Genomic DNA, 109050 nt, shown 5'->3' with positions numbered 1-109050 from the left:
CGGAACGATCCGTTCCAGAGCTTCGGCCAAGATTTCCAGAACAGAACTATCCGTTCCGCAGCGTGCTAGGCTCGTGACCATGACGACAGTCCCGCTCAGCGGCCGCCGGGCTCAGGCCGCCCGCAACGACGAGGTGATCCTCGACGCCGCCCGTGAGGTCTTCGTCGCCGACCCGGCCGCGCCGATCGCCGCCGTGGCGCACAAGGCCGGCGTCGGCATCAGCGCGCTCTACCGGCGCTACCCGAGCAAGGAGGAGCTGCTCGCCAAGCTCTGCCTCGACGGCCTGCTGGTCTACGTCGGGATCGCGGAGGAGGCGAACGCCGCCCTCGACGCCGGAGCCGACCCGGCGGAGACGTTCGCGACTTTCATGCGGCGCATCGTCGACGCCGACACCCACTCGCTGACCCAGAAGCTGGCGGGCACGTTCCAGCCCACCGAAGACCACCGGCTCAGCGCGATCCGGGCCGGAGAGCTCAACGCGCACCTGGTCGAGCGGCTGCACGAGGCCAAGGTGGTCCGGCCCGACCTGGTGGTCGCCGACCTGGGCCAGGTCTTCGAGATGATCGCGGCCGTCCGCTTCGGCGACGACGAACGCCGCGGCCAACTCCGCCACCGCTACCTCGACCTGCTGCTGGCCGGCCTACTCCTGCCCGGCGCGACAGCGTTACCGGGCCCCCCGCCGTACGTCGGCGAGTTCGCCAGCCGCTGGGACAAGGCGACGTAGGTCCTATCCGACGGCTCAGCGCGGCCTGCGACGGGCCCAGCCGCCGCCTGGCGGCGTCCCGGGATTGCGCGGATACCGGTGTTGTATCCGGGCAATCCCGGGCCACCACCAGCCGACGCCTGGACTCCGTCTCGGCTCGCACTGAGCCGTCGGATAGGACCTGAGCCACCGCACTATCATTCGAAGGTGTCGGATTCCTCGCTCGCCGAAGTTCTGCGGTCGCGCGGCCTGCGGCTGACCGCGCAGCGACAGCTCGTTCTCGAGGCTGTCTACGAGCTCGGCCACGCGACGCCCGAGCAGGTGCACAACGCGGTGCGCGAGACCGCCGCCGGTGTGAACATCACCACCATCTACCGCACCTTGGAACTGCTCGAGGACCTCGGGCTGGTTACCCATACGCACCTCTCGCACGGGTCACCGACGTACCACGCCGCTGGCAGCCACCAGCACGTGCATCTGGTGTGCCGGTCGTGTGGCGAGGTCACCGAGGTGGACCCGGCGGTGCTCCAGCCGCTGGTGGACCAGTTGGCCGCGGAGCGCGGGTTCCGGGTCGACGTCGGGCACGTGGCGCTTTTCGGCGACTGCGGCGGATGTGAAGGGCAGGACCAGGCATGATCGACGCACCCGGTGCGGTCGCCGTCGAGGCGATCGACGAGGAGAGTCCGGACCACGGTGTCGCGGCGCACTACGGCGATCCGACCCGCGAGCAGCGGCTGCTGGCCGGCGACGTCGGGCTGGTCGACCGGTCCAACCGCGGCGTGATCGCCGTGCCCGGCGAGGAGCGGGCCTCCTGGCTGCACACCCTGACCACCCAGCACCTCGACCACCTGCGCGCCGGGGAGGGCAGCGAGCTGCTCGTGCTCTCGCCGCACGGGCACGTGGAGCAGCACGCGATGGTCGCCGAGGACGGCGACACCACCTGGCTCGACACCGAGCCGGGCGCGACCGCGGGTCTCCTGAAATACCTGGAGATGATGCGGTTCTTCACCAAGGTCGACCCGCGCGACGCCAGCGCCGAATATGCGCTGTTCTCGCTCGTCGGCCCCCGCGCGGTCGAGGCCGCCGCCACGCTCGACCCGAGCCTGGCCGACCTGCGCGCCCCCGACGCGGTGCCCGTGCCGGGCGCCAAGTTCACCAAGGGCGACGCACCGGACCGCCCGACCACGCTCTACGACGTGCGGACGCTGCCCGGTGGTGGCTGGGCCCGTCGCACCGCGCTCGGCGTCGACGTCCTCGTGCCCCGCGACCAGTTCGCCGCCGTCACGCGCAAGGTCCTGGACGCCGGCGTCGCACCGGCCGGGCTCTGGGCCTACGAGGCGACCCGGGTCGCCGCACACGTCCCGCGCCTCGGCTGGGAGACCGACCACCGCACGATCCCGGCCGAGATCGACCTGGTCGGCCCGGCCGTGCACCTCGACAAGGGTTGCTACCGGGGCCAGGAGACGGTCGCCCGGGTGCACCACCTCGGCAAGCCGCCCCGCCGCCTGGTGCTGCTCCACCTCGACGGGGTGACCACCGACCAGCCACCGGCGCGCGGCACCGAGGTCACCCTCGACGGCCGCACCGTCGGCTTCGTCGGCACCGCCGTCCGCCACCACGAGCTGGGCGCGGTCGCCCTCGCAGTCCTCAAGCGCAACGTCGCGGACGACGCGACCCTCCGCGTCGGCGATTCGACCGCCGCGATCGACCACCCGTAAGGGGACGGGCCTGTCCTGCCGGTCAGCGCGGCCTGCGACGGGCCCAGGCGCCGCCTGGCGGCGTCCCGGAATCGCCCGGATACGACACCGGTATCCGGACAATTCCGGGCCACCACCAGACGACGCCTGGACTCCGTCTCGGCTCGCCCTGACCGGCAGGACAGGCCCGGCCTAGGATCGCGCCATGACAACAACGACGTTGATCACGGTGGCGCCGACCGGGGCCGAGTCGGCCAAGGCGGACGTGCCGGCTCTGCCGGTGACTCTCGACGAGCTGGTGGTCACCGCCAAGGAGTGTGCCGCGCTGGGCGCCTCGGTGATCCACGTGCACATCCGCGACGGGCAGGCCAAGCCGACGCTCGACCTGGGCCGGCTCCGCGACACCGTGGCCGCGCTGCGGGAGTCGACGGATCTGGTCGTGCAGCTCTCCAGCGGGGGCGCGGTCACCGACCCCGAGGCCGACCGGCTGCGCGTGCTCGACGCCGCGCCGGACATGGCCTCCTGCACGATGGGCACGGTCAACTTCGGCGACGACGTCTTCCTCAACCGCTGGGAGTTCATCGTCGACCTGCACACGCGGATGCAGGAGCGGGGCATCGTCCCCGAGTATGAGATCTTCGACCTCGGTCACCTCGCCGCGCTGGAGCGGTTGCTCGACAAGCACGGGCTGCCGGCCGGCGGGCACGTGCACGTCGACTTCGTGATGGGCGTGCCGGGCGGGATGCCGGGCACCACCGCCGCGCTGGTCTCCTGCGTCAACGAGCTGCGCAACCTGCCCGCGGGCACGACGTTCTCGGCCACCGGCATCGGCCGCACCACGATCCCCGTGATGCTCGCGTCGCTGTCGGCCGGCGGTCACCTGCGGGTCGGCATGGAGGACACCGTCACGTACGCCAAGGGCCGCCCGGTCGAGTCCAACATGCAGCTCGTCGCCCGCGCGGTCGGCTTCGCGCAGCTCGCCCAGCGTCCGCCGATGACCCCGGCCGACGCGCGTGACCTGCTCGGTCTCAAGAACAACGCCTGATCACCAGAGGTACGGTCGCAGCCATGGGCAAGTTCTACGAAGGCGGCGTACGCCTCTCCGAGGTGATCCGGTCCGGCTTCCCGGAGGGTTACCACCACGGTTCCGCGGTGGTGCTCGACGCGGCCGGCACCCTCGTCGCCGCCGCCGGTGACGTCGAGTCGCCGATGTTCCCGCGCTCGTCCAACAAGCCCATGCAGGCGGTCGGCATGCTGCGCGCGGGGCTCCGGCTCACCGACCCGGCCGACCTCGCGCTGGTCTGCGCCAGCCACTGGGGTCAGGACATCCACGTCACCCGGGTCGCGGCGATGCTGCGGTCCGCGGGGCTCGACGAGTCCGCCCTGCGCTGCCCGCCCGACATGCCGATCGACCCGGAGGCGGCGGCCGACGTGATCCGGGCCGGCGGCGGGCCGACCCCGATCCAGATGAACTGCTCCGGCAAGCACACCGGCATGCTGCTGACCTGCGTCGCGGCGGGCTGGCCGACCGAGGGCTACCTGCGGCCCGAGCACCCGCTGCAGCAGGCGATCGCCGCCGCGGTGGCCGACGTCGCCGGCGAGGAGATCGTCGCGACCGCCGTCGACGGGTGCGGCGCTCCGCTGCTCGGCCTGTCGCTGACCGGCCTGGCCCGGGCGTTCGGCCGCCTGGTCGACGTTGGGAACGGTCCGTTCCAATCGGAATCCGATTGGAACGGACCGTTCCCAACAGCTATGCGAGCTGTCGGTGACGCGATGCGGGCCCACCCGGAGCTGGTCTCCGGGCGCGGGACGGTCGAGCAGCAGCTGATGGCCGCCGTACCCGGAATGCTGGTGAAAGCCGGCGCCGAAGGCGTCATGGCCGTCGCGGTCCCGGGCGCCGGCGCGGTCGCGATCAAGATGGACGACGGCGCCCACCGCGGCAACCGGCCGGTGCTGGTCAGCGCCCTGCGCCGGATCGGCGTGACCGGCGACGCCCTGGAGCGGGCCGCTGACGTGCCCGTTCTGGGCGGCGGTGACCGGGTCGGGGAGCTGCGCAGCCTCTGGTGAGCGCGGTCACATTGCTAACTGAGGTTAGCGTTTCGCTTGCAGGAGCTAGCAAGCGGGGCTAACGTCGGTGGCATGCCCTCGAAAGACCTGCCCCGCGACGTGGGGGGATTCATCCGCGATCTGCGGCGCAACGCGCAGATCTCGCTCCGCCAGCTCGCCGAGCAGGCGGGCGTCAGCAACCCGTACCTGAGCCAGGTCGAGCGCGGGCTGCGCAAGCCCAGCGCCGAGGTGCTCCAGCAGCTGGCCAGCGCGTTGCGGGTCTCCACCCCGGTGATGTACCTGCGCGCCGGCCTGCTCGAGGAGAAGGAAGGCTACGGCGTGTTGACCGCCATCGCCGCCGACTCCGACCTGACGATCGCCCAGAAGCAGTCGCTCAGCCAGATCTACGAGACGTTCCGCCGCGAGAACGCGCGGCACGCCGAGGCGGAGGCGGAGTCGGCCAAGCAGGCCGAGGCCGCGAGCGAGGCGGCCGCCCAGGCCGCGCGCGCCGCCGACGCCGCCGCGGCTGCGGCCGGTCGAGCCGCCAGCGGGCCCAGCACGCAGGCACCGACCGGCTGGCCCGGCGACGAAGAAGCCACCCCAACACCGGCGGCGAAGACCGCGAAGCCGGTGGTCAAGAAGACGGCCAAGAAGGCCGTGAAGAAGGCGGCACCAAGGGCCGCCGAGGAGGAGAACTGATGTCCCAGCCGAAGACGACCCGCATTCCGGCTCCGCTCTACGCGGCCGCCGGCGCCGGGGAGATGGCCTACCGTCAGCTGCTCAAGCTGCCGGCCATGGCCAACGACCTGGGCGACAAGGCTGCCAACAACGGCGCGGAGTGGCGGGCGCAGGTGGTCACCACGACCACCGACCTGCGCACGCGGGCCACCGCGGCCTACCGGCAGGCCAACCAGCGCGTGATCAAGATGCGCCGCGAGGACCTCGACGTCGACCGCCTGCGTGACCTGGCCATGCGCAACGCCGGCCAGTTCATCGTCACCGCGCAGGACCTGCAGGAGCGGGCGATCAAGTTCTACGGCGACCTCGTCGCGCGCGGCGAGCAGGTCGTGGGCACCGGCGTCGTGCAGGCCGCCGACACCGTGCGGGCCGACATGGTGGAGACCGGCAAGCCGATCCCCCCGAAGGCGGAGAGCAACGGCCACGGCAGCCTCAACCCCGCCGAGCCGAAGCCGACCAACGCCGCGGAGCCCAAGCCGGCCACCGCCGCGAAGAAGACCACCCCGGCTGCGCCGAAGAAGAACATCTCGAAGTAAAGACCGCGGAAAAGGGGACCGACCGGACTGGTCGGTCCCCTTTCGCGTACGCGTGGTCAGTCGGCGATCCGGACCCGTACCCGACGGTTGGCCTTGCCCTTGCTCTCGACCTTGACCACCTGCACCCGGCCGATCGCCCGCGTCGACGCCACGTGGGTGCCACCGTCGGCCTGCACGTCGAGGCCCACGATGTCGACGATTCTGATCTCCTGCTCGTCGGCCGGGATCAGGTTGGACTGCGTGCGGATGATGTCGGGCAGCGCCAGCGCCTCGGCCCGCGGCAGCACCTTCACCGCGACCGCCCGGTCCGCGGTGACCTCGGTGTTGACCAGCTCCTCGAGCTTGGCCTTGAAGTCCGGCGGCACCTCGGGGAGGTTGAAGTCCATCCGGGCCTCGCCGGGCTCCATGTTGCCGCCGGTGACCAGGGCGCCGAAGTCGCGGAACACCACGCCGCAGAGCACGTGCAGGCCCGAGTGGGTGCGCATGAGCATCGTGCGCCGGGTGTCCTCGACGGCGCCGGTGACCGCGGTGCCGACCGGCGGCAGGGGGTCGCCCTCGGCGGGGAGCAGGTAGAGGTCGTCACCCTTGCGGGTGCCGACGATCCGGGTCTGCGTGCCCTGCCAGAGCAGGGTGCCGTGGTCCGGCGGCTGGCCGCCGCCGCCCGGGTAGAAGGCCGAACGGTCCAGGACGATGCCGTCCTCGGGCGAGGAATGCAGGACCGTGCACTCCCACTCGCGCAGCGTCGGGTCGATCAGGTCGAGACGGTGAGTGCGGCCATGCTCGGAAACGCCCATGACCGGGCAGACTACTCCGGGGCGTTGAGGAAGTCGGAGATCCGGGTACGCAGGTCCGCGCGGTCGGTCCAGACCACGCCGGGCCGCTCGTACACGTGCAGCGTCGCGTTCGGCAGCGCCGCCGCGAGGCGCTCGGCGACCTCGACCGGGTGCAGATCGTCACCGGGTACGGCGATGACCAGCGCCCGCGCGGTGACGGTGCCCAGCTTCGCCACGTCCGGCAGCGCGACCTGCTCGCTGAGCGAGCCCAGGTCGGCCGCGAGGCCGTCGCGCATGAGCTGGTCGATCCGCTGCCGCAGGTAGGACCAGACGGCCGGGGTGCCGCGCAGGTTGGGCGGGATCTCGACGGAGATCGCGTCGGCGACCGAGGCGACGTCGCCGGCCGCGACCGCGGTGGCCAGGGCGGTCAGCCGTGCCTTGACGGCGGCCGGCCGCGGCAGGTCGAGCACCGCGGGAAGGAAGAAGACCAGGCGGTCGAACCGGTCGGGACTGTCGGCGACGAGCCGGGCCAGCGCACCGGCGCCGAGGCTGACGCCGAGCGCCCGGGTCGCGCCGGACAGGTCGGCGACGGCGCGCAGGTCACGGGCCAGGTCGGCGTAGGACCAGGGCCCGGGCGGCGCGTCGGAGCGGCCGTGGCCGCGGAACTGGAAGTAGACCTTGCGCCCTTCGACGGCGCTGCCCAACGGCCGGGTGACCGCGATGCCGCTGGCCAGGCCGTGCGCGAAGACGGTGGTGGGACTGCCGGTGCCGGTGATCAGGCGTTCCAGCCGCACGCCGTGTGGCGTGGCGATCAGCTCGGTCTCGGGCTCGGGCAGCGTGGGTCGGCCGCTGCGCGGTGCGCTCGGGCCGGGTCCGTAGGTCCGCGGACCACCGTCAGGCGGCGGTGGCCAGCGGAAGTCCCTCACCAGAAGCCTTTGCCGTCAGTCAGGTCTTTCAGGCCGACCCGCACGTCGAGCAGGTAGACCAGCGCCGCGCCGATGCCGATCAGGCGGAACAGGCTCAACGTGCCGAACGAGGGCAGCAGGGACAACAGGAGGCAGATGCCCAGGATGGCCAGCCAGCCGCCCTTCGGCAGAGAGCCGATCGCGGGGAACGCGTCGGTGCGTTGGGTGAGGCAGTGCACGAACGCGACACCGATCAGCACCAGCGAAAGGACCATGATCAATATGGAGATGCCGTTGATGACACTGAGGTAGAAGATCGGCGCGCTCGTGGACATGCCCCTAAGCGTACTTCCGTGGCGGCCGGTCGGGCGCCGGCCGGCTCAGCGCGGATCGGCGCGGCCGCCCGGACCGCGACCCCCGGGTCAGCGGAGGCTTTGCTCTGCTTCCACATACGCACCGCAGGTCGGGCGGGGTGGTGCGTATCTGTGAGCAAAGCGTGCGGGCGAGCGGCTGGCGGTGGTCCGGTTGGTGCGGGAATGTGAAGAGTCGGGTCAGTGCACGCCTGACCGCGGTTGGGTCGGTGTCAGCGGCCGGGGACGTAGCGCCAGGGTGGGTCGCTGCCGGGGGCGTCGTCGGCCACGTAGGTTTCGGTGACCTTCTCGTCGCCGTCGGGGCCGGTCCAGCGCCATTCGTGGGTCAGGGGGCTCGGCGGCAGGCCGTCGACGATGGGTACCTCGATCTGGGTGCCGTCCTGCGGGCCGCCGATGACCGGAATCCACGCTTTTGCCATGCTCCGATCATCGCGGGCGGTTGTCGGGCGCGCAGCGAATCGGCCCTATCCGGCCGGGTCGGGCAGCAGCGCGGCGAGCTTCTTCGGCGCCTGGATGCGGTAGCTCTCCGTCAGCAGCTCCCGCACCTCGGCCCAGTCGGTGCGCCGGCTGAACCGGAGCCCGACGACGTTGTGGCCCCAGTCGGCGCGGAAATAGGCGCGGCCGCCGTTGGCGAACGCGCCGACCTCGTCGTCGGGGGCGCGGAAGGTCATCACCACGAGCGGGCCGGTGGCGCCGGTGGGCCGGTCGACGGTGCGGACGTGGGCGATCGTCTTCATGCGGATCCGCCAGCGGACGCCGACCCAGGCATCCTCTTCGTAAGCCTCGGGCAGGGCCAGGCAGATGCGGCTCAGCCGGTCGAGGATCTCGGGTGGCACGTCGCCGGGGTCCGACATGGGCCGACCGTAGCGCCCGGGTCCGACAGTTCCGTAGCCTCGGGCCATGCCGAAGGTCACCCTGCGCCCGGCCGCGGAGTCCGACGCTGAAGCGGTCGCCGAGATCTGGCGGCACGGCTGGGCCGACGGCCACCTGGGCAACGTGCCCGACGCGCTGGTCGCGATCCGGACCCCGGAGTCCTTTCGGTCCCGAACGATCGACGGCCTGGCACACACGACGGTCGCTGTGGTCGACGGCGCGGTAGCCGGCTTCGTCATGGTCGTCGACGAAGAGGTCGAGCAGGTGTACGTGTCGTCCGCCCACCGCGGCTCCGGCGTGGCGGGTGTCCTGCTCGCGGAGGCCGAACGCCTGGTCGCGGCCGAGGGCTACCGCGAGGCCTGGCTGGCGGTGGCGCCGGGCAACGCCCGAGCCCGCCGCTTCTACGAACGCAACGGCTGGTCCGACAACGGCGTCTTCGACTACCCGGCCAGCACCGCCGACGGCCCGATCCCAGTCCCCTGCCACCGCTACATAAAGGCAGTCAACTAACGGGAAACGCCCCGCACCTCCGAAGAGATGCGGGGCGCGCTACCCCAGCAGTGCCTACTCGGAGTAGTTGGTCTCCGCGTAGACCTTCCACTTGGTGTTGAACTTCATCGCCTGGCACTCGTTCGTCGCCGTGTTCAACAGCTTGATCGCGCCCGGCAGGATGACATCCGTCTCGGCCGGGCTTGCGCTGGTACCGGCCGGGACGGCGTCCGAGAGACCGCTGGCGCCGGTGAGTTGCAGGAATCCGCGGCAGGTCTCCCGACTGGCGTTCGCGATGTTGGTGATGTCGTCGTCGGTCAGCGCAACCGGCTCGACCTTCGTGATCTTCAGTTGGGTGTCGTTGGAGTTCTTGACGGTGAGGGTGACGTCGGTGGCCTGGTTCGGCCACAGCGTCGTGTCGGTGGGCACTCCGGTAACGACGAGTTCGACGATGGCATTCGACTCGGCCGCGACGGCGCTCGAGGTCTTCTGGGTGCTGTAGACCGCGTACGCGATACCGGAAACCGCGAGGACGCCGGCGGCGGCGAGGGTGGCGGCGAGGATGCGCTTCGAACGCTTCTGCAAGGGAGGTCTCCTAGAGCGTGCCGGCGTTTCCGGGCCGGCGTAAACATGGCGGGGTCAACCAGACAAACCGGGTCTTTCCGGCCGGTTGCGGCGACGTAGGGAACTCTGCCTGAAGTGGCGTCAATGTCGGCATAGAGAACACGGTCCGTGGTTGTTCGCCGACAAGTGGTCCCATGGGTCGGACCGGATGACCCCGAATAGGTGACGGCCGAAAAACGCGATAAATGCTCGCCGCCATTCATTTGGAAACCGACTCTGATCCTTTTCGAATGGTCATGGAATGGCGCGCGGCCACCGGAGCCGCCGAGAGAACCCGCAGGTCAGAGCGGTTCGTGTCGCGACGACGAGCGAACGGCCCGCGATGTGCTAGCGGCATGTTTTCGCAGGTCAAGGCCATGGTGGCGACCCGCAAACACTGACGAAACCCCACGAAACAGACATAAGGGGCCACTCTAACGAGTTAAGCCGTCAGGATTTAGTTGCTCTATTTGTGCACAGAGAAGCTGGGACGGTTGCTTGTTGAGTGGAAAGTCGGACCTCCGGCACAGTTGTTGTTGGCGCCGGACCGCCTCCACCGGGCCGGCGCCATCAATTCGCCCAATTGAAAGGAACGCCCGCCATGCGCAGGGTCACCAAGCGGACCGTCACCGTCGTGCTCGCCGCCGCCGTCACGCTCGGGGCGTCGAGTGCCGCTTGGGCGTGGTGGAAGTTCGAGGGCCGGGCCACCGTCGAGGCCTCCGCAGCCTCGATCAAGCCGATCAAGGTGGAGACCCGCGACGTCGACGGCCTCTACCCGGGCGCGGAGAAGGACCTGCGGGTCGAGATCTACAACCCGAACCCGTTCCCCGTCGTTATCGACAGGGCGAGGGCGTTCGCGCGCACCGACGCGGAGCGCTGCGACGGTGACGCGATCAGCGTCGAGCTCCCGGACCAGCCGGTCCGGGTTGAGCCGGGCCGCAAGTCCTACACGTTGGAAGACGCGGTGCGGATGGACGAGGGCGTACGCGGATGTCAGGGCGCCAACTTCCGGGTGACCGTCCTCTACTCGGGCCAGAACGCGGCCTGATCGCGCGGCCGAAGGCAAAACGTAGGAGCGTTCCATGCGCAACATGTCCCAGCGCACCGCCGTCATCACGCTGGTGGCCGTCATCGTGGCCGGCATCGGCAGCGTGGCGTGGGCGGCCTGGTCAGTGACCGGCACCGGCACCGCGACCGTGACCGCGGCCGAGGTGACGGCGCTCCAGGCGACGGCGCGGCCGACCGGGAGCCTGTTCCCGGGTGGGTCCGCGGACATCGAGGTCAGCGTCACGAACCCCAACGAGTTCGCGATCGAGGTGCAGTCGTTCGCGCCGGACCCGCGGATCGTCGTCGACGAGGCGCACGCCGACGGTTGCGCGGCCGGACACGTGCGACTCAAGGCCAACAAGAAGCCGATCAGTGAACGGGTCGAGGCCGACGGCGGCACGCAGACGTTCGTGGTCAAGGACGCCGTGGAGATGGTCTACAACGCCCCGCAGGCGTGCCAGGGCGCGTCCTTCGAGATCACGCTCGCGCTCGCCGGCGTGGGCCTTCCCGATTGATGAAGCCCCCGGATACGCCCCAGCCATGAAGGTTGAACAAGTGAAACGACTGATCGCCACCTCACCCGCCGTGCTTGGTGGCATCGCGGCCGTAACCCTCGTCGCCGGCGCAGGGGCGGCCCTCGCCGCCTGGCGCGTCCAGAGCGACGAGGTCGTGCTGACCGCGGAGACCGCCACGCTCTCGCCCGGCAACAAACCCGTGGTCACCGCCGACGGCAACGCGGTCACCGTGTCCTGGACCCCCAACACGTTCGGCGAGCGGAAGGTCGACAGCTACCGGATCAAGCGGTACGACCTGGCCGGCGCCGCACAGCAACCGCGGGGAAGCTGCGAGGAGAACGTCGCGAAGGAGAGGTGCACGGACACCGGGGTGCCGGCCGGCTCGTGGCGCTACACGGTGGTGCCGGTCAAGGGCGGCTGGACCGGCCCCGAGAGCGCCAAGAGCGACGCGGTGATCGTGGCCGCGGACGGCAAGGCGGTGGTGATCCCGGAGCCCCCGGCCGACAAGACGGCCGGCCCGGCCGCCGGGCCGGCGATCGTCCAGCTCGGCGACCCGGCCACGCCGGGCGACCCGGCGACACCCGGCGCGGCGGGCGACACCGCGCCGGCCTGGACCCTGCAGCCCGGCGCCGACGGTGTGCTCGGCACGGCGGACACGCTGACCTACGCGGGCGGCACGCCGATCGACCCCGGCACGATCGTCGGCGGCTGGGCCGGCGGCCCGCGCCCGGTCGTCGTCGTGGCCAAGGCCGGCAACCCGGCCGTCCTCACGGTCGACGACGGGAGCACCCGGGTGTTCGGGCCGCTCGCGGTGCCGGACACGACCGTGCCGGCCGACGTCACGTACGACGCGACCCTCGCCGCGGCGCAGGGCCGGATCGTGGTGACCCTGGGCGCGGTCCGCAAGCCACCGGCGCCGCCGGAGGAGGCGACCACGCCGAGCACACCCACACAGTCCGCACCGGAGACACCGGGCACGCCGACGAGCGACCCGGCGGAGCCGAACACCACCCCGAACACGACGCCGGACACCACGCCGAGCACCACCGAGTCGACCGGCACCGTGGACGCGACCACCGAGCCACCGGCCGGCGGCACGGGCGGCACGGGCGGCACGGCCGGCAGCGAGCCCGAGGCCGAGCCCGAGACCCCGACGACCGAGACCAGCGGGCCGGCCGACGCGGACGTGATGCCGTCGGCGGCGACGGGCACCGGCGAACCCGCCGTCGTGCTCGTCGCGGGCCCGTAACCTCGCGCCCGCTCCGAGCGGTGTAACAACCGTGCAGCTCACGCCGAAGAAGGTCCTCGCCCTGATCCTCGGGATCGGCCTGCCGGTCGCGATCGGCGCCGGCTGGGTGCTCGGGCAGCGGGGTGCGGTGGCCGGCGGGCCGTCGGGTGGCTCGGGCGCGATGGGCAACGCGCCGCGCGAGGAGGTGCCGACGCCGGCCGCCCAGTACGACGTCTACGACAAGGCGCCGCTGGTGGTGCCGATGGCGAGCACCGGGCCCGTGACGCGCAGCGGCTCGGCGGCGGCGCCGAAGACCAGCGCCGCACCGCACCCGACCGCGACGCCCACCGTGGTGCCGGAGGACCACCCGCCGAGCCCGGGGCCCAGCCCGACGGAGTCGGAGGCGACGCCCGAGCCGAGTGCCGGCACCCCGGATAAAACCGACTAAACCGCCCACGGGTCACCCGGCCGGCCGTACGGTCAGCTCATGGGCCTGGTCTTGGCGATCGTCTCGGCGATCTGCTACGGCTCGGCCTCGGTGTTCCAGGCGGTCGCCGCCCGCCGGGCGCCGAGCTCGGCGAACGTCGACGCGAAGTCGCTGGTCCGCGTGTTCGCGCAGTGGCCGTACATCCTCGGCCTGGGTCTCGACGGCCTCGGCTTCGTCGCCCAGTTCATCGCGCTGCGCAGCCTGCCCATCTTCCTGGTGCAGGCCGCCCTTGCCGCCAGCCTCGCGGTGACCGCCGTGGTCGCGATCCCGATCCTCAAGCTCCGGCTCGGCGCGGCGCAGTGGCTCGCGGTCGGCGGCGTCTGCGTCGGCCTAGCCCTGCTCGGCATCTCGGCCGGCCACGAGAACGCCAACCAACCGTCGTGGGCGTTCCGGATCGGCCTGACGATCTCCGTACCCGTGCTGGCCCTGATCGGTCTGGCCGTCCTCAAGCTGAAGGACCCGCTGCGGGCGGCGAGCCTCGGCCTGGTCGGGGGTCTGTTCTTCGGCATCGTGGCGCTGGCCGCGCGTTCGATCGCCGACGTCGACTTCGTGCATTGGTTCACCGGACCCGAGGTCTACACGCTCGTGGTGGCGGGTGTCCTGGCCTTCGTCTTCTACACGATCGGCCTGCAGCGGGCGTCGGTGACGACGGTGACCGCCGGCTTGGTGATCGGCGAGACGGTGCTGCCGTCCGTGGTCGGGGTGCTGGCCCTGGGTGACAGCACCCGCCGCGGCTTCATCCCGGTGGCGGCGGTCGGCTTCGCGCTGGCGATCGCGGCCAGCCTGATGCTCGCCAGGTACGGCAGCCTGGAGGAGCCGGACGCCGAGCCCAAAGAGAAGAACCCGGGCACCGCGGAGTTACAGGCCGACTAGAACAGGCTGTCCGCGATCCGCCGCGCGCCCAACGGCCGGTGCACGCCGGGCTCGACCCGGTACGCGTCGGCGCCGGGCGTCGCGGTCACCGCCTCGACCAGCTCGGTGCCCACGTAGTGCAGCCCCGTGCCGTCGTCGGTTGCGTAGCCCGACGGCAGCGTGCCGTCGTCGACCAGCCGCTGGAAGAGCGCCTTGCGCGGCTGGGTGGTGGCGTCGTGGTGCACGCCGTTGCTGTAGGGCAGGAAGCCCAGCGCGTCGGTGACCGGGTCGAGGTCGTCGGAGAACGAGTCGGTGGTGCCGCCGACGTGCCAGCAGATGCTGCCCGCGCTGCCGCCGCCGAGCACGACGCCGGCCTCCCAGCACTCGCGCATGATCTCGTCGAGCCGGTGTGCCCGCCAGACCGCGAGCAGGTTGACCACGCTGCCGCCGCTGACCCAGATCAGGTCCTGGCCGAGCAGGAAGGACCGCACGTCGCGGACGTTGGGCTGGGGGAACAGCGCCAGGTTGCTGGCCTCGGCGTCGTCGGCGCCCGCCAGCACCGCGTGCAGGCTGGCGATCCCGGCCGGGTCGTCGCCGAACGCGGTGGTCACGAAGCAGACCTTGGCGCGGCGCACGCCGGTCAGCGAGATCGCGTGGGACAGGAGGGCGCTGCGCCGGTCGGGCGGTGTGCCGGGCGGCCGGTCGGCGGGTGAGACGGCGAAGATCTGCGGCGGACGCGACACGCTCTCGATCTTAAAGAGCGAACCGGCGGGGCAGACGACGCCCACCCCCGTAAGCGTCGCCCGCTCTCCGCCGGTTTTCAGGTGGCCGGCCGTCCCCCAACGGCGGGCCACCACCCCCAACGCAGTCGCTCGGTTTCCCCCGAAACCCCTCGAGCGTGGCGCCAACAAGAACGCTAGTTCTATGCGGGATCGGTGGACAAGCGAGAATGCCTGTCTCGCCCATCACATCGGTCCTTACCGCTCAGTACGCTCCGACGGCGTGAACAGATGCGTGAATGCCTGAAGGTTCGCGGTGGACTCGCCGCGCTTGACCCGCCACTCCCACTCGCGCCGGATCGCTGTGCCGAAGCCGATTTCGAGCATCGTGTCGAACGAGTCATCGGCATATGTGAGCACCGCGCCGAGCAGCCGGTCGAGCTCGTCCTCGGTGACACCGGCGAGGCCGACGCGGCCGGTGAGGTACACGTCACCGACCTGGTCGATGGAGAACGAGACGCCGTACATCCGGGCGTTGCGCTGCAACAGCCAGGCCCACAGCTCCTCGCGCCGCTCGTCCGGCTGGCGCATCACGAACGCCTCGACCCGTAAGGCGTGCTCGCCCACGATCAGGTTGCAGGTGGTCTTGAGCTTGTGGGTGCCCGGCAGCGTCACGACGTAGGACAGCTCGCCGGTGGGCTCGACCGCGAGCTCCCGCTCGGCGCAGACCCGCTCGATCAGCGCCGCGACCTCCGCCGGCGAGGGCGTCACCACGCGGTGGCGCCCGCGCCCAGAGCCGCCGCTTCGCCCTCGAGCCGGGCGGTCAGCCGCTCCCGATGCTCCGTCACCGCACCACCGTAAACCGCGAGCAGGCCGCTCGCCGTCCGCTGCCAGGAGAACTCGCTGGCGTGCGCGACGGCGCCGAGCGCCAGCGCGGCCCGCCGGCCGGGCGTGGCCAGCAGCCCGCCGAGCGCGCGGGCCCAGTCGTCGGGGTCGTGCCCGTCGACCAGCAGGCCGCTGATGTCGTCGCGGACGGCGGTGACCAGCCCGCCGACCGCCGCGGCGACCACGGGTGTGCCGCAGGCCTGTGCCTCGAGCGCGACCAGACCGAAGGATTCGTTGTACGACGGCACGGCCACCAGGTCGGCGGCCCGGTAGACGTCGGCGAGGGCGCTGCCGGTCTGCGGCGCCAGGAACCGCACGGCGTGGCTGATCCCCAGCGAGGCGGCCAGCTCGATCAGCGCGGTGGGCCGGTCGAGGCCGGTGCCGCTCGGCCCGCCGACGATCACCACGGTCAGGTCGCGGGCGATCTCCGGGTCGCGGGCGTGCAGCGCGGCCGCGGCGGCGATCAGCACGTCGGGCGCCTTGAGCGGCTGGATCCGGCCGACGAACGCGACGATGTGGCCGCGCGCGGGCAGGTCCAGCCGGCGGCGGGCGGCGAGCTGGTCGCCGGGGGTGAAGCGGTCCAGGTCGACGCCGGGCTCGACGACGCTGACCAGGTCGGGCTCGGCGCCGTACCGGTCGATCAGGTCGTGTGCCTCGAACGTCGTGTTGGCGACCAGCCGGTCGGCCTCGGCGACGACCTGCTCCTCGCCGACCACCCGGGCCAGCGGCTCGGGCCGGTCACCGGAGGCGAGCTGGGCGTTCTTGACCTTGGCCAGGGTGTGCGCGGAGTGCACCAGCGGCACGCCCCAGCGCTCCCGGGCCAGCCAGCCGACCTGGCCGGAGATCCAGTAGTGGGAGTGCACGAGGTCGTAGTAGCCGGGCGCGTGCGCGGCCTCGGCGCGCAGCACGCCGGTCGCGAACGCGCACATCTGCGCCGGCAGGTCCTCCTTGGCCAGCCCCTCGAACGGGCCGGAGATGACGTGCCGCACGAGCACGCCGGGCGCCATCTCGACGGTCGACGGGAGGTCGCTGGAGGTGGCCCGGGTGAAGATCTCGGTTTCCACGCCGGCCTCCGCGAGCCGCCGGGCGACTTCGGTGACGTAGACGTTCATCCCGCCGGCGTCACCCGTGCCGGGCTGGTCGAGGGGTGACGTGTGTACGGACAACGTGGCGATGCGTCGGGGGAGGGGCCAGGGCTGGGAGCCTCGCTGCCGGACGACGCCAGACGGCGCCTGCACCACATCTGCTCCTTCCGCGCGGGCCCATATTGTCGGGCGCCCATGTATCAACCGCTCCCCCAGGCGACATCTTCCCTACGCGCGCCGGGCTACGCCTACTGGCGGCGTGCGGACGTGACGGAGTTCATCCGCGAGTGAGGCGCGCCACGGGATGCGAGAGGATTGCGGGCATGCCGATCGCGATCGTCACCGGCGCCTCCAGCGGTATTGGCGCAGCCACGGCCCGCCGCCTGGCCACCGAGGGTTTCACCGTCGTCCTCGCCGCCCGCCGGGCCGACCGGCTCGACGAGCTTGTGACGCAGATCACCGATGCCGGCGGGGCGGCGGTCGCGGTGCCGTGCGACGTCACCTCCGACGAGTCGGTCGCCGCGCTCGCCGAGGCGGTGGCCGGCCTGGGCGACCAGGTCACCCTGCTGGTCAACAACGCCGGCGGTGCGATCGGCCTCGACCCCGTCGAGCACGGCTCGGTCGCCGACTGGCAGTGGATGTACGAGGTCAACGTGCTCGGCACCCTGCGGGTCACCAAGGCGCTGCTGCCCCAGCTCGAGGCGTCGCAGGCCGGCACGATCGTGATGGTCAGCTCGACCGCCGGTTTCATCGTGTACGAGGGCGGAGGCGGCTACAGCGTGGCCAAGCACGGCATGACCGCGATGACCGGCACGCTGCGGCTGGAGCTGGCCGGCCGTCCCGTGCGGGTGATCGAGGTCGACCCCGGCATGGTGCGCACCGACGAGTTCGCGAAGATCCGCTTCCGGGGCGACGAGCAGCGGGCCGCGGCCGTCTACGAGGGCGTCGAGATGCCTTTGACCGCCGACGACGTGGCCGACTGCATCGCCTGGTGCGCGACCCGGCCGCAGCACGTCAACATCGACCGGCTGGTGGTTCGGCCGTTGGCCCAGGCGGCACAGCACAAGGTCGCCAAGGGTCCCATCGGGCGGCAATCCTGACCGCGCGCCCGCGCGGGATGGTGACCCGCGGGACGACCAATCCCAACCGGCTGCGCCGGGTGGACAGCTGGATCGCGGACTGTGCCGGCCCTGTGCTCCGGGACGCCGAGGACCCGCTGGTGGTGGACCTCGGCTACGGCGCCACCCCGGTGACCGCCGTCGAGCTGCGGGCCCGGCTGGCCCGGGTGCGCGCGGACGTCCGCGTGGTCGGCCTGGAGATCGACCAGGAGCGGGTGGCCGCCGCGGCGCCGTCCGCCGACCCGCCGGGCCTGACCTTCGCCCGGGGCGGCTTCGAGCTCGCCGGTCTGCGCCCGGTGGTGGTGCGGGCGCTCAACGTGCTGCGCCAGTACGACGAGGCCGAGGTCGCGCGGGCCTGGGCGACGATGACCGGCGCGCTCGCGCCCGACGGCCTCGTGGTCGAGGGCACCTGCGACGAGCTCGGCCGGCTGGCCGCCTGGGTCTGCCTGGACCGTTCCGGGCCGCGCTCGCTGACGCTGGCCGCCCGGCTGTCCACCCTGGACACTCCGGCGACCCTGGCGGAGCGGCTGCCCAAGGCGCTGATCCACCACAACGTGCCGGGCGAGCCCGTGCACGACCTGTTGCGCGCGCTGGACGACGCCTGGCGAAACGCGGCGCCGTACGCGGCGTTCGGCGCCCGGCAGCGCTGGCTGCGGGCGGTGGCCGAGGTCAAGGCCGCCGGCTGGCCCGTGCTCGACCGGCCGGCCCGCTGGCGACTCGGCGAGGTCACGGTCGCCTGGGCCGCGGTGACAAAATTCTCCTAACCGGACACGACACCTAAATCGCCACCGCCTCGTTGGGACGTTCGACAACAACCCATCACACAGACGGGGAGGACAGGCTGTGCGTAACCGGCTGTCCCTCATTCTCGCCAGTTTCGCGCTGCTGGTCCCGGCGGTCGCGCTGAGCAGCGCGGCGGCGCAGGCCGCGCCCGCCTACGTGGTCGCGGCACCCAACGCCTGCGACCCCGCCACGCAGGGCTACAACTGCACGCCGACCGACACTCCGACGGAGCCGCCCAGGCAGGAGCCGGACCCCACGCCGACTCCGATGCTGCCGCAGACCGGCGCGGACGCGGGCGTGCTGGCCGGGGTCGGCGGCGGCGTGCTGCTGGTCGGCGTCGTCATCGCACTCTGGGCGACGGTCTTCCGCCGGCGCCAGCGTTTCGAGGCCTGAGCACAACACCCCCAGCCCGGTGCGTACCCGGGGGTCCAGTGGGGGTAACCGAAGGGGGTCCGCGCGAGCGGGCCCCCTTCTTCTAGAGGCTGCAGTTGACCAGGACCGGTTCCGGGTGCAGGGTCACGCCGAACCGCTCGTGCACGCCGTCGCGGATCTCCCGGGCCAGGTGGAGCAGGGCGTCCGTGCTGCCCTGGCCCCGGTTGGTCAGCGCCAGCGTGTGCTTGCCGGAGATGGCCACCCCGCCCCGGCCGGCGTACCCCTTGGTGAAGCCGGCCTTGTCGATCAGCCAGGCCGCGCTGACCTTGACCACACCGCCCGGGCCGGGCCACGACGGTGGGTCGCCGATGCCGGCGGCGCGGGTGCGCAGCGACTCGTACGCGGACGCGTGCAGCACCGGGTTGGTGAAGAACGAGCCGACCGACCAGGTGTCGTGGTCGACCGGGTCGAGCACCATGCCCTTGCCGGCGCGCAGGGCCCGCACCGCGGCCCGGGCCTCGGCCAGCGGCACCCGGTCGCCCTGCTCGACGGCCAGCGCGCGGGCGAGCTCGGCGTAGCGGACCGGCGCCGACTCGGTCGAGCGGGCCAGCTTGAAGTCGACGGAGAGCACGACCCACCGGTCGCTGTGCTTGAAGAGGCTGGTGCGGTACGCGAAGCGGCACTCCGCGGGCGCCATCCGGCGGACGGTGTCGTCGACCCGGTCGTAGACCTCGACGCCGACGATCGTCTCCGCGACCTCCTGGCCGTAGGCGCCGACGTTCTGGATCGGGGTCGCGCCCGCCGAGCCGGGCACGCCGGAGAGGCACTCGACGCCGGACCAGCCGGCGTCGACCGTGGCCGCGACGAACTCGTCCCACGGCTCGCCGGCCGCCACCCGGACCACGACGTCGGTCCCGGTCGACTCGACGACCTCGAGGCCACGGGAGCGGACGAGGACCACCGGGCCGGGCACGCCGGCGTCCGCGACGACGACGTTGCTGCCGCCGGCAAGGATCATGGCGGGTGCGCCGGCTTGTGCCGCCGCGCGTACCATTTGCACGATTTGATCGGCGTCTTCGGCCGTGCGCACCTGGTCAGCGGGCCCGCCCAACCGCAGCGTGGTGAAGTCGGCCAACGCTCGCGGAGCGAGCGGGCCGGCGGCGGTCGGTGGTTCGTGGCTAACGTCTGGCACGCTGTTCACCCTAGGCTGAGAGGCTCCGGCACTCGTGGCGACGGTCCGGCCTGCACCGAAGGAGCATCCGATGACCAGACTGCACGGCTCGAAGGACTTCTGGCTCGGAGGGCTGCGCGCGGAGTCGGCCGCGTTCGGGGCGGCGGTGGCCCAGGCCCCGCCGGACGCCCCGGTGCCGTCGTGCCCCGGGTGGACGATCGGCGATCTCGTGCAGCACCTCGGCGGCTGCTACGAGCGGACGGTCTGGCTGATCGAGCGCGGCACCACCGAACGGCCCGACCCCGACCACACCGCCTCCGAGGCGCCCGCCGGCGAGGCCGCGCTGGCCTGGTGGCAGATGCGCTGCGACACGCTGCTCTCCACTCTGGACGCCGTCGACCCCGAGGCGCCGGTGTGGAACTGGGCGCCGCAGTCCAAGCGGGCCGCGTTCTGGCACCGGCGGATGGCGCTCGAGACCGCGGTGCACCGCTGGGACGCGCAGATCTCGCTGGCGGCCAGCGAGCCGATCGAGTCCAAGCTCGCCGCCGACGGCATCTCCGAGGTGCTCGACACCTGGCTGCCGGCGGGCCGGCGGCAGACCGGCGAACGCCCGCACGGCGTGGTGCACCTCTTCGCTGCTGACACCGACCAGGAATGGCTCGTGCGGCTGCGCGGCGAGGGCGTCGCGCTGCTCGACACCGACACCATCCTCGACACCGACGAGCCGCCCGCCCGGGTGCAGGCCGAGGGCACGGCCAGCGATCTGCTGCTGGCGCTCTACGGCCGGGTGGGATTCGATGTGCTGGTGGTCAACGGTGACCCGACGCTGTTGACGGCGTTACGCACGGGGTGATCTCTTGACCAGGGCCAAGAACGGAACGCGCGAGCGGCCGACGCTCGAGGCGGTGGCGCGGCGGGCGGGCGTGTCCCGGGCGACGGTGTCGCGCGTGGTCAACGGCTCGACCACGGTGGCCGAGCCGATCCAGGAGGCCGTCCGGCGCGCGGTGCGCGAGCTGGGCTACGTGCCCAACCTGGCCGCCCGCAGCCTGGTCACCCAGCGCACCGACTCCGCGGCCCTGATCCTGCCGGAGACGCCGACCCGGGTGTTCTCCGACGACCCGTTCTTCCACGGCATCATCCGCGGCGTCTCGATGGAGCTCGACGCCGCAGACAAGCAGCTCGTGCTGCTGATCGCCGGCTCCACCGCCGGGCACGACCGGGTCGAGCGCTACACGATGAGCCGGCACGTCGACGGCGTCATGTTCGCCTCGATGCACGGCGCCGACCCGCTGCCGGCCGCGCTGATCCGGATGGGCATCCCGGTGGTGTGCAGCGGCCGCCCGCTCGGCCGGGCCACGGTCGAGGTGCCCTACGTCGACGTCGACCAGATCGGCGGCGTGGTCTCGGCCGTCCAGCACCTGCTCGACTCCGGCCGCAAGCGGATCGCCACGATCGCCGGCCCGCAGGACATGGTGGCGGGCATCGACCGGCTGACCGGCTACCGGCAGGCGCTGCGCGACTCCGACCGGCGCTCGATCGTGGCGATCGGCGACTTCACCCGGGAGTCCGGCACGGTCGCGATGCGCCAGCTCCTCGACGACGACCCCAAGCTCGACGCGGTGTTCGCGGCCTCCGACCTGATGGCGCACGGCGCGCTGCGGGTGCTGCGCGAGGCCGGTCGGCGGGTGCCCGACGACGTCGCGGTGATCGGCTTCGACGACATCGAGATGGCCCGCTACACCGAGCCGCCGCTGACCACCGTGCGCCAGCCGATCCAGCAGATCGGCCGCGAGATGGCCCGCCAGCTGATGCGCCTGGTCGCCGGCGAGGAGATCGAGGCCGTGACGATGCTGCCCACCGAGCTGATCATCCGCGAGTCCGCCTGAGCCGGGTGCAACAGATTCACGTCCGGCCACGTTCTTAGCGTCGTGGAACGACGGAGGTGGCGTGGACGCTGAGACGCGGCACGACTTCAGCGCCTTCGTCGCGAGCCGGTCCGCCGGGCTGTTCCGCTTCGCCATGGGCCTGACCGGGCACCCGCAGCAGGCCGAGGACCTGCTGCAGTCGGCGCTGGCCAAGGCCTACCGGCACTGGGGCCGGGTGCGGGACGGCAACCCCGAGGCCTACCTGCGCCGCACGATGTGCCGTGAGCAGATCGACTGGTTCCGGCGGCCGAGCTTCGGCCGCGAGCTGCCCAGCGACCGCCTGCCCGAGCGGCGGGTGTCCGACGGCACCGCGACCGTCGACCTGCGGCTCGCGCTGCGCGCGGCGCTCGGCCGGCTCAGCCCGAAGCACCGGGCGGTGCTGGTGCTGCGCTATCTCGAGGACCTGCCCGACGACGAGATCGCCGAGCTGCTCGGCTGCCGGCCGGCGACCGTGCGCAGCCTCGCCGCCCGCGGGCTGGAACGGCTGCGGGTGCTCTGCCCCGAGCTGGCGCCACGGTTGACCGAGGAGTGGCGATGAGCGCCGAACTGCGCCGCGCCCTGCGCGAGCTGACCGACGTGCCGCCACCACCGCACCTCGCGGCCAAGGCGATCCAGCTCGCCGAACGGCGGCGGCGCAGGCGGATCGTGGCGGGTGCCGCCGCGGTGGTGGTGGTGGTGGCGGTCGCGGTGGCCGTGCCGCTGGCGCTGCGACCCGGTGGCGACAGTGAGCCCGTGCCGATCGGGCCGACTCCGTCGGTGACCTCGCCGACGCCGGGTGCGTTGCCCGAGACACCACAGGTCGTGGCGGCCGCGTACGCGCGCGCCACACCGAACTCCGCCGGCAGCGGGCCGGACGACCGCCGCTCCTACGTGCTCGATCCGGCGATCGGCCAGTACCGGGAGCTTCCGTACCGGGTCGTGGTCCCGTCCCCCGACGGGAAGCGCTTCTTCGTGGCCGACACCCGACGTGGCGGGATCATGGACGGCGCGCGGGGCTCGGTGCGCTGGGTGTCCGGCTACGACACCTACGTCAACGGCGTCGAGTGGTCGCCCGACGGACGGCGGGTGCTGATCAGCAGCCTCGGCAAGGACGAGCCGGGCGGGTTCATGGTCGTCGACGCGGCCACGGCCAAGGCGGGCCGCCTCGTGCCGATGGCCGACATGCAGACGCTCAACTCCCGTGGGCTCGGCTTCTTCTGGATGCCCGACGGCCGGACCATCGGCCACACCCTCACCAGCGGTGCGGGGGAGAGCATCCCCGACAGGACGGTGGGAGTCCGCTTCTACGACCTCGACGGCAGGACGCTGCGCACGCTGGGGCTCACGGGCAACGCGGCCGTCCGGACGAGCGCCGACGTGTCGCCCGACGGTCGGCGGGCGGTGGCGGTCCTCGACTGGGGAGACGAGCACCAGGCCCGGATCGTCGACCTGACCACGGGCGAGGTGACCGCCGAGTTCGACGCGAAAGGGGTGGCCGGCTGGTACGACGACGACCACCTCGTGCTCCGCGGCAACGAGGCGCTGGAGGTGGTCGACCTGACCGGGCGGGTCGTGCGCAGCATGCCCGGGTCGGCGGACCTGCTCGACGGCGCGACCGTCCACCTTGTCCGGGCGGACGGGTTGCCGGCGAAGTCAGCCCGCTACGCGTTCTAGCTCGCGGACCCGCACCGCCCGGCGAGCCGCCTCCCGGTCGCGGGCCGGGCCGGTGAGCAGGTGACCCGCCGCGGCGAGCAGGCCGATCCCGCCGATCACGACCCAGTGCCAGTCGCCCAGGTGGTCGAGGCTGAGGCCGCCCAGCGCCGGCGTGAGGAACGCGGCCGCCGGGAAGGTCAGGCTGAACACCGACTGGTAGCGCCCGCGCAGTTCCTCGGGCGACAGCTCCGCGTTGACCTCGGCGTTGGGCGGTGCGGCGAGCATCTGGCCGACCGTCCAGACGACCGCGGCGAGCAGGTAGACGGCCAGGTGACCGGCGAAGGCGAGGGCGCCGAAGCCGAGACTGATCAACACCAGCGCGGCCGCGAGGACGGTGTGCTTGCGGCGACCGTCGATCAGCGGGGGCACGAACAGCTGGCCGACCACGATCAGCGCGGCGCTGACCGCGACGACCGTCCCGTACGCGGCCGGGCTGAGCCCGTCGGCCCGCATCGCCAGCGGCATGATCGTCGAGGTCTGCAAGGTCAACGCGGCGAGCAGGAACGTCAGCCCGACGAACACCAGGTAGGTGCGGTCGGTCAGCGCGGTCGCCAGCCCGCCCTTCTTCGCTTGTGCGGTGGTGTGGCGACGGAACGTCTCCGGCACCTTCCAGGCGATCACGACCGCGGTGACGGCGGTCGCGCCCGCGTCGGCGAGGAACAACGCCACGTAGCTGACCTCGGCGAGCACGCCGGCCAGCAACCCGGCACCGGCCATGCCCAGGTTGAACGACCAGAACTGCAGGTTGAACGCCCGCGACCGGCGCTCCGCCGGGACCACGTCGACGATCGCCGCGACGAACGCCGGCATCGGCATCGAGTGGGCCACGCCGAGCAGCAGGGTCAGCACCGCGATCACGGCCAGGCTGTGCACGAAGGCCAGGCCCGCCATCAGCGCCGCCGCCAAGGCGTGCGCCCAGAACAGGGTGGTCCGGCGGCCCCAGTGGTCGGCGAGCACGCCGCCGAGCAGTGTGCCGGCGACGCCGCCGAGGCCGTAGGCCCCGACGACGAGTCCGGCCAGGCTCGCCGAGGCGCCGCGCTCGTCGGTCAGGTAGACCGACATGATCAGCATGGCGACCGCGCCGACGCGGTTGACCAGTTGGCCGGTCCACAGGTACCAGAAGCTGCCGGGCAGGCCGCCCGCGGTGTCGCGCCACCAGGCCCGCAAGGCGCGGCCCCTCTCAGTTAAGAAGCTTTACGGTGGGACGCTACGAAGACGCGGCGGCGGGCGCCAGGGTGTCGCTGGTCACGCCCTGCGGAGCGGACGCCCGCGCCCGGGCGGCCGCGAGGGCGGCCGTGCGCCGCTCGCGGGCCGGGCCGGCGGCCAGGTTGATCGCGGCGGCCAGCAACGCGATCAGCGCGCAGCCGATCCACAGCGCGCTGTTGCCGAGCAGGTCGCGCACGAAGCCGCCGGCCACCGGCGCGGTGAAGCCCGCGATCGACCAGGAGAGCGCGAAAACACCCTGGTAGCGGCCGCGGACCGAGGCCGGCGCGAGGTCGGCGATGGTGGCCGCGGAGGTCGGCGAGTAGACCATCTCGCCGAGCGTCCAGACCAGCACCGTCATCGCGTAGAGCCAGGCGCTGCCGGCCACGGCGGTCAGGCCGAAGCCGATGCCCTGCACGATCGTGCCGACCGCGAGCACGCGGGCCCGGCTGTGCCCGGCGATCAGCTTGGGGATGAACAGTTGGCCGAGCACGATCAGCACGCCGTTGAGTGCGATCACCCACCCGTACGTCGAGGAGGAGAGGCCGTCGTCGGTCATCGCGATCGGCAGCATCGAGATGTGCTGGAGGAACACCATCGCGGCGAGCAGGTTGACCGCGGTGAACACCAGGAACACCCGGTCGCGCAGCACCGTGCCGAGGCCGCCGCGGTCGGCGTGCGCCGCCACGGGCCCGCGGGTGGGCCGGGTCTCCTTGATCTTGACGAACACGATGGTCGCGGTGAGCAGCGTCGCGCCCGCGTCGATGAGGAACAGCAGCAGGTAGTCGAGGTGGGCGGCGAAGCCGCCGAGGATCGCCGCCGACGCGAAGCCGAGGTTGATGGCCCAGTAGTTGAGCGAGAACGCGCGGACCCGGTCGCGGTCCGGCACGACGTCGACCATCATCGCCGCGAACGCCGGGCGGGCCGCCTCGGCGAACATGCCGAGGGCGAACGCGACGCCGGCGATCATGAGGAACGGCCGGGAGAAGCCGAGCAGCACCATCATCGCGGCGCCGCCGGTGTGCGCGAGCAGCAGCGTCGGCCGCCGGCCCCAGCGGTCGGCCAGGACGCCGCCGACCATCGTGCCGACCCCGCCGCCGGCGCTCCACAGGCCGACCACGAGGCCGGCCTGGATGTCGCTGAAGCCGCGTTCCTTGGTCAGGTAGACGGTCAGGAAGATCAGGACGAAGCCGCCGAGGCGGTTGACCAGGGTGCCGCACCAGAGGTACCAGAAGGTCCGCGGTAACCCACCCGTTGTCTCGCGCAGCCAGCTTCGTACCACTCAAGGCCCCCCATGGTAATGACCGTCACTCCGCGACGGCCTTACGCAACCTAAATTGCGAGCACCCTGGAAGTCACCTGGATTACCGCATGGCGGTCGTCACGCCGGGCGGTTGCGGGCCGCCCAGCCGGCTGCGCGAGGATGGCGACATGACTGTGGGGACGTTGGTGCTGCTCCGGCACGGCGAGAGCGAGTGGAACGCGAAGAACCTGTTCACCGGTTGGGTCGACGTCGACCTGACCGCGAAGGGCGAGACCGAGGCCCGGCGCGGCGGTGCCCTGCTGCGCGAGCACGACCTGCTGCCCGACGTGGTGCACACGAGCGTGCTGCGCCGCGCGATCCGCACCAGCGAGCTCGCGCTGGGCGAGGCCGGCCGGTCGTGGATCCCGGTGCGCCGGTCGTGGCGCCTCAACGAGCGCCACTACGGCGCGCTGCAGGGCAAGAACAAGAAGCAGACGCTCGACGAGTACGGCGAGGAGCAGTTCATGCTCTGGCGCCGGTCGTACGACGTGCCGCCGCCGCCGATCGAACCGGGCGACGAGTGGGCGCAGACCGGTGACCCGCGCTACGCGACCCTGCCGCCCGAGCTGATGCCGGACACCGAGTGCCTCAAGGACGTGCTGGGCCGCACGCTGCCGTACTGGTACGACGCGATCGTGCCGGACCTGCTGGCCGGCAGGACGGTGCTGGTCGCCGCGCACGGCAACTCGCTGCGGGCGGTGGTCAAGCACCTCGACGGCATCTCGGACGAGGCGATCGCCAAGCTGAACATCCCGACCGGGATCCCGCTGCGCTACGACCTGGACGCCAACCTGCGCCCGGTCACCGCCGGCGGCGCCTACCTCGACCCGGAGGCCGCCGCCGAGTCAGCGGCGGCCGTCGCGAACCAGGGACGCTGAACCGGCGCTACAACCTTGAGCCGGACGGCGCCTGGCCACGTGAGGGAGTGGAGCAGCGCGCTCGTGTGGTGCGGTGCCGTGGCCGAGCGAAGCAATGGTCGGACGGTGCCGCACCACACGAGCTTCCCGGCGCTGCGGAGCGACCGAACCATTCAGCTCTGTTCGCCGGTCACCAGATACACGACATGGTGGCCGGCGTTCACCGCGTGATCCGCGAAGCGCTCGTAGAAGCGGCCGAGCAGCGCGCCGTCGATCGCCGTCTCGGCGCCGTACGGCCAGTCGTCGCTCAGCATCACCTTGAACAGGTCGACGTGCAGGTCGTCCATCGCGTCGTCGTCGGTCTCCAACTCCGCGGCCGCGACCGGGTCGAGCTTCGACAGCACCTTGGCGATCTTGGCGGCCATCTTGTCGGCGACCTCCGCCTTGGCGGTGAAGACCGCCCGCAGCTCGGCCGGGACCGCGGGTGACGGGTGCCGGCGCAGGGCCGTCTTGGCCACGTGGTCGGCCAGGTCGCCCATCCGCTCCAGGTCGGCGGCCACTTGCAGGGCCGTGATCAGCACCCGCAGGTCGCTGGCCACCGGCGCCTGGCGCGCCATCAGGTCGGTGACCCGCTCCTCCACCTGCTGGTAGAGGGCGTCGACCTCGGCGTCGCGGGCGACCACGTCCTCCGCCGCGGCGCGGTCCGCGTGCAGCAATCCCTTGGTCGCCTCGCTCATCGCGGTGCGGACCGCCTCCGCCATGTCGACCAGCAACTGGCTGACGATGTGCAGGTCGGCGCGGAACTCTTCGCGCAAGGCCATCTCGGTGCTCCTGAACAAACGGTGTGTCGGTGGTGGAAGGGATGTGACCGAAGAGTATTGTCCGGTCACGCTTCGACTTATGTCCGGTTCACGGTAGGTGTACGTCACAGAACGCCAGTGAACGGAGCTGAGCCGGCCGGTGAACATTGTGCGATACGCGCCCGGTTTGCCCGGCCCGACCAGCCTGTTCGTTAACAATGACCCTACGATCGCCTCGTGGAATGGGCGATCGTGGCTGGCGTGTGCGTCAGTCTGTTGGCGGGCTTCGCCGCCGGATCGCTGATCCCGCGTGTCAGGCGGCGGGGATCAGCGCCCGTCGCCGCTACCCGCGCTGCTGGCGAGGGAAGGCAGGCGATGCACGATCCGCAACCGGGACTGGGTCGGAAGAGCCTCGACTCGCTCCGGGTCGGCGTCGTGGTGCTCGACGGGGACGACACGGTGGTGCTGGTCAACCCCGCGGCACGGGCGATGGGCCTGCTGCGTTCGGCCGGCACTCCGGGCAGCATCGCCGCGCACCCGATCATCCGTACCCTGGCCGGCCAGGTCCGCCGCTCCGGCGTCCGCCGAGAGGTCGAGCTGGACCTGCCCCGCGGTGACAACGACCCCCTCGGCGTCGCCCTGCGCGCGGTCGGCCTCGGCGGCAACTTCGTCGCGGTCGAGGCGGCCGACGTCACCGAGGCGCACCGCGTCGGCCGGGTGCGCCGGGACTTCGTCGCCAACGTCAGCCACGAGCTGAAGACCCCGATCGGCGCGCTCCAACTGCTGGCCGAGGCGCTGCTCGACGCCACCGACCCGACCAACGTGGGCCCGCAGCCCGGCGCCGGTCCCGAAGAGGACGTGGCCGCCGCCCGCCGGTTCGCCGAGCGGATCCAGCACGAGTCGACCCGGCTCGGCCGGCTGGTCAACGAGCTGCTCGACCTGGCCCGGCTGCAGGGTGCCGACCCGCTGCCCGACCCGGAGCCGGTCTCGCTGGACTGGGTCGTCGCCGAGGTGATCGACCGCACCCGCACGACCGCCTCCGCCCGGGACATCGAGGTCGTGGTCGACGGCAAGCGCGGGCTCACCGTCTACGGCAGCGACAGCCAGATGGCCACCGCGCTGGCCAACCTGGTCGAGAACGCGATCGCGTACTCGAAGGAACAGACCCGGATCACCATCTCGACCGCCCTCGACGACGACACCGTCGAGCTGTCGGTGGCCGACCAGGGCATCGGGATCGCGCCCGACGAGGTCGACCGAATCTTCGAGCGGTTCTACCGCGCCGACCGCGCGCGCTCCCGGGCCACCGGCGGCACCGGACTGGGCCTCGCGATCGTGAAGCACATCGCCACCAACCATGGTGGCCGCATAGACGTCGTCAGCACACTTGGGGAGGGTTCGACGTTCACCCTCCGGCTTCCGGCGAGCCCGCCGGACGCCGCCCTCCCGCTACCCCCCTCTATTGAGATCGTGACCGGATCGGTCGAGTCGAGCCGATCCGAGCGGTAAGGAAGGAAAGTCCGTGGCCCGCGTGCTCGTGGTCGAGGACGAAGAGTCGTTCTCCGATGCCCTCTCGTACATGCTGCGCAAGGAGGGTTTCGAGGTTTCGGTCGCACCGACCGGCACCTCGGCGCTGACCGAGTTCGACCGGACCGGCGCCGACATCGTGCTGCTGGACCTGATGCTGCCGGAGATGTCCGGCACGGAGGTCTGCCGGCAGCTCCGGCAGCGGTCGCGGGTGCCGATCATCATGGTGACCGCCCGGGACAGCGAGATCGACAAGGTGGTCGGCCTGGAGATCGGCGCCGACGACTACGTCACCAAGCCCTATTCGCCGCGCGAGCTGGTCGCCCGGATCCGGGCGGTGCTGCGCCGCCAGGGCACGGAGACCACGGAGCCGGACGTGCCGACCCTGTCGGCGGGCCCGGTCCGGATGGACGTCGAGCGCCACGTGGTCACGGTCGACGGCTCGGCGGTCCAGCTGCCGCTCAAGGAGTTCGAGCTGCTCGAACTGCTGCTGCGCAACGCGGGCCGGGTGCTCACCCGGGGCCAGCTGATCGACCGCGTCTGGGGCGCCGACTACGTCGGCGACACGAAGACCCTCGACGTGCACGTCAAGCGCCTGCGCTCGAAGGTCGAACCGGAGCCCTCGACCCCGCGCTTCATCGTCACGGTCCGCGGCCTGGGCTACAAGTTCGAGCCGTAGACCGTACATCGGTTGTACAATTTCGGGTATGAGTGCTGAGCCGCTACCGCCCGCAGAGCTAGAGATCTCCGTCAGCGAGGCCCGCGCCCGCCTCGCGGACCTTGTCGACGAGGCCGAGTCCGGAAAGGTGATCTACCTCAGCCGGCACGGTCGGCGCGCGGCTGCTCTCGTGCCTGCGGACCTGCCGGACCAGGTGGCCAGCGACCAGGCTCGGGCGTTCGCCCGCCGGTTCGCCGACCGACATGCGCCGCTCCTCGATCGGCTCGCCGAATGACCCTCTATCTGACGGTCGCCGACGTTATGGCCATTGCCGACGAGATCGGAGCCGGCGGCGAGCTGCGCGACCCGGGGTTGCTGAGCTCGGCAGTGGTTCGACCGCAGACCGTTGTCTTCGGTGTCGAGACATACACCGACGTCTGGGACAAGGCCGCGGCGCTGATGCATTCGCTCATCGCAAACCACCCGTTCGTCGACGGCAACAAGCGGACCGGCCTGGTGTCCACCTTGGCGTTTCTCGACAGGAACGGAATCGCGACGGAGCCGCTCGACGAGGATCTCGCCTACGAGCTGACGATCGGCGTGGCAGCGGGGAAAATCCGAGAGGTCCCGGAGATCGCGGCCGGTCTCCGGGGGTGCATCGGCTAGCGCTTCTTGCGCGGGGTGGCGGGCTCGGCGCTGCCGGTCAGGTTGCCCGCGCGGGCGATCGGGAGGCGGCGCTTCGGGTCCGCGGGGTGCGGGGCGACCAGGCCGCGGCGTGAGCGGGCCGCGCACAGCTCGGCCAGCTTCGCGTAGGCCGACTTGCCGACCAGCGCCGTCAGCTCCGGCTCGTAGGACTGCCACATCGCCTCGCGGCCGACGTGGGCCTCCGGTGACGACGTGCACCACCAGTGCAGGTCGTGGCCGCCGGAGCCCCAACCGCGGCGGTCGAACTCGGTCAGCGTGGTGATCAGGATCTTCGTGCCGTCGGGGCGCTTGTGCCAGTCCTGGTCGCGGCGCACCGGGAGCTGCCAGCACACGTCGGGCTTGTATTCCAGCGGGTGCACGCCGTCGCGCAGGGCCTGGGCGTGCAGTGCGCAGCCGCCGCCGGCCGGGAAGTCGGGGTCGTTGAGGAACACGCACGGGCCGTCGGGGCCCTGTGTCGCGGTGCGCCGCGCCGGCGTCTTGCCGTCGACCGTGTCCATCTCGGTGTAGTTCTTGAACCCGCGCACGTGGTGCTGCCAGGTCTCCGGCGTCAGCCGCTTGACCGCGCCGCGGACCCGGGCCTCGTCGTCGGAGTCGGTGAAGAACGCGCCGTGCGAGCAGCAGCCGTCGGCGGCCCGGCCCTCGATGATGCCGTGGCAGCCCTTGCCGAAGATGCACGTCCAGCGGGAGAGCAGCCAGGTCAGGTCGGCACGGATGAGGTGCTTGGGGTCCTCGGGATCGAAGAACTCCACCCACTCCCGCGGGAAGTCGAGGTCGACCTCGCGGCTGCGGGGGTCATCGGTGGCGTCCACGAGAACGCGGAGCTGGTTGCGTGCTGGCACCGAACAAGCCTACGCCCCGATCACGTTCGCACCCGCGTGCCGCACGGTATGCCGACAGGCGTCATAGGGTGCGGTCATGAGGCTGGGCGTGCTCGACGTCGGTTCCAACACCGTGCACCTGCTGCTGGTCGACGCCCACCACGGCGCGCACCCGTGGCCGGCGCACTCGGAGAAGGCCGTGCTGCGGCTGGCCGAGCAGATCGGCCCCGACGGCGCGCTCACCAAGGCGGGCGCCGACGCCCTGGTCAAGGCCGTGCACGACGCGCAGGCCAGCGCACGCCGGCTGCGCGCCGACGACCTGCTGGCGTTCGCCACGTCGGCGGTCCGGGACGCGACCAACTCGCAGGACGTGCTGCAGCGGGTCCGCAAGGAGACGGGTGTGCGCCTGCAGGTGCTCTCCGGCGCCGACGAGGCGCGGGCCACCTTCCTCGCCGTGCGCCGCTGGTTCGGCTGGTCCGCCGGGCGGCTGCTGGTGCTCGACATCGGCGGCGGCTCGCTGGAGATCGCGGCCGGCATCGACGAGACGCCGGACCTGGCGATGTCGCTGCCGCTGGGTGCCGGGCGGCTCAGCCGCGAGCGCCTGGGCGTCGACCACGACACCTCGAACCCGCCGGCGCCGAAGACCGTCGACGACCTCCAGGCGTACGTGGAGAAGCAGCTCGCGTCCGCCGGCGCGAAGCTGTCCGACGTCAAGTGGGACCGCGCGGTCGCGACCTCGAAGACGTTCCGCACCCTGGCCCGGCTGGCCGGCGCGGCGCCGTCCCGGCAGGGGCTCTGGGAGCCGCGGGCCCTGCAGACCCACGGCCTGCGGCAGGTGCTCGGGTTCATCCGGCTGATCCCGCCGCGCCAGGTCTACGAGCTGGAGGGGGTCAGCGCCAGCCGCTCGCACCAACTGCTGGCCGGCGCGGTGGTGGCGGAGGCGGTGCTGCGCCGCATGCACATCGACGCCGTCGACATCTGCCCGTGGGCGCTCCGCGAAGGCGTGATCCTCAGGCGCCTCGATCAGCTTGAATCTGCCTAAACGGCTTATTTTGGGGCGGCTCGTCCGAGTGGTCCATGCCACCTAGGGCTACCCTGACAGTCGTGACCTCGCGCACCCCCGTACTGCTGTCAAGCTCATCGGTCTTCCCCGAGCCGACCGCCGCGGCCTTCGAGATGGCCGCCGCCCTGGGCTACGACGGCGTCGAAGTCATGGTCTGGACCGACGCGGTGAGCCAGGATGCCGGCGCCCTGCGCGGGCTGGCTCACCACTACGGCGTCCCGGTGCTCTCCGTCCACGCGCCCTGCCTGCTGGTCACCCAGCGGGTGTGGAGCTCCGACCCCTGGGAGCGGCTGCGCCGGGCGGCCGAGCTGGCCGAGGCGGTGGAGGCGCCGACCGTGGTCGTGCACCCGCCGTTCACCTGGCAGCGCGACTACGCCCGCTCGTTCCAGCCGGGGCTCGACCGGATCGCCAACAAGCACAGCGACCTGACCTTCGCGATCGAGAACATGTTCCCGGTACGCATGGCGGGGCGCGAGTTCGTCCCCTACCAGCCGGGCTGGAACCCGACCGACACGGGCTTCGACGCGTACACCTTGGACCTGTCGCACTGCGCGGCGTCGCGGGTCGACGCGCTCGCCATGGCCGACGCGATGGGCGACGGGCTCAAGCACGTCCACCTCGGCGACGGCAGCGGCGAAGGCCGTGACGAGCACCTGGTGCCGGGGCGCGGCAACCAGCCCTGCGGCGAGCTGCTCGAGTCGCTGGCCGGGCGGGGCTTCCGCGGCGCGATCGCCGTGGAGGTCAACACCCGGGGCGCCAAGAGCCGCGCGATCCGCGAGGCCGACCTGCGGGCGGCGCTGGAGTACGCGCGCGCCCACCTGCCGGCCCCGGCCAAGGTCTAGACAGCAGCGAGGGTCGCCCGCTTGCGCGCCCGGTGGGCCGCGACGTGCGAGCGGGTGGCGCAGCGTTCCGAGCAGAACCGCCGGCAGTTGTTGGACGACGTGTCGAGGTAGACGTTGCCGCACCGGTCGTCGGCGCAGACGCCGAACCGGGCGCTGCCGTGGGTGGTCAGCCAGACCGCCAGGCCCCACACCGCGCCGGCGAGGAACTCGGCGCTGGCCGTCGCGCCGCGGCTGGTGACGTGCATGTGCCAGTCGCTGGCGTCGTGGCCGGAGATCCGCGGCTGGACCGGATGGTCCTTCAGCAGCGAGTTGATTTCGTTGACCGCCTCGGAGTCGCGTTCCGTGCTGCCGAGCTGGAAGACCTCGCGCAGTCGCCGCTGGGCACGGCGGAAGGTCGCAACATCACGCTCGGTGACGGCGTCGCACATCCAGGCGTTGTCGCCGCTGAAAACGGCCCGCAGGTCGTCGATGCCCTCCATCGGGGCGTTGACCAGGTCAACGGCGGTGCGCGCGTACGCATCGAAGTTCACCCGACAACCGTAGACGACGCGACAGTCCGGTGCCTCGTCCGTCGGGTCACTCCGCGACCGTGCCCCTCCGCTAAGTGATCATGGCCGGCTGCCAAGCTCGCCGAGAGACTCACGTGGACGGGCGTTACGCTGCGGGCATGCTCCGTTCGGTCATCCTTGCCGCCTCCCGGTCATCCCGGGTCGAGCGGCTCGTCGAGACGGCCCCGTTGACCCGGGACGTCGTACACCGCTTCATCGCCGGCGTCACCGCCGACGACGCGCTGCACACCACCCGCGACCTCGTCGGCAGCGGGCTCGCGGTCACCCTCGACCACCTCGGCGAGGACACGGTTACGCCCGATCAGGCGACGGCCATCAAGGATGAATACCTCGCGATGCTCGCGGCCCTGGGCGGCGCCGGCCTGACCCCCGCCGCCGAGGTCAGCGTCAAGCTCTCCGCGCTCGGCCAGAAGTTCGACGAGCAGCTCGCGTACGACCTGGCCCGGCAGATCTGCGTGGCCGCGTCGAACGCCGGCACCACGGTGACCCTCGACATGGAGGACCACACCACCACCGACTCCACTCTCGAGATCCTGGCCAAGCTCCGGCTCGACTACCCGACCACGGGCGCCGTGCTGCAGGCCTACCTGCGCCGCACCGAGGCCGACTGCCGCGAGCTGGCCACGCTCGGCTCCCGGGTGCGGCTGTGCAAGGGCGCATACAAGGAGCCCGAGTCGGTGGCGTTCCAGTCGGCGCTCGATGTCGACAAGTCCTACGTGCGGTGCATGAACATCCTGATGTCCGGCGAGGGCTACCCGATGCTGGCCACCCACGACCCGCGGCTGATCGCGATCGGCGAGGACCGCGCCCGCTGGTTCGACCGCTCGCCCGACGCGTTCGAGTTCCAGCTGCTGCACGGTGTGCGCCCCGACGAGCAGCTGCGGCTGAGCGGCGAGGGCTACACGGTGCGGGTCTACGTGCCCTACGGCACCGACTGGTACGGCTACATGATGCGCCGCCTGGCCGAGCGCCCCGCCAACCTGCTGTTCTTCGCCCGCGCCGTCAAATCGCGAAAATAGCTCGGCCGAAGGGCTGATCCCCTGATCGGGTGGTTGGCTTTAATCTCGCCCGGATGGCTGAGGAGACAGGTGCGCCGGCACCACGCCGGCGGACGTCGTTGTGGCTTTCCCTCGGCCTGGTGGCCGCGCTCGTGCTGTGCGCCGCCCCGGTCGGGGTGGGCGTCGTCGTGTTCCGGGGGCTCGACTCGCCGGCCTGGCCGGCGACCCCCGCACCCAAGGCGCAGCCGGCCCGCAGTCCCGTCGCGGGCGACGCGGAACGGGTCACCGCGACCTGGCTGCGCGACCAGATCGGTGCGGCGCTGACCGCGCAGGGCACCGCGCTCCTGGCCGGAGACCAGGCCGGCTTCCTCGCGACCGCCGACCCGGCGAGCCCGGCGGCGGCGACCCTGCGGGCGCAGTTCGCGTCCCTGCGGGCCATGAAGGTCACCAAGTGGGCGCCCTCGGCCGACTCCCTGCCGTCGTCGGTGGGCTCGCGCAAGTGGCGCACGCTGATCGAGGTGCGGCACTGCTTCGTCGAGCCCGACTGCCAACCGATGACCATCACCTACGGCACGGTCTGGACCGACACCCCGGCCGGGCTCACGCTGGTCGGCATCGAGCCGTCCATGTCCACGTACGACGGCCCCCGCCCGTGGGAGGTCTCCACGCTGGTGGTCGCGACCGGCAAGCGGGTCCTGGTGGCCACGACGCCGGCCCTGCGGGCGCAGCTGCCCACGGTGCTGGCCGAGGCGGAGAAGGCCGCCGTGGTGGCCGACCGGTACGCGGTGGGCGGGCCGCCCCCGGCGCACTACGAGGTCTTCTACGCGGGCACCGCGGAGTGGAAGCGCTGGTTCGGCGGCAACCGCCCGGCGTGGACCGCGGGCTACGCGCTGCCGGTCGGCGGCAAGCAGGTCGACGTGGTGGTCAACGCGGCCGCACCGCAGCGCAACAAGCTCGACGACCTGCTCCGGCACGAGATGACGCACGCCTCGACGATGCCCTCCGACGGGTTCCCGACGTCGGCCTGGTGGCTGGTCGAGGGCATCGCGGAGCTGGCGGCCTCGGGCGGTGCGGCGCCGCAGTCCTACGAGGGCATCGAGGAGGTCCGCAAGGTGGTCAAGGAGCGCGGCTGGAACGGCCCCCTGGACGACCTCAAGATCGCGGACGGCGCGGCCGACTGGGAGGTCGCCGGTGCGTACGGCATCGGCTATCTCGCCGTCCGCCAGCTCGCGGAGCGCTTCGGTGAGCCCGACGTGCTGGCATTCATGAAGGCGGTCACCCACGACCGGATGCCGATCGACGACGCGAGCCGCGAGGTCTTCGGCGAGCCCTGGTCGGTGCTCAACGATCAATGCGTGGCGGCGGTGCGGGCGGCCGCCGGCTGATCGACGTCGGTGCTGGTGGGGCGCGTGTGGCGGGCCGCACCGGCGCCGCGAGCCATCCGACACCCCGTGAAATGTCCCCTTTAGGGGGTAATTTCGGGAAAACTCGGTGAGTTGACTTGACGGATCATGATCAAACCCGCGAAGGCATCGCGCCGGTAACAGCGGCACCGTTACCGTACTAGTTACACGCGCGACTGAGGGCGCGCGCCGGGGATGGATTGGTTGGTGAGCCATGGCAGGATCACCACAAGCCGACAGGCTGTCGGAGGTCAAGTTCCTCACGGTCGCCGAAGTGGCGACATTGATGCGGGTGTCGAAGATGACGGTCTACCGCTTGGTGCATTCGGGTGATCTCACCGCGGTGCGCGTCGGTCGATCGTTCCGGGTTCCGGAGCACGCTGTGAACGAATACCTACGCGGCGCGTTCCAAGAGTCCGCATAAGAGCGACCAGGAGCCGGTCGCGGGGCTGCTTCGGTCCCGCGACCGGGGTCGCTTTGGTCGCCGTGACGGTCGACGCGTACCCTGGATCGCGATTCTGACCCCGCTGTGGTGCAATGCGCCCGCAGGCCGGGTCGGGTCCGATGTCAGATCGCCGTCGGCCTTCACCTCCCCGTGTCGTCCGGCGCATGTCGCACGTTCACTGGGAGAGGGCTGTCGTATGGGCTCGGTGGTCAAGAAGCGCCGCAAGCGTATGGCCAAGAAGAAGCACCGCAAGCTGCTGCGCAAGACCCGCGTCCAGCGCCGTCGTCTCGGCAAGTGACGAGGTAGGAGCCCGGGCCGTCGGCCCGGGTCTGACCTCGTCAGCGGCTCGGTGCGTCCGCGCGGCACCCTCCTGAGCATTGACCGGAGGCCAACGTGAGGTCGCGACCAACAGGTTCGGTTGTCGTCACCGGCGTCAGCCGGTTCCTGGGCGCCCACGTGGCCGCCCGGCTCGCGGGCGACGACCGGATCGACCGCGTGGTCGGGCTCGACCCCAACGCGCCGCCGCCGGAGTTCGCCCACCTGCTCGACGGGGTCGAGCAGGTGCGTGGCGACGCGGGGTCGGCCAGCAGCGTGATCGCCGACCTCGAGGCCGAGGCGGTGGTCCACCTGGCGCTGATCACCGCGCCCGACCAGCGGCACGGCGGGCGGGCCGCGATGAAAGAGCAGAACGTCATCGGCACGATGCAGCTGCTCGCCGCCTGCCAGCAGGCACCGCGGCTGCGCAAGCTGGTGATGCGGTCGTCCACGGCCGCCTACGGCGCGTCGTTCCGCGACCCGGCGGTGTTCACCGAGGACACCGAACCCCGCGAGGTGCCGCGCGGCGGGTTCGCCCGGGACATCCTCGACATCGAGGGCTACGTCCGCGGCTTCCGCCGGCGCCGCTCCGACGTCACCGCGACCGTGCTGCGGTTCGCGCCGTTCATCGGCTTCAACGCCGACACCACACTGACCCGCTACTTCGCCCGGCCGGTGGTGCCCACCGTGCTGGGCCGCGACCCGCGCCTGCAGTTCCTGCACATCGAGGACGCGCTGGAGATCGTGCACCGGTCGGTCGTCGACGACCACGGCGGCACGTTCAACGTCGCCGGCGCCGGCGTGCTGTCGCTGTCGCAGGCGATCCGCCGGGCCGGCCGGATTCCGGTGCCGGTCCTCGAGCCCGGCCTGTCCGCGGCCTCCAACCTCGTCCGCAACCTCGGCCGCAGCGGCTACGGGCTGGACCAGGTCGACCTGTTCGTGCACGGCCGGGTGGTCGACACCACCAAGCTGGTCCGGGAGTTCGACTACACCCCGCGCAGCACGGCCGACTCGTTCGACGACTTCGTCGACGGCCACCGCGGCGGTGCGGTGCTCCGCCGGGACCAGCTCGCCGTCGCGGAACGGGCGATCCTCGACGGGATCCGGCAGGCACGCGCCACCGTGCAGGAGAACTCATGACCGAGCTTTGGCGAGGGCATCATCGGCTCAGTCCGCCCGGGCAGGGCGGGTCACCACGGAGTGGGGAGCCGTCATGACCGAGCGAAACGATCGGCCCAGCGACGATCAGGGCCGGCCCGACCGGGCACCACGCAAGAGCGCCCGCAAGCCCGCCCGCCGGACGCCGGCGCAGAAGACCAACGGCACCGCACGGATCATCCCGGCGGCCGAGTTCAAGGTCGACCCGCCCGCGGCCAACGGCGCCGTCCCCGCGGCCAGGAGCAACGGGCACCACCCGGCGCCGCTGCCGCCCGCGGTGCCCGACGGGCCGGGCGACATCTGGGACGAGCGGGTGGCCAAGGGCCTGGCGTTCCTGCGCCGCCGGCTGGCCGGCGACTACGAGGTCGACGAGTTCGGCTTCGACCCCGAGCTGACCGACAAGGTGTTCCTGCCGATCCTGCGGCTGCTCTACCGCGACTGGTTCCGCACCGAGGTGTTCGGCGTGGAGAACCTGCCGGCGGACGGCCCGGCCCTGGTGGTGGGAAACCACTCCGGCACCGTCGCGCTCGACGCGCTCATGCTGGCCACGGCCCTCAACGACCGCACCCCCAACCAGCGCCACCTGCGGCTGCTCGGCGCCGACCTGGTGTTCCGGATGCCGATCGTCTCGGAACTGGCGCGCAAGTCGGGCGGCACGGTCGCCTGCAACCCCGACGCCGAGCGGCTGCTGCGCGCCGGCGAGCTCGTCGGCGTGTTCCCCGAGGGCTTCAAGGGCGTCGGCAAGCAGTACGCGCAGCGCTACAAGCTCCAGCGCTTCGGCCGGGGTGGTTTCGTCTCGGCGGCCCTGCGCACCGGCACCCCGATCGTCCCGGCCGCGATCGTCGGCGCCGAGGAGATCTACCCGATGCTGGCCGACATCAAGCCGCTGGCCCGGCTGCTCGGCCTGCCCTACTTCCCGGTGACGCCGACGTTCCCGTGGCTGGGCCCGCTGGGCATGGTGCCGCTGCCGAGCAAGTGGCTGATCGAGTTCTCGACGCCGATCCCCACCGCGCACCTGCAGGACCAGGCCGACGACCCGCTGGTCGTGTTCAACCTGGCCGACCAGGTCCGCGAGACCATCCAGCAGACCCTGCACACCCTGCTCGAACGCCGCCCGGACCCGTTCGGCCGCTGACCTTTACAGCCCGCGTCGGCGGCGGCGCACGGCCAGCGCGGTGGTGATCGCGCCGGCCACCAGGCCCGCGGCCAGCGTCGACGGCACCGCCACCTTGGCCGCCTTGCGGCCGGTGCGGAAGTCGCGCATCTCCCAGCCCTGCTCCCGGGCGGCCCGGCGCAGTGCGTTGTCGGGGTTGACGGCCACCGCGGTGCCGACCGCGGACAGCATCGGCAGGTCGTTGATCGAGTCGCTGTACGCCGTGCACCGGCGCAGGTCGAGCCCCTCGACGTTGGCGAGCTGGTTGATCGCGTCGGCCTTGGCCGGGCCGTGCATGAGGTCGCCGACCAGCCGGCCCGTGTAGGCACCGTCGACCACCTCGGCCACCGTGCCGATCGCACCGGTCAGCCCGAGCCGCTGCGCGATGACCCGCCCGATCTCCACCGGAGCGGCGCTGACCAGCCAGACCCGCTCGCCGGAGTCGAGGTGGAGCTGGGCCAGCGACCGGGTGCCGGAGAAGATCCGCGGCGCCATCAGCTCGTCGAAGATCTCCTCGGTGAGCCGTTCGATGTCGTCGACCCGCCAGCCCTCGATGAACGCCAGCGCCACCTTCTTGGCCTGCGACATGTCGCCCGCGTGCTCGGCCGCGAGCAGCCGGAAGCGTGCCTGCTGCCAGGCGAACCGGGCCAGGTCGCTGGTGGTGAAGTAACGCCGGGCGGCCAGCCCGCGGGCGATCCAGTAGATCGAGGCGCCCTGGAGCATCGTGTTGTCGATGTCGAAGAACGCGGCCGCGCTCTTGTCGACGTCGACCGCGAGTGCCGCGTCGAGCTCGGCCTCGGCCCAGCCCGCGGTGTGCCCCTGTGCGTCCGTGCTGATGGTCAGCCGGTGCTCCGATGCCACGCAGCTACCTCCCGATCGCCCTGGGGCCCTCGAACGAGGGTAGCCGCCCGAACGCACCACTTCAGCGATCGAGGCGTTCCCCGAGGTGGGGAACGCCCCGATCGAGTTAAGCCGGGGGGCGGCCCTAAGGGACGATGCCGCCGAGCAGGTCGCCGAGGTCTTCGACGATGTTCCCGCTCTTGCTGGGTGTCGGGGTGGGCGTGCCGGGCGCCGGGCTGGGCGCGACCCGGTCGGCCGAGCCGGTGCCGGCCGGTGCGCCGGACGTGCCGGGCTGCGGGTCGGTCTTCTCGGGCCGCACTTCCTCGTTGCTCCGGCCGTTGCCGGGCTGCGACTTGCCGGCCGGGCCGTCGGCCGGTGCGCTGCCGGCGGGGCACGACCCCGGCAGCGGGCCGAGCGCGTCGGAGCCCTTGCTGTCGGCGCCGCACTCGAGACCGCGCCGCAGCTCGTCGCTGCGCTTCTCCACCGAGAGCAGCAGGCCGACCGAGTCCATCGCGCGCTTCTGGCGGGCGCCCGTCGTGGTGCCCATCAGGTCGCCGACCTCGGTGCGCTGGTGCTTGAGGAACGCGTCGATCGCGTCGAGGGCGGCCGTCTCGTGCCGCTGGGTCGCGGTCGTGGTGAGCAGCCGCACGCCTTCGGTGGTGTTGGCGTCCATGTCGTCGAGCGCGTTGGCGAACCCGTCGCTCTCGCGGACCGCGTTGGCCTCGTCGAGGCGGTTGCGGGCGAAGTCGAGGAACAGCTGGCCCTTGGACAGGTCCGAGCTGGCCAGGGCGAGCTGGGCCCGCTCGGTGGACCGCTTGACGCCGTAGAGCGCGTCGCCGGGCACAGCATTCTCGCTGGCGGCCGACATGCCCGAGATCGCGATCGCGCCGACGGCGACGCCGGCCAGGATCGCGCCGCGGGTGCGCAGCCGGCGGGCCCGCTGCTTCGGCGCGGTCGCCGCGGCCCGGAAGGCCTGCAGGTCGACCGTCGCGCCGGTGTCGGCGATGTTGCCGATCCCTTCGCGCTCGGCCGCGGCGACGAGCATCGCCCGCAGGCCCATCCGGAACTCGGGGTCGACGTCGACGTCGACCGAGTGTTTGAGCGCCGACACCCGATGCCCGACAGCCACGACATCTGCGAGATCGTTGTCGACCGGAGACCGTACGTGGTGACGACGGCCGCCGTGGGCCTCGTCGAGAAGCTGGGCGAAGCGCTCGGCGCGCCGCCGGTGGAAAAGCACGGAGTTCACCGCGGGCACCCCCCTTCGCTGGTTACGACAGTGATGCCGGGATGGAGACCCATCTCCGGACGCATCGAGTCCAACGGTCGTAAGGCACGAAAAGTTACGGGGCGCCCGCCACCCGTCACGGTTGGAACCCGTCGGGCAGCAGGCGTGCGAGGGCTCTGACCGCGCGGTATTGCAGTGCCTTGATCGCGCCCTCGTTCTTGCCCATGGCCTGCGCGGTCTCGGCCACCGAGAAGCCCTGCAGGAAGCGCAGCACGATGCACTCCTGCTGCTCGGGGTTGAGCTGCTTGACCGCGGTGAGCAACGCCACGTTGGTGATGTGGTCGACGACGGCGGCCTCGGGGCTGCCCTCGGGGCCGCGGTCCTCGCGGTCGGCGTCGAGCACGTCGCCGGTGGTCACCTCGAGCCGGTAGCGGCCCGACTTGAAGTGGTCGGCGACCAGGTTGCGGGCGATCGTGACCAGCCAGGCGCCCAGGTCGCGGCCCTGCCAGGTGAAGCTGCCGATGCGCTTGAGGGCGCGCAGGAACGTGTCGGAGGTCAGGTCCTCGGCGAGCTGCCGGTTGCCGACCCGGAAGTAGACGAACCGGAAGACGGTGTCGACGTAGCGGTCGTAGATCAGCCCGAACGCTTCGGCCTCGCCGGCCTGTGCCCGCTCGACCAGGGTCCAGACCTCGGTGGCGGGGTCGGACGGGTCGGGGCGCGACGGGTACTGCGTCGGTGCGCCGCCGGAGCCGCCCGAGCCGCCCGAGCCGCCCGTGCGCTGCTCGGCGATCGGCGGGACCGCGGGCAGGACGGTGGTGGCGTCGGCGGCATCCGCGGGGCTGTGCCCGGGGCCGGGCTGGGCCGGCATGGTCGGCCGGTTGGGTGCGCCGACCCGGTTGCCGTTGACCTGCTTGGCGTTGCTGCCCGGGCCGATCGGACGGCCGGGCAGGTCGGTGTGCGGGCGGTTGCGGGTCCGCCGGGCGCCCCCGTCGGCGACGGATCCGTCGCCGCGCCAGGTGGATCCGTCACCTCGGACGTCGAGGCTCCGCATCTCGTGCAGTGACCGGCGCAGGGCGGACAGCCCCGCGCCCAGGGCGAGCCGAGCGTCGAGCAGCTCGCGGCTGAGCAGGCCGCCGTCGGGGTAGCTGTAGGCCGTCACTTGCCGCCCTCCTGGCCGCGTGCACGCGGACATAGGTGCTTATGCAACGCATGTATGGGCACAGCGGCCTCCTCGGGGATGAGGGGTGTGACTCACATACAAAAGGGGTGAGCCGACCCAAAGATAGTAGGGCCAACATCACCCACGTGTGGGGAGTCCGTTACACAGAGCCGAAGTATTTCCCGATACCACCTGAACGTGTCGCACACCGTGTGCGCTGCGGGACCTGTGCCACCTTTCCTGGGGACGGCCTTCACCTGCGGAAAGCGTGCGACACGCCGAATAGCGACACGCCGATGTCTGGCGGTGCCTCTAGCCGATCGGCGACACGCGGGTGTCTCGTCGGTTTGCGCGTATGGTCCCGTCGGCGGGATCGTGACGCACACTCGCACAACCGCCGCGCACCACAGACGTCGCCATGGTCGGCGACACTGTGTCAGACTCGGCGACCGTGGTGGACCGCCGTTCCGACACACTTGCCGACCGGGTGGCGGCAGCCGCTGCCGCGACGCCCGACAAGCCCGCGCTGATCTGGCATGACGCGATCTTGAGCTGGCGTGAGCTCGACCGCCGCGTCGACGCCGCCGCGGCCGCCCTCGCCGGGCTCAACTTGTCAACCGGCGCTCGGGTTGCGCTCGCGTTGCCGAACTCACTCCGATACGCGGTGAGCTTCTTCGCGGTGCTGCGCGCGGGGCTGGTCGCGGTGCCCGTCAATCCGGACTACACCGCCCGGGAACTGCGCCACGTGCTCGCCGACTCGGGCGCGTCCGTGCTGGTCGCGAGCCCCGACGTCGCGCGCGTCGTGGAGGGCATCCGAGGAGACCTGCCCGAGTTGGGCCGCGTACTCGAGAGACTGCCCGAGGAAGGTGCGGCCGGGCCGCACGCCGCGGCCGCGACCGACGACCTGGCCGTGCTGCTCTACACCTCGGGCACCGAAGGCCAGCCGAAGGGCGCGATGCTCAGCCACCGCGCGCTGCTGGCCAACCACGCGCAGATCGGCGCGGTCACGCCGACGGTGATCGGCCCCGACGACGTGCTGCTGCTGGCGCTGCCGCTGTTCCACGCGTACGGGCTCAACTCCGGGCTCGGCGCGGTCGCCTACCACGGTGCGACCGGGGTGCTGGTCGAGCGCTTCGACCCGGCGGACGCGGTCGCGGTGATCGCCCGGCACGGTGTGACCGGCCTGATCGGCGTGCCCTCGATGTACCAGGCCTGGTCGCTGCTGCCGGACCTCGGCGAGGCCCTGTCGTCGGTGCGGGTCGCGGTCAGCGGTGCCGCGCCGCTGGACCCCGAGACGGCGACGCGGTTCACCCGTGCGACGTCACATCCCGTCTTCGTCGGGTACGGCCTGACCGAGACGGCGCCCGTGGTCACCTCGACGCTGGCCAGCCCGTCACCGAAGCCCGGCTCGATCGGCCGGCCCCTGCCCGGTGTCGAGGTGCGGCTGGTCGCGCCCGACGGCAGCGAGGTCTCGGATTTGTCCGATCTGGACGGTGACGAGTTCGACCTCGAGCTGGGCGCGCCCGAGACCGACCCCGGCGAGATCGTGGTGCGCGGCGCCAACCTGTTCGACGGCTACTGGCCCGACGGGCACGACGGGCCTGACGCCGACGGTTGGTGGGCCACGGGCGACATCGCGTACGCCGACGCCGACGGCGACCTGTTCCTCGTCGACCGCCGGGGCGAACTGATCATCGTGAATGGCTTCAACGTCTATCCGCGCGAGGTGGAGCAGGTGCTCGAAGGGCATCCCGGTGTGGCCGAGGCGGCGGTGATCGGGGTGCCGCATCCCTACACCGGGCAGACCGTCAAGGCGTTCGTGGTGCGCACGCCGGGCACCGACGTCGACCCGGAAGAGCTGCTCAGGCACGCCGAGCAGAACCTCGCCCGGTTCAAGACGCCGACCGCGCTGGAGTTCGTGGCCGAGCTGCCGCACTCGGCGATCGGCAAGGTGCGCAAGGCCGAGCTGCGGGGTGACGATGCCTAGGGTCACCCTGCTCACCCGGGTCGACTGCCACCTGTGCGATGCCGCGCGGGAGGCCCTGGACCGGGTCGCCGCCCGTACCGGTGAGGCTTGGACCGAAGTTGACGTGGCCACCGACATCGAGCTCGAGCGCGACTACGGCGACCGGCTGCCGGTGGTGCTGCTGGACGGCAAGGAGCACGGTTACTGGCGGGTCGAGGAGGACCGGCTCGTTCGTGATCTGCATGGGTAGAGTCGGCGCGTGACGCGCACGCACCTGGTCTGGGACTGGAACGGCACCCTGCTCAACGACTTCGACCTGGTGCTGTCGGCCACCAACCACGCGCTCGGGACGATCGGTGGCCCGGCGGTGACGGCCGACCACCATCGGCGGCACTTCGTCCGGCCGGTCGCCGACTACTACGCGATGGTGCTCGGGCGGGCCGTCGACGCCGACGAGTTCGACCAGCTCGACGCGATCTTCCACGACGCCTACCGGGCCGGGTTGACCACGTGCGCGCTCGCCGACGACGCCGTCAACGCGATGCGCTCCTGGGACGGCAGTCAGTCGCTGCTGTCCATGTGGTTCCACGAGGACCTGGTGCCGGCGGTGACCGCGTTCGGTCTCGACGGCCGGTTCAACCGGGTCGACGGCGTGCAAGTTGCACTCGGCGGTGACCGGGCCTTCAAGGCAGGCCACCTCGCGCGGCATCTTTCGGCGCTCGAGGTCGACAGCGGGTCGGTCGTGCTGATCGGCGACTCGCTAGACGACGCCGACGCGGCCCGGTCCGTCGGTGCGGCCGCGGTGCTCTACACCGGTGGCTTCACCGACGAAGAACGGCTGCGCGCCTCGGGTCACCCGGTCGCGTCGTCGCTCTCCGAAGCCGTGCGGTTGGCCTCAGCCGCGTAGGTAGGCCAGCACCGCGAGCACCCGGCGGTGCTGTTCCTCGTCGGGCGGCAGTTGGAGCTTGGTGAAGATGTTGCGCACGTGCTTCTCGACGGCGCCGTCGCTGACCACCAGCTTGCGGGCGATCGCGGTGTTGGACATGCCCTCGGCCATCAGCCCGAGCACCTCGCGCTCCCGGGCGGTCAGCTCGCGCAGCGGGTCGTCCCGCCGGCGCCGCACCAAGAGCTGCGCGACCACCTCGGGGTCGAGCACCGTGCCGCCGCCGGCCACCCGGCCGAGCGCGTCGAGGAACTCCGTGATCGCGGCCACCCGGTCCTTGAGCAGGTAGCCGACCGCGCCGGCCCGGTCGGCCAGCAGGTCGTCGGCGTACGAGACCTCGACGTACTGCGAGAGCACCAGCACCGGGGTGCCCGGCACCTGCCGGCGGGCCTCGACGGCGGCCCGCAGGCCCTCGTCGGTGTGCGAGGGGGGCATCCGCACGTCGACGATGGAGACGTCGGGTTTTTCCTTGACGATGGCCTCGACCAGGCTCGGGCCGTCACCGACCGCGGCGACGACCTCATGGCCGTGCTCGGTCACGAGCCGGACCAGGCCTTCGCGGAGGAGCACGGCGTCGTCGGCGATCACAATGCGCACCGGTCCGAGCGTAGTAGAAGGGCCCCCGTCGATAGGGGGCCCGTTCTGCTGGTGCTCAGACCGGCAGCGTGGCCTGGATCAGCGTCGGGCCGCCGGGCGGGCTGGTCACGGTCAGCTTGCCGCCGGCCGCGTGCACCCGGTCCGCCAGGCCGGCCAGGCCGTGGCCCTTGGAGACGTGCGCCCCGCCCTCGCCGTCGTCGGAGATCTCGACCCGCAGGTCCTTGCCCTCCCGGGTGACCGCGATCCGGCAGACCTCGGCCCGGCTGTGCTTGGCCACGTTGGTGAGGGACTCGGCGACCACGAAGTAGGCGGCGCTCTCCACGGCCGGGTCCAGCCGGCCGCCGGCCGTGCCGAGCGCGGGGTCGACGGCGAGGTCGATCGGGATCACACCGCGACCGGCCAGAGCGGCCAGCGCACTGGGCAGGCCCCGGTCGACCAGGATCGGCGGCGCGATGCCACGGGAGAGCGAGCGCAGCTCGTCGAGGGTCTCCCGGGTCTGGGTGAGCGCCTCCTCGATCGTCCGGCGTGCGGCGTCGGGGTCGCTGTCGAACTGCTGCTGTGCCCGGCCGAGATCCATGGCGAGCCGGACCAGCCGCTGCTGCGGGCCGTCGTGGATGTCGCGTTCGAGCTTGCGCAGGGCGGTCGCCTCGGCCGAGACGGCAGCCCGGCGTTGTCCCTCGAGCGTGGTGATCTGGTTGCGCATCTCGGCGACCCCGGTCAGCATCCCCTTGCTGAAGCTGGCCTGGAGCAGGGCCACGCCGCGCACCACGATCGGCAGGCTGAGCAGGAAGAACACCCCGATGGCGGTGTTCAGCAGCAGGCGCGGGCCGGTGCCGCTGCCCAGACCGAGCAGGGTGTTGAGGTCGACCTCGTCCGGGCTGCGGGGGATCGCCCAGTCGTAGGTCCAGTAGGTGAGGCCGCCGATCGCGCCCGCCCACCACGTGACGGTGACCACGAACGAGAACATCGACAGCACGAACTTCACCAGCGCGTGTACGGCGTCGAGCCAGGACTGGCTGTCGCCGATGATCGCGAGCACCCGCCGGAACAGGCCGGCGCCGGGCTCGGCCGTGCGGTACTGCGGGCGCACCCGGGGCACCCGGAGCACCGGGCCGATGGCGAGCCGTTCGAGGTCCGCGAAGAACCGGGCGAGCAGCAGGGCGCCGGCCATCACGGGGAGGCCGATGCCGGTGACGATGAGGCCGGCGCTGAGCACCAGGCCGACCAGAGACGCGACGAAGCCCGCGATCGCCAGCGGGAAGCCCACGATCACGTACGCCGAATCGGTGAGCAGTTGGCGGAATATGCCACGGTGGGTGGCGACCGCGGGGCTGGGAACGACGGCGGTTGTCATGCCATCGACGCTAGGCATCGGCCCTGCTTACCCCCATCCCGTCGGCTTGCCTCTTCAGGGTAGGGCTGTCCGTACCTCTTCCCGGAACCCATGATCCGGAATTGGTGGCACAGGTACCAATTACGCAATAATCGCGGCAGGGAATCGGTGGGCATCGAGTGACCAAGATCGCGATTTGTGCACGGGTTCACAAGCGCCTAGGCTGTAATCCCGTCGAATCCCGTTAACACAGCCGGTCACCGTGGTTCCCCGCGGGGCCCCCTGCGGGCAGCCGGACGATCGCCACACGGAGTCGCATGAGCCAGCACCGCCCTGGAGGCCCAAACGGACGGTCCGGCGGCGTACCCGCCCTACCGGACCTCCCTGAGGCGACGGTGGCCCGCCTGCCCGAATACCTTCGCGCACTGCACAACCTCGCCGAGGCGGGCGACGACACCGTCTCCAGCGAGGGCCTCGCCGCGGCGGCCGGGGTCAACTCGGCGAAACTTCGCAAAGACCTCTCCCACCTCGGGTCGTACGGGACGCGTGGGGTCGGTTACGACGTGGCCCTGCTGATCGACCAGATCGAGTTCACCCTGGGGTTGACCCAGCGCCGGGCGGTCGCCCTGGTCGGCGTCGGCAACCTCGGCCACGCGCTGGCCGGCTACGCGGGCTTCGCCAGCCGCGGGTTTCGCATCGCGGCCCTGTTCGACGCCGACCAGGCCCGCGTGGGTGAGCCGATCAACGGTCTCAACGTGCGACACATCTCAGACCTGGCGGTGGTGGCGGCAGCCGAGTCCATCGCGATCGGCGTGATCGCCACTCCCGCAGCGGCCGCGCAGGACGTCGCCGACGCCCTGGTCGCGGCCGGCGTCACCAGCATCCTCAACTTCGCGCCATGCGTGCTTTCGGTGCCCGAGGGAGTCGACGTCCGCAAGGTCGACCTGGCGGTCGAGCTGCAGATCCTCTCCTTCCACGAGCACCGCAAGTCGTCGCTGACCGCGTTGCCAGGCGGTCTTTCCAGCCCCAACGGGCTGGCCGCGACCGGGACGGAAGAGGCGGTGGGCTCGTGAACCTGATCGTCGTCGGTGCCTCCTACCGGACCACGCCGGTCGCCATGCTCGAGCGGCTGGCGGTGCCGGCGCCGGACCTGACCGAGACCCTCGACCAGCTCGTCGCCCAGCCGTACGTCCGTGAAGCGGTCGTCCTCTCGACCTGCAACCGGGTCGAGATCTACGCGGCGGTCAGCGGCTTCCACGGCGGCCTCGGCGACATCTGCACCGTGCTCGGCGCGCGCGCCGGGCGGGCGCCGGCCGAGCTCGCCAACCACCTCTACGTGCACCACGACGCGGCCGCGGTCGAGCACGCGTTCCGGGTCGCCACCGGGCTCGACTCGATGGTGATCGGCGAGGCGCAGATCCTCGGCCAGCTCCGCGACGCCTACCACGCGGCCACCGAGGCCGACACCGCCGGCCGCACCCTGCACGAGCTGATGCAGCAGGCGCTGCGGGTCGGCAAGCGGGCACACGCCGAGACCGGCATCGACAAGGCCGGCCAGAGCGTGGTGACCGCGGCGCTCGACATCGCCGCCACGCACTTCCCTGGCGGCCTCGCTGACCGGCCCGCGCTGGTGGTCGGCGCCGGCGCGATGGGCGCCTTGTCCGTAGCCACGCTGTCCCGCACCGGCGTCGGTCCGGTCTCGGTGACCAACCGGGGCGCGGACCGAGCGGTGCGCCTGGCCGCGGCCTACGGCGCCACCGCGATGCCGATGACCGACCTCACTCCGGCGCTCGCCGAGGTCGACCTGGTGATCGCCGCCACCGCCTCCACCGAGCCGGTGCTCACGCGCGACATCGTTTCGGTCGCCCTCCAGGGCCGGACCAGCCCGCTGGTGCTGCTCGACCTGGCCGTGCCGCGCGATGTCGAGCCCGAGGTCGCCGGCCTGCCCGGGGTCGTCGTGGTCGACATCGACACGCTCGCCGCCGAGCTGCGCGCCGGCCAGCACGCCGCCGACGAGGTGGCGGTGGAGGGCATCGTCGAGGCCGAGGTCGAGACGTTCGTGGGCTGGCTGCGCGGTGCCGACGTGGCGCCGACCGTGGCCGCGCTGCGCACCCGCGCCGACGAGGTGGTCGCCGCCGAGCTGAGCCGGCTGCGTCAGCGCCGCCCGGAGCTGAGCGAGGAGCAGCGGGCCGAGATGGCGCACACGGTGCACCGCGTCGTCCGCCGCCTGCTCCACTCACCGACCGTCCGGGTGCGGCAGCTCGCCGCGGAACCGGGCGGCGACCAGTACGCCACGCTGCTGCGGCAGCTCTTCGACCTCGAGGTCCCACAGACCGCCCAGGTCGATGACGTCCCACCGTTGGGAGAGCACTCATGACCGCGCTCCGCCTGGGCACGCGGGGCAGCAAGCTCGCGCTGGCACAGTCCCGCCAGGTCGCCGCCGCCGTGACCGCGGCCACCGGCCGGCCGGTCGAGCTGGTCGAGATCAGCACCGCCGGTGACCGGTCAACGGCACCCGTCGCGCAGCTCGGCGTCGGCGTGTTCGTGTCGGCGCTGCGCGACGCGCTGATGGAGCGCCGCATCGACTTCGCGGTGCACTCCTACAAGGACCTGCCGTCGGCCCAGCCGGGCGCGCTGCACATCGCCGCGATCCCCCAGCGCGAGGACCCGCGCGACGCGCTGGTCGCGCGGGACGGCCTGACCCTCACCGAACTGCCCGACGGCGCGACCGTCGGCACCGGCGCGCTGCGGCGGATCGCCCAGCTCAACGCCTTGCGGCTGCCCTTGCGGGTGACGCCGATCCGGGGGAACGTGGACACCCGGATCAGGCGGGTCACCGGCCCGGAAGCCGATCTGGACGCCGTCGTCCTCGCTCGCGCCGGGCTGGCCCGGCTCGGGCGGGCCGACGAGATCACCGAAACGCTCGACCCCATGCTGATGCTGCCCGCACCGGCACAGGGTGCGCTGGCGGTGGAGTGCCGCCACGCCGACCACGACCTGGTCGAAGAGCTCGGGGCGCTCGACGACGGTCCGACCCGCGCCGCGGTGGTCGCGGAGCGGGCGTTGCTGGCCACGCTGGAGGCCGGGTGCAGTGCCCCGGTCGCCGCCTACGCGGAGATCGCGGAGGGCGAGGACGGTGACGAGATTTACCTGCGCGGTGCGGTGATCAGTGCGGATGGCGAGCGCGCCATCCGGCTGTCGCGCACCGGAACGCCCAGCGCCGCCGCGGAGATCGGCAAGGCACTCGCCGCCGAACTCCTCGACCGTGGCGCCGATACCTTGTTTGGGAGCACAGAATGACCCGCACCCGTAAGCCCGCAGGCCACATCTCGTTCGTCGGGGCGGGACCCGGCGACCCGGGCCTGCTGACCCGCCGGGCGCACGACGCGCTGGTCGAGGCCGACCAGGTGGTCTACGACCGCGGCGTGCCGGAGTCGCTGCTCGCGGCGATCCGCGCCGAGGCCAAGGACGACGCGCAGTTCACGCCGGCCGAGGGCGCCTCCGGCGACGTGGCCAAGGTGCTGCTGTCCGCCGCGCGCTCCGGGCTCTCCGCCGTGCACCTCGTCGCCGGCGACCCCTTCGGACACGAGTCGGTGGTCAAGGAGGTGCAGGCCGTCGCCCGCACCGCCGTCCACTTCGAGGTCGTGCCCGGTGTCGGCCAGGCCGAGGGAGTTGCCACCTACGCGGGCGTCCCGCTCCCGGGCCTGCGTACCGCCGCCGATGTCGACGACATCTCGTCACTGGACTTCGAAGCCCTGGCCACCGCCGTGGCCCGCGACTCGCTGGCCCTCGCGGTCGACGCCGGTGACCTGGCCGCACTCCGCGACGGCCTGATCGCCGCGGGCCTCGACGGCACCACCCCGGTCGGCGTGACCGGCGACGGCACCGGCGAGACCCAGTTCACCACCACGTCGACGGTCGACAGCTTCGTCGCCGCCGCCCTCGGCTTCACCGGCCGCGTGGTGCTCACCCTGGGCGCGGGCGTCGCGCACCGCGACAAGCTGAGCTGGTGGGAGAACCGCCCGCTGTACGGCTGGAAGGTGCTCGTACCCCGCACGAAGGAGCAGGCCGGCGCGATGAGCGCCCGACTGCGCGCCTACGGCGCGATCCCGTGCGAGGTCCCCACCATCGCCGTCGAGCCGCCGCGCACCCCGGCCCAGATGGAGCGGGCGGTCAAGGGCCTGGTCGACGGCCGCTACGCCTGGGTCCTGTTCACCTCGGTCAACGCGGTCCGCGCGGTCTGGGAGAAGTTCGGCGAACACGGCCTCGACGCCCGCCACTTCGGCGGCGTGAAGATCGCCTGCATCGGCGAAGCCACCGCGGACGCCGTCCGCGCGTTCGGCATCCAGCCGGAGCTGGTCCCCGCGGGCGAGCAGTCGTCCGAGGGCCTGCTCGCCGAGTTCTCCCCGCACGACGAGGTCCTGGACCCGGTGGGCCGGGTGCTGCTGCCGCGCGCCGACATCGCCACGGAGACGCTGGCCGCGGGCCTCACGGAACTCGGCTGGGAGGTCGACGACGTCACCGCGTACCGCACGGTCCGCGCGGCGCCGCCGCCGGCGGAGATCCGCGACGCCATCAAGTCGGGCGGCTTCGACGCGGTCCTCTTCACCAGCTCCTCCACGGTCCGCAACCTGGTCGGCATCGCCGGCAAGCCCCACACCCGCACGGTGGTAGCGGTCATCGGCCCGAAGACGGCGGAAACGGCCACGGAGTTCGGCCTGCGCGTCGATGTCCAGCCGGCCCACGCCTCGGTCCCAGACCTGGTGGAAGCACTGGCCTCGTACGCGGTGGAACTCCGCGAAAAGCTCGCCGCGATGCCGGCGAAGCAGCGCCGTGGTTCAAAGGTCCAGGGCCCGACAGCACTGAGGTTCCGCTGATGGCTTTCCCGACGGACCGCCCACGCCGCCTAAGGACAACCCCGGCGATGCGCCGCCTGGTAGAGGAAACAAAGCTGGCGCCGTCAGAGCTGGTCCTCCCCATGTTCGTGAAGGAAGGCTTGACGGAGCCACGCCCCATCACCTCGATGCCAGGCGTGTTCCAACACTCCCGCGAGTCGCTCCGCAAGGCGGCAGCGGAAGCGGTCCGCGCGGGCGTCGGCGGCATCATGCTGTTCGGCGTCCCCACGCACAAGGACCCCGAGGGCTCAGGCGGCCTGGACCCAGAGGGCATCCTCAACGTAGCGATCAGAGACGTGGTCGCAGAGGTAGGCGACGCCACAGTGGTAATGGGCGACCTCTGCCTGGACGAGTTCACGTCCCACGGCCACTGCGGAGTCCTGGACGAGTCAGGCAGGGTAGACAACGACGCCACACTGGAGTCGTACGCAACGATGGCGGTAGCCCAGGCGGAAGCAGGCGTACACCTGGTAGGCCCGTCGGGCATGATGGACGGCCAGGTAGGAGTAGCCCGCCAGGCACTGGACGCAGCGGGCTACCAGGACGTAGGAATCCTGGCCTACGCGGTGAAGTACGCATCAGCCTTCTACGGCCCGTTCCGCGAAGCGGTGGAATCCTCGCTGGTGGGAGACCGCCGCACCTACCAACAGGACCCGGCAAACTTCCGCGACGCCCTACGCGAGGTAAAACTCGACGTAGAAGAGGGCGCGGACATGGTCATGGTCAAACCCGCGCTAACAAACCTGGACGTCATCCACGCGGTCCGCAACGCAACGGACATCCCAGTAGCGGCATACCAAATCTCAGGCGAGTACGCGATGGTAGAGGCCGCGGCAGCCAACGGCTGGCTGGACCGCGACCGAGCAATCCTGGAAACCCTGACCTCGATCCGCCGCGCAGGCGCCCAAATAATCCTGACGTACTGTGCAACCGAGGCAGCCACCCTCCTCCGCTCCCGCTACTAACGACAAAACGAGAAGGGCATGCCCACCAGGGCATGCCCTTCGCCGTACGTACCCACCAGCGCGCCACTGACCAGCAAACCGCAAGGCCAGCGCCCAAACAAACCCGGCTCGCCATCCCCGAGGCACGGCGCGGACCCACCGCCCCGCGCGCCGCCGTCCACGAACGAAGCGGACGCCGAGGGCCCAACTGGCCGCCCCGAGCCGCACGAAACACCCGTGCCGTTTGCCCCCTTACCCCGCCCTGCCCGCCAGACTTTGCTCTGCATCCATATACGCACCACCCCGTTCTGGAGGTGGCGCGTATATGGATGCAGAGCAAAGCTGGGGTCTGTAAAACGAACGGTGTAACTCCTGATCGAGGGAGTAGCACCTGATGACGGACGCGACGGTCGCGGCGGATACTGCCGCGGTGCCGAAGAAGAACGGGCCCGCTGACGAGGGCGTGGATGTTGAGCTGGTGGGCCGTCTGGTCGAGCAGGCCCGCGCAGCGGGTCTGCAACTGACCGGAGACGGCGGCCTGCTGCAGCAGCTGACCAAGCGTGTGCTCGAGGCCGCGCTTGACGGTGAGATCACCGACCATCTCGGCTATGACAAGGGCGACCCGGCCGGCAACAACGGCCAGAACTCTCGAAACGGTGCCCGGGGCAAGACCGTCCTGACCGAGGTCGGCCCGGTCGAGATCAGCGTGCCGCGTGACCGGGACGGCTCGTTTGAGCCGCAGATCGTGCGCAAGCGTCAGCGTCGGCTGACCGGCGTCGAGGACATGGTCATCTCGCTGTCCGCGAAGGGTTTGACCACTGGGGAGATCCAGGCGCACCTGGCCGAGGTCTACGGCGCGGACGTGTCCCGCCAGACCATCTCGACGATCACCGACAAGGTGCTCGACGCGATGGGTGAGTGGCAGAACCGGCCACTCGACCCCGTCTATCCGGTGATCTTCCTGGATGCCGTCCACGTGAAGATCCGCGATGGGAAGGTCGCCAACCGACCCGTCTACGTCGCCTTGGCGGTCACGGTCGAGGGCACCCGCGACATCCTGGGCCTGTGGGCCGGTGACGGCGGCGAGGGCGCCAAGTTCTGGCTTCAAGTTCTCACCGAGGTCAAGAACCGGGGGGTCGAGGACGCGTGCATGGTCGTCTGCGACGGCCTCAAGGGGCTGCCCGACGCGATCGCGGCGACCTGGCCCCAAGCGGTGGTCCAGACCTGTGTGATCCACCTGTTGCGCAACTCGTTCCGCTATGCCGGCCGGCAGCACTACGACGCGATCGCCAAAGCGCTGCGGCCGGTCTACACGGCGGCGACCGAAGCCGCGGCGAAGGCCCGATTCGCTGAGTTCGTCGACGCGTGGGGACAGAAGTATCCGGCGATCGTCAGGCTGTGGGACAACGCCTGGCCGGAGTTCGTGCCGTTCCTGGCCTTCGATGTCGAGATCCGCAAGGTCGTCTGCTCGACCAACGCGATCGAGTCGGTCAACGCCCGCATCCGCCGGGCCGTCCGCGCCCGCGGGCACTTCCCGAACGAGCAGGCCGCGCTCAAGTGCGTCTATCTGGCGGTCATGAGCCTCGACCCCACCGGCACCGGACGGCGCCGATGGGCGATCCGCTGGAAACCCGCCCTGAACGCCTTCGAGATGACCTTCGAAGGCCGCCTCACCCCCACCCGCAAGTAGTCAACCAATAGCCGGCGTTACACCGTTTGTTTGACAGTCCCTTACACCGTTTGTTTGACAGTCCCCAAAGCTGCTGCGCGTGGGTGTGGGGTGGGGGAGTTATCCACAGGCTTGGTGGTGGGGTGGTTTCGGGAGGTGGGGGTGGGCATGCTTGCCTGATGAGTGGGCAGCGTGGGGGGCTGGTGCTTCCCGTTTCTGGGCTTTTGCGGGCCGCTCGGCGGCGGGCTGATCTCAGTCAGCGGCAGTTGGCCAAGAAGAGTGGGGCCAGTCATGGGACCGTGGGGCGGATTGAGGCCGGGGACCTGGCGCCCAGTTTGGCCATGGTGGAGCGGCTGTTGGACGCCTGTGGGTTTCGGATTGTGGTTGTTGATCGGGTTAGTCGTCGGAAGCTTCAGCCTATTGTGGACAGTGATAATACCGTTGACGGAGGTTATCGGCGGTTTCCCGCTCATCTTAACGTGATTCTTGATCCGTTGCCGGGGGAGTGGTGGGGCGATATTTACGGGCTTGCTCGGCCGCCTGAGACGTTTTATCGGGATCGGCGCCGGCGGGATCGGCAGCGGCGGCGGAGTCAGTGGGAAGTGCGGGTCGAGAAGTTTCGGGCCGTGGCGCCTCCGCCCTCTGAGGCCGGGTTTTATGCCTGGGTGAATGGCGAAGCGGCCCGGCTTGGGGCCGGGCCGCTTCGTTAGCTTGGTTCTAGTCGTCGTTGAGGATCGTGCCGATTCCGATCGGGTCCGCTAGGACCAGGCCGGGGATGCCGGCTACCACCAGGGTCAGGGTTTCGTTCTGTTCTTTTTGGCGGTCGCCGTTGACCGTTACGTCCACCGTGGTGGACGTAACGCCTGCCGGTAGGGTGCGGCAGCCGATTACCGGGTCGTAGTCGCTGCCCGCTCGTGCCGTCAGGCCCAGGGTGGTGCCGCAAAGGAGGGCCGGCTGTGAGAGCGGGCGGGAGAGCGAGACCGTGAAGGTCAGCTTTGTCGTGCCGCGGTCGCCCTCGAGGACGCTGGCGTCCGAGACTCGGAGTTCCGCTCTCGAGTTGAAGCGGGCCACCTGCGGGTCGTGGTCGCTCGAGCCCCTCGAGCCGTCGCCCGCGTAGTTGGCCGCCCAGTCCGCGTTGATGTGGGCCGCGCGCATCTGGACCAGGTCCGTGTGCAGGTTGTCGTTGACGAACAGGTGGTCCAGGGTTTGGGCCTGGCCCTCGAACGAGTACGAGTACGCGCTCGACGGGACCTCGGCGACCAAGGTCTCCCACAGGTTGTGCAGGCCCTCGTCGTAGAGCGGGGCCAGTTGGTCACCGGGGTTCGACTGCACCGGGTCGTCCGGGCGGGGGAAGACGTTGAGGTCGCCGCCGTAGGCCACGCGGGCGTGCGGGTCGGCCGTTTCGATCGCCTTGACGATTTCCGCGCCGTAGGCCGCCTGTTCGCGGCGCTGGCCGATGCGGCCGTCCGGGCCCGACGAGTAGTGGTTGCTGATCGCCCACAGGACCGATCGCTCCGTGCTGCCCGGGGACGCTGCCACCAGGAACTTCGCCACCTGCGGTGCGCGGGTGTAGACGTTGGAGCCGTCCACGCCCGTGGAGGTGTCCACGTCGGACGGGAGCTTGGCGTTCAGTGACTTCGGGTTCTGGACGTCCGTGTTGTACGGCAGCGCCTCGCCCCGGTAGGTGACCGCCGGGGTCGTGCCCAGGACCGGGTCGGTCGGGTCCGCCGGTGCCAGGGTCACCCGGTCCGTGCGGTACAGGAACGCCGCCGTGATGCCGCGGGCGTCCGCGCCGTTGCGGTCGTAGGCCGCCGCGTACGCCGGGCCGCCGTTGGCCTTGATGGTCAGCGCCAGTTCCTGGATGGTGTCGGGTGCGCCGTCGGCGTTGTTGGTCGTGCCGCAGGCCAGCGTCGTGCCCGAGACCGTGCAGATGTCCTGGTCCTCGGCTTCCTGCACCAGGATCACGTCCGGGCTGTGCAGGTCGTTGGTGATCTGGTCGGCCAGCGCCGCCAGCTGGTTGTCGTAGTCGGCCTGGTCGAGCGGGACGTAGTCGAACGGCGGGGAGACGCCCGGGCAACCCGTGTTGCCGAGGAAGTCGCAGCCGTCGAACGGGTCGTCGCGGAAGTCGTACAGGTTCTCCACGTTGTACGTCGCCACGGCGTACTCCGTGTTGCGGTTGGCGGCCTTCGGCGGGTTGTTCTTCGACGGGTCCGCCCCGCCGGAGAACGTCACCTGCTCAGGCTGGATGCCGTACTTGTCGAACGAGAAGTAGAGGCCACCCACGGCGTCGCTGGTCAGCGTGTCGAACGTGTGCGCCGGCGGCAGCAGGGTCGTGCTGTCGCCGGAGGTGTCCTTCACGCCCATCGAGCCGAACATGATCCGGTTGCCGTTCTCGTCGTCGAACCGCGCCGGGTTGTTGTCCAGCGGGTGCGAGTCACGGAAGACCCGGCGCGCGTACGGGTCGGCGCGGTCGAGCAGCGGGTCGTCCTTGTCGACCACCCACACCTCGGCGTCGGCGGTGCTGGCGAACACGTCTCGGCCGCTGACGGCCTGGGCGCCGGCGCGTACCCGCATGCGCATGCCCTCGTGCCGCTCCCAGTACCGGTCGGCCGTCGCGAGGTCGACCGGCGGTACCGCGTCGGTGACCGTGACGTCGACGCCGCTGGCCAGCTTGGTCACCAGGGAGGCGCTGGCGATCTCGGTCAGGTTGAAGAACTCGGTGACCCGGCCGCGGAGCACGATCTCGTCGCCCACGACGGGCAGGTAGCCGCCGATCAGCGTCTCGAACGTGCTCGTGTAGACGAAGACGCCGTCGGAGGTCAGCGGGTCGCCGTCCGCGAAGCCCGGGCGGCTCTGCAGGAAGAAGCCGTACTGCAGGGCGCCGGCCGAGGTGCGGGACAGCGTGCGCTGGGTGACCACGCCGCGGATGTCGTACAGGAGGGCGCTGTTGCCGCTGGCCGGTGCGAGCGGCGAACGGTCCAGCTTGCCTTCCTCGGCGTCCGTCGTCTGGCCCTGCACCTCGCCGATCGTCAGCACGGTGTTGACCTGGACGGTCAGCGTGCAGGACGCGGTCGTGCCGCTGTCGTCGGTCGAGGTGACCCGCACGGCGTAGCTGCCCGGGGGCAGGTCGGCGCTGGCGGTCACGGTCGCAGTGGCGGTCGCGCCCGGGCCGGTGGCCGGGGTGAACGCCGTGCGGGAGATGCTGCCCGCGGCCGGCGTCGGTGTCACGCTGGTGACCGCGAGGTCGGTGATCGTGTCGTCCGGGTCGGTCGCCGTGACGTCGCGGGTCGCGGCCGTGCCGGCCGAGGCGACCAGCGCGTTGCCGCAGGTGAGCACCGCGGGCGCGTCGACGGGGCCGCCGCCGGTCGAGTGGCTGCCGAGGCCGTCGAACGTGTCGATGGCGAAGCCGTCCCACTCGGTCGCCGGGTCGAACGCGTCGCTAGGGTTCGTGTCGCCCGCCTCGACCGTCGACTTGCGACGCAGCGTGTTGTCGGCCGTGCTGGTCAGGCCCGTGCCCCACTCGGTGCCCGGGTCGACGCCGACCTGGCCGAGCGAGTCGACGACCGCGCCGGCCTTGGAGAGCACGATGGCGTCGTCACCGTTCCAGAGACCGGAACCGGTGGTGGCGTCGGCCTGGGCCAGGATCGCGGCCACCGACGCGGAGTGGGCGAACACGAACACGTCGCCGGCGGCGACCGTGCCCGTCAGGCTGGCGTTGAAGCTCGCCGTGGTAGCACCGTTGAAGTAGACCGAGAGCTGGTAGCCGGCCAGGTCGACCGGGGCTCCCGTGCCGTTGTAGAGCTCGACCGCCTTGTTGTTGGACGAGCCCTCGACGTACTCGGAGATGATCAGATCGGTGGGAGCGGCGAAGGCCCCACTGGGAACGCCGACGAGCGCGGCGGTCGTGGTGAGGGTCGCGGCCGCCAACAAAGCGGGCGCGCGTAAAGAGCGCAACGAAGCCTCCGGGGGTGGTGGGGGCAGAGCAGGACGTATCCAGGGCTGTCTAGCAGCCCTGGATGGCGATCAAGTATCAGGTTGCTGACTAAAGACCGTGTTCGAGGCGGCGCAAGATGTCAGCCACGTCGGCGCCGTACTCGTACCACTCGCGGTCGGGTTGGAAGCCGAGCTCGGCGTTGACCTTCAGCATCGACTCGTTGGCCTGCGCGTTCCAGGTCTGCACCTCGGCCAGCTTGGGCTCGGCGGAGCGCAGCTCGAACAGCATGCGGGCCTTGATGGCACGGTCGATGCCGTAGCCGCGGTGGTCCTGCACGACGATCGTGTCGTACTGGTCGGCGCGGGTCGGGTGCTGTGCCGGGACCACGACCTCGGTCAACCCCGCGACGTCGCCGGTCTTCTCGTGGATGGCCAGCACGATGTAGGGCTTCATGCCCCGCCGGTGCAGGCAGTCGAGACTCGCGCGGAGCCGCTGCGGGTCGTAGGAGCTGGGGCGCAGGTCGAGGTCGCCGTCGTCGATCTCGCGTAGCTCGGCCTTGGCCTTGGCGTAGGGCTCGAGCAGCTCGTCGGGCGGGCCGCCCGGGCAGAACTCGAGGTGGTAGCCGGCGCCGATGCCGCGGGCCATCTCGCCGAGGGCCAGCCAGTCGACGGAGTTGAGCCGGAGCACGCTGCGGGTCTCGGTGTATTCGCGGACGAAGCCGACCGACTCGAAGAAGGACACGGCGGGGGTGCCGCCGACGACCTCGGCGCCGATGACGGAGAAGCCCTCGTGATAGGTCTTGCGGGCGGCCTGGGCGAGCATTTCCCGGGCGAGGCCGGCGCGCCGCGCCTTGGGGTGGATCAGCAGCTCGACCACGCCGATGTCGCCGAGGAGCAGCACGTTGGCGTGCCCGAGGACCCGGGAGCCTTCTTCGGCGAGCCAGGAGATGCGTCGCTCGCCAGGCATCGTTTCCGCAAGATATTCGCGGAGGTAGCTTTCTTGCCACAGTGGGTCATCCGGCAGGTCCGCCATGAGCACCGCATTGAGGCTGTCCAGCATCGCGCGTAGCTCTTCGGCGGAGGCGGTTTTCGGATCCCACTCGCGCACCATCACCTGTCTAGCTTGCCGCTAACGGTCCCGGCGCGAAAGGCCTTAGTTCTCCAAAGTGCCGATGTGACTACGCTACGTGCGGCTCTTGGCTCCGTAGTCGTTGGCCGCGTTGTAGACGTCCCGGGCGTATCGCTGCACGTCGTTGTAGCTGAGGATGGCTCCCCACCAGTCCTGCACGTTGTTGAGGTTCCGACCGTTACGACACAGATAGTTAGCTGCTGCCAGGGCTGCGTCGTCGATGTCGTGCGGGTCCTTGATGCCGTCGTTGTCCGCATCGACCCCGCTGGTGTTCCAGGTGCTGGGGATGAACTGCATCGGACCGACCGCCCGGTCGTACGTCGAGTCGTTGTCGAGTTGGCCGTTGTCGGTGTCCCTGATCAACATGCGATCGCCTTGGCCGTCCAGCGGCAGGCCGATGATGTGCGGGAACGACTGGCCGCTGGCGGCCAGCGTGGCGCCGTTGGCCGTGCCGTGCGCCGACTCGACCTTGCCGATCGCCGCCAGCGTGGTCCAGGAGAGCCCGCAGCCCGGAGTGGTCTGTGCGACGACCAGTTCGGCATAGCCGTACGCCCGCACGGCGGTGGCGCTGATGCCGACCTTCGCCGAGACCTGCTCCGCCCAGCTATTGAGCACATCGGCCGGCTGTGCGGCGACGCCCGGGTTGACCGGGTACTGAGTCGGGCTGGTCGTCGGGAACGTCGGGAAGCCGGGGTTGCTCGGGACCTGGTCGGTCGGCAAAGGGAGGCCCGGGTCGGTCGACGCCGACTCGGCCGCCGACGGGGGTGGGGGTTCCGGGCTGGAGTAGGCGGCGGGTGGCGCGTTGGCTGGCAGCACCACGGCGCCCGCGACGGCGGTCAGCCCGACCAGGGCGAACAGCAGCGTGCCAGGCAGCACCAGCCGGCCGCCGGGGGTGCGGGACCACCGGCCGAAGGCGGCGCCGCGCGCGCGAACGGCGGCACCGAGTGGGAAACCACGGCGACCGGGCCGCTCGATGCCGGGCGGGGGACGCGCGGCGGGATCCCACGTCTCGTCGAGGTCGATGTCTACTTTGGTCGGTGGCGGCTCGCCGCTGGGCGTCCGCTGTTCCGGCACGGAAGCGCGAAGCTTCCCCGCAGCCGTCGGTGTCTCCTCCCCAGCACCCACGCACCCGAGACTACCGAGCCAGGTGCGGCCTCCGGTACGCCGGAGGTCGTACCCTGTCTGGCATGCCCCGGTATGAGTTCCGCTGCCGCGCTTGCGGCAGCACCTTCGAAGTCAACCGTCCGATGGCCGAGGCCTCCGCGCCCGCGCAGTGCCCGGACGGCCACGCCGACACCGTCAAGTTGCTCTCCACGGTCGCCGTCGGCGGCCGGGCCGGGGCCTCGCCCGCGCCGGCAGCCGGTGGTGGTGGCGGCTGTTGCGGCGGCGCCTGCGGCTGTTGACCCCCGCTCACCGACCCCCGGTCGATCATCCGTTGGTCTGATCAACCCTGGCCGACGGTGCCACAACCAGCCACCCGACACCTCGTTACTCAGCCGTGACGCCGCGGCCGGACACCCGCGGTTAACCCCGGCGTAGCACGTTGCTCCAGGTGGGAGCGGCTATTCGACCTTGGGCCCCGCCGGGCCAGCCGAACCTACGATGCGCCGGCGGACCGGAGTGCGGCAGCATGGACCCCGACTTCCAGGGGGGCGGAGGTTTCTGGCGTGCCGGGACGAGTTCACCTTCCCAGTGGGTTGGTGACTTTCTTGTTCACCGACATCGAGGGCTCGACGCGATTGGCCCAGATGCTCGGTGCGGGTTACCGGCCGGTGCTCACGGAGCACCGGCGACTTCTGCGCGCCACCCTCGCGGCCAACCACGGCGTCGAGCTGTTCACCGAGGGCGACTCGTTCTTCATCGCGTTCGACGACGCCGCGGCCGCGCTCGACGCGTGTGTCACCGCTCAGCGCGCGCTGGCCAACCACGACTGGCCGGCGCCCGAGGCTACGCCCAAGGTCCGGATGGGCCTGCACACGGGCCACGCGGTGCCGCTCGCCGGTGAGTACGCGAGCCCCGAGGTGCACCGGGCGGCCCGGATCGCCGCCGCCGCACACGGTGGCCAGGTGCTGCTCTCCGCCGCGACCGCGCACCACGCCGCCCCGCTGCCCGCCGACGCGTCGCTGATCGACCTGGGCCTGCACCGGCTGCGCGGCTTCGACGACCGCGAGCGTCTCTTCCAGCTCGTCGCACCCGGCCTGGCCCGCGAGTTCCCGCGCCCGCGCACGGTCGACGAGGCCGTGCACAACCTGCCGACCCAGGTGACCTCGTTCGTGGGCCGGCAGACGGAGCGCGCCGAGCTGACCAGCCTGCTGCGCGACAACCGGCTCGTCACGGTCGTCGGCGCGGGCGGCGCCGGCAAGACGCGGGTCGCCGTCGAGGTGGCCGGCCCGCTCGTCGACTCCTATCCGGACGGCGTGTGGTTCGTCGACATCGCCACCGTCACCGACCCGGGCCTAGTCGCGTTCGCGATCGCTGCCGTCTTCGGCCTGCGCCCCGAGCCCGGCCGCCCGATGATCGACACTCTGGTCGACCACGCGGCGGGCAAGCGCATGCTGCTCATGCTCGACACCTGCGACGCCCAGCCCGGCGCGTCCGCCGAGGTCATCTCCCGGCTGCTCACCGGCGGCAGCGCGCTGCGGGTGCTGGCCACCAGCCGCGAACCGTTCGGGTTGCCCGGCGAGGTGGTGTGGCGGATCCCGCCGCTGTCCACGGAGCCGGCGCCGGGCGGTGGCCCGAGCGACGCGATGGCGCTGCTGCTCGACCGCACGGCGGCGGCCCGCGGCGGCCGGCGGGGCGGGCTGGCCGAGTCCAGCGAGCTGCACCGGGTGGTGGCGCGGCTCGACGGCCTGCCGCTGGCGATCGAGCTGGCCGCGGCCCGTCTCCGGGTGCTCTCCGCGAGCCAGCTCGCGGAGCGGCTCGACGACGTGCTCGGCACCCTCGACGCCGGCCGCGAGGACGCCGACGAGGGCCTGTCCGCCTACGCCTCGGGAGACTTCCCCGGCGTCGCGGGCAATCAGGAAGACACGATCGACCTCAACGCGGCGTCCCTGGGCGAGGCGCGCAGCCCGCAGACCCGGGCCGTCCTGCGCTCGGCGACGCAGCGGCACGCCACCATGCAGGCGACCGTCACGTGGTCCTACCGGACGCTCGGCCCGCGCGCCGCGCGGTTGCTGCGCTGGGTGTCGGTCTTCGCGAGCCCCGTCGACCTGGCCACCGTCGAGTGGCTGCTCGACGACGACCCGCTCGACCCGCTGGCCGTGCTCGTCGACAAGTCGATGATCCAGGTCGAGCCGCACGGCACGGCGAGCACCTACCGCATGCTCGACCCAATCCGGGCGTACGCGGCCCGCCGCCTGGTCGACGCCGGTGAGGAGCAGGGCGCCCGCGACCGGCACGTCGCCTGGTGCGCACACGCGCTGCAGCGGGTGTTCCACGGCGCCGACGGCCGGTCGGTGACGCTCTCGCTCGCGGAGCTCGACCCACTCGCCGACGAGCTGCGCGCCGCGCTGCGCTGGACCGCGACCGGCGGCTCCGCTCGGCTGGGGTTGCGCCTGGCCGGCGGGCTCGACCAGTGGTGGCGCGAGCGCGGGCTCGCTCGCGAAGGCCGGCTGTGGCTGTTCCGCCTCTACGGCCGGATCGCCGAGACCGGTGAGCCAATCCCGGACGCGGAGCTGGCGGCGGCGTACCACATGCACTCGCAGCACGCCGCCGCCGACGGTGAGTTCGCCGAGGAGCTGCGGTTCGCGCAGCGGGCCGAGGCGGCCGCGCAGCAGGCGGGCGACGCCGGTCTGCTGGCGCGGGTGATCGCCGGCCGGGCCGGCCCGCTGATCGACATGGGTCGGCTGACCGAGGCCGAGCGGGCCAGCCGCGACGTGATGGAGTGGGCGACCAGCAACGGTGTGGGCAGCGAGGCGCTGGTCGCGGTGCTGAGCCTGGCCGAGCTGCTCTGGCAGCGCGGCGCCCTCGACGAGGCGGCCGAACTGCTCGGCGCCGCCCGCCCGCTGGAGGCGGCCCGCCCCGCCGAACGCGGCCGGCGCACCGTCGACATGCTGCTCGGCATGGTCGCGCTCGCGCGCGGCGACCTGGTCGCGGCGCACGACCACCTCGTCGTCGCGCTGCGCTCCCGGATGGCGTACGGGTTCCGGAGCCGGGCCTGCGACAGCCTCAACGCGATGGCGGTCCGCTGCGCGCACGGCGGCGACCCGAAGACCGCGGCCCGGTTGTTCGGCGCGGCGCAGGCGACCCGCACTCCGCAACGCGGCGCGGGCGGGCTGTTCGCCGCCTACTGGTCCCACGAGCAGGCCGCGACCCGGTCGGTGCTGGGCGACCACGCCTTCGACGCCGCGTACGCGGCCGGCGCCGAGCTGACGCTGGAGCAGGCGGCCAGCATGGCGCTCGCGGTCGAGCACCCCGACCTGGCCGCGGGCTCGAGCCGGTTCGTCGTCGAGCCGGAGACCGCCCGGCACCGCGCCGACCCGGACCGCGACGGCGACGAGACGACTGTCTCTTTCCGCGACCCGCGCACCGAGGGGCAACCGCCGCACCCGCGCCGCTCGCGCACCTACCGCGGCGCGCTGATCGGCGACGGCGAAGCCGACACCCCTTAGGGTCAGACCGCCGAGCACGACTTGGGTACGGTGTGGGCGTGCTGGAGCCGGTGTGATCCATTTCCCCCGCGTGCGCCAGAGTCCGCTGCGGGCGATCGGCGTGCGACTGCTGGCCGCGGTCGCCCTGGTGATGCTCGTCGTCCTGATCGTCTACGTCGACCGAGACGGCTACCGGGACGTCACCGAGACCCCGCTGTCGCTGCTCGACTCCGCCTACTACGCCGTGGTGACGCTCTCCACCACCGGCTACGGCGACATCACGCCGATCAGCGAGTCGGCCCGGCTCGTCAACGTCTTCGTGATCACGCCGGCCCGCGTGCTCTTCCTCATCATCCTGGTCGGCACCACGCTCGAGGTGCTGACCGACCAGTACCGGACCAACCTGCGGCTGTCACGGTGGAGGCGCAAAGTGAAGGACCACGTGATCGTCTGCGGGTACGGGACGAAGGGCCGCAGCGCGGTCAACGTGCTGCTGGAGGACGGGCTCGACAAGAGCAAGATCGTGGTCGTCGAGCGCGACCAGACCGCCCTGCGGTCGGCGGTCGCCAACGGCCTGGTCGGTGTCGAGGGCTCCGCCACCCGCTCCACGACGTTGCTGAGCGCGCACGTGAAGGACGCCAAGGCGGTCATCATCGCGACGCACAGCGACGACGCGGCCGTCCTGGTGACGCTGACCGTCCGGCAGCTCACCGCCGGCAAGGTGCGGATCATCGCCGCCGCCCGCGAAGCCGAGAACGCGCCGCTGCTGCGGCAGAGCGGCGCACACCACGTGATCGTGTCGGCGTCGACCGCCGGCCGGCTGCTCGGGCTCTCCACCTCGGCGCCACCGTTGATCGAGGTGGTCGAGGACCTGCTGACGCCGGGCCAGGGCATGGCGCTCGCGATGCGCTCGGCCGAGCGCAAGGAGGTCGGCTTCGCGCCGCGCGACCTCGACCCACTGGTGATCGCCCTGGTCCGCCGGGGCAAGGTGGTCTCGCTGGCGGACCCGGCCGGCCTCACGATCGAGACCGGCGATCTGCTGGTCTACGTCCGTGACGACCGGCCGTCCGTGACAACCGGCGTCTAGAGGATCGTCCAGGTGTCGCCGGAGGTGAGCAGCCCGGCGAGCTGCTCCTCGGGCGTGCCCGTGGCCTTCGCCTTGGCGCTGTCGGTCTGCTCCCGCACCCGCTCGTCGTAGGACGACCGCTCGACCTGGCGGAGCACACCGATCGGCGTGTTGCGCAGGTCGAGGCCGGGCAGCCGGGAGAGCGCGAACGCGTACGCCGGCTCGGCGACCGTCGCGTCGTGCACGACGATGTCGGCCGGGTCGACCGAGGCCGTCTCCCGCACCTCGAGCCCGAAGCCGCCCGGCGGGTGCACCACGCAGCGCTGCCCGTCGGCGCCGAACGTGATCGGCTGGCGGTGCTCGAGCCGGATCAGGTATTCGTCGCGGGTCGATGGGTCCTTCAGCGTCTCGAACGCGCCGTCGTTGAAGATGTTGCAGTTCTGGTAGATCTCGACGAACGCGGAGCCCTGGTGCTCGGCCGCCGCGCGCAGCACCGACTGCAGGTGCTTGCGGTCGGAGTCGATGGTCCGGGCGACGAACGTGGCCTCGGCACCCAGCGCCAGCGACAGCGGGTTGAACGGCGAGTCCGCCGAGCCGACCGGCGTCGACTTGGTGATCTTGCCGAGCTCGGAGGTCGGCGAGTACTGCCCCTTGGTCAGGCCGTAGATCCGGTTGTTGAACAGCAGGATCTTGAGGTTGACGTTGCGGCGCAGCGCGTGGATCAGGTGGTTGCCGCCGATCGAGAGCGCGTCGCCGTCGCCGGTGACCACCCAGACCGACAGGTCCGGCCGGCTCACCGACAGGCCCGTCGCGATCGCCGGCGCGCGGCCGTGGATCGAGTGCATCCCGTAGGTGTTCATGTAGTACGGGAAGCGCGACGAGCACCCGATGCCCGAGACGAACACCGTGCGCTCGCGGGGGATCCGCAGCTCCGGCATGAACGACTGGACGGCGGCGAGGATCGCGTAGTCACCGCAGCCGGGGCACCAGCGAACCTCCTGGTCGGACTTGAAGTCCTTCTGCGTCAGCTTCAGTGCGACTGGCTCAGCCATTCTTCACGACTTCCTCGAGCATGGACTCCAGCTTGGCGGCCGTGAACGGCAGGCCGCTGACCTGGTTGTAAGGGATGGCGTCGACGAGGTAGCGGCCCCGGATCACGTGGGCGAGCTGGCCCAGGTTCATCTCCGGGACGACCACGCGGTCGTACGCCTTCAGCACGTCACCGAGGTTGGCGGGCATCGGTGACAGGTGCCGCAGGTGCGCCTGTGCGACCGGCAGCCCGCGCTGGCGCAGCGCCCGGCAGGCGGCACCGATCGGGCCGTAGGTGGAGCCCCAGCCCAGCACCAGCGTGCGCGCGTCGCCGTCGGGGTCCTCGACCTCGACGTCCGGCACCGGGATCGCCTCGATCCGGGCGGCCCGGGTGCGCACCATGAAGTCGTGGTTCGCCGGGTCGTACGAGATGTCGCCGGTCTTGTCGGCCTTTTCGAGACCGCCGATCCGGTGCTCGAGGCCCGGCGTGCCGGGGATCGCCCACGGGCGCGCCATCGTGACCGGGTCGCGCAGGTAGGGCAGGAACGTCTTGCCGTCGTCGCCGTTGGGCTCCGTCGCGAACTCGACCCGCAGGTCGGGCAGCGAGTCGACCTCGGGCAGCAGCCACGGCTCGGATCCGTTGGCTACGTAGTTGTCGGAGAGCAGGATCACCGGGGTGCGGTAGGTCAGCGCGATCCGGGCGGCTTCGATCGCGGCGAAGAAGCAGTCGGACGGCGACCTAGGCGCGACGACCGCGACCGGCGCCTCGCCGTGCCGGCCGAACAGGGCCATGTTGAGGTCGGCCTGCTCGGTCTTGGTCGGCATGCCGGTCGACGGCCCGGCCCGCTGCACGTCGATCACCACGAGCGGCAGCTCGAGCGCGACGGCGAGGGAGATCGTCTCGCCCTTGAGCGCCACGCCGGGGCCCGACGTGGTGGTGATGCCGAGGCTGCCGCCGTACGAGGCGCCGAGCGCCGCACCGATCGCGGCGATCTCGTCCTCGGCCTGCATCGTGGTCACGCCGAACCGCTTGTGCTTGCTCAGCTCGTGCAGGATGTCGGAGGCCGGGGTGATCGGGTAGGCACCGAGGAACACGGGCAGGCCCGAGCGCACGCCGGCGGCGACGAGGCCGAGCGACAGCGCCTGGTTGCCGGTGATGTTCCGGTAGGTGCCGGGGCTCATCTTGGCGGGCTTGACCTCGTAGCGGACGCCGAAGTCCTCGGTCGTCTCGCCGAAGTTCCAGCCGGCCTTGAACGCCGCGATGTTGGCCGCGACCAGCTCCGGGCGGGCGGCGAACTTGCGCTCCAGGAACCGGATCGTCGACTCGTAGGGCCGCGAGTACATCCAGGAGAGCAGGCCGAGGGCGAACATGTTCTTCGCGCGCTCGGCGTCCTTCTTCGACACGTCGTGGTCGGCGAGGGCACCGATCGTCATCGCGGTCAGCGCGACGGGGTGCAGCGCGTAGCCGTCGAGCGAGCCGTCCTCGAGCGGGTTCGCCGCGTAACCGACCTTGGTCAGGTTGCGCTTGGTGAACTCGTCGGTGTTGACGATGATGTCGGCGCCGCGCGGCAGGTCACCGATGTTGGCCTTGAGCGCGGCCGGGTTCATCGCGACCAGCACGTTGGGCGCGTCACCGGGGGTGAGGATGTCGTAGTCCGCGAAGTGGACCTGGAAGCTGGAGACGCCGGGCAGGGTGCCGGCGGGGGCCCGGATCTCGGCGGGGAAGTTCGGTAACGTCGAGATGTCGTTGCCGAGCTGGGCGGTCTCCGACGTGAACCGGTCGCCGGTGAGCTGCATGCCGTCGCCGGAGTCGCCAGCGAAACGGATGACCACGCGATCCAGTTGACGGACCTGTTTGGTCACGGGAAGCTGACCTCCTTGCCGGACGGCGGCGGCGGGGTCGCGCGTCGTTGGGCCGTCCCGCTCCATGTTGTGTCTTTGGAAAGCGTACGTCCCGAGAACAGCCTTTCCACGTACCGGGTCCCGCCCGGTGAGACGACCTTCTCATGTATGAGTCAGGGTTACCTTACTTGTGAGCGAAAGCACTGCTCGCCCGGCTAGTCACGCCCCGGCGCGTCGAGGACCGCGGTGCTGTCGTCTTCTATACGCCGGCGTAGCGACGTGGTGGCCAGCGCGATCGCCAGTACCACCAGCAGGACCGAGACGACGACCAGGGCGAGCGCCGTCTTCTGCACGGTCGTCAGGCCGCCGGTCGTCGCGGAAACCGGTGCGAATCCGCCGATCACGCCCTGTGAGGCGGTCGGCACGGCGGCACCCGGCGGGTCCGCGGACGGCGTGGCGGTGGCCGCGGCGGCGGTGATCCGGAAGCTCATCTGCATCTGCTTGGTGCGGCCGCCCGAGGTCAGCGTGCCGGAGACCGCGCCGGACAACGGTGCCAGCCGCTGCGCCTCGAGGGTCGCGAGCAGCGGCAGGGTGGCGGTCAGCGTCTCGCCGGCGGCCACCACGCCCAGGTCGCAGCGCGTGCGGTCGCCGGTGGTCGCGCAGCCGGCCGGGTGAGTGCCGACCGTCACGCCGTCGGGCAGCACGACCTCGACCGCGCCGACCGACGCGGTGTCGCCGGTGTTGGTCAGCCGGACCGCCAGGTCAGCCGGCTCGGTGGCCGTGGCGAAGGCCACCTCGCCGGCGGCCAGCCTGATCCCGGCGACCGGCGGGCCGGGCGGGAAGAGCACCGCGAAGCCCTGGTTGTCGCCGACGGTGCCGAGGTCGGACCGGCCCGGCGCGCTGGCGGTGACGTCGACGGAGCCGCTCAGCGGCATCCGCCGCCAGGCGTCGCCGGCCACCCGGACCCGGATCGAGGTGGAGAAGCGCTTGCCGGGGCTCGCGGTCCAGGAGCCGCAGACGTACGTGCGACCGGAGGCCAACTCGCAGCCGGGCGTGCCGGCGTCGGTGACCCCGGCCGGCAGCGTGTAGCGCATGGTCAGCCGCGAGACGATCGTGCCGGTGTTGGACACCACGACGCGCAGGTCGGTCTGTGTCGCGCGGCGCGACCAGTAGGACGTCCCGAGGGTGATGTCGTCGGTCCAGACCAGCGCGGCGAGCCGCGGCTGCTCGCCGGGCAACACCGGGCCTGGCTGCCCGGGGCCGGTGAACGTCGGCTGGGGCTGGCCGGTCGGGTTCGGCCGTTCGCTCGGCCCGGCGGTCTCGGTCGGCTCCTGGGTCGGCGGGTCGGTCGGCTGCTCGGTCGGCGTCTCCGTCGGCGTCGGGCTCGGCGTGTCGGTCGGCGCCGGGTTGGTCGGCGGCGACTCGGGCTCGGTCGCGCCCGGGTCGGGGTCGCCCGCCGCCTCGCTGCCGGGGTCGAACGCGGCTGTCACGTCGCGGGGGGCGGCTCCCATGGACGGGACGGCGACGACGAGGGTCGTCAGGCCGCCGGCGATCAGGCCGGCGACGAGCGCGCGAACGATCGCGGGCACACGTCGTCGAATCGGCATGGCTCCACCCCCCGTCCGTCGGGGCTCCATTATTCGGGGGTAGTTGTCGCGGGACACCAGTTCGGTCGGAAACAAAACCGTAACTCCCGCCCAACGCCGGCCCTGGTGGACTTATCGGCCGGTGCGAATCGGCCGAACGGCGGTAGAGTGCCGTGCCATGACGGGTTACCTCGGGTCGTACGCGACGCTGGGGCTCCTGCTGGTGGCGAGCGTGTTCATCTTCGTCGGTGCGTTCACCGCGAACCGCCTGCTCAGCCCGGCCGACCCGGCCGAGCCCGCGGGCAAGCGCGCGACCTACGAGAGCGGCGTCGACCCCGTCGGCGGCGACTGGGCGCAGGTGCAGATCCGCTACTACGTCTACGCGTACCTTTATGTGCTGTTCGCGGTCGAGGCCGTTTTCCTCTTCCCGTGGGCCGTCGTCTTCGACAAGCCGGGTTTCGGTGCGACGACGGTGGTGGAAATGGCCATCTTCGTCGCGGTTCTCGCTTTGGGGATCCTCTACGCCTGGCGCAAAAAGATCCTCAACTGGACCTAGGCCAGTCCCCGGCGCGAAACGGTCGGTTGGCGGTCGCCGCGGATGGTGGCGATCATGTCGAGGGCGCGTCTGGTCTCCTTGACCTGGTGGGCGCGGAACAGCCGGGCGCCGAGCCACGCCGAGACCGCGGTCGCGGCGAGCGTGCCCTCCAGGCGTTGGTCGACCGGCAGGTCGAGGGTCTCGCCGACGAAGTCCTTGTTGGAGAGCGCGACCAACACCGGCCAGCCGGTGGCCACCAGGTCGCCGAGGCGGCGGGTCAGTTCCAGCGAGTGCCGGGTGTTCTTGCCGAAGTCGTGCGCGGGGTCGACGACGATGCCGTCCGGGCGCACGCCCAGCGACTCGGCCCGCCGGGCCAACGCGGTGACCGTGTCGACCGCGTCGGCGACCACGTCCTGGAACGCCGCCCGGTGCGGCCGGGTCCGCGGGCGCAGGCCGCCGGCATGGGTGCAGACCAGCCCGGCCCCGGTCGCGGCGGCCACCTCGGCGAGGTGCGGGTCGGCGCCGGCCCACGTGTCGTTGATCAGGTCCGCGCCGGCCGCGACCGCCTCGGCGGCGACCTCGGCGCGCCAGGTGTCGATCGAGATCACGGTGTCGGGGAACGCGGCACGGACGGCGGCCACCGTGGCGACCGTGCGGGTGATCTCCTCGGCCGGGTCGACGTGGTCGCCCGGGCCGGCCTTCACGCCGCCGATGTCGATGATGTCGGCACCGTCCCGGATCGCCGCCTCGACGGCCCGCAGCGCCGCGTCCGCGGCGAACGTGGCGCCCCGGTCGAAGAACGAGTCGGGTGTCCGGTTGACGATCGCCATCACCAGCAGGTCCGTCGGGCCGAACGTGCGCGGACCAAGCCGCAAGTCGCCCGACATGTGTGCTCCTCCTCGTCGCCGTGGGTCCTCCGGCCGCCGTAGGACGTCCGGCTTGATCCTTGCCCGCGAAGGTGGACGACGGGGTGGCGGGGTCGACCCTCCCGGCGCGACATGCCACGATCGGGCGTATGGGTCAGCTACTCCTTATTGTGGTCGTCGCGGTCACCGTCGCGGCGGTCGTGTTCGGCGTGACCGTTCTGGTCAGCGGCCGCGACCCGGGCCTGTCGCCCGCCGAGCCCGACGGGCGGGCGTTACCGCTGCCCACGACCCGGCCACTGCGGGAGTCCGACCTCGGCGACGTGCGCTTCGACCTGACCATGCGGGGCTACCGGATGGCCCAGGTCGACCAGGCGCTGCGCCGGGCCGCGTACGACATCGGCTACAAGGACGAACTGATCGGGGTGTTGGAGGCCGAGGTCAACGCGCTGCGCGAGGGCCGGCTGCTGGACGCCGACGCGCTGCGGCGGGCGCGCGAGGCCGCCCAGGCGCCGGCACCGGCGGCCGCGCCGGCCGAGGCGCCGACCAAGCCGGGGTGGACCGAGTTCACCCAGCCGGCTGAATCCGAGCCGGTCGACGACCAAGCCCAGCCGGCCGACGACGGCACGGCCGAGCCCGTGGCGTCCGCACCGGCCGACGAGCAGGCGACTGCCGAGGCGGCCGTCGCCGCCGAGCCGTCCCCGGCGGCCGACGACCTGGCGGAGCCGGCCGACGAGACGGCTGAGCCGGACGAGGCGCGGGTCGAGGCCGAGGCGACCGTGACCAGCACGCCGGCGGCGGAGCAGCCCGTGGAGGAGCCCGCCGCTCCGGCCGAGCCGACGACGGCCGCCGCGGTGCCGGCCAAGCCGCGCACTCCGGCCCGGCGGACCGCGACCCGGACGTCGCGCCCGGCCAAGCGCACCGCCGCCGAGGCCGACGACAGCGGTGCCGCTTTGCCGGAAGACGCGCCAATCACGAAATCGGCCATCGGGTCGGAAACCTCGGCAACCGCGAAACCGGCGGAAGACGCCGAATCGGCGCGGCGATGAGGGAGCGCGACCTGCGCGAGGCCGCGCAGCCCGGTGCCGGCGAGGTCACCGCGACGGTCATCGTCAGGGCGCCGGCCAAGCAGGTGTACGAGGCGTTCACCGCGTGGCGCCGGCAGGGCGAGTGGATCCCGTTCACCACGGTCCGGGTGGTCTCCGGCGACGGCGGCGAGGGCAGCGTGATCGAGGCGGTCACGGCGCTCGGCCCGGCGCTGATCCGCGACGAGATGCGGGTGGCCCGGCTGGACCCGCCGTACGAGGTGCGGGTGATCCACCAGGGCCGGCTCCTGCGCGGCCCGGGCGTGCTGCGCTGCACCCCGATGGGCCAGGACCGCACCCAGGTGGTCTGGCACGAGTGGTTCCACCTCCCCGGCGGCGCCGCGGGCCGGGTCGCCTGGCCGGTGCTCTGGCCGGGTTCGAAGCTGAGCCTGACCCAGGCCCTCAAGCGCTTCGCCCGCCTCGTGGAAGCCGGCCGGTTGCCCTGAGGATTGTCGTACCCCGCTCATAGGCTCGTGGCTGTGAGTGATCTCGTGATCGGCGCCGACGGCAAGGCGCGCTGCCGGTGGGGCAGCAGCGACGACTACCTCGTCTACCACGACACCGAGTGGGGCAAGCCGCTGCACGGCGACGACCACCTCTACGAGCGGATGACGCTGGAGGCGTTCCAGTCGGGGCTGTCCTGGCTGACCATCCTGCGCAAGAGGGAAAACTTCCGGGCCGCGTTCGACCAGTTCACGATGAAGAAGGTCGCCGGATACGACGACGGCGACGTCGCGCGCCTCATGGCCGACACCGGCATCGTGCGCAACCGGCAGAAGGTCGACGCCGCGATCGCCAACGCCCGGGCGGGGCTCGAGGTGCCGGGTGGGCTGAGCAAGCTCCTGTGGTCCTACGCGCCGCCACCGCGGCCGCACCGGCCACGCTCGTTCGCCCAGGTGCCGGCGATCACCCCCGAGTCGACCGCGATGGCCAAGGACCTCAAGAAGCGGGGGTTCCGGTTCGTGGGCCCGACGACGGCCTACGCGTTGATGCAGGCCACCGGCATGGTCGACGACCACCTGGCCGGTTGCCACGTGCCACCGCACTGACCTCCCGGTGACCTGTGATGGGATGGTTGGCATGGCACAGTGGGCGGTCGTCATCCCGGAGGCGCGGCTGGCAGCGGAGCGTCTCTTCCACCACGAGACGCTCGAGCTGGCCGACGGCGGCGACGCGCCCGGCCCGGTCGAGGGCGACCAGGTCCTGGTCGTGGCCGAGGAGCCGGCACCGCGGATCGTGGCGCTGGGCCGGGTCACCGCGGCGGCCGGCCGGGCCGACGACGACCCGGACAACGCCGACGTGGCCACCCGGGCCCCGGTCGTGGTCACCTACACGCGCCGCTTCTTCGACGAGCCGGCGGCCGCCGGGGAGCTGACCCTGGCGGGCCCGGTGACGGCGGTCGACGAGCCGACGTACGCGACTCTCTCGGCCCGGGTCACCCCTGCCGTCGACAACCGCACGTGGCTGGTCAGCCTCGACCTCCCGATCGAGGCGCCGACCTCCGCCGAGGCGGTCCGCCTGTTCTGGAGCTACGTGATGGAGCTCGGCCCGCGCGAGCTGCCCACCTACGTGGCCCCGTCCGACGACGAGCTCGCCATGCAGGCGTTCGTCCTCGGCGAGGAAGCCAACCAGGACCCCGAGGAAGACGAGGATTAGCGGCCCTCGAAGGTCGGCTTCCGCTTGTCGACGAACGCCGCGGTGGCGTTGCGGTGGTCGGCGGTGGCGCCGCTGATCGCCTGGGCCTGTGCCTCCGCCGACAGGGCGTCGTTGAGCGTGCCGGCGTCCCCGATGGAGAGTTGGCGCTTGATCGCGCCGTAGGCCACCGTCGGGCCCGCCGCCAGCCGGGCGGCCAGCTCCTGCGCCGCCGGCAGCACGTCTTCGTCGGCCGCCACCAACCGGGTCAGCAGGCCCAGCGACCGCGCCTCGTCGGCCTTGACCCGCTCGGCCAGCATCAGCAGCTCGACCGCCTTGGCGTGGCCGACCAGGCGGGGCAGCGACCAGGACAGTCCGGTGTCCGCGGCCAGGCCGACGTTGGCGAACGCCATCAGGAACGACGTGCTCGGGCCGCCGACGCGGAAGTCGGCCAGCAGCGCGAGGCCCGCGCCGGCGCCGGCGGCCATCCCGCCGACCGCGGCCACGACGGGCTTCGGCATGCTGCCCAGCCGCGACGCGATCGGGTTGTAGTGCCGGCGGACCGTGTCCAGCGGGTCCGTGCTGCCGGACTCCAGCACCGCGACGTGCTCCCGCAGGTCCTGACCCGTGCAGAACGCCCGGCCCGCGCCGGCCAGCACGACGGCACGGCAGGAGCGGTCGGTCTCCAGAGCGGCGAGCGCTTCTCGCAGCGCCTCCTTGAGCGGCACGTCGAGCGCGTTCATCGCCTCCGGCCGGTTGAGCGTCAGCGTCACCACGGCATCGGTCCGGTCGACGAGCAGCACGTCACTCACTGTCAGGAACCTTTCGATCGGGCGGCCCGCAGGCCCGCGTCGAGACAGCTTTCCACGTAACGGTCCGCGGCCGGGCGCAGCCGCAGGGCGTGGCGGTCGAAGAACGCCGCCGCGCTCGTGCCCGCCCAGCGGTCCGGCAGGAGGGCCGGCGGCAACTGCGGGTCGCGGAACAGGAACGTGCGCCAGGCGTGCACGAGCCGGAACCGCGCGGCGTACGCGTGCTCGTCCTCGCTACGTGGAGTGATCTGGGTCAGCAGTGGGCGTTGTTCGGCGACGAACGCCTCGTAGGCGCTGCCGATCTCCTCCAGGTCCCAGGCGCGGCGGACGACCGCCATCGCGCCGGACGTGCCCGCGGCGTGGGTCGCGGTGAACCGCTCGTACCCGATGCCGGTCTCGACCAGCAGCGCGTCGACGTCGGGCCCGGGGCGGGTGGCGACCCAGGTGCGCTCGTCGAGCATGCCGTAGCCGAGGTAGCTCAGGTTGGCGCCGAGTCGCTGGCGTTCCCGGCGCGCCGCCGGAGCCTCCAGGACGATCAGGTCGAAGCGACCGTCCCAGCCGGGGCGGTTGGTCCGGTAGATCCGCGCCGCGGCCTCGTCGAGCCGGCGGGCGGCCTTGGTGGTGATCAGGTAGCCGGGCCCGGCGGCCAACCGCAGGGGGTGCAGCCAGCCCTGTCGCACCATGCGGGACACTGCTGTCCGCACCGCGGGCGGTGCGATGCCGAGGGGCGCGAGCAGGCGGACGAGGGCGGCGACGGGGGCCCTGCCGCCGCGCGGGCGCAGGTAGTCGCCATAGAGGTCGAAGAGTGCCGACCGTGCCTGCATGACCGCACATTGTGACAGCCACTTTCAAGATAAGCTAGATGCTGTCACATCAATACCGGCTCGGTTTGGGCCCAGCGGTGGTTATCAGGGAAAATCATTGGTCGGCGCCCCACGAGGCGCCCTCGGGTAACACGGTGCCACGGGCCGTAGCGTGACACCGCCGAAACGAAGTGGCTGTGGGATAACCCACCACCCTGGCGAGTCTGAGGGGAGACAACATGGCGGCGATGAAGCCGCGGACGGGCGATGGTCCGCTGGAGGTCACCAAGGAGGGCCGGGGCATCGTGATGCGGGTTCCGCTGGAAGGCGGAGGGCGGCTCGTCGTTGAGATGACCCCTGATGAGGCCAACGCGCTCGGTGACGCACTGAAGACCGCCGCCGGCTGACGTCCGACAGCGCCCGCCGGCACGCCCGCCCCGGGCTGCCGGCGGGCCTCTATGTCTCCACGGCCGTCAACCCGACGGCCCAGCACAACCCCGGGAGGCCGGCGTGCCCACGTTTCGTTTCATCGACCCCACCGACGTCGACGCGGACACGCTCGTCGTGCCCACCCGGGCCGGCGCGCCGCTGACCGGCGGGCTGCCCGCCGACGTGGTGGCGATGGCCGCCGAGCACAGCGGCAAGGCCGGCACCGTCGAGGTGCTGCCGCGACCCACCCAGCGACCGGCCAAGGTGCTGCTCGTCGGCGTCGGCGACGCCGGCCCGAGCGGCTGGCGGGCCGCCGGCGCGGGCCTGGCCCGGTCCACCGCCCGCACCGCGTCCGTCACCGTGAGCCTGCCGGCGGACGCCGACATCCGGGCGTTCGCCGAGGGCGTCCTGCTCGGCTCCTACCGGTTCCGCCTCGCCGGGCCGAAGGCCGGGGGTGCGCCCGAGCTGACCGAGGTGCTGCTGGCCGGCGCGCCCGACGAGGCCGCGCTGACCGCCGCCCGGGTCACCGCCGAGACCACCACGCTGGCCCGGGACCTGACCAACATGCCGTCCGACCAGAAGACACCGGAGTGGTTCGCCGAACGGGTCACCGCGGCCGCGGCGGCCCACGACGGCCTGACCGTCTCCGTGCGTGATCCCGAGCGGCTCGCGGCCGAGGGCTTCGGCGGCATCCTCGCGGTCGGCGGCGGGTCCGCACGCGGCCCGCGCCTCGTCGAGCTCGCCTGGACGCCGGAGCACGCCACACAGCACGTGGTGCTGGTCGGCAAGGGCATCACGTTCGACACGGGCGGCATCTCGATCAAGCCCCGCGACGCCATGAAGCTCATGCGCAAGGACATGGGCGGCGCGGCGGCCATCGTCGCAGCGACGGTCGGCGCCGCCGCGCTGCGCCTGCCCGTCCGGGTGACCGCGCTCGCCCCGCTCGCCGAGAACCTGGTCAACGGCTCGGCGTTCCGGCCGGGCGACGTGATCCGGCACTACGGCGGGCGCACCAGCGAGAGCAACAACAGCGACGCTGAGGGCCGGCTGGTGCTGGCCGACGCGCTCGCCTACGCGGTCGACCAGCTCGCGCCGGACGTGATCGTCGACCTGGCGACCCTGACCGGGGCCAACGCGGTCGCGCTGGGCAAGCGCACGGCCGCGCTCTACAGCGACAACGACAGGCTGGCCAAGGCCCTCGCCGACGCCGCGACCGACGCCGGCGAGCAGGTCTGGCGGATGCCGCTGACCGCCGACTACCGCGACTTCCTCAGCAGCGAGCTGGCCGACCTGAGCAGCATCGCCTCCGAGGGCGGCGCGGGCTCGGTGATGGCCGCGCTCTACCTGGCCGAGTTCGCCGGACCGCTGCGCGACCGGTGGGTGCACATCGACATGTCGGCGCCGTCGTGGGCCGACTCCGACAGCGCCGAGCTGACCAAGGGCGCCACCGGCTGGGGCGTACGCACGCTGCTGCGCTGGCTGGCGACGTTGGCCTAACGGCGGACCGCCGTGAGCAGGCCGGCCCCCGTGGGCAGCAGCGCCGGAACCCAGTCGTCCGAGTCGCGCAGGTCCTTGACGACCTCGCGGATCAGGACGGTCTCGGGGTCGCGGGCGGCCGGGTCGCCGATCCGGCCGCCGGCCAGGGCGTTGTTGACCGCGAGCACGCCGCCGGTGCGCAGGAGCCGGCCGGCGGCGGCGACGCAGGCCGCGTACTCGGTCGGGTCCGCGTCGACGAACACCAGGTCGTACCCGTGGTCGGTGAGCCGCGGCAGCACGTCGAGCGCACGCCCGGTGATGATCCGGGTACGCGACGGCGCGAACCCGGCCTCCATGAAGATCCGCCGTGCGATCCGCTGGTGCTCGTTCTCGACGTCGATCGTGGTGAGCACGCCGTCCGGGCGCATGCCGCGCAGCAGCCACACGCCGCTGACCCCGGTGCCGGTGCCGATCTCGACCAGCGAGCGGGCGTTGCCCGCGGCGGCCAGCAGGCGCAACGCCGCCCCGGCGCCGGGTGTCACGCACGGCAGGCCGACCTCGTCGGCGAGCCGGCGGGCCGTCTGGAGCACCAGGTCCTCCGGCGGGTACGCGTCGGCGAACTGCAGCGCCTGCGCTGTGGCCGGGCCGGCGGTGCCCATGGGTGAACCTCCGTGCGAGGGGGGAGCGGGGGGACTCGGTATGAGCGTAGAACCCACCGTCGGTGTTGGATGGACGGGCGGTGCGGTGAAGGCGTTCGGCAACCGCCGAATGGTCTTCAGGTATCCATGCAATCCTTGAGTCGGGGTAGTGGTCGGCGACCGGGAGGCGACGTGACCGACGGCTGGAACTGGCAGCACCCCGGCGACGGCCGGCCCTCGGGCCAGCAGGTCCCCGGTGCGATGCCTGCCAACCCCAGACCGCAGGGACCCATGCCGCCCTATTACGCGGTGCCCACGAGCCCGCTGCCGACGAGCCCCATGCCAGCCGGCCCGGCCGGCCCGGGCAGTCCGTGGTGGTCCGACGCCCTCGGCGACCCGTGGCGCGACCCGCACGCACCGGCCGCCGTCGTGCTCCAGCCCGGCCCGACCGGTGCCGCCGAGCCCGAGCCCGTGGTCGACCCCGACGCGCCGCGCCCGCCGGGCAACCGCTCGGTGCTCCTCGTCGCCGTCGTCTCGGCCCTGCTCGCGGGCCTGCTCGGCGGCTCCCTCGGCTACGCGTTCGCGGCCCGCAACGGCGTCGGCGGCAGCGGCACCGTGCTCGGCGGCAACGGCGCCACCCCGCCGGCCGCCGCCAACCGCCCGCCCGACTCGCTGGCCGGTGTCGCCGCGCGGCTGCTGCCCAGCGTGGTCACCGTGCGAGTGGCGTCGAGCAGCGGCACCAGCCTCGGCTCCGGTTTCGTGGTGTCGGCCGACGGCTACGTGGTCACCAACGACCACGTGGTCGAGGGCGGCGGCACGCAGACGTTCACCGCGGTGTTCAGCGACGGCAGCACCGCGTCGGCCAAGCTGGTCGGCCAGGATCCGGAGTCCGACATCGCGGTGATCAAGCTGGCCCGCACCGGCCTCACGCCGGTCGAGTTCGGCGACTCCGACGCGATCGCGGTCGGTGACCCGGTGCTGGCGATCGGTTCGCCGCTCGCGCTGGCCAACACGGTCACGTCCGGCATCGTGAGCGCGCTCGACCGCACGATCCAGGCCGGCGAGCCGGGCGGCCCGACCCGCTACTACGCGGCGATCCAGACCGACGCGGCGGTCAACCAGGGCAACTCGGGCGGCCCGCTGGTCGACGCGGGCGGCCGGGTGGTCGGCGTCAACGCGGTGATCAAGTCGGTCTCGGCCGACGAGCAGAGCGCGGGCAACATCGGCCTGGCCTTCGCGATCCCGATCAACCAGGCCAAGCGGGTGGCACAGGACATCATCGACACCGGCAAGGCCCGCCGCACGGTGATCGGCGCCAAGGTGACCAGCGGCCGGACCACGGGCAGCGGCGTGCGGCTCGACACGGTCGAGGCGGGCGGCCCGGCCGCGTCGGCCGGCCTGCGCGCCGGCGACGTGGTGACCAGGATCGACCGGCACCCGCTGGAGGAGGCGACGGATCTGATCGCGATGGTGCGCAAGTACGCGCCGGGCTCCGTGGTCACCGTCGAGTTCCGCCGGGGCACGGAGACGCAGACCGCCTCGGTGACGCTGGCCGCCGACGCTCAGTAGCCCTGGCCGCACGTTCACCAGCAGGACAGACCCGGGCCGTTCCCTTCACCTGCGAGCCGCGCGTAAGGTTGCGCCGGGGACTGCGCGAGGGAGGCCCGGTGTTCGAGAACCTGAACTGGTGGGAGATCGGTCTCCTTCTGTTGGTGGCGCTGCTGATCTTCGGCGACAAGCTGCCAAACGTGATCACTGACGGCCTGCGCATGGTCCGCAACCTGCGCCGCATGGCCAGCAACGCGACCGGCGACCTGAGCCGCGAGCTCGGCACCGACATCCAGCTCGAGGACCTGCACCCCAAGGCGTTCATCCGCAAGCACCTGATCAGCGAGGAAGAGCAGGAGTCCCTGCGCAAGCCGCTGCAGAAGATGTTCGAGGACGCCAAGACCGACCTCAACGGCGTGCACAACGACCTCAAGGACGTGGCACAGGCGGTCGACCTCAAGGGCGCCGCGAAGCCGGCCACCGAGACGGCGACCACCTCGGCGCCGGCACCCCGGCGTTCGTTCGACGACTACACGTAAAGGCGCTAGCGGCCGGCGGGGCGCAGGCCCAGCGACTTGCCGATCAGCGAGTCGCGGCGCAACGCCAGCCGGTCGGCGACCGCGGAGATCGCCTGCGCGGCCGGCGCCTCGGGCTCGGAGAGCACGATCGGCAGCCCGGCGTCGCCCGCCTCGCGGACCCGGGTGTCCAGGGGGATCTGGCCGAGCAGGGGCACCTGGGCGCCGAGCGTGCGGCTGAGCTTCTCCGCCACGACGGCGCCGCCGCCGGACCCGAAGATCTCCATCCGCTCGCCGGTGGGCAGCTCCAGCCAGGACATGTTCTCGATGACGCCGACCAGGCGCTGGTGGGTCTGCAGCGAGATCGCGCCGGCCCGCTCGGCCACCTCGGCCGCGGCCATCTGCGGGGTGGTGACGACCAGGATCTCCGCGCTCGGCAGGAGCTGGGCCAGGGAGATCGCCACGTCGCCGGTGCCCGGCGGCAGGTCGAGCAGGAGCACGTCGAGGTCGCCCCAGTAGACGTCGGCGAGGAACTGCTGCAGCGCCCGGTGCAGCATCGGGCCGCGCCAGACCACCGCCGCGTTCTGCGCGGTGAACATGCCGATCGAGATCACCTTCACGCCGTGCGCGGCCGGCGGCATGATCATGTCTTCCACCCGGGTCGGTCGCCCGGCGGCGCCCAGCATCCGGGGCACCGAGTGGCCGTAGATGTCGGCGTCGACCACGCCGACCGACAGGCCGCGGGCGGCGAGCGCGGCGGCCAGGTTGACGGTGACGCTGGACTTGCCGACGCCGCCCTTGCCACTGGCGATCGCGTACACGCGGGTGCGGGATCCGGGCTGGGCGAACGGGATCACCGGCTCGGCGCCGCCGCCGCCGCGCAGGCGGGTCTGCAGGTCCTGGCGCTGCTCGGTGCTCATCACGCCGAAGTTGACGCGCACACCGCTGATGCCGGGCACCGCGGTCACGGCGCTGGTGATGTCGGTGTTGAGCTTGTCACGCAAGGGGCAGCCGGCGACGGTGAGCAGCAGCTCGACCAGCACCAGCCCGTCTTCGTCGATCGTGAATGACTTGACCATGCCCAGATCCGTGATCGGGCGGCGGATCTCCGGGTCGTCGACGGTGGCGAGGGCGGCCTGGACGGCGTCCTCGCGGGACGTGGCAGGTGCGGACATGATGCAACTGTATGTCGAAGGTCAGGCGTCGCTGTCCGCGTGGTCGTCCGGCTCGCCATCGGGTTGCTTGGCCTTGCGCTTCCTACGCGGCCGTTCCTCGATCTCCTCGGCGATACGGCTCAGCTCCGAGCGCAGGAAGTCGCGGGTGGCGACCTCGCCGATCGCCAGCCGCAGCGACGCGATCTCCCGGGTCAGGTACTCGGTGTCGGCCTTCTGCATCGTCGCCCGCCGGCGGTCCTCCTCGAGCGCGAGCCGGTCACGGTCGGCCTGCCGGTTCTGCGCGAGCAGGATCAGCGGCGCCGCGTAGGAGGCCTGGAGGGACAGGATCAAGGTCAGGAACGTGAAGGTGTACGGGTCGAACCGCCAGCCGCGCGGCGCCAGGGTGTTCCAGCCGAACCAGAGCAGGATCACCACGGTCATGTAGACCAGGAACTTGGCCGTGCCCATGCCCCTGGCGATGCCCTCGGACAAGCGGCCGAACGACTCCGGGTTGAACCTGGGCAGCTTCAGCCGGTGCGGCTCCCGCGGCTGGTCGAGCCGTGGCGCGCGGCGCGGCTCAGCCATCGGCGCCACCGTCGCGGCCGTTGGGGCCGGTGCGGTGCGGCACGGCCATCGGTGAGCCGGCCACGACGTCGGGCACGTCGCGGTCGCGCCAGTCCGGCGGCAGCGAGTGGTCGAGCACGTCGTCGACCGTGACCGCGCCGACCAGGCGGTTGCTCTCGTCGACGACCGGCATCGCGACCAGGTCGTACGTGGCCATCCGCCGGGTGATCTCGATCAGCGGCGTGTCGGGCCGCAATGGGTTGATGCCGGCGTCGACCACGCCGCCGAGGATCTCCGACGGCGGCTCCCGGAGCAACTTCTGGAAGTGCACCATGCCCAGGTATTTGCCGGTCGGCGTGGCCATCGGCGCGCGGGCGACGAACACCTGCGCGGCCACCGCCGGCGGCAGCTGGGGCTCGCGGATGCGGGCGAGCGCGTCGGCGACCGTCGCGTCGGGCGTGAGGATCACCGGTTCGGAGGTCATCACGCTGCCGGCCGTGCCGGCCGCGTACTTGAGCAACTGCCGCACGGGCTCGGCCTCGTCGGGCTCCATCAGGTCGAGCAGCGCCTGCCGCTCGGGGCCGGACAGCTCGCCGAGCAGGTCGGCCGCGTCGTCGGCGTCCATCTCCTCGAGGATGTCCGCGGCCCGCTCCTGGTCGAGCACGGCGAGGATCTCCACCTGGTCGTGCTCGGGCAGCTCGCTGAGCACGTCGGCGAGCCGCTCGTCGTCGAGCGCCGCGGCGACCTCGTTGCGGCGGACGTCGGACATCTCCTGCAGCGCGTACGCGAGGTCGGCCGGGCGCATCTGCTCCAGCACCGCGAGCAGCCCCGCGGTGCCCTGGGTGTCGGTGAGACCGATCAGCCCGCGCACCCGGTCCCAGTCCAGCTCGACGAGCTGACCCCGCCGCGTGAGCCGCCGGCTGGGCTGGCGGACCGCGACCTTGGCCAGCGACCACTCGCCCGTGCGGTTGGTCTCCATCGCGAGGTCGACCACCACGCCCGGTGTCTCCTCGGGCAGGATCGTCACGCGCCGGTCCAGCAGGTCCTCGAGGACGAGCAGCTCGTTGGGGCGCTTCTCGAACCGGCGCAGGTTGAGCGTGCCGGTGCTGAGCACGACCGCGTCCGGGTCGATCGAGGTGAACCGGCCCATCGGCAGGAAGATCCGGCGGCGAGAGGCCATCTCGGCGACCAGGCCGACCACCTGCGGCGGCCGGTTGGTGGTGCGCAGCCGTGCGACGGCGTCGCGGACCCGGCCGACCTGGTCCCCGTTGGGGTCGTAGACCGCCAGACCGGCGAGCCTCGCGATGTAGACCCGAGCCGTCGTCACCAGACCAGCCTAATTCCCTAGGCTGAAGCGCATGTCTACCGTCGCGTACGAGATCGTCGACGTCTTCACCGACCGGCCGTTCACCGGCAACCCGCTCGCCGTGGTCTTCGGCGGCGAGGAGCTGGCGGCGACCCAGATGCAGGCGCTGGCCCGCGAGTTCAACCTGTCGGAGACGGTCTTCGTGCTGCCGCCGTCACCGGGTGCCCAGGCCACCTACCGGGCGCGGATCTTCACGCCCAACAGCGAGCTGCCGTTCGCGGGACACCCCAGCGTCGGCGCGGCGGTGACCGCGGCCGGTCGTGGGCTGTTCGCGGCGGGCGAGGTCGTGCAGGAGTGCGGCGCGGGTCTGCTTCCGGTGGTGGTGTCCGGTTCGACCGCGACGCTGACCGGCGGCGCCGCGACGGTCGGCGAGCCGCTGGACCCGGGCCCGCTGCTGGCCGCCGTGAGCCTGACCGCCGAGGACCTCGACCCCGCCGCGCCACCCCGCGTGGCCGGCTGTGGCCTGGAGTTTCCCTATCTGCCGGTACGCGCGGACGCGGTGGCCCGGGCGCGGGTCGACAGCGCGGCCGCCCGCGGCGTGGTGGCCGACAGCATCGACGTGTTCGCCTGGGACCCGGCGTCCCGCACCGCCCACGCCCGCGTCTTCGCGCCCGGGCTGTCGGTGCCGGAGGACCCGGCGACCGGCTCGGCCGCGCTCGGCCTCGGCGTCTGGCTGGTCACCGGCGGCCTGCTCGCCGCCGACGGGGAGAGCGGCTACGTCGTGCACCAGGGCACCGAGCTGCACCGCCCGTCGGTGCTGGACTGCGTGGTGACCGCCGCCGGCGGCGCGGTGACCAGGGCCCGGGTCACCGGCAACGTGGTGCCGATCGCCCGCGGCGAGATGGCGGTGCCACCCTTCGTCGGATAGTACGACTGGCGGTATATGCAGATGGTCGGTAGCATCGGCGCATGGCGATGCAGGAGCCGACCTTCTTCATCCTCACCGCGCTGGCCGAGCAGCCGCTGCACGGCTACGGCGTGATCCGTGCCGTCGCCGACCTGTCCGGCGGCCGGGTCACGCTGCGGGCGGGCACCCTCTACGCCGCGCTCGACCGGCTCACCGAGGAGGGCCTGCTCGTCGTCGACCGTGAGGAGGCCGTCGACGGGCGGCTTCGCCGCTACTACCGGCTCACCGACGACGGCGCCGGCGCGCTGTCCGCCGAGGTCGACCGGCTGCGGGCCAACGCCGCCATGGCCGCCGCCCGGCTGCGGCGGACCACCCGGCTCGCGTTCGGGGCGGGGCGGTGACCCCGCTCGAGCGCCGCTACCGCCGCCTGCTGCTGGCCTACCCGCGCGCCTACCGGCGGGCCCGCGGCGACGAGTTGCTGACCACGCTGCTGGAAGGCGCTCCGCCCGACCGGACGCACCCACCGGCCGGTGAGGCGTGGGACCTGGTGCGGGGCGGGCTGCGGCAGCGCTTCGGGCCGCCGCACGGTCGCCGCTACACCGTCCTGGCCCTGCTCGGCGCGGCGGCGGCCGCCTATGTCGCGCTGGGCGTGGCGGTCCAGTTCGCGGCCGACCGCGACCCCGGCGACGTCGCACTGCCGGCCGCGGTCTCGCTGATGCCGCCCGACGTCATGTCCGCGGGCCGCGCCAGCCGCACGTGGACGTCGATCGGCGGCCCGACCCAGGTGGACGTCACCTACGCACCCGGCTCTCGGCCGGTGCCCGACTTGGTCGCCGACCTGCGCTCCCACGCGTTGGCCGAGGGCTGGGCGGCGGTGGCGGCGACCGGCTCGGGGATCACCCTCGAACGCGGCGGCCAGACCATGGTCGTCACCGTGGGCTCCGGTCCGACGGAGTTCGGCGTGAGCGCGTTCCTCGACGTCCGCTACCCGGTCCCGGCGGCCCTCCTGCCGGCCGGCGCCGCCGCGCTCCTCCTGGGCGGGCTGACCGGCTGGCTGGTCACCACGTGGACGCTGCGCCGCTTCCGTGCGCTGGAGCCGACGGGCCGGCTGGCCATCGCGCTGACCGGCGTCCCGGCCCTCCTGCTCATCGCGGCGGCGGCCGTCGGCTGGGTCGCCAACTCCCGGGGCAGCACGCAGACGACGATCTTCTCCGCCGGTCTCCCCGAGCGGCTCGGCCTCCTGTGCACGGCGGCGACGCTGGGTCTCGCGGCGGTCCTGCCCACCCGGCGGTTCGCGCCCGGCCGCACCCCGGTCGACCCGGTCCGGGTGGGCGCGCGCGTCGTCGCCGTCGCCCACCTCGCGTTCGGCGTCGCCATGGCGACCGTCCTGGTCACCTTCACGACGCGCATGCTGACCGCCGGCGCCGACCGGGCGGCGATGCTCAGCGGCGCGCACGATCCGAAGGAGGTCCTGTCGCTGCCGGTGTTCGTGCCCGTCGCGCTGCTCTACTACACCGGGTTGCTGCTCTCACCACTGCTGCTGACGGCGTCTGTGCCGCTGCTGGTGACCGGCCGCCGGCGCGTCGGCCGGGTCGCCTGGCACCTGCTCCTGGTCGCCGCCGTCTCGGCCGTGGTCCTGCCGGCCCTGATGCTCACGCCCTACGGCGGCGACGCGGCGAGGTGGTGGCTCGACTAGCGTTTGCCGCGCACCTTGTGCAGGCGGAACGGCTTGCGGGTCGGCCGGGCCGCGGGCGTCTCGCGGGGCGGCTCGGCGAGGCTGGCGTCGGGCAGGTCGGGCCGGGTGACCACCGCGCCGTCCGCGGCCGGGCTCAGGCAGCTCAGCGTGCAGTCCATCGCCCAGCGCTCGACCAACTGCTCGGTGGGGCCCGGTGCGTTGAGCCGCTTGCCGCCGACCTGCGGCGCGACCGTGTTCCACTCGTCGTCGCCGGGCTGCACCCGGCGCACGTCGGCCGTCCAGGTGACGATCCGGCCGCCGTGGTCGCCGCGCAGGGTCACCTCGGCGGTGGTCGCGCCGGCCAGCCCGGGCAGCCGCTGCTCGCCGATGCCGCTGATCACGTAGAGCGCGCCTTCGATCGGCACGCACCAGAGCCCGCGCGGCTGGCCGCCGTCGACGGACACCCAGGCCACGGCCGCCTTCTTGATCGCCTCTTCCACCACCGGGTCGGTCACCCCCTCATCCTGCCCGGCACCGGGGCGTGCTGGCCATGGTCGACCTCGTCGAGCACGCCGACGAGCCCGTCCACCGCGCAGCCGGACCAGCCCTCGTCGGCCGCGAAGACCAGGTGGTCGGCGAGGTCGGGGGAAGCCAGCCGGACGGCGGTCATGCCGACCTCGGCCGCGCCGGTCAGCTCGTGGCTGCCGCCGTCGCCGACATAGAGGCACTCCTCGGGCGCCACCCGCAGCCGCTGGCAGGCGGCCAGGTAGATGCTCGGGTCCGGCTTGCAGACCCCCTCCTCGACGGAGAACACGGCCGTGTCGAGCAGCGGCGCGATCGGCAGGCCCGGCAGCAGCGCGGGCAGCTCGTGGGTGCAGTCACTGACCACGGCGGTACGCAGCCCGCGCAGCCGCAGCGCCCACAGCACCGGGACGGCCTCGTCCCGCAGTTCCGTGTCGTGCCGGACGGCGCGGACCCGGCAAGCCAGCGCTGCCCGCACCGCCTCGTCGGATGGGTCGGCGCCGGCCCGGGCGGCGATCCAGCGCAGGTTGTCCTCGGCGGAGCCGAGGTCGCCGCTGGCGCGGCGGTAGTAGGAGGCGTCCAGCAGAGCGATCATCACCTGGGGATCGCATCCCAGGATGCGGGCGGTCTCGAGGTGCTCGGGACCTCGTTTGACAGGCCGGGTCAGAGTGCCGAAGAAGTCGAACACAACCGCGCGTAATGCGGGCACCGGGGCAGCCTATCGACGCGCACCGCCCCGCCCTATCGGCTGATCGACTGACAGTAGTCGGATAAACGCAGGTTGTGATTTGTGAGGATGGTTCATCGTGCACCGCCCTGCCCTCGACCCGGCCGCCACCACGGCGCTGGTCGTCGCCGTCCTCGCCGTCTCCACCTCCGGTCCGCTGATCGCCTTCGCCACCGCGGCGCCGGCGCTGGCCATCGCGTTCTGGCGCAACGCGCTGGCCGTCGGCGTGCTCGGCCCGATCTCGCTGATCGCCCGCCGCGGCGAGTACGCCGCCCTGGCCCGCCGCGAGGGCCTGTTCTGCGTGGCGGCCGGCGTGGCCCTCGCCGCGCACTTCGCGGCCTGGATGCCGAGCATCCGGTTCACCACCGTGGCCGCGTCCACCGCGCTGGTGGCCACCCAGCCGGTCTGGCAGGGGCTGATCTCGGTCGCACAGGGCCGCAAGCTGCGCACGGTGACCTGGGCCGGCATCGGCGTCGCGGTGTTGGGTGCGGTGCTGGCCACCGGCGCGGACTTCGGCGTCTCGTCCCGCGCCGTGCTGGGCGACCTGCTGGCGGTGCTCGGCGCGGTGATGGCGGCCGCGTACACGGCGCTCGGTGAGCGGGCCCGGGTCACCCTGAGCACCACCACGTACACGACGATCTGTTATTCGGTCTGCGCGGTGCTGCTGCTGGTCATCTGCCTGGCCTCGGGGCAGTCGCTGTCCGGCTACCCGGGCACGACCTGGTTGGCCATCCTCGGCCTGGTGGCCGGCGCCCAACTGCTCGGGCACACGATGTTCAACTACGCGCTGCGCCGGGTCTCGGCCACCACGATCAGCGTGCTGATCCTGCTCGAGGTGCCGGGCGCGGCGCTGATCGCCTGGCTCTGGCTCGACCAGGTGCCGCGGACCGCCTCGCTGCCCGGCCTCGCCCTGCTGCTCGTCGGCGTCGCGATCGTGGTGCTCGGCGGAGCACAGGCGAGCCGCCGCGAACGCGAGCGCGCCCTGGCCGCCGAGGTCGCCGTCGCGCCCTAGGAGATCGCCTGCTCGCTAGCCTTCCAGAGGGCCGCGGCCAGGGCCGGGTCGGTGGCCTTGGCGCCGAGTCGGCGCGGCTTCAAGTCGTAGTAGTAGGCGCCGTTGACCAGCAGCGCCGGGTCAGCGGTGGCCAGCCAGACCAGCGTCTCGGCGCCCTTCTCCGGGCCGCGCAGCAGCGGCGTGTGCTTCATGCCCCAGGCGATCAGCCGGTTTTCGTTGTAGAACCGGGTGCGCACCGCGCCCGGGTGATAGGAGAACGACAGCATCCCCGGCCACTGCCGGGCCGCCTCGGCGGCGAACAGGATGTTGGCCTGCTTGCTCGTGCCGTACGCCCGCAGCGGGATGTAGCCGTCCAGCGGCCGGTTGAGGTCGCGCGGGTCCAGGTTGCCCCAGCGGTGCGCGCCCGACGCGGTCACCACCATCCGCCCGAGCCGGTCGTGCAACAGCACGGTGAGCAGGAAGCTGGCCAGGTGGTTGGCCTGGATGGTCAGCTCGTAGCCGTCCACGGTGGTCGCCGGGTGCAGCACGATCGCGCCCGCGTTGTTGGCCAGCACGTCGATCCGGTCGTACGCCGCGCGAAGCTGCTCGGCGAGCCCCCGCACGTCGTCGAGCGCGCCGAAGTCGGCGCGGAAGGAGGCCGGCAGCGTGCCGGCGGCGTCGCGCACCTCGGCCGCGGCCGCGGCCAGCCGGGCGGGGTCGCGTCCGACGAGGACGACCTGGTCACCGCGGCGGGCCAGGGCCACGGCGGCGGACAACCCGATCCCGGAACTGGCCCCGGTGATCACTGCGACTCGCCCGGTGACTTCTTCCACTGCTTGGTTCTCCTCGGTCGTCGCGCGAGGTTACCGTTTGGTCAGGGCCTAACTGTAACGATCGTGAGGAGCCGTCGATGGCCGCTGCGGGACGCCCACGCCGGTCCTGTTTGGCCGTACCCGGTTCCAGCCTGAAGATGCTCGACAAGGCCCGGGGACTCCCGGCCGACCAGGTCTTCCTCGATCTCGAGGACGCGGTCGCGCCGCTGGCCAAGCCGGAGGCCCGCAAGAACGTGGTCGCGGCGCTCAACGAGGGCGACTGGGGCGACCGCATCCGGGTCGTACGCGTCAACGACCTGACGACGGAGTGGACCTACCGCGACGTGGTCGAGGTGGTCGAGGGCGCCGGATCCAACCTGGACTGCGTGATGCTGCCCAAGGTGCAGTCCGCGGCCCACGTGGAGTGGCTCGACCTCACCCTCACCCAGATCGAGAAGGCGATCGGGCTGCCGGTCGGCGGCATCGGCATCGAGGCGCAGATCGAGAACGCGGCCGGCCTGGTCAACGTGGACGCGATCGCGACCGCGTCGCCCCGCGTCGAGACGATCATCTTCGGCCCGGCCGACTTCATGGCCTCGATCAACATGCGGTCGCTGGTGGTCGGCGGGCTGATCCCCGACTACCCGGGCGACCCCTACCACTACATCCTGATGCGCCTGCTGATGGCCGCGCGGATGCACGACAAGCAGGCCATCGACGGGCCGTTCCTGCAGATCCGCGACGTCGAGGGGTTCCGCGCGGTGGCGAAGCGGTCGGCCGCGCTCGGCTTCGACGGCAAGTGGGTGCTGCATCCCGGGCAGATCGACGCGGCCAACGAGATCTACGCGCCGACCCAGGAAGACTACGACCGCGCCGAGCAGATCCTCGACGCGTACGCGCACGCCACCTCGGAGGCCGGCGGCAAGCTGGGCGCGGTGATGCTCGGCGACGAGATGATCGACGAGGCGTCACGGAAGATGGCGCTGGTCATCGCGGCGAAGGGCCGCGCGGCCGGGCTGACCCGCACGCCGCCCGGCTAGGCCGGTCCCCCGAGGCGGGGGTCTCGTTGCTCGGGTTGCGGGGACCGGGCAGGATCTCCCGCATGGGAATCGACACGGAGCATGACGACGGGTTGACCACCGTTCGCCTCGACGGGAAGGTCGCTCTGGTCACCGGGGCCGGCAGCCCCGACGGCATCGGGTACGCGACCGCGCGCCGCCTGCTGCAGCTCGGCGCCAAGGTGGCCATCGTGTCGACCACCCGGCGCATCCACGACCGGGCCACCGAGCTGGGCGCCACGGGCTTCGTCGCCGACCTGACCGACGAGGCCGAGGTCGGCGCGCTGGCCGACGCCGTGGCCGAGCAGCTCGGCGACGTCGAGGTGCTGGTCAACAACGCCGGCCTGACCAGCCGGGCGAACCCGGAGGTGCTGCGGCCGGTCGCCCAGCTCACCTTCGACGAGTGGCGCTCCGAGATCGACCGCAACCTGAGCACCGCGTTCCTGTGCAGCCGGGCGTTCATCGGCGGCATGGCCGAGCGCGGCTGGGGCCGGATCGTCAACCTGTCGGCGACCGCCGGCCCCGTCAACGCGCTGCCGACCGAGGCCGCGTACGCCGCGGGCAAGGCCGGGGTGATCGGCCTGACCCGGGCGCTGGCCATGGAGATGGTGGCCGACGGGGTGACCGTCAACGCGGTCGCGCCGGGCACCATCTACACCGCCGCGTCCACGGTCACCGAGCTCAAGCAGGGCCTCGGCACGCCGATCGGGCGGCCGGGCACCCCTGACGAGGTGGCCGCCGCGATCGCGTTCCTGTGCTCACCGGCCGCGTCGTACATCACCGGGCAGATGCTGGTGGTCGACGGCGGCAACAGCGTGCGCGAAGCGCACTACAGCTAGTAACCCGTTGAGCCCGAGCTCGTGCTGTCGATCGTGGCGCCGAGCCAGCCCAGGCCGATCGCGCCGCAGCAGAACAGCACGTACATGGCCGTGAGCACGTAGCCGACCACCAGGCCGGCAGTGGCCAGGCCGCCGCCCTCCTCGCCGGAGGTCTGCAGCTGCTTCTTGGCCATGTGGCCGAGCACGATGCCCGCGGGCGGCACCAGGATGCCGAGCACCAGCGCCAGGATCGCCATGGTGTTGGTGCCCCGGGCCGGCGCGTAGCCGTAGGGCTGGGGCTGGTAGCCACCGCCGTAGGCCTGCTGCCCGTACTGGGCGTACGGATCCGGCTGGCCGTAGGGGCTCGGCTGGCCGTACGGGTTGGGCTGGCCATATGGGTTGGGCTGGCCATATGGGTTGGGCTGGACCGAGGTCGGATCCGGCTGCCCCGAGGTGGGCGGCTGGTAGGCCGGCGGCCCGGACTGCTGCGGGTCGTAGGGCTGCCCCGGCTGGTACGGATCGGGCTGGTTTCCAGGGGGTGGGTAGCTCATCGTCGCCTTTCCCGAGTTGTCCCCGGCACGATACTGAACGCGAGGAGACCATTCACGCCCCGATCCCCGTCATGACGAGGGAAGATGTCAACCATGGCGCGCCTGGCCCAGACACCTGGCCTCACCGACGTGCAGACGTCGATCCTGGAGACCGTCCGGGAGTTCGTCGACAAAGAGATCATTCCGCACGCACCGCGGCTGGAGCGGGCCGACGAGTACCCGGCCGACATCGTCGACGGCATGCGGGAGATGGGGCTTTTCGGGCTGACGATCGACGAGGAGCACGGCGGCCTCGGTGAGTCGCTCCTGACGTACGCCCTCGTGGTCGAAGAGCTGTCGCGCGGCTGGATGTCGATCTCCGGGATCGTGAACACCCACTTCATCGTCGCCTACCTGGTCGCGCACCACGGCTCGCCGGAGCAGCGGGCGGCGCTGCTGCCGCGGCTGGCGACCGGCGAGATCCGCGGCGCGTTCTCGATGTCGGAGCCCGGCTGCGGGTCCGACGTGGCGGCGATCAGGTCGACCGCCCGCCGCGACCGCACCGGCTACGTCCTCGACGGGCAGAAGATGTGGCTGACCAACGGCGCCTACTCGTCGGTGGTGGCCACGCTGGTCAAGACCGACAACGGCGCCGAGAGTGTCTACGGCAACATGACCTGCTTCCTGCTGGAGAAGGAGCCCGGCTTCGGCGAGACCGCACCCGGCCTGACCATCCCCGGCAAGATCGCCAAGATGGGCTACAAGGGCGTCGAGACCACGGAGATGGTGCTCGACGGCGTCGCGGTGCCCGACTCGGCCGTCCTCGGTGGCCCTGAGCAGGTCGGTCGCGGCTTCTACCAGATGATGGACGGCATCGAGGTCGGTCGTGTCAACGTCGCCGCGCGCGCCTGCGGCATCTCGATCAGAGCTTTCGAGCTCGCCATCGCGTACGCACAGCAGCGGCACACGTTCGGCGAGCCGCTGGCCGGGCACCAGGCGATCGCGTTCAAGCTCGCCGAGATGGCCACGAAGATCGAGGCCGCGCACCAGATGATGGTCAACGCGGCCCGGCTCAAGGACTCCGGCGCCCGCAACGACGTCGAGGCCGGCATGGCCAAGCTGCTGGCCTCGGAATATTGCGCCGAGATCGTGCAGGAGGCGTTCCGGATCCACGGCGGCTACGGCTACTCGACCGAGTACGAGATCGAGCGGCTGATGCGCGAGGCACCGTTCCTGCTGATCGGCGAGGGCACCTCGGAGATCCAAAAAACGATCATCTCGCGGGGTCTGCTCAAGGAGTACCGCCTCTAGGGTGAAGGCGTGCCCCTGCGCAAGGACCGGAACTTCGTCCTCTTCTGGGTGCTGCAGACGGTCTCGGTCGCGGGTGACTCGCTGACCACCCTCGCGGTGCCCGTGCTGGTGCTCCAGCACACCGGCTCGGTCTTCCAGATGGGCCTGGTCACGGGCACGGTCGGCGTCGCCTGGCTGGTCTCCGGCGTGCTGTCCGGGTCGATCGTGGACCGCCTCGACCGCCGCACCGTGATGATCGCCTGTGATGTGGCCCGGGCCGTCCTCTACGCGCTGGTCCCGCTGGTCTGGCTGGCCGCGCCGCACGTCTGGGTGCTCTACCTGGCGATGCCGCTGGGCGCCGCGGCCGGCATGCTCTACCAGGTCGGCTACATCACCGCGGTGCCGGCGCTGGTCGACCGCGACCAGATCACGCACGCCAACGGCCTGCTCTCGGCGTCGTTCGCGGCGGCGAGCGTGACCGGGCCGGTGATCGCCGCCGGGCTGTTCGCGGTGCTCGACCCGGCCTGGGTGATCGGCGTCGACGCGGTCACGTTCGGCTTGTCGGCCGTCGCCATGTCGTTCGTCAAGCTCCGGCCCCGGGAGGGCAGTTCGGAGCGCGAGTCGCCGATCCGCGGGTTCCTCACCGGCGCCCGGTTCCTCTGGCGGCAGCCGGCGCTGCGCACGCTCACGGTGCTGCTGTGCGGGGTCGTCTTCGTGACGTACTCCCTGGACGATTTGCTGATCTTCCGCCTGCGGGAGGACCTCGGCCAAGGCGCCGGCGCGGTCGGCGTGGTGTTCGCGATCGGCGCCGCGGGCACGATCGTGGCGGGTTCGGTGGTCGCGATGCTGCGCCGCCGGCTGGGCTTCGGCGCCTGCTGGATCGGCGCGTACGCGCTGAGCGGGGTGGCCCTGGCAAGCGCCGGCAGCGCGCCCGTGGTGCCGGTGCTCGCCGGGCTCCTCGCGGTGATCATGTTCTGCCAGGGCGTGGCCGGCACGTGCTCGATGTCGCTGCGCCAGGAGATCACCCCGGACCACCTGCTCGGCCGGGTCACCTCGGCGTTCTGGACCATCCACTACCTGCCGGGCCCGATCGGCGCACCGCTGGTCACGTTCGCCGCGGCGCGCGCCGGCGTCCCGGCGGTGACCCTTGTGCTGGGCCTGTGTCTCGCCGCGATCGCCGTGATCGCGGCGTTCTCACCCCTGCGGGCCCGGACCTTCGCCCTGCACCGCCCGGCGCATGGTGAAGCTCTGTAGGCGGGTCGCGTAGCCCAGGTGCGTGTTGAGCCGGCGCATGTCGGCGTTGCCCTGCTGGGTCCAGGTGTAGACCTCGGTGAGCCCGGTGGCGGCGGCATGGGCGAGCGCGATCCGCTTGAGGTAGGCGGCGACGCCCCGGCCGCGCCAGTCACGGCGGACCACGGTCAGCGCGTTCTCGGCGCGGTGCGGGTTGTCGTGGTCGAGGATCAGCCCGGCGAGCCCGACCAACTCGCCACCGGCCAGGGCCAGGAACATCGCCGCGGGGTCGTCGATCCAGCTCGTCCGCCACTCGTCGACAGTCGCGTGCATCGGGGCGATCAGCGCCATGTCCTCGAACGCCTGCGCGGCGAGCACGTCGTAGGCGACGTCCCACAGCTCGGGCCGCTGCGCGACGGTCACGACCTCGACGTCGGCCCGCGGCGGTGGCGGGTGCTCGGCGCCGATCGCGCGCACCTGCTCGACCTGGCGGTCGACCTCGGCGAAGCCGTGCCGCTCGGCGAAGGCCTTCGAACCCTCCTCGTCGGCGTGCCCGAGCACGTGCCCGACCCCGAGCGTGGCGGCGTGCGCCCACAGGTGCGCCAGCACCCGGCTGCCGATGCCCTGCCGGCGGAACTCGGGCAACACCCGCGGCGTGACGGTGGCCGCGCCCTGGATGCTGGACCGGTCGGCGGCGCCACTGCCGATCAGCTTGCCGTCGCGTTCGACCACCAGCACCAGCGAGTCACGGGTCAGCGACGCCCGCATCTCGGCGATGGTGGGCGCCCGCTCGTAGGGGATGACCGCCATCCGCACCTGCCGGACGAGGTTGAAGTCGCCGTCGTCGCTGGCCCGCCGCACCGTCAACATGCGCGGACGTTAACCCGCCGCCCGTAGCTTCGCGACCGCATTTGCTCTGCATCCATATACGCACCGCAGCTCAGCGCGGGTGGTGCGTATATGGATGCAGAGCAAAGCCTGCGAACACGCCGCTGGGAAGGGGCGGTTCTCCAGGCGGGAAAGCGTCAGGCGCGGGAGAGGTTGCCGACGGCGCGTTCGACCGCGATGCAGCGGTTCTCGACGTAGTCGAGGCCGGCATCGGTGGCCAGCTTGCGGGCCTCGTCGGAGACGATGCCGAGTTGCAGCCAGACGGCCGGCGCGCCGGCGGCGATCGCGTCGCGGACCACGTCGGGGGCGTCGTGCGCCGGGCGGAAGACGTTGACCAGGTCGACCGGGAACGGGATCTCGGCGACCGAGCGGTAGACCGGCTCGCCGAACAGCTCGTCGGCGTGGGGGTTGACCGGGATGATCCGCCAGCCGTGGCGCTGGATCTGGAGGGGGACGGAGTGTGCGGCCTTTCGGGGGTCGCGCGACGCGCCGACCACCGCGATCACTCGGGCGTCGGCGAGAAGTTGCTGGGCATCACGCATGCGATCGACTTTATCTCCGGTGCGCGGCGCCCGACCGTTCGGCGGCCGGGGCCGTGGCCTGCCGCACCACCGGTGCCGCGGGTCCGGCCGGCAGCGCGGGTGGTGCGCCGCCGTCGCGGAGGCGCCGGGACAGCCGCTCCAGCTCGGCCGGGCGGCCGATCGAGGCGCGGTGCTCCGGGTGGGCCACGTAGTAGCGGATCGCGTCCGCCAGGAACCAGGGGTGGATGTCGAGCACGTCGATCGGCACGTCCAGGCGCGTCCGGCGCTCGCTCGGCGGGCGTACCAGATAGGAAGGGCCGAGAAACAGCTCGAGCCGCTGGGTACGCAGCCGCGGCGCCCACGGCGTGCCCGGCCTGATCGCCGACCAGGGCACGTCGACGCGGTGCAGCCGGCCCGGCACCCGCAGCCCTTCGGCGCTCAGCTCCACCGTCGTCGGCACCAGCAGCGCGCGGGCCAGCAGTGCGGCGGCGAGCAGGCCGAACAGCACCGAGAGGAGGCCGTCGAGCAGGCCACCGCCGGCGTTGAGCCGGTCGACGGCCAGCGCCGCCTGCGAGGTCAACACCAGCACGAACGCGGCGGTCTCGATCGTGCGCCGGCGGTTGGTCGGCGCGACGAACGTGTCGCCGCGGACCTGGAAGCTGGCGGGCCCCGCCGGGCGCCACCCGATCAGTGCGACCAGCGCGCCGACACCGGCCACCGTCGGGCCGAGGTGCAGCAGGAGGTCGAGCACCAGCACCGGGATGTCGAAAGCGATCGCGGCCGCTCCCCAGACCACGCCGAGGGCGGCGGCGCCGAGCAGCCATCGCTGGTGCATCGGTCGAGCCTACCGGGCATCGGTAACCGTCAGTCGTCGTGCCCGACCCGTACCGGCTGATCGCCCTCGCACCGGATCTTGATTTCGGAATGGTCGCCGCCGGTTCTCTCGAACTTCACCTCGACCTCGTCGTCGGGGCCGTCGTCGCGGTCACGCACCCGGTAGCCGTCCGCCGCCCGCCACGTCACGATCGAGGCCAGCCCGCCGTCGCAGCGGGCCGTGACGAGGCCGCCCGCGATGTTGAACGTCCGCAGCTGTCCGCCGGCGGTGGGGCGCGGGCTCGTCGTCGGGCCTGGCGTCGCGGTGGCGGGCGCCGGCGTGCCGCTGGCCGCGGCGGCCAGGTCGCGGGCCACGTCGGCCTGGCTGCGCACGCCACCCGGCGTGCCGGTGAGGCTGTCGCCGACCAGGCGCACGGCGCCGATGCCGGCCAGCGTCGCGACGACCACGACGGCCAGCCAGCCGAGCACGGCGAGACTCCGGCGGGACAGCATCACCCGACTATGCACCGCCGCCCGCTAAGAGCGGCACTGCCCGACGCTAAGAGCGGGTTAAGGGCGGCGGCCGGCCGGGCTCGGGGGAGATACGGTGCGAGCTGTGCCGCGCCTGCTGCTCATCGAGGACGATCCGGCGATCCGCACGCCGCTGCTGCGGGCGCTGCGCGATCGCGGGCACGCCGTGGCGGCGGCGACCACCGCGATGGACGGCCTGCGCGCGGCCCTCGACGAGCGGCCGGACCTGGTCGTGCTCGATCTCGGGCTGCCCGACGTCGACGGCGGTGAGCTGCTGCGGATGCTGCGGGCGGTGAGCCGCGTGCCGGTGATCGTGGCGACCGCCCGGGACGACGAGACCGAGATCGTCCGGGTGCTCGACGCGGGCGCCGACGACTACGTGGTCAAGCCGTTCACCGCGGCCCAGCTCGACGCCCGGGTGCGGGCGGTGCTGCGCCGCGCCGGGTCACCCGCCGCGGCCGACGAGACCGTCGTCGTCGGCGGCCTGGAGATCGACCCCAAGTCACACGGGGTACGTCTCGACGGTGCGCCGGTCGAGCTGACACCGCGCGAGTTCGACCTGCTGCACCACCTGGCGACCCGGCGGGGCGAGGTGGTGACCAAGCGGGAGCTGTTGACCGAGGTCTGGCAGATCCCGTACGGCGGCGCCGACAAGACCGTCGACGTGCACCTGTCGTGGCTGCGCCGCAAGCTCGGTGAGACGGCAGCGGAGCCGCGCTACCTGCACACCGTCCGTGGCGTGGGTGTCCGCCTGGCCGCGCCCGGTGACCCGCCGTGAGGTGGCGGCTGACGCTGCTGGTCGCGGCGACCACGACGCTGACGCTGATCGCGTTCCTGGTGCCGTTGGCGCTGCTGCTGCGGGGCGTGGCCGAGGACCGGGCGACCGGGCGGGCGACGGCCGACGTGCAGGGCATCGTCGCGGTGGTCGGCGTCGGCGACCGGGCCGAGATCGCGCTGACCGTCGACCAGTTGGTGGCGTCGGGGCGGCCCGTCACGGTCTTCCTGCCGGACGGCGGCGCACCGCTGGGGGAGCCGGTCGCGCGCACGCCGGCGGTCGAGCTGGCCGCCACCGGCACGAGCCTCACCGCGTCGCTGGACGGCGGGCGGGAGATCGTGATCGGCGTGGGCCGGGTGTCCGGCGGCACCGCGGTCATCCGCACGGTCGTACCCGAGGCCGATCTGCGTGCCGGTGTGACCCGGGCCTGGCTGGTGCTCGCGGCGCTCGGCCTGCTGCTGGTGCTGCTCGGGCTGGTCGTCGCGGACCGGCTGGCGCGCAGCCTGGTGCGGCCGATCGACGACCTGTCGGCGGTCTCGCACCGGCTCGCCCGCGCGGAGCTCGGTGCCCGGGCGGCCGTCCCGGCCGGGCCGCCGGAGCTGCGTGAGGTGGCCGGGGCGCTCAACCACCTGGCCGAGCGGATCCAGGTGCTGCTGCGCGAGGAGCGGGAGCAGGTGGCCGACCTGTCGCACCGGTTGCGTACGCCGTTGACCGCGCTGCGCCTCGAGGCCGAGTCGGTGCGCGACCCGGACGACCGTTCGCGGGTGGCCGCCGGCGTCGACGCGCTGGAACGCGCGGTGACCGGGTTGATCCGGCAGGCGCGGTGGCGCAGCGAACCGAGGGACGCGGCGTCGTGCGACGCGGCCGCGGTGGTGCGGGACCGCGTGGAGTTCTGGTCGGTGCTGGCCGAGGACACCGGTCGGGAGTTGCGGCTCTCGTTGGCCGACGGGCCGCTGCCGGTCGCGGTGGCCGCCGACGAGCTGGCCGCGGCGGTGGACGCCCTGCTCGGCAACGTGTTCGCGCACACGCCGGACGGGACGCCGTTCGCGGTGTCGCTGTCGGCCGACGGGGTGCTGGTGGTCTCGGACGCCGGTCCCGGGCTGGCCGACGCGGCGGTGTCGCGCGGGGTGAGCCAGGGCGCCGGCACCGGTCTGGGGCTGGACATCGCGCGCCGGGCGGCCGGCGGCGCTTTGGAGATCTCGGACAATCCGGGTGGTGGCGCGGTCGTGACGCTGGTCTTAACGCGTCCTTAGTGGTCGCACAGCGCGCCGCTATCTCCGGTCGGACGAACCTCGTTCGTATCACCCCGATACGGAGGTCAGGATCGATGAAGCGCACAGCAGTGATCATCACGGTGGCCGGGATGGCGGCGCTGGCCGTCACGGGTACGGCGCTGGCCGCGGCACAGAGCGACGGACCGAGCCCGCGGACGGGCATCGGCAGCACGGTGGACGAGCCCACTGTGGCGCCGACCGATGACCGGACCGTCGACCCGACCGCCGAGCCCACGCCGGATGACTCGCCGACCAGCACGCGGCCGCCGCTGGCCGGCGGGATCGGCTCGGACGAGGCCCGCCGGATCGCACTGGACCGGGTCGGCGGCGGCACGGTGACGGAGATCGAGTCGGAGCTGGAGCACGGCTTCGCCACCTGGAAGGTGGAGATCGTTGGGGGCGGTGTCGAGCACGACATCTACGTCGACCGCGCGACCGGCACGATCATCAAGGCCGACCGCGACGAGCGCGGCGGCCACGGCTCCGACGACCGCGGCGGCGACGACCACGGCGGCCGGCGCTGAGACCTGCCCACGACTGATCGCCACCCCGCCGCGGGTGGCGATCAGACTGTTCCGGTGACCCTGCTCCTCGGGCGGCGCGACATCGCCGCCGCCGTCGACGTCGACACCGTGCTGGGCCTGCTGGCCGCCGGCTTCCGCGCACCCGTCACCGACCCGGCGCCACAGCGGATCAGGACCGACCTGCCCGGTCCCGGCACGGCGACCTGCCTAATCCCGGGCCTGCTGCCGGACGTGCCGGCGTACACGGTGAAGGTCAACGCGAAGTTCCCGGCCGCGTCGCCGGCCCTGCGCGGGGTGGTCTGCCTGCACGCCCTCGCCGACGGTGAGCTGCTCGCGCTGCTGGACTCGGCGTCCGTGACGGCGTGGCGCACCGGTCTGGCGGCCGCGCTGGCGACGCACACGCTGGCCCCGCCCGGTGCCCCCACGCTCGGCTTCGTCGGCGCGGGTGCGCAGGCCGCGACCACGCTGGCCGGCCTGCGCCACCTGCGCCAGTGGTCCCGAACCGTGGCGACCGACCTGGAACCGGCTCGCGCGGCGGCCCTGCCGGCCGCGGTCGTGCCGGATGCCCGCGCGGTCGCCGCGGCGGCGGACGTGGTCGTGCTGTCCACCTGGTCCCGCACGCCGCTGCTCGACCTCGCCGACGTCCGCCCGGGCCAACACCTGACCTCGCTAGGCGCGGACGAGCCCGGCAAGCGGGAGCTCGCGACGGACCTGCTGGCCGCCAGCCGCCTGATCGTCGACGACCTAGGCTTGGCGCTCGCGGGCGGCGCGCTGGGCACCTCGGGTCTGTCCGCCGCCGGCACCCTGGGCGAGGTCCTGCGCGGCGAGCTGCCGGCCACGGCCCCGACGCGACCGAGCGTCTACACCCCCGTCGGCCTGCCGTGGCAGGACCTGGCGCTGAGCTGGGCGGTCTATCAGCAGGCGATCCACACCGGCGCGGGCACCCGGGTGGACCTGCTCTCCTGAGAAGCTGTGTGAATGTCCTACGTGATCGAGGCGGCGCTCGGCCGGGCCGAGGTGTTGCGCGCCGCCGTGCGTGATCAGCCGATCGCGGTGGTCGTACTCCTGCCACACGAGCTGGCGATGGTGCCGATGACCGACGCGCTCCTCGACGCGCTGGCGGGCGAGCCGGTGCTGGGTTTCGAGAAGCTGCCCGCCGGTTTCGCAGACGTCCTGGCCAGCTGCTCGGCGACGGGCCCGGTCGGCTACGTCGAAGCAGACTTCTTCGGCGGCACCGGAACCCAACGGGCGGCCCTGTGGGCGGGCGGCGCGCTCGCCGCCGGGCCGTTGTCGCTGGACGAGGACGAGCCGTTCGGCCCGGACGGCAGCCCGATCTCGCAGATCCTGCGGCGGCTGGGCGTCCCACCCCAACGTGGCCGGGACGAGTTCGACGCGGTCGGCCTGGGCCGCCACCGCTGGACCGCCGACTGGGCCGGCTGAGCATGGACACGGCCGACCTCGCCGGGCTCGTGCGCGCCTGCCCGTGGTTGATGGCAGCGCTGGCCGCGGTGCGGGCGTCCCGGTTGCCGGAGGCGTGGATCGGCGCCGGCGTGCTCCGGGACCTGGTCTGGGACGAGCGCTACGGCGCCGGCTTCGACCCGGCTCGGGTGCGTGACGTCGACGTGGCCTTCTTCGACGCGGCCGACCTCAGCCGCGACCGGGACCAGTCGGCGACCGCGCTGCTGACCGGCCTCCTGCCGGCGGTGCCGTGGGAGGCCACCAACCAGGCTGCGGTGCACACCTGGTACGCGGACCATTTCGGCGGCGCCGCCGTGCCCCCGCTGACCAGCGTCGCGGACGCGGTCGCCACCTGGCCCGAGACCGCGACCAGCGTCGCCGTCCGCCTGACCGACCGCGTCGAGGTGTGCGCCCCGCTCGGCGTGGCGGACCTGCTCGGCGGCGTCTGGCGGCCCAACCCCCGGCGGATCACGGTCGAGCGCTCGCGCGAACGCCTGGCCCGCCAGCGCCCCGCGACCCGTTGGCCGGGCGTGCGTGTGGCCGACGCGGTCTAGGGCCGGTCCTGCCGATCAACGCGGCCTGCGACGGGCCCAGCCGCCGTCTGGCGGCGTCCCGGGATCACCGAGACACGACAAGGCCCTAGAAGCGCTCGATGGCGGCCCACTGGTCCTTGGTGGGGACCTCGGCGCCCGCCGGGCAGGAGCGTTTGAAGTCGCACCAGCCGCACATCGGGCCCGGTGTCGTCGGGAACGCCTCGTCGGGGTCGGCGCCCGCGGCGACCGCCTTTTCCGCGTCGACGATGTCGCGGGCCGTGTCTTCCGCGCGGGCGACCTGCCGGGCCAGCGACGCCTCGGTGTGGTCGTGCGCCGCGATCGTGCCGGACGGCAGGTGGTGCAGCTCGACCCGCTTGCACGGCCGCCGGAACACCCGCTCGGCCGCGTAGGCGTAGAGGGCAAGCGCCTGGGAGCCGCGGGCGTCGTCGCTGTCGAGGCCTGTGCGGCCGGTCTTGTAGTCGACGATCGCCAGCTCGTCGCCGCGGGCGTCGATGCGGTCGGCGCGGCCGTTGAAGGCCAGCACCGCCGTCTTGACCGCGACCACCCGCTCGACGCCGACCGGCTCGGCGGCCGGGTCGAGGCCGCCGACATAACCCTCGAGCCAGTCGAGGGCGCGCCGGTAGGCGGCGCGCTCCTGCTCGTCGTCGCGGTAGCCCTCGCGGACCCAGGTGCCCTTCAGCAACGCCGGCAGCGCGTCGCGGGTGCGGCGCTCCGGGGGCAGCGCGAACCAGCCGCGAAGCGCCGTGTGCACGCTCGCGCCCAGCGAGTTGTGCGCCCACGGCGGGCCCTTGGGCGGCGTCGGGCGGTCGACGTAGGAGTAGCGGTAGCGCCGCGGGCAGTCGGTGTAGGTGCCGAGCTTGCTGGGCGTGCAGACGAACAGCCGCTCGGGCATGCCGGCGAAACCGAGCTGCTCGACGCGGGGCGCCGGCGCCCGGCCGCCGGTGGATGAGGAGGTCGACCTGCGCACGGGAGAATCCTCCCAGACGGGTACGACAACCCCGTACCCTCACCCCGCCCGGTAGGAGTCCACGAACGCGAACACCGCGTCGGCGATCAGCTGCACGGCGATCGCGGCCAGCAGCAGACCGGCGATCCGGGTCAGCACCTCGATGCCGCCGGGGCGCAGGACCTTGACGACCAGGCCGGAGTAGCGCAGCACCAGCCAGACCGCCAGCATCGCGACGACGATGCCCACGTAGACGGCGACGTAGTCGGCCGGGCCGGACGAGCGCTGCACGAACAGCATCGTCGCCACGATCGCGCCCGGGCCGGCGAGCAGCGGGGTGCCCAGCGGCACCAGCGCGATGTTCGTCGTCGAGTGCGCCGTCGGGTCGTCGGCCTTCCCGGTCAGCAGCTCCAGCGCGATCATGATCAGCAGCAGGCCGCCGGCGCCCTGCAGCGCCGGTAGGTCGACGTGCAGGTACTCCAGCAGGCTCTGGCCGGCCACGCCGAACAGCACGATCACGCCGAGCGCCAGGCACACTGCCTGCCAGGCCGCGCGGTGGCGGGCGCGGTCCGTCATCGTGCCGGTCATCGCGACGAAGATCGGCACCATGCCCGGCGGGTCCATGATCACCAGCAGGGTGACAAGCACCTCGCCGAACACCTTGAGATCCACGCGAGCACGGTATGCGAAGGACCCTCGGATCAGCCAAGCGCGGGCGTCACACCTGAGCTGGCCGCGACCAGGCGTTCGTACACGGAAGGCGCCGTCAGCTCCGCGCCCAGCGCGACGGACTTGTGCGTACCGTGAAAATCGGACGATCCGGTCGCCGCGAGCCCGAGCGATTCCGCGAGGGCCCGCACGTGTGCCCGTTCGGTGGGCGTGTGGTCCGCGTGGTCGACCTCCAGGCCGAACAGCCCGGCCGCGGCGAGCGACACGATCAGGTCGTCGGAGACGATCCGGCCGCGCCGCGTCGCCCGGGGGTGCGCGAACACGGTGACGCCGCCCGCGGCGCGGATCAGCTCGACCGCCTCGAAGACGTCGATCTCGGCCTTGGGTACGCGGTAGCGCCGCCCCAGCCACTCCGGCGCGAACGCCGCGTCCGTCGAGGGGACCAGCCCGGCCGCGATCAACGCCTGCGCGATGTGCGGCCGCCCGACCGTGCCGCCGGCCGCGTAGCCCAGCACGTCGCCCCAGCTCACGTCGTAGCCGTCGGCCCGGAGCTGGTCGACGATCCGCTCCGCCCGGACTTCCCGCGCCGCACGCACGCGTGACAACGTCTCGACCAGCGCCGGCACGGTCGGGTCGAAGAGGTATGCCAGCAGGTGCAGGGAGATCGGCGGGTCGGCGCCGTGCCAGCGGCAGGACAGCTCCGCACCGCGCACGAGGGTCAGGCCCGGCGGTCGGGCCTGCGCGGCGGCGGCCCAGCCGGCCGTCGTGTCGTGGTCGGTGATCGCGACGACGTCGAGCCCGGCGTCAACGGCCGCGGACATCAGCTCGGCGGGGCTCAGCGTGCCGTCGCTCGCGGTCGAGTGGGCGTGGAGGTCGATGCGCGTGTCCATCGCCGCGACGCTATCGCGCTTCTCCCGCGTCCTCAGACGGATGGATGCCCACCGGCATCCATCCGTCTTCCGGTTGATCAGCCGTCGAGAGACCCCAACCGGGGCACCAGTGCCCAGTCGGTGCCGGCCGAAGCGGGCGCCCGGAGGAGCTTGCGTACCCCGTCGGTCTGGCAGCGGACCACACCGCCGTCGTACGGCGCGACGACCGTGCGGGCGTCGAGCCAGATCGGCGAGCGCACGCCGGCCGCCTCGCAGGCCTTCGTCGAGCGGAAGTCCGCCAGCGCGTTGTCGACGCTCAGCAGCGACAGCCGGTCGCCGTCGGGCTGGGCCAGCCAGCCGCCGTCGGGGGAGAGCGTGTGCGTGAGGTCCTCGCCGGGATGGTCGAACCCGCAGATCGTGGTCATGTCGACCGCCATCGCCGTGCCGGCGGGGCGCAGCGCCGCGAGGCAGAGTTGCTGCCCGCCGGCCTTGGCCAGCCCGACGGCGGCGTCGCTGCGGGTGCCGAAGACACCGGATACGGCCTCGTTCCAGGCCGGGTTGGCCGCGCCGGACGCGCCGGCGACCTGCACGAACTCGTAGCCGCGCGTGCCGGCCGCGGTGCCGGCGACCAGCACCCGGTCGCCCAGCACGGCGGTCGGCGCGGAGTCGGCCGGCACGTTGATCACGCCGCGCGCCTGCGCGCCCTCGCGGCTGAGCTCGGCCATCGTGAGCTGGCCGTCGGTCATCACCGCGACCCGCCGGCCGTCCTCGCTGACCGACCAGCGGCTGCCCTCCGGTGCGACCTGCACCGGCGCGCCGTCGACGGGCTGGAGGAAGACGCCGGTCGCGCTGCTGTAGATCCAGCCCGCCGGCACCCGGTAGGCCCGTTCGACGTCGCCGTTGGCGCCCAGGTCGAGCCGGCGGCCGTCGGTGGTCCACAGCAGATCGCCGATCCGCAGGTCGAGGCCGAGGCTGGCCACGTCGTCGGGGTCGATCGAGGCGGTCACCAGCGGCTTCGGCCGGGCCGTCGGGTCGGCCGAGAAGACCGAGTTGTCGTAGCCCGTGCGCGGGGAGCGGAGCAGCTGCCAGCCGAGCACCCCGCCGACCAGCAGCGAGAACGCCAGCAGCGAGGCGATCGAGACGCCCGCCTTCCGCACCCGCTTGGTGCGGCGGGTGCGGTGGATGATCTGGTCGGCGCGGTCGGTCCCGGCCGGGGTCAGCTCGACCTGGTCGTGGAACGCGCGGCGCAGTCTTTCTTCCAGCATCAGCGCCCCTCCACTCCTCCCGCCGGGGCGGGAACGCGGGGGGCGGCGGCGCGCACCGGGCGCGGCGGCGGGGCGGGTGCGGGCGCCTGGCGCGGGATGCGGGAGCGCTCCGCCTGTGCGGCCAGCTCGTCGACCCGGGCCTGCTCGGCGGCGCGCTCGGCACCGAGCCGGCCGCGCAGGGTGCTCAGCGCTCGGGAGGTCTGGCTCTTCACCGTGCCCGTCGAGATGTCGAGGATCGCGGCGGTCTGCGCCTCGGAGAGGTCCTCGTAGAAGCGCAGGACCAGCACCGCGCGCTGCCGCGCGGGCAGCGACTGCACGTGCCGCCACAGCGCGTCGCGTTCGAGCTGCTCGTCGACCCGGTCGGCGACCGCCGGCTCGGGCAGCACCTCGGTCGGGCGTTCACCGTGCCAGCGGCGGCGCCACCAGCTGATCGAGGTGTTGACCAGGACCCGGCGGGCGTACGGCTCGACGGCCTCGATCTCGCCCAACCGCCGCCACGCCAGATAGATCTTGGTGAGCGCCGTCTGCAGCAGGTCTTCGGCGGTGGCCCAGTCACCGGTGAGCAGGTAGGCGGTGCGGAGCAGGGCGGGCGAGCGGGCGGCGACGAACTCGCGGAAGTCGTCTTCGACCGACTGCCTGTCCGTCACCGGACGCCCTCCCTTGGGTTGCGCGTGGGTGAAGGGTGTCACACCCCGCGCGGGGAGGTCTACGGGCGAACGGTTGTGGCCCAGCAGGCGAATCGGTGGTTGTCGTTATGCGCCGTCGTCGGCGCGGGCCTCGTCGGCGTCCTTGCCGAGTCGGGCCTCGACCGCCTGCGGCTCGTACATCTCCTCGACGACCCGGAGGTAGAGCTCGTTGGGGTTCGGCAGGTGCTTGATCTCGCGGAGGGCCTGCTCCTGGCCGGCGGACTCCAGCACGAACGTGCCGTAGTTGAGCGCACGGCCCAATGGGGACTGCTCGTATTTCATGTCGGTGACCCGCAGCAGCGGCATCATCGCGACCCGGCGGGTGATGATGCCACTGACCACCATGACCCGCTTGTTGGTCAGGATGAAGCGGTCGAAGTACCAGTCGCCGACCTTCCACGCGACCCAGCCGAAGATGCCCACCCAGACCAGGATCGCGGCCGTGGTCATGCCGGTGGCCTCCTGCCGGAACAGGAAGCCGGACAGGTAGCCGAGCACGAACGTGGCCAGCACGATCGCGAGCAACGGCGTGCTCAGGTGGATCCAGTGCCGCTTCCACTCGCCCCGGTAGCGCTCGGTCGGGAAGAGGTAGCGGGAGACCAGCGGGGTCGGCTCGTCCTCGAGGGGCAGGACGCGGCGCGGGCCGAGCGGCAGACCCGAGGCGTCGACCTGGAGGCCGGCAAGCTCCTCTTCGGAGATGTCGGTCGCCGTGTAGCCGCCGCGGGGTGGCCGGGTCTCGTGCGCGTAGTCGGCGGACTCGCCGAAACCGGCACTTGGCGCATAGCCGGCGCTCGGCGAGTAGCCCGGGCCGGTGCTGTAGTCCGGGCCCTCGTCGGTGGGCGCGTTGTCACGCGCCCAACGCTCGCGGTCGGACTCGTCGGGGTCAGGAGGTGGCGCGGACGGTCGGTCCATAGGTGACGAAGGCGCCTAGGCGACCAGGCTCGTGAAGAAGTCGCCGAAGCCCTCGGCGACGTCCATGATGCCGCCGCCGATGTTCTTGAAGACATCGGCGGACTCATTAGGACGGAAGGCAATGAAGAAAATGAGGAAGGCGATTCCGCCCCAGGTGAGGATCTTCTTGAGCATTGCGGCCCATCCCCCTCTGCGCGGCGCCGGCAACTTGCCGCGGCAGGACTCAGCGTATCAGTCGTTGCTCTCAGGTTGAACAAACTGCGCACATTCCGCACAAGCGGGAACGCCCCACTCAGGCGAGCCCATGCAGGTACGGAGAAGGAGCACCGTACACGAGTTCCGGCGGCAACCATTCACATAGGTCGCGCAACACGACGTCCTCTGCGAGGACGTAACCGGCGTGTGCTGGCCAAGCTATGGCATAAAGCCACATTCCGCGCGCCTCGCCGACGTACGCGCTGCGGTCGTCGGCGGCCGGGATGGACCACAGTGGAGTTGGGTGCCCATCCACTTTGATCTTGGCATGCGCGTTGCCGGCCTCGCCGGGTGCCGGCTCGGCCCGGGTCAGCTCGCGCACCAGGTCAGGGCCCGGATCCGTGCCGGGCAGGCCGGCCAAGCGGTTGCCGAGGCCCACACCGAGCTCCTCGGCCACGATCACCAGGTCGGCCGGGCCCCCGCCGAGCGGTGCCGGGCCGCTGCAGGCCAGCGCGGCCGCGCGTACGCCCGAATGGTCGTCGCCCGCCCAGGCGACCCCGGTCACCGTCCAGTCGCGCAGCAGGGGCCAGGTGCACCAGAGCGGCACGGCCCCGCGGCCCGGCGGCGTGCCGGCGGCGATCGTGTTGATCACGCTCTTCACGATCTCGGCGTTGTTGTGCTCGGCGACGTGCAGCGGGGGGACGTCACCGCAGGTGTCGCAGCGCCAGTCGGCGCGCATCAGGTCCGGTGGCCGCACCGAGCCACCGCACCGGGGGCAACTCACCGACATGCCCACCCCGCTACCGTCCCCGTGGTACGGGTCGCGAGTCAAGCATTCAGGGAGTTTCGGTCAATCCGGTGGGGGTGGTTCGCCGTACGTCCGGATCCAGGCGTGCATGGCGATGCCGCTGGCGACGCCCGCGTTGATCGACCGGGTCGAGCCGTACTGCGCGATCGAGAAGAGCTGGTCACACGCTTGCCGGGCGGTATCGGAGAGGCCGGGGCCCTCCTGGCCGAACAGCAGCACGCAGCGGCGCGGCAGGACGACGGTCTCCAGCGGGCGTGAGCCGGGCAGGTTGTCGATCCCGATCACCGGCAGCTCCGCGCCGTGCGCCCAGGCCACGAACTCCTCGATCGATGGGTGGTGGCGGACGTGCTGATACCTATCGGTCACCATGGCGCCGCGCCGGTTCCACCGCCGGTTGCCGACGACGTGCACCTCGGCGGCCAGGAACGCGTTGGCGTTGCGCACCACGGTGCCGATGTTGAAGTCGTGCTGCCAGTTCTCGATCGCGACGTGGAAACCGTGCCGGCGCCGGTCGAGGTCGGCCACCACCGCCTCGTGCCGCCAGTAGCGGTAGCGGTCGACGACGTTGCGCCGGTCACCCGCGGCGAGCAGCTCCGGGTCGTACTTCGGGTCGGCCGGCCACGGACCCTCCCACGGGCCGACGCCGACCTCGACCTCTGCTTCCACGCTGGGCAGACTAAGTCAGACCATCCCGAGGGCGTGCCCGAGGTCGGCCAGGAAGCGCCGGTCGCCGGGGCCGAGCTGGCCCACGGCGGGGCCGCGGCCTCCGGTGCAGACCCGCGCGGCGATCGACTGCAGCCACTGCCGGTAGGCGGCGGAGTCGGCCGGGTCGGCGCGGTCGCCCAGGACGCGCAGGGCGTCCCGGCAGTCGTCGAGGAGGTCCCGGCGCGGGCGGTCGGTGCCGCTGGGCAGCCGCTCGGTGTAGACGGCGGCGACCACCGCGCGGACGAGGTCGCTGTCGAAGGCCCGCCCGGCCGCCATCGCCTCCAGCCCCGCGAGCCCGTCGCGGACCGTCCGCCCCGGACTGCCGGCCTGGGTGGCCGCGACGATGACCCGCCCGGGAAGCCGCACCAGCAGCTCCCACTCGCGGGCGGTGAAGACGTCGATCGCGACGTTGGGGAAAGCGTGCGCGGGATATGAGAGCGGATCGCCGGGCGCGGGCTGGCTTGGCATAACGACCTCCCAAGGTCAGCATATGCCGCATTTGGCCCGCTGCGACCAGCCCGTTCCCGGGTCTGTATCGAAGTGGGGACCGGGCTGCGGCGGA

Annotated in this window: 117 protein-coding genes and 3 pseudogenes; 69 read left to right on the top strand and 51 right to left on the bottom strand. The window is 72.1% G+C overall.

Going from position 1 to position 109050, the window contains the following annotated elements; all coding sequences use genetic code 11:
* Window positions 1-79 precede the first annotated feature (79 nt).
* The 7 genes from Air01nite_RS17055 to Air01nite_RS17025 all read left to right on the top strand — a co-directional run bounded on the left by Air01nite_RS17055 (window position 80) and on the right by Air01nite_RS17025 (window position 5720).
* On the top strand, window positions 80-724 hold the full coding sequence (locus Air01nite_RS17055; protein WP_203703415.1) for a TetR/AcrR family transcriptional regulator: 645 nt from the start codon (window positions 80-82) through the stop codon (window positions 722-724).
* 186 nt (window positions 725-910) lie between these two features.
* Complete coding sequence (locus tag Air01nite_RS17050) at window positions 911-1339, top strand: Fur family transcriptional regulator (protein ID WP_203703414.1); 429 nt, start codon at window positions 911-913, stop codon at window positions 1337-1339.
* Window positions 1336-2421 carry a CAF17-like 4Fe-4S cluster assembly/insertion protein YgfZ gene (ygfZ, locus tag Air01nite_RS17045; protein ID WP_203703412.1) on the top strand — a complete coding sequence of 362 codons (1086 nt, stop codon included), beginning with the start codon at window positions 1336-1338 and terminating at the stop codon, window positions 2419-2421. The genes Air01nite_RS17050 and ygfZ overlap by 4 nt, the downstream gene beginning before the upstream one ends.
* A 184-nt stretch (window positions 2422-2605) precedes the next feature.
* A complete protein-coding gene (locus Air01nite_RS17040) occupies window positions 2606-3445 on the top strand; it encodes a beta-keto acid cleavage family enzyme (RefSeq protein ID WP_203703410.1) in 840 nt (279 codons plus the stop codon).
* Between the two features lie 23 nt (window positions 3446-3468).
* Entirely contained in the window at window positions 3469-4467 is a 999-nt protein-coding gene (locus Air01nite_RS17035) for an asparaginase (RefSeq protein ID WP_203703408.1), read from the top strand.
* Window positions 4468-4539: 72 nt separating this feature from the next.
* Window positions 4540-5145 (top strand): helix-turn-helix domain-containing protein, encoded by a 606-nt coding sequence (locus Air01nite_RS17030; protein ID WP_203703406.1) that lies wholly within the window; start codon window positions 4540-4542, stop codon window positions 5143-5145.
* Complete coding sequence (locus Air01nite_RS17025; RefSeq protein WP_203703405.1) at window positions 5145-5720, top strand: hypothetical protein; 576 nt, start codon at window positions 5145-5147, stop codon at window positions 5718-5720. The genes Air01nite_RS17030 and Air01nite_RS17025 overlap by 1 nt, the downstream gene beginning before the upstream one ends.
* Before the next feature lie 56 nt (window positions 5721-5776).
* Here the strand turns inward: Air01nite_RS17025 and Air01nite_RS17020 are convergent, their stop codons facing one another.
* The 5 genes from Air01nite_RS17020 to Air01nite_RS17000 all read right to left on the bottom strand — a co-directional run bounded on the left by Air01nite_RS17020 (window position 5777) and on the right by Air01nite_RS17000 (window position 8623).
* The gene (locus tag Air01nite_RS17020; RefSeq protein WP_203703403.1) at window positions 5777-6514 is read right to left on the bottom strand and encodes an alanyl-tRNA editing protein; all 738 of its coding nucleotides are present in this window, start codon (window positions 6512-6514) and stop codon (window positions 5777-5779) included.
* 11 nt (window positions 6515-6525) lie between these two features.
* A complete protein-coding gene (locus Air01nite_RS17015; protein WP_203703402.1) occupies window positions 6526-7419 on the bottom strand; it encodes an alpha/beta fold hydrolase in 894 nt (297 codons plus the stop codon).
* Window positions 7416-7733 carry a DUF2516 family protein gene (locus Air01nite_RS17010; protein WP_203703401.1) on the bottom strand — a complete coding sequence of 106 codons (318 nt, stop codon included), beginning with the start codon at window positions 7731-7733 and terminating at the stop codon, window positions 7416-7418. The genes Air01nite_RS17015 and Air01nite_RS17010 overlap by 4 nt, the downstream gene beginning before the upstream one ends.
* Window positions 7734-7981: 248 nt before the next feature.
* Complete coding sequence (locus Air01nite_RS17005) at window positions 7982-8188, bottom strand: hypothetical protein (RefSeq protein ID WP_203703399.1); 207 nt, start codon at window positions 8186-8188, stop codon at window positions 7982-7984.
* Between the two features lie 45 nt (window positions 8189-8233).
* On the bottom strand, window positions 8234-8623 hold the full coding sequence (locus Air01nite_RS17000) for an MmcQ/YjbR family DNA-binding protein (RefSeq protein ID WP_203703398.1): 390 nt from the start codon (window positions 8621-8623) through the stop codon (window positions 8234-8236).
* Window positions 8624-8669: 46 nt separating this feature from the next.
* Here Air01nite_RS17000 and Air01nite_RS16995 point away from each other — a divergent pair, with 46 nt between their 5' ends.
* Window positions 8670-9152, top strand: a complete 483-nt coding sequence (locus Air01nite_RS16995; protein ID WP_203703396.1) for a GNAT family N-acetyltransferase — start codon at window positions 8670-8672, stop codon at window positions 9150-9152.
* Window positions 9153-9206: 54 nt separating this feature from the next.
* On the opposite strand, the gene Air01nite_RS16990 is transcribed toward Air01nite_RS16995, so the two are convergent.
* The gene (locus Air01nite_RS16990) at window positions 9207-9716 is read right to left on the bottom strand and encodes a hypothetical protein (RefSeq protein WP_203703395.1); all 510 of its coding nucleotides are present in this window, start codon (window positions 9714-9716) and stop codon (window positions 9207-9209) included.
* Between the two features lie 619 nt (window positions 9717-10335).
* Between Air01nite_RS16990 and Air01nite_RS16985 the strand changes: the two genes are divergently transcribed.
* Genes Air01nite_RS16985 through Air01nite_RS16965 form a run of 5 tightly spaced genes read left to right on the top strand, consistent with a single transcriptional unit; the run spans window position 10336 to window position 13884 of the window.
* On the top strand, window positions 10336-10782 hold the full coding sequence (locus Air01nite_RS16985) for a hypothetical protein (protein WP_203703394.1): 447 nt from the start codon (window positions 10336-10338) through the stop codon (window positions 10780-10782).
* Window positions 10783-10816: 34 nt separating this feature from the next.
* Window positions 10817-11296 carry a hypothetical protein gene (locus Air01nite_RS16980; protein ID WP_203703393.1) on the top strand — a complete coding sequence of 160 codons (480 nt, stop codon included), beginning with the start codon at window positions 10817-10819 and terminating at the stop codon, window positions 11294-11296.
* 40 nt (window positions 11297-11336) lie between these two features.
* A complete protein-coding gene (locus tag Air01nite_RS16975; protein WP_203703392.1) occupies window positions 11337-12545 on the top strand; it encodes a hypothetical protein in 1209 nt (402 codons plus the stop codon).
* Between the two features lie 31 nt (window positions 12546-12576).
* Window positions 12577-12972 carry a hypothetical protein gene (locus Air01nite_RS16970; protein ID WP_203703391.1) on the top strand — a complete coding sequence of 132 codons (396 nt, stop codon included), beginning with the start codon at window positions 12577-12579 and terminating at the stop codon, window positions 12970-12972.
* A 39-nt stretch (window positions 12973-13011) separates the two neighbouring features.
* Window positions 13012-13884: a DMT family transporter gene (locus Air01nite_RS16965; protein ID WP_203703390.1), complete on the top strand. Its 873-nt coding sequence runs from the start codon at window positions 13012-13014 to the stop codon at window positions 13882-13884.
* Here Air01nite_RS16965 and Air01nite_RS16960 read toward each other — a convergent pair.
* The 3 genes from Air01nite_RS16960 to mshA all read right to left on the bottom strand — a co-directional run bounded on the left by Air01nite_RS16960 (window position 13881) and on the right by mshA (window position 16705).
* On the bottom strand, window positions 13881-14606 hold the full coding sequence (locus tag Air01nite_RS16960; RefSeq protein ID WP_203703388.1) for a Type 1 glutamine amidotransferase-like domain-containing protein: 726 nt from the start codon (window positions 14604-14606) through the stop codon (window positions 13881-13883). The genes Air01nite_RS16965 and Air01nite_RS16960 overlap by 4 nt on opposite strands.
* A gap of 234 nt (window positions 14607-14840) precedes the next feature.
* Window positions 14841-15353: a type III secretion system chaperone family protein gene (locus Air01nite_RS16955; RefSeq protein WP_203703437.1), complete on the bottom strand. Its 513-nt coding sequence runs from the start codon at window positions 15351-15353 to the stop codon at window positions 14841-14843.
* Complete coding sequence (gene mshA / locus Air01nite_RS16950; protein WP_425546851.1) at window positions 15350-16705, bottom strand: D-inositol-3-phosphate glycosyltransferase; 1356 nt, start codon at window positions 16703-16705, stop codon at window positions 15350-15352. Before mshA ends, Air01nite_RS16955 begins: the two co-directional genes overlap by 4 nt.
* 170 nt (window positions 16706-16875) lie before the next feature.
* Between mshA and Air01nite_RS16945 the strand changes: the two genes are divergently transcribed.
* The 3 genes from Air01nite_RS16945 (at window position 16876) to Air01nite_RS16935 (ending at window position 18846) form a co-directional block, all read left to right on the top strand.
* Window positions 16876-17652, top strand: coding sequence for an SDR family oxidoreductase (locus Air01nite_RS16945; protein ID WP_203703385.1), 777 nt, complete (start codon window positions 16876-16878; stop codon window positions 17650-17652).
* Window positions 17653-17669: 17 nt separating this feature from the next.
* Window positions 17670-18434, top strand: coding sequence for a class I SAM-dependent methyltransferase (locus Air01nite_RS16940; protein WP_203703384.1), 765 nt, complete (start codon window positions 17670-17672; stop codon window positions 18432-18434).
* Window positions 18435-18513: 79 nt separating this feature from the next.
* Complete coding sequence (locus tag Air01nite_RS16935; RefSeq protein WP_203703383.1) at window positions 18514-18846, top strand: LPXTG cell wall anchor domain-containing protein; 333 nt, start codon at window positions 18514-18516, stop codon at window positions 18844-18846.
* Between the two features lie 82 nt (window positions 18847-18928).
* Here the strand turns inward: Air01nite_RS16935 and Air01nite_RS16930 are convergent, their stop codons facing one another.
* Window positions 18929-19960 carry a UDP-N-acetylmuramate dehydrogenase gene (locus Air01nite_RS16930; RefSeq protein WP_203703435.1) on the bottom strand — a complete coding sequence of 344 codons (1032 nt, stop codon included), beginning with the start codon at window positions 19958-19960 and terminating at the stop codon, window positions 18929-18931.
* Window positions 19961-20087: 127 nt separating this feature from the next.
* On the opposite strand from Air01nite_RS16930, the gene Air01nite_RS16925 reads away from it, so the two are divergent.
* The 4 genes from Air01nite_RS16925 (at window position 20088) to Air01nite_RS16910 (ending at window position 23574) form a co-directional block, all read left to right on the top strand.
* Entirely contained in the window at window positions 20088-20849 is a 762-nt protein-coding gene (locus Air01nite_RS16925; RefSeq protein ID WP_203703382.1) for a maleylpyruvate isomerase family mycothiol-dependent enzyme, read from the top strand.
* A gap of 4 nt (window positions 20850-20853) precedes the next feature.
* The gene (locus tag Air01nite_RS16920) at window positions 20854-21882 is read left to right on the top strand and encodes a LacI family DNA-binding transcriptional regulator (RefSeq protein ID WP_203703381.1); all 1029 of its coding nucleotides are present in this window, start codon (window positions 20854-20856) and stop codon (window positions 21880-21882) included.
* Between the two features lie 61 nt (window positions 21883-21943).
* Window positions 21944-22459 (top strand): SigE family RNA polymerase sigma factor, encoded by a 516-nt coding sequence (locus Air01nite_RS16915; RefSeq protein WP_203703380.1) that lies wholly within the window; start codon window positions 21944-21946, stop codon window positions 22457-22459.
* On the top strand, window positions 22456-23574 hold the full coding sequence (locus Air01nite_RS16910) for a WD40 repeat domain-containing protein (RefSeq protein ID WP_203703379.1): 1119 nt from the start codon (window positions 22456-22458) through the stop codon (window positions 23572-23574). The genes Air01nite_RS16915 and Air01nite_RS16910 overlap by 4 nt, the downstream gene beginning before the upstream one ends.
* On the opposite strand, the gene Air01nite_RS16905 is transcribed toward Air01nite_RS16910, so the two are convergent.
* Together Air01nite_RS16905 and Air01nite_RS16900 are read right to left on the bottom strand one after the other, a co-directional pair.
* On the bottom strand, window positions 23554-24780 hold the full coding sequence (locus Air01nite_RS16905) for an MDR family MFS transporter (protein ID WP_203703377.1): 1227 nt from the start codon (window positions 24778-24780) through the stop codon (window positions 23554-23556). The genes Air01nite_RS16910 and Air01nite_RS16905 overlap by 21 nt on opposite strands.
* A gap of 40 nt (window positions 24781-24820) precedes the next feature.
* Window positions 24821-26098 (bottom strand): MDR family MFS transporter, encoded by a 1278-nt coding sequence (locus tag Air01nite_RS16900; RefSeq protein ID WP_203703375.1) that lies wholly within the window; start codon window positions 26096-26098, stop codon window positions 24821-24823.
* Between the two features lie 149 nt (window positions 26099-26247).
* Here Air01nite_RS16900 and Air01nite_RS16895 point away from each other — a divergent pair, with 149 nt between their 5' ends.
* The gene (locus tag Air01nite_RS16895) at window positions 26248-26997 is read left to right on the top strand and encodes a phosphoglyceromutase (RefSeq protein WP_203703374.1); all 750 of its coding nucleotides are present in this window, start codon (window positions 26248-26250) and stop codon (window positions 26995-26997) included.
* Window positions 26998-27149: 152 nt separating this feature from the next.
* Here the strand turns inward: Air01nite_RS16895 and phoU are convergent, their stop codons facing one another.
* Window positions 27150-27791: a phosphate signaling complex protein PhoU gene (gene phoU / locus Air01nite_RS16890; protein WP_203703433.1), complete on the bottom strand. Its 642-nt coding sequence runs from the start codon at window positions 27789-27791 to the stop codon at window positions 27150-27152.
* A gap of 222 nt (window positions 27792-28013) precedes the next feature.
* On the opposite strand from phoU, the gene Air01nite_RS16885 reads away from it, so the two are divergent.
* From Air01nite_RS16885 to Air01nite_RS16870, 4 genes are read left to right on the top strand one after another with little or no spacing between them, the layout of a single operon-like run.
* Window positions 28014-29285 (top strand): ATP-binding protein, encoded by a 1272-nt coding sequence (locus Air01nite_RS16885; RefSeq protein ID WP_203703373.1) that lies wholly within the window; start codon window positions 28014-28016, stop codon window positions 29283-29285.
* Between the two features lie 13 nt (window positions 29286-29298).
* On the top strand, window positions 29299-29982 hold the full coding sequence (locus Air01nite_RS16880) for a response regulator (RefSeq protein WP_203703372.1): 684 nt from the start codon (window positions 29299-29301) through the stop codon (window positions 29980-29982).
* Between the two features lie 28 nt (window positions 29983-30010).
* Entirely contained in the window at window positions 30011-30256 is a 246-nt protein-coding gene (locus tag Air01nite_RS16875) for a type II toxin-antitoxin system Phd/YefM family antitoxin (protein WP_203703371.1), read from the top strand.
* Entirely contained in the window at window positions 30253-30627 is a 375-nt protein-coding gene (locus Air01nite_RS16870) for a type II toxin-antitoxin system death-on-curing family toxin (RefSeq protein WP_203703370.1), read from the top strand. The genes Air01nite_RS16875 and Air01nite_RS16870 overlap by 4 nt, the downstream gene beginning before the upstream one ends.
* On the opposite strand, the gene Air01nite_RS16865 is transcribed toward Air01nite_RS16870, so the two are convergent.
* Window positions 30624-31505: a DUF3109 family protein gene (locus tag Air01nite_RS16865; protein ID WP_239090756.1), complete on the bottom strand. Its 882-nt coding sequence runs from the start codon at window positions 31503-31505 to the stop codon at window positions 30624-30626. The genes Air01nite_RS16870 and Air01nite_RS16865 overlap by 4 nt on opposite strands.
* Window positions 31506-31581: 76 nt before the next feature.
* Between Air01nite_RS16865 and Air01nite_RS16860 the strand changes: the two genes are divergently transcribed.
* Both Air01nite_RS16860 and Air01nite_RS16855 read left to right on the top strand, forming a co-directional pair.
* Complete coding sequence (locus tag Air01nite_RS16860; RefSeq protein WP_203703369.1) at window positions 31582-32526, top strand: Ppx/GppA phosphatase family protein; 945 nt, start codon at window positions 31582-31584, stop codon at window positions 32524-32526.
* Between the two features lie 62 nt (window positions 32527-32588).
* On the top strand, window positions 32589-33389 hold the full coding sequence (locus Air01nite_RS16855) for a sugar phosphate isomerase/epimerase family protein (RefSeq protein ID WP_203703368.1): 801 nt from the start codon (window positions 32589-32591) through the stop codon (window positions 33387-33389).
* On the opposite strand, the gene Air01nite_RS16850 is transcribed toward Air01nite_RS16855, so the two are convergent.
* A complete protein-coding gene (locus Air01nite_RS16850) occupies window positions 33386-33919 on the bottom strand; it encodes a CGNR zinc finger domain-containing protein (RefSeq protein ID WP_203703367.1) in 534 nt (177 codons plus the stop codon). The genes Air01nite_RS16855 and Air01nite_RS16850 overlap by 4 nt on opposite strands.
* A gap of 137 nt (window positions 33920-34056) precedes the next feature.
* On the opposite strand from Air01nite_RS16850, the gene Air01nite_RS16845 reads away from it, so the two are divergent.
* From Air01nite_RS16845 to Air01nite_RS16820, 6 genes are all read left to right on the top strand, one after another.
* Window positions 34057-34977, top strand: a complete 921-nt coding sequence (locus Air01nite_RS16845) for a proline dehydrogenase family protein (protein WP_203703365.1) — start codon at window positions 34057-34059, stop codon at window positions 34975-34977.
* A gap of 53 nt (window positions 34978-35030) precedes the next feature.
* Window positions 35031-36341, top strand: a complete 1311-nt coding sequence (locus tag Air01nite_RS16840) for a hypothetical protein (RefSeq protein WP_203703364.1) — start codon at window positions 35031-35033, stop codon at window positions 36339-36341.
* A gap of 232 nt (window positions 36342-36573) precedes the next feature.
* Complete coding sequence (locus Air01nite_RS16835) at window positions 36574-36783, top strand: helix-turn-helix domain-containing protein (RefSeq protein WP_089253551.1); 210 nt, start codon at window positions 36574-36576, stop codon at window positions 36781-36783.
* Between the two features lie 217 nt (window positions 36784-37000).
* Window positions 37001-37102 (top strand): 30S ribosomal protein bS22, encoded by a 102-nt coding sequence (locus Air01nite_RS16830; RefSeq protein WP_007465623.1) that lies wholly within the window; start codon window positions 37001-37003, stop codon window positions 37100-37102.
* 95 nt (window positions 37103-37197) lie between these two features.
* A complete protein-coding gene (locus Air01nite_RS16825) occupies window positions 37198-38259 on the top strand; it encodes an NAD-dependent epimerase/dehydratase family protein (protein WP_203703363.1) in 1062 nt (353 codons plus the stop codon).
* 73 nt (window positions 38260-38332) lie between these two features.
* On the top strand, window positions 38333-39412 hold the full coding sequence (locus Air01nite_RS16820) for a lysophospholipid acyltransferase family protein (RefSeq protein WP_239090755.1): 1080 nt from the start codon (window positions 38333-38335) through the stop codon (window positions 39410-39412).
* Between the two features lie 3 nt (window positions 39413-39415).
* Here the strand turns inward: Air01nite_RS16820 and Air01nite_RS16815 are convergent, their stop codons facing one another.
* From Air01nite_RS16815 to Air01nite_RS16805, 3 genes and pseudogenes are all read right to left on the bottom strand, one after another.
* A complete protein-coding gene (locus tag Air01nite_RS16815; RefSeq protein ID WP_203703362.1) occupies window positions 39416-40291 on the bottom strand; it encodes an HAD family hydrolase in 876 nt (291 codons plus the stop codon).
* A gap of 364 nt (window positions 40292-40655) precedes the next feature.
* Window positions 40656-41519, bottom strand: a pseudogene (locus Air01nite_RS16810) (DUF5667 domain-containing protein); the annotation flags it as partial.
* 115 nt (window positions 41520-41634) lie between these two features.
* Complete coding sequence (locus Air01nite_RS16805) at window positions 41635-42549, bottom strand: ECF subfamily RNA polymerase sigma factor, BldN family (RefSeq protein ID WP_203703429.1); 915 nt, start codon at window positions 42547-42549, stop codon at window positions 41635-41637.
* Between the two features lie 559 nt (window positions 42550-43108).
* Between Air01nite_RS16805 and Air01nite_RS16800 the strand changes: the two genes are divergently transcribed.
* The 3 genes from Air01nite_RS16800 to Air01nite_RS16790 are packed head-to-tail and all read left to right on the top strand — an operon-like array spanning window position 43109 to window position 45530.
* Window positions 43109-44644, top strand: coding sequence for an AMP-binding protein (locus tag Air01nite_RS16800; protein ID WP_308439970.1), 1536 nt, complete (start codon window positions 43109-43111; stop codon window positions 44642-44644).
* Window positions 44631-44873: a glutaredoxin family protein gene (locus Air01nite_RS16795; RefSeq protein WP_203703360.1), complete on the top strand. Its 243-nt coding sequence runs from the start codon at window positions 44631-44633 to the stop codon at window positions 44871-44873. The genes Air01nite_RS16800 and Air01nite_RS16795 overlap by 14 nt, the downstream gene beginning before the upstream one ends.
* Before the next feature lie 9 nt (window positions 44874-44882).
* Window positions 44883-45530, top strand: coding sequence for an HAD family hydrolase (locus Air01nite_RS16790; protein ID WP_203703359.1), 648 nt, complete (start codon window positions 44883-44885; stop codon window positions 45528-45530).
* Here the strand turns inward: Air01nite_RS16790 and Air01nite_RS16785 are convergent.
* Both Air01nite_RS16785 and Air01nite_RS16780 read right to left on the bottom strand, forming a co-directional pair.
* Complete coding sequence (locus Air01nite_RS16785) at window positions 45519-46163, bottom strand: response regulator (protein WP_203703358.1); 645 nt, start codon at window positions 46161-46163, stop codon at window positions 45519-45521. The genes Air01nite_RS16790 and Air01nite_RS16785 overlap by 12 nt on opposite strands.
* A gap of 55 nt (window positions 46164-46218) precedes the next feature.
* Complete coding sequence (locus Air01nite_RS16780; RefSeq protein WP_203703357.1) at window positions 46219-47517, bottom strand: sensor histidine kinase; 1299 nt, start codon at window positions 47515-47517, stop codon at window positions 46219-46221.
* Between the two features lie 296 nt (window positions 47518-47813).
* Between Air01nite_RS16780 and Air01nite_RS16775 the strand changes: the two genes are divergently transcribed.
* From Air01nite_RS16775 to Air01nite_RS16745, 7 genes are all read left to right on the top strand, one after another.
* Complete coding sequence (locus tag Air01nite_RS16775; RefSeq protein ID WP_203703355.1) at window positions 47814-48569, top strand: redox-sensing transcriptional repressor Rex; 756 nt, start codon at window positions 47814-47816, stop codon at window positions 48567-48569.
* A complete protein-coding gene (locus Air01nite_RS16770) occupies window positions 48566-49873 on the top strand; it encodes a glutamyl-tRNA reductase (RefSeq protein WP_203703354.1) in 1308 nt (435 codons plus the stop codon). The genes Air01nite_RS16775 and Air01nite_RS16770 overlap by 4 nt, the downstream gene beginning before the upstream one ends.
* Window positions 49870-50796, top strand: coding sequence for a hydroxymethylbilane synthase (gene hemC, locus Air01nite_RS16765; RefSeq protein WP_203703352.1), 927 nt, complete (start codon window positions 49870-49872; stop codon window positions 50794-50796). The genes Air01nite_RS16770 and hemC overlap by 4 nt, the downstream gene beginning before the upstream one ends.
* Window positions 50793-52373 carry a bifunctional uroporphyrinogen-III C-methyltransferase/uroporphyrinogen-III synthase gene (locus tag Air01nite_RS16760; RefSeq protein WP_203703351.1) on the top strand — a complete coding sequence of 527 codons (1581 nt, stop codon included), beginning with the start codon at window positions 50793-50795 and terminating at the stop codon, window positions 52371-52373. Before hemC ends, Air01nite_RS16760 begins: the two co-directional genes overlap by 4 nt.
* Window positions 52373-53356: a porphobilinogen synthase gene (hemB, locus tag Air01nite_RS16755; RefSeq protein ID WP_203703350.1), complete on the top strand. Its 984-nt coding sequence runs from the start codon at window positions 52373-52375 to the stop codon at window positions 53354-53356. Before Air01nite_RS16760 ends, hemB begins: the two co-directional genes overlap by 1 nt.
* A 373-nt stretch (window positions 53357-53729) precedes the next feature.
* Window positions 53730-55025, top strand: a complete 1296-nt coding sequence (locus Air01nite_RS16750) for an IS256 family transposase (RefSeq protein WP_239090754.1) — start codon at window positions 53730-53732, stop codon at window positions 55023-55025.
* 158 nt (window positions 55026-55183) lie between these two features.
* Window positions 55184-55714, top strand: coding sequence for a helix-turn-helix domain-containing protein (locus Air01nite_RS16745; protein WP_203703349.1), 531 nt, complete (start codon window positions 55184-55186; stop codon window positions 55712-55714).
* A gap of 7 nt (window positions 55715-55721) precedes the next feature.
* Here Air01nite_RS16745 and Air01nite_RS16740 read toward each other — a convergent pair whose 3' ends face one another.
* From Air01nite_RS16740 to Air01nite_RS16730, 3 genes are all read right to left on the bottom strand, one after another.
* Complete coding sequence (locus Air01nite_RS16740; protein ID WP_203703348.1) at window positions 55722-58958, bottom strand: lamin tail domain-containing protein; 3237 nt, start codon at window positions 58956-58958, stop codon at window positions 55722-55724.
* 88 nt (window positions 58959-59046) lie between these two features.
* On the bottom strand, window positions 59047-60048 hold the full coding sequence (locus Air01nite_RS16735) for a GNAT family N-acetyltransferase (RefSeq protein ID WP_203703427.1): 1002 nt from the start codon (window positions 60046-60048) through the stop codon (window positions 59047-59049).
* A 72-nt stretch (window positions 60049-60120) separates the two neighbouring features.
* Window positions 60121-61140, bottom strand: coding sequence for a lytic transglycosylase domain-containing protein (locus tag Air01nite_RS16730; RefSeq protein ID WP_239090753.1), 1020 nt, complete (start codon window positions 61138-61140; stop codon window positions 60121-60123).
* 113 nt (window positions 61141-61253) lie between these two features.
* On the opposite strand from Air01nite_RS16730, the gene Air01nite_RS16725 reads away from it, so the two are divergent.
* From Air01nite_RS16725 to Air01nite_RS16715, 3 genes and pseudogenes are all read left to right on the top strand, one after another.
* The gene (locus Air01nite_RS16725) at window positions 61254-61469 is read left to right on the top strand and encodes an FmdB family zinc ribbon protein (RefSeq protein WP_203703346.1); all 216 of its coding nucleotides are present in this window, start codon (window positions 61254-61256) and stop codon (window positions 61467-61469) included.
* 264 nt (window positions 61470-61733) lie between these two features.
* Window positions 61734-64508 (top strand): annotated as a pseudogene (locus Air01nite_RS16720) (ATP-binding protein); the annotation flags it as partial.
* 220 nt (window positions 64509-64728) lie between these two features.
* Entirely contained in the window at window positions 64729-65742 is a 1014-nt protein-coding gene (locus Air01nite_RS16715; RefSeq protein ID WP_203703342.1) for a potassium channel family protein, read from the top strand.
* On the opposite strand, the gene Air01nite_RS16710 is transcribed toward Air01nite_RS16715, so the two are convergent.
* The 3 genes from Air01nite_RS16710 to Air01nite_RS16700 form a co-directional block, all read right to left on the bottom strand.
* A complete protein-coding gene (locus tag Air01nite_RS16710) occupies window positions 65739-66773 on the bottom strand; it encodes a 2-oxoacid:ferredoxin oxidoreductase subunit beta (RefSeq protein ID WP_203703341.1) in 1035 nt (344 codons plus the stop codon). The two genes, Air01nite_RS16715 and Air01nite_RS16710, sit on opposite strands and share 4 nt — an antisense overlap.
* On the bottom strand, window positions 66766-68613 hold the full coding sequence (locus Air01nite_RS16705; protein ID WP_203703340.1) for a 2-oxoacid:acceptor oxidoreductase subunit alpha: 1848 nt from the start codon (window positions 68611-68613) through the stop codon (window positions 66766-66768). The genes Air01nite_RS16710 and Air01nite_RS16705 overlap by 8 nt, the downstream gene beginning before the upstream one ends.
* Before the next feature lie 194 nt (window positions 68614-68807).
* Window positions 68808-70199 (bottom strand): hypothetical protein, encoded by a 1392-nt coding sequence (locus Air01nite_RS16700; RefSeq protein WP_203703339.1) that lies wholly within the window; start codon window positions 70197-70199, stop codon window positions 68808-68810.
* 157 nt (window positions 70200-70356) lie between these two features.
* On the opposite strand from Air01nite_RS16700, the gene ndhC reads away from it, so the two are divergent.
* A complete protein-coding gene (ndhC, locus tag Air01nite_RS16695) occupies window positions 70357-70734 on the top strand; it encodes an NADH-quinone oxidoreductase subunit A (protein WP_203703338.1) in 378 nt (125 codons plus the stop codon).
* Here the strand turns inward: ndhC and folP are convergent.
* A complete protein-coding gene (folP, locus tag Air01nite_RS16690; protein WP_203703337.1) occupies window positions 70731-71600 on the bottom strand; it encodes a dihydropteroate synthase in 870 nt (289 codons plus the stop codon). The two genes, ndhC and folP, sit on opposite strands and share 4 nt — an antisense overlap.
* Before the next feature lie 128 nt (window positions 71601-71728).
* On the opposite strand from folP, the pseudogene Air01nite_RS16685 reads away from it, so the two are divergent.
* The 4 genes and pseudogenes from Air01nite_RS16685 to Air01nite_RS16670 form a co-directional block, all read left to right on the top strand.
* Window positions 71729-72304 (top strand): annotated as a pseudogene (locus Air01nite_RS16685) (DivIVA domain-containing protein); the annotation flags it as partial.
* A 317-nt stretch (window positions 72305-72621) separates the two neighbouring features.
* Window positions 72622-73107, top strand: a complete 486-nt coding sequence (locus tag Air01nite_RS16680) for an SRPBCC family protein (protein WP_203703336.1) — start codon at window positions 72622-72624, stop codon at window positions 73105-73107.
* 33 nt (window positions 73108-73140) lie between these two features.
* The gene (locus tag Air01nite_RS16675; RefSeq protein WP_203703334.1) at window positions 73141-73710 is read left to right on the top strand and encodes a DNA-3-methyladenine glycosylase I; all 570 of its coding nucleotides are present in this window, start codon (window positions 73141-73143) and stop codon (window positions 73708-73710) included.
* 22 nt (window positions 73711-73732) lie between these two features.
* Window positions 73733-74317: a hypothetical protein gene (locus Air01nite_RS16670; RefSeq protein WP_203703332.1), complete on the top strand. Its 585-nt coding sequence runs from the start codon at window positions 73733-73735 to the stop codon at window positions 74315-74317.
* Here the strand turns inward: Air01nite_RS16670 and Air01nite_RS16665 are convergent.
* Complete coding sequence (locus Air01nite_RS16665; RefSeq protein WP_203703331.1) at window positions 74314-75105, bottom strand: enoyl-CoA hydratase-related protein; 792 nt, start codon at window positions 75103-75105, stop codon at window positions 74314-74316. The genes Air01nite_RS16670 and Air01nite_RS16665 overlap by 4 nt on opposite strands.
* A 2-nt stretch (window positions 75106-75107) precedes the next feature.
* The gene (locus Air01nite_RS16660) at window positions 75108-75926 is read right to left on the bottom strand and encodes a PaaX family transcriptional regulator (RefSeq protein ID WP_203703330.1); all 819 of its coding nucleotides are present in this window, start codon (window positions 75924-75926) and stop codon (window positions 75108-75110) included.
* 218 nt (window positions 75927-76144) lie between these two features.
* Here Air01nite_RS16660 and Air01nite_RS16655 point away from each other — a divergent pair, with 218 nt between their 5' ends.
* Window positions 76145-76312 (top strand): DUF3117 domain-containing protein, encoded by a 168-nt coding sequence (locus Air01nite_RS16655; RefSeq protein WP_089253522.1) that lies wholly within the window; start codon window positions 76145-76147, stop codon window positions 76310-76312.
* A gap of 103 nt (window positions 76313-76415) precedes the next feature.
* On the top strand, window positions 76416-77831 hold the full coding sequence (locus Air01nite_RS16650) for a leucyl aminopeptidase (protein WP_239090751.1): 1416 nt from the start codon (window positions 76416-76418) through the stop codon (window positions 77829-77831).
* On the opposite strand, the gene Air01nite_RS16645 is transcribed toward Air01nite_RS16650, so the two are convergent.
* A complete protein-coding gene (locus Air01nite_RS16645; protein WP_203703329.1) occupies window positions 77828-78469 on the bottom strand; it encodes an O-methyltransferase in 642 nt (213 codons plus the stop codon). The genes Air01nite_RS16650 and Air01nite_RS16645 overlap by 4 nt on opposite strands.
* 126 nt (window positions 78470-78595) lie before the next feature.
* Between Air01nite_RS16645 and Air01nite_RS16640 the strand changes: the two genes are divergently transcribed.
* Entirely contained in the window at window positions 78596-80017 is a 1422-nt protein-coding gene (locus Air01nite_RS16640; protein WP_203703328.1) for a S1C family serine protease, read from the top strand.
* Window positions 80018-80115: 98 nt separating this feature from the next.
* Complete coding sequence (locus tag Air01nite_RS16635) at window positions 80116-80535, top strand: twin-arginine translocase TatA/TatE family subunit (RefSeq protein WP_203703327.1); 420 nt, start codon at window positions 80116-80118, stop codon at window positions 80533-80535.
* A gap of 5 nt (window positions 80536-80540) precedes the next feature.
* Here the strand turns inward: Air01nite_RS16635 and Air01nite_RS16630 are convergent, their stop codons facing one another.
* The 3 genes from Air01nite_RS16630 to Air01nite_RS16620 are packed head-to-tail and all read right to left on the bottom strand — an operon-like array spanning window position 80541 to window position 83559.
* A complete protein-coding gene (locus Air01nite_RS16630) occupies window positions 80541-81686 on the bottom strand; it encodes an Mrp/NBP35 family ATP-binding protein (protein WP_203703326.1) in 1146 nt (381 codons plus the stop codon).
* 21 nt (window positions 81687-81707) lie between these two features.
* Window positions 81708-82250 (bottom strand): DUF1003 domain-containing protein, encoded by a 543-nt coding sequence (locus Air01nite_RS16625; protein ID WP_203703325.1) that lies wholly within the window; start codon window positions 82248-82250, stop codon window positions 81708-81710.
* Window positions 82243-83559, bottom strand: coding sequence for a magnesium transporter MgtE N-terminal domain-containing protein (locus Air01nite_RS16620; RefSeq protein ID WP_203703425.1), 1317 nt, complete (start codon window positions 83557-83559; stop codon window positions 82243-82245). The genes Air01nite_RS16625 and Air01nite_RS16620 overlap by 8 nt, the downstream gene beginning before the upstream one ends.
* A 28-nt stretch (window positions 83560-83587) precedes the next feature.
* Between Air01nite_RS16620 and Air01nite_RS16615 the strand changes: the two genes are divergently transcribed.
* The 3 genes from Air01nite_RS16615 to Air01nite_RS16605 are packed head-to-tail and all read left to right on the top strand — an operon-like array spanning window position 83588 to window position 86138.
* The gene (locus Air01nite_RS16615) at window positions 83588-84463 is read left to right on the top strand and encodes a PhzF family phenazine biosynthesis protein (RefSeq protein WP_203703323.1); all 876 of its coding nucleotides are present in this window, start codon (window positions 83588-83590) and stop codon (window positions 84461-84463) included.
* A 47-nt stretch (window positions 84464-84510) separates the two neighbouring features.
* Window positions 84511-84843 (top strand): PadR family transcriptional regulator, encoded by a 333-nt coding sequence (locus Air01nite_RS16610; protein WP_203703424.1) that lies wholly within the window; start codon window positions 84511-84513, stop codon window positions 84841-84843.
* Window positions 84840-86138 (top strand): hypothetical protein, encoded by a 1299-nt coding sequence (locus tag Air01nite_RS16605; protein ID WP_203703321.1) that lies wholly within the window; start codon window positions 84840-84842, stop codon window positions 86136-86138. Before Air01nite_RS16610 ends, Air01nite_RS16605 begins: the two co-directional genes overlap by 4 nt.
* Here Air01nite_RS16605 and Air01nite_RS16600 read toward each other — a convergent pair.
* Both Air01nite_RS16600 and Air01nite_RS16595 read right to left on the bottom strand, forming a co-directional pair.
* Complete coding sequence (locus tag Air01nite_RS16600) at window positions 86135-86632, bottom strand: hypothetical protein (protein ID WP_203703319.1); 498 nt, start codon at window positions 86630-86632, stop codon at window positions 86135-86137. The genes Air01nite_RS16605 and Air01nite_RS16600 overlap by 4 nt on opposite strands.
* Window positions 86629-87348, bottom strand: coding sequence for an HAD family hydrolase (locus Air01nite_RS16595; RefSeq protein ID WP_203703318.1), 720 nt, complete (start codon window positions 87346-87348; stop codon window positions 86629-86631). The genes Air01nite_RS16600 and Air01nite_RS16595 overlap by 4 nt, the downstream gene beginning before the upstream one ends.
* A gap of 94 nt (window positions 87349-87442) precedes the next feature.
* Between Air01nite_RS16595 and Air01nite_RS16590 the strand changes: the two genes are divergently transcribed.
* Window positions 87443-88378 (top strand): DMT family transporter, encoded by a 936-nt coding sequence (locus Air01nite_RS16590; RefSeq protein ID WP_203703423.1) that lies wholly within the window; start codon window positions 87443-87445, stop codon window positions 88376-88378.
* Here Air01nite_RS16590 and Air01nite_RS16585 read toward each other — a convergent pair.
* The gene (locus Air01nite_RS16585) at window positions 88375-89190 is read right to left on the bottom strand and encodes an SDR family NAD(P)-dependent oxidoreductase (protein ID WP_203703316.1); all 816 of its coding nucleotides are present in this window, start codon (window positions 89188-89190) and stop codon (window positions 88375-88377) included. The genes Air01nite_RS16590 and Air01nite_RS16585 overlap by 4 nt on opposite strands.
* 77 nt (window positions 89191-89267) lie before the next feature.
* On the opposite strand from Air01nite_RS16585, the gene Air01nite_RS16580 reads away from it, so the two are divergent.
* Both Air01nite_RS16580 and Air01nite_RS16575 read left to right on the top strand, forming a co-directional pair.
* A complete protein-coding gene (locus tag Air01nite_RS16580) occupies window positions 89268-90209 on the top strand; it encodes an HpcH/HpaI aldolase/citrate lyase family protein (RefSeq protein WP_203703314.1) in 942 nt (313 codons plus the stop codon).
* A gap of 62 nt (window positions 90210-90271) precedes the next feature.
* Window positions 90272-91066 carry an SDR family NAD(P)-dependent oxidoreductase gene (locus Air01nite_RS16575; protein ID WP_203703312.1) on the top strand — a complete coding sequence of 265 codons (795 nt, stop codon included), beginning with the start codon at window positions 90272-90274 and terminating at the stop codon, window positions 91064-91066.
* Here the strand turns inward: Air01nite_RS16575 and Air01nite_RS16570 are convergent.
* The gene (locus tag Air01nite_RS16570; protein WP_203703311.1) at window positions 91063-91596 is read right to left on the bottom strand and encodes a DUF4190 domain-containing protein; all 534 of its coding nucleotides are present in this window, start codon (window positions 91594-91596) and stop codon (window positions 91063-91065) included. The two genes, Air01nite_RS16575 and Air01nite_RS16570, sit on opposite strands and share 4 nt — an antisense overlap.
* 93 nt (window positions 91597-91689) lie before the next feature.
* Here Air01nite_RS16570 and Air01nite_RS16565 point away from each other — a divergent pair, with 93 nt between their 5' ends.
* On the top strand, window positions 91690-92886 hold the full coding sequence (locus tag Air01nite_RS16565) for an acyl-CoA dehydrogenase family protein (RefSeq protein ID WP_203703309.1): 1197 nt from the start codon (window positions 91690-91692) through the stop codon (window positions 92884-92886).
* Between the two features lie 9 nt (window positions 92887-92895).
* The gene (locus Air01nite_RS16560; RefSeq protein WP_203703307.1) at window positions 92896-94119 is read left to right on the top strand and encodes an MFS transporter; all 1224 of its coding nucleotides are present in this window, start codon (window positions 92896-92898) and stop codon (window positions 94117-94119) included.
* On the opposite strand, the gene Air01nite_RS16555 is transcribed toward Air01nite_RS16560, so the two are convergent.
* From Air01nite_RS16555 to Air01nite_RS16540, 4 genes are all read right to left on the bottom strand, one after another.
* On the bottom strand, window positions 94060-94965 hold the full coding sequence (locus Air01nite_RS16555) for a GNAT family N-acetyltransferase (RefSeq protein WP_203703306.1): 906 nt from the start codon (window positions 94963-94965) through the stop codon (window positions 94060-94062). The two genes, Air01nite_RS16560 and Air01nite_RS16555, sit on opposite strands and share 60 nt — an antisense overlap.
* 155 nt (window positions 94966-95120) lie before the next feature.
* Window positions 95121-95525 (bottom strand): CoA-binding protein, encoded by a 405-nt coding sequence (locus Air01nite_RS16550; RefSeq protein ID WP_203703305.1) that lies wholly within the window; start codon window positions 95523-95525, stop codon window positions 95121-95123.
* A 10-nt stretch (window positions 95526-95535) separates the two neighbouring features.
* Window positions 95536-96339 carry a hypothetical protein gene (locus tag Air01nite_RS16545; RefSeq protein WP_203703304.1) on the bottom strand — a complete coding sequence of 268 codons (804 nt, stop codon included), beginning with the start codon at window positions 96337-96339 and terminating at the stop codon, window positions 95536-95538.
* Between the two features lie 29 nt (window positions 96340-96368).
* Entirely contained in the window at window positions 96369-96830 is a 462-nt protein-coding gene (locus Air01nite_RS16540) for a septum formation initiator (RefSeq protein ID WP_203703303.1), read from the bottom strand.
* Window positions 96831-96933: 103 nt separating this feature from the next.
* On the opposite strand from Air01nite_RS16540, the gene Air01nite_RS16535 reads away from it, so the two are divergent.
* From Air01nite_RS16535 to Air01nite_RS16510, 6 genes are all read left to right on the top strand, one after another.
* Window positions 96934-97626: a response regulator transcription factor gene (locus tag Air01nite_RS16535; RefSeq protein ID WP_203703422.1), complete on the top strand. Its 693-nt coding sequence runs from the start codon at window positions 96934-96936 to the stop codon at window positions 97624-97626.
* Window positions 97623-98876 carry a sensor histidine kinase gene (locus Air01nite_RS16530; RefSeq protein WP_203703302.1) on the top strand — a complete coding sequence of 418 codons (1254 nt, stop codon included), beginning with the start codon at window positions 97623-97625 and terminating at the stop codon, window positions 98874-98876. The genes Air01nite_RS16535 and Air01nite_RS16530 overlap by 4 nt, the downstream gene beginning before the upstream one ends.
* 74 nt (window positions 98877-98950) lie before the next feature.
* Entirely contained in the window at window positions 98951-99421 is a 471-nt protein-coding gene (locus tag Air01nite_RS16525) for a PepSY domain-containing protein (protein WP_203703301.1), read from the top strand.
* 54 nt (window positions 99422-99475) lie between these two features.
* Window positions 99476-100387 (top strand): ornithine cyclodeaminase family protein, encoded by a 912-nt coding sequence (locus tag Air01nite_RS16520; protein WP_203703300.1) that lies wholly within the window; start codon window positions 99476-99478, stop codon window positions 100385-100387.
* Window positions 100388-100399: 12 nt separating this feature from the next.
* Entirely contained in the window at window positions 100400-100861 is a 462-nt protein-coding gene (locus Air01nite_RS16515; protein ID WP_203703299.1) for a hypothetical protein, read from the top strand.
* Window positions 100862-100863: 2 nt separating this feature from the next.
* On the top strand, window positions 100864-101433 hold the full coding sequence (locus Air01nite_RS16510) for a nucleotidyltransferase family protein (RefSeq protein WP_203703297.1): 570 nt from the start codon (window positions 100864-100866) through the stop codon (window positions 101431-101433).
* 85 nt (window positions 101434-101518) lie between these two features.
* On the opposite strand, the gene Air01nite_RS16505 is transcribed toward Air01nite_RS16510, so the two are convergent.
* The 10 genes from Air01nite_RS16505 to Air01nite_RS16460 form a co-directional block, all read right to left on the bottom strand.
* On the bottom strand, window positions 101519-102325 hold the full coding sequence (locus Air01nite_RS16505; RefSeq protein ID WP_203703420.1) for a RecB family exonuclease: 807 nt from the start codon (window positions 102323-102325) through the stop codon (window positions 101519-101521).
* 114 nt (window positions 102326-102439) lie between these two features.
* Window positions 102440-103051, bottom strand: a complete 612-nt coding sequence (locus Air01nite_RS16500) for a MarC family protein (RefSeq protein WP_203703296.1) — start codon at window positions 103049-103051, stop codon at window positions 102440-102442.
* A 29-nt stretch (window positions 103052-103080) separates the two neighbouring features.
* On the bottom strand, window positions 103081-103938 hold the full coding sequence (locus tag Air01nite_RS16495; RefSeq protein WP_203703295.1) for a PHP domain-containing protein: 858 nt from the start codon (window positions 103936-103938) through the stop codon (window positions 103081-103083).
* Between the two features lie 77 nt (window positions 103939-104015).
* The gene (locus tag Air01nite_RS16490; RefSeq protein WP_203703294.1) at window positions 104016-105182 is read right to left on the bottom strand and encodes a hypothetical protein; all 1167 of its coding nucleotides are present in this window, start codon (window positions 105180-105182) and stop codon (window positions 104016-104018) included.
* Window positions 105182-105829: a SigE family RNA polymerase sigma factor gene (locus Air01nite_RS16485; protein WP_203703293.1), complete on the bottom strand. Its 648-nt coding sequence runs from the start codon at window positions 105827-105829 to the stop codon at window positions 105182-105184. The genes Air01nite_RS16490 and Air01nite_RS16485 overlap by 1 nt, the downstream gene beginning before the upstream one ends.
* Window positions 105830-105934: 105 nt before the next feature.
* Window positions 105935-106780, bottom strand: coding sequence for a PH domain-containing protein (locus Air01nite_RS16480; RefSeq protein ID WP_203703292.1), 846 nt, complete (start codon window positions 106778-106780; stop codon window positions 105935-105937).
* 15 nt (window positions 106781-106795) lie between these two features.
* Window positions 106796-106954: a hypothetical protein gene (locus Air01nite_RS16475; protein WP_170215836.1), complete on the bottom strand. Its 159-nt coding sequence runs from the start codon at window positions 106952-106954 to the stop codon at window positions 106796-106798.
* Between the two features lie 118 nt (window positions 106955-107072).
* Window positions 107073-107765, bottom strand: a complete 693-nt coding sequence (locus Air01nite_RS16470; protein WP_308439969.1) for a DUF6758 family protein — start codon at window positions 107763-107765, stop codon at window positions 107073-107075.
* Window positions 107766-107825: 60 nt separating this feature from the next.
* On the bottom strand, window positions 107826-108449 hold the full coding sequence (locus Air01nite_RS16465) for a TrmH family RNA methyltransferase (RefSeq protein ID WP_239090749.1): 624 nt from the start codon (window positions 108447-108449) through the stop codon (window positions 107826-107828).
* Window positions 108450-108464: 15 nt separating this feature from the next.
* Window positions 108465-108956 carry a hypothetical protein gene (locus Air01nite_RS16460; protein ID WP_203703285.1) on the bottom strand — a complete coding sequence of 164 codons (492 nt, stop codon included), beginning with the start codon at window positions 108954-108956 and terminating at the stop codon, window positions 108465-108467.
* Window positions 108957-109050 lie beyond the last annotated feature (94 nt).

This window comes from Asanoa iriomotensis (assembly GCF_016862515.1).
Lineage (GTDB): Bacteria > Actinomycetota > Actinomycetes > Mycobacteriales > Micromonosporaceae > Asanoa > Asanoa iriomotensis.
The sequence above is the reverse complement of the archived record's forward strand: the minus strand, read 5'-3'. Positions and strand labels throughout refer to the sequence as shown.

What these genes read in the sequence shown, in the direction of transcription:
- Air01nite_RS16510 (WP_203703297.1), top strand. Translation starts at nt 100,864, where the DNA reads ATGGACACGGCCGACCTCGCCGGGCTCGTGCGCGCCTGCCCGTGGTTG.
- Air01nite_RS16910 (WP_203703379.1), top strand. Translation starts at nt 22,456, where the DNA reads ATGAGCGCCGAACTGCGCCGCGCCCTGCGCGAGCTGACCGACGTGCCG.
- Air01nite_RS16780 (WP_203703357.1), bottom strand. Translation starts at nt 47,517, where the DNA reads ATGACAACCGCCGTCGTTCCCAGCCCCGCGGTCGCCACCCACCGTGGC.
- folP (WP_203703337.1), bottom strand. Translation starts at nt 71,600, where the DNA reads ATGTCGGGCGACTTGCGGCTTGGTCCGCGCACGTTCGGCCCGACGGAC.
- Air01nite_RS16515 (WP_203703299.1), top strand. Translation starts at nt 100,400, where the DNA reads ATGTCCTACGTGATCGAGGCGGCGCTCGGCCGGGCCGAGGTGTTGCGC.
- Air01nite_RS16840 (WP_203703364.1), top strand. Translation starts at nt 35,031, where the DNA reads ATGGCTGAGGAGACAGGTGCGCCGGCACCACGCCGGCGGACGTCGTTG.
- Air01nite_RS16805 (WP_203703429.1), bottom strand. Translation starts at nt 42,549, where the DNA reads ATGCGGAGCCTCGACGTCCGAGGTGACGGATCCACCTGGCGCGGCGAC.
- Air01nite_RS16570 (WP_203703311.1), bottom strand. Translation starts at nt 91,596, where the DNA reads ATGAGCTACCCACCCCCTGGAAACCAGCCCGATCCGTACCAGCCGGGG.
- Air01nite_RS16820 (WP_239090755.1), top strand. Translation starts at nt 38,333, where the DNA reads ATGACCGAGCGAAACGATCGGCCCAGCGACGATCAGGGCCGGCCCGAC.
- Air01nite_RS16680 (WP_203703336.1), top strand. Translation starts at nt 72,622, where the DNA reads ATGAGGGAGCGCGACCTGCGCGAGGCCGCGCAGCCCGGTGCCGGCGAG.
- Air01nite_RS16580 (WP_203703314.1), top strand. Translation starts at nt 89,268, where the DNA reads ATGGCCGCTGCGGGACGCCCACGCCGGTCCTGTTTGGCCGTACCCGGT.
- Air01nite_RS16940 (WP_203703384.1), top strand. Translation starts at nt 17,670, where the DNA reads ATGGTGACCCGCGGGACGACCAATCCCAACCGGCTGCGCCGGGTGGAC.
- Air01nite_RS16525 (WP_203703301.1), top strand. Translation starts at nt 98,951, where the DNA reads ATGAAGCGCACAGCAGTGATCATCACGGTGGCCGGGATGGCGGCGCTG.
- ndhC (WP_203703338.1), top strand. Translation starts at nt 70,357, where the DNA reads ATGACGGGTTACCTCGGGTCGTACGCGACGCTGGGGCTCCTGCTGGTG.
- Air01nite_RS16670 (WP_203703332.1), top strand. Translation starts at nt 73,733, where the DNA reads ATGGTTGGCATGGCACAGTGGGCGGTCGTCATCCCGGAGGCGCGGCTG.
- Air01nite_RS16550 (WP_203703305.1), bottom strand. Translation starts at nt 95,525, where the DNA reads ATGCGTGATGCCCAGCAACTTCTCGCCGACGCCCGAGTGATCGCGGTG.
- Air01nite_RS16540 (WP_203703303.1), bottom strand. Translation starts at nt 96,830, where the DNA reads ATGCTGTCCCGCCGGAGTCTCGCCGTGCTCGGCTGGCTGGCCGTCGTG.
- Air01nite_RS16925 (WP_203703382.1), top strand. Translation starts at nt 20,088, where the DNA reads ATGACCAGACTGCACGGCTCGAAGGACTTCTGGCTCGGAGGGCTGCGC.
- Air01nite_RS16845 (WP_203703365.1), top strand. Translation starts at nt 34,057, where the DNA reads ATGCTCCGTTCGGTCATCCTTGCCGCCTCCCGGTCATCCCGGGTCGAG.
- Air01nite_RS16875 (WP_203703371.1), top strand. Translation starts at nt 30,011, where the DNA reads ATGAGTGCTGAGCCGCTACCGCCCGCAGAGCTAGAGATCTCCGTCAGC.
- Air01nite_RS17025 (WP_203703405.1), top strand. Translation starts at nt 5,145, where the DNA reads ATGTCCCAGCCGAAGACGACCCGCATTCCGGCTCCGCTCTACGCGGCC.
- Air01nite_RS17020 (WP_203703403.1), bottom strand. Translation starts at nt 6,514, where the DNA reads ATGGGCGTTTCCGAGCATGGCCGCACTCACCGTCTCGACCTGATCGAC.
- Air01nite_RS16700 (WP_203703339.1), bottom strand. Translation starts at nt 70,199, where the DNA reads ATGCCGATTCGACGACGTGTGCCCGCGATCGTTCGCGCGCTCGTCGCC.
- Air01nite_RS16895 (WP_203703374.1), top strand. Translation starts at nt 26,248, where the DNA reads ATGACTGTGGGGACGTTGGTGCTGCTCCGGCACGGCGAGAGCGAGTGG.
- Air01nite_RS16555 (WP_203703306.1), bottom strand. Translation starts at nt 94,965, where the DNA reads ATGTTGACGGTGCGGCGGGCCAGCGACGACGGCGACTTCAACCTCGTC.
- Air01nite_RS16735 (WP_203703427.1), bottom strand. Translation starts at nt 60,048, where the DNA reads ATGGTGCGCGAGTGGGATCCGAAAACCGCCTCCGCCGAAGAGCTACGC.
- Air01nite_RS16615 (WP_203703323.1), top strand. Translation starts at nt 83,588, where the DNA reads ATGTCTACCGTCGCGTACGAGATCGTCGACGTCTTCACCGACCGGCCG.
- Air01nite_RS16745 (WP_203703349.1), top strand. Translation starts at nt 55,184, where the DNA reads ATGAGTGGGCAGCGTGGGGGGCTGGTGCTTCCCGTTTCTGGGCTTTTG.
- Air01nite_RS16830 (WP_007465623.1), top strand. Translation starts at nt 37,001, where the DNA reads ATGGGCTCGGTGGTCAAGAAGCGCCGCAAGCGTATGGCCAAGAAGAAG.
- Air01nite_RS16725 (WP_203703346.1), top strand. Translation starts at nt 61,254, where the DNA reads ATGCCCCGGTATGAGTTCCGCTGCCGCGCTTGCGGCAGCACCTTCGAA.
- Air01nite_RS16545 (WP_203703304.1), bottom strand. Translation starts at nt 96,339, where the DNA reads ATGCACCAGCGATGGCTGCTCGGCGCCGCCGCCCTCGGCGTGGTCTGG.
- Air01nite_RS17040 (WP_203703410.1), top strand. Translation starts at nt 2,606, where the DNA reads ATGACAACAACGACGTTGATCACGGTGGCGCCGACCGGGGCCGAGTCG.
- Air01nite_RS16630 (WP_203703326.1), bottom strand. Translation starts at nt 81,686, where the DNA reads ATGTCCGCACCTGCCACGTCCCGCGAGGACGCCGTCCAGGCCGCCCTC.
- Air01nite_RS16460 (WP_203703285.1), bottom strand. Translation starts at nt 108,956, where the DNA reads ATGCCAAGCCAGCCCGCGCCCGGCGATCCGCTCTCATATCCCGCGCAC.
- Air01nite_RS16760 (WP_203703351.1), top strand. Translation starts at nt 50,793, where the DNA reads ATGACCCGCACCCGTAAGCCCGCAGGCCACATCTCGTTCGTCGGGGCG.
- Air01nite_RS16480 (WP_203703292.1), bottom strand. Translation starts at nt 106,780, where the DNA reads ATGGACCGACCGTCCGCGCCACCTCCTGACCCCGACGAGTCCGACCGC.
- Air01nite_RS17010 (WP_203703401.1), bottom strand. Translation starts at nt 7,733, where the DNA reads ATGTCCACGAGCGCGCCGATCTTCTACCTCAGTGTCATCAACGGCATC.
- Air01nite_RS16995 (WP_203703396.1), top strand. Translation starts at nt 8,670, where the DNA reads ATGCCGAAGGTCACCCTGCGCCCGGCCGCGGAGTCCGACGCTGAAGCG.
- hemB (WP_203703350.1), top strand. Translation starts at nt 52,373, where the DNA reads ATGGCTTTCCCGACGGACCGCCCACGCCGCCTAAGGACAACCCCGGCG.
- Air01nite_RS16965 (WP_203703390.1), top strand. Translation starts at nt 13,012, where the DNA reads ATGGGCCTGGTCTTGGCGATCGTCTCGGCGATCTGCTACGGCTCGGCC.
- Air01nite_RS16655 (WP_089253522.1), top strand. Translation starts at nt 76,145, where the DNA reads ATGGCGGCGATGAAGCCGCGGACGGGCGATGGTCCGCTGGAGGTCACC.
- Air01nite_RS16945 (WP_203703385.1), top strand. Translation starts at nt 16,876, where the DNA reads ATGCCGATCGCGATCGTCACCGGCGCCTCCAGCGGTATTGGCGCAGCC.
- Air01nite_RS17055 (WP_203703415.1), top strand. Translation starts at nt 80, where the DNA reads ATGACGACAGTCCCGCTCAGCGGCCGCCGGGCTCAGGCCGCCCGCAAC.
- Air01nite_RS16985 (WP_203703394.1), top strand. Translation starts at nt 10,336, where the DNA reads ATGCGCAGGGTCACCAAGCGGACCGTCACCGTCGTGCTCGCCGCCGCC.
- Air01nite_RS17030 (WP_203703406.1), top strand. Translation starts at nt 4,540, where the DNA reads ATGCCCTCGAAAGACCTGCCCCGCGACGTGGGGGGATTCATCCGCGAT.
- Air01nite_RS16750 (WP_239090754.1), top strand. Translation starts at nt 53,730, where the DNA reads ATGACGGACGCGACGGTCGCGGCGGATACTGCCGCGGTGCCGAAGAAG.
- Air01nite_RS16835 (WP_089253551.1), top strand. Translation starts at nt 36,574, where the DNA reads ATGGCAGGATCACCACAAGCCGACAGGCTGTCGGAGGTCAAGTTCCTC.
- Air01nite_RS16610 (WP_203703424.1), top strand. Translation starts at nt 84,511, where the DNA reads ATGCAGGAGCCGACCTTCTTCATCCTCACCGCGCTGGCCGAGCAGCCG.
- Air01nite_RS16495 (WP_203703295.1), bottom strand. Translation starts at nt 103,938, where the DNA reads ATGGACACGCGCATCGACCTCCACGCCCACTCGACCGCGAGCGACGGC.
- Air01nite_RS16775 (WP_203703355.1), top strand. Translation starts at nt 47,814, where the DNA reads ATGAGCCAGCACCGCCCTGGAGGCCCAAACGGACGGTCCGGCGGCGTA.
- Air01nite_RS17005 (WP_203703399.1), bottom strand. Translation starts at nt 8,188, where the DNA reads ATGGCAAAAGCGTGGATTCCGGTCATCGGCGGCCCGCAGGACGGCACC.
- Air01nite_RS16980 (WP_203703393.1), top strand. Translation starts at nt 10,817, where the DNA reads ATGCGCAACATGTCCCAGCGCACCGCCGTCATCACGCTGGTGGCCGTC.
- Air01nite_RS16490 (WP_203703294.1), bottom strand. Translation starts at nt 105,182, where the DNA reads ATGCTGGAAGAAAGACTGCGCCGCGCGTTCCACGACCAGGTCGAGCTG.
- Air01nite_RS16870 (WP_203703370.1), top strand. Translation starts at nt 30,253, where the DNA reads ATGACCCTCTATCTGACGGTCGCCGACGTTATGGCCATTGCCGACGAG.
- hemC (WP_203703352.1), top strand. Translation starts at nt 49,870, where the DNA reads ATGACCGCGCTCCGCCTGGGCACGCGGGGCAGCAAGCTCGCGCTGGCA.
- Air01nite_RS16710 (WP_203703341.1), bottom strand. Translation starts at nt 66,773, where the DNA reads ATGGCTGAGCCAGTCGCACTGAAGCTGACGCAGAAGGACTTCAAGTCC.
- ygfZ (WP_203703412.1), top strand. Translation starts at nt 1,336, where the DNA reads ATGATCGACGCACCCGGTGCGGTCGCCGTCGAGGCGATCGACGAGGAG.
- Air01nite_RS16645 (WP_203703329.1), bottom strand. Translation starts at nt 78,469, where the DNA reads ATGGGCACCGCCGGCCCGGCCACAGCGCAGGCGCTGCAGTTCGCCGAC.
- Air01nite_RS16640 (WP_203703328.1), top strand. Translation starts at nt 78,596, where the DNA reads ATGCAATCCTTGAGTCGGGGTAGTGGTCGGCGACCGGGAGGCGACGTG.
- Air01nite_RS16625 (WP_203703325.1), bottom strand. Translation starts at nt 82,250, where the DNA reads ATGGCTGAGCCGCGCCGCGCGCCACGGCTCGACCAGCCGCGGGAGCCG.
- Air01nite_RS16565 (WP_203703309.1), top strand. Translation starts at nt 91,690, where the DNA reads ATGGCGCGCCTGGCCCAGACACCTGGCCTCACCGACGTGCAGACGTCG.
- Air01nite_RS17000 (WP_203703398.1), bottom strand. Translation starts at nt 8,623, where the DNA reads ATGTCGGACCCCGGCGACGTGCCACCCGAGATCCTCGACCGGCTGAGC.
- Air01nite_RS16475 (WP_170215836.1), bottom strand. Translation starts at nt 106,954, where the DNA reads ATGCTCAAGAAGATCCTCACCTGGGGCGGAATCGCCTTCCTCATTTTC.
- Air01nite_RS17035 (WP_203703408.1), top strand. Translation starts at nt 3,469, where the DNA reads ATGGGCAAGTTCTACGAAGGCGGCGTACGCCTCTCCGAGGTGATCCGG.
- Air01nite_RS16470 (WP_308439969.1), bottom strand. Translation starts at nt 107,765, where the DNA reads ATGTCGGTGAGTTGCCCCCGGTGCGGTGGCTCGGTGCGGCCACCGGAC.
- Air01nite_RS16575 (WP_203703312.1), top strand. Translation starts at nt 90,272, where the DNA reads ATGGGAATCGACACGGAGCATGACGACGGGTTGACCACCGTTCGCCTC.
- Air01nite_RS16660 (WP_203703330.1), bottom strand. Translation starts at nt 75,926, where the DNA reads ATGCAGGCACGGTCGGCACTCTTCGACCTCTATGGCGACTACCTGCGC.
- Air01nite_RS16860 (WP_203703369.1), top strand. Translation starts at nt 31,582, where the DNA reads ATGAGGCTGGGCGTGCTCGACGTCGGTTCCAACACCGTGCACCTGCTG.
- Air01nite_RS16505 (WP_203703420.1), bottom strand. Translation starts at nt 102,325, where the DNA reads ATGCCCGAGCGGCTGTTCGTCTGCACGCCCAGCAAGCTCGGCACCTAC.